This is a genomic window from Shinella sp. 20P9.1.1 (assembly GCF_057798995.1).
Window position 1 is genome coordinate 389,010 of sequence record NZ_JBYOLC010000002.1, and the last position, 97,960, is coordinate 486,969.

At 61.9% G+C, this 97,960-nt stretch carries 90 protein-coding genes, 1 tRNA gene and 1 pseudogene (1 of these 92 running past the window's edge); 64 read left to right on the forward strand and 28 right to left on the reverse strand.

Features of this window, described 5'->3' with window-relative positions:
- The 5 genes from cheD to visR all read left to right on the forward strand — a co-directional run.
- On the forward strand, nucleotides 1-279 hold the 3' portion of the coding sequence (gene cheD / locus AC27VQ_RS05485) for a chemoreceptor glutamine deamidase CheD (protein ID WP_488715512.1). 276 nt of this gene lie to the left of the window's left edge; only the last 279 of its 555 coding nucleotides appear in the window; the start codon falls outside the window, past its left edge; it ends in the stop codon at nucleotides 277-279.
- Between the two features lie 89 nt (nucleotides 280-368).
- Entirely contained in the window at nucleotides 369-758 is a 390-nt protein-coding gene (gene cheT / locus AC27VQ_RS05490) for a chemotaxis protein CheT (RefSeq protein ID WP_313523542.1), read from the forward strand.
- Nucleotides 759-1,025: 267 nt separating this feature from the next.
- Nucleotides 1,026-2,726: a flagellar basal-body MS-ring/collar protein FliF gene (gene fliF, locus AC27VQ_RS05495; protein ID WP_488715513.1), complete on the forward strand. Its 1,701-nt coding sequence runs from the start codon at nucleotides 1,026-1,028 to the stop codon at nucleotides 2,724-2,726.
- 572 nt (nucleotides 2,727-3,298) lie between these two features.
- Nucleotides 3,299-4,042, forward strand: coding sequence for a transcriptional regulator VisN (gene visN / locus AC27VQ_RS05500; RefSeq protein WP_313523545.1), 744 nt, complete (start codon nucleotides 3,299-3,301; stop codon nucleotides 4,040-4,042).
- An 11-nt stretch (nucleotides 4,043-4,053) separates the two neighbouring features.
- Nucleotides 4,054-4,797 carry a transcriptional regulator VisR gene (gene visR / locus AC27VQ_RS05505; RefSeq protein ID WP_488715514.1) on the forward strand — a complete coding sequence of 248 codons (744 nt, stop codon included), beginning with the start codon at nucleotides 4,054-4,056 and terminating at the stop codon, nucleotides 4,795-4,797.
- Between the two features lie 56 nt (nucleotides 4,798-4,853).
- Here the strand turns inward: visR and AC27VQ_RS05510 are convergent, their stop codons facing one another.
- From AC27VQ_RS05510 to motA, 6 genes are all read right to left on the reverse strand, one after another.
- Complete coding sequence (locus AC27VQ_RS05510; RefSeq protein ID WP_313523549.1) at nucleotides 4,854-5,300, reverse strand: hypothetical protein; 447 nt, start codon at nucleotides 5,298-5,300, stop codon at nucleotides 4,854-4,856.
- A 5-nt stretch (nucleotides 5,301-5,305) separates the two neighbouring features.
- Nucleotides 5,306-6,385, reverse strand: a complete 1,080-nt coding sequence (flhB, locus tag AC27VQ_RS05515; RefSeq protein WP_488715515.1) for a flagellar biosynthesis protein FlhB — start codon at nucleotides 6,383-6,385, stop codon at nucleotides 5,306-5,308.
- 112 nt (nucleotides 6,386-6,497) lie between these two features.
- Nucleotides 6,498-7,532 (reverse strand): flagellar motor switch protein FliG, encoded by a 1,035-nt coding sequence (fliG, locus tag AC27VQ_RS05520; protein ID WP_313523554.1) that lies wholly within the window; start codon nucleotides 7,530-7,532, stop codon nucleotides 6,498-6,500.
- Nucleotides 7,533-7,562: 30 nt separating this feature from the next.
- A complete protein-coding gene (gene fliN, locus AC27VQ_RS05525) occupies nucleotides 7,563-8,150 on the reverse strand; it encodes a flagellar motor switch protein FliN (protein ID WP_488715516.1) in 588 nt (195 codons plus the stop codon).
- Between the two features lie 62 nt (nucleotides 8,151-8,212).
- Nucleotides 8,213-9,157 (reverse strand): FliM/FliN family flagellar motor switch protein, encoded by a 945-nt coding sequence (locus tag AC27VQ_RS05530; RefSeq protein ID WP_488715517.1) that lies wholly within the window; start codon nucleotides 9,155-9,157, stop codon nucleotides 8,213-8,215.
- A gap of 3 nt (nucleotides 9,158-9,160) precedes the next feature.
- Nucleotides 9,161-10,039, reverse strand: coding sequence for a flagellar motor stator protein MotA (gene motA, locus AC27VQ_RS05535; RefSeq protein WP_298099640.1), 879 nt, complete (start codon nucleotides 10,037-10,039; stop codon nucleotides 9,161-9,163).
- A 173-nt stretch (nucleotides 10,040-10,212) separates the two neighbouring features.
- On the opposite strand from motA, the gene AC27VQ_RS05540 reads away from it, so the two are divergent.
- The 16 genes from AC27VQ_RS05540 to AC27VQ_RS05615 all read left to right on the forward strand — a co-directional run bounded on the left by AC27VQ_RS05540 (nucleotide 10,213) and on the right by AC27VQ_RS05615 (nucleotide 22,342).
- Nucleotides 10,213-10,992 (forward strand): DUF1217 domain-containing protein, encoded by a 780-nt coding sequence (locus AC27VQ_RS05540; RefSeq protein WP_488715518.1) that lies wholly within the window; start codon nucleotides 10,213-10,215, stop codon nucleotides 10,990-10,992.
- Between the two features lies 1 nt (nucleotide 10,993).
- On the forward strand, nucleotides 10,994-11,719 hold the full coding sequence (gene flgF, locus AC27VQ_RS05545) for a flagellar basal-body rod protein FlgF (protein ID WP_488715519.1): 726 nt from the start codon (nucleotides 10,994-10,996) through the stop codon (nucleotides 11,717-11,719).
- A gap of 54 nt (nucleotides 11,720-11,773) precedes the next feature.
- Complete coding sequence (gene fliI / locus AC27VQ_RS05550; RefSeq protein ID WP_313523680.1) at nucleotides 11,774-13,129, forward strand: flagellar protein export ATPase FliI; 1,356 nt, start codon at nucleotides 11,774-11,776, stop codon at nucleotides 13,127-13,129.
- Nucleotides 13,126-13,689 carry a flagellar protein gene (locus tag AC27VQ_RS05555; RefSeq protein WP_313523564.1) on the forward strand — a complete coding sequence of 188 codons (564 nt, stop codon included), beginning with the start codon at nucleotides 13,126-13,128 and terminating at the stop codon, nucleotides 13,687-13,689. The genes fliI and AC27VQ_RS05555 overlap by 4 nt, the downstream gene beginning before the upstream one ends.
- Before the next feature lie 196 nt (nucleotides 13,690-13,885).
- Nucleotides 13,886-14,266, forward strand: a complete 381-nt coding sequence (flgB, locus tag AC27VQ_RS05560) for a flagellar basal body rod protein FlgB (RefSeq protein ID WP_313523565.1) — start codon at nucleotides 13,886-13,888, stop codon at nucleotides 14,264-14,266.
- 3 nt (nucleotides 14,267-14,269) lie between these two features.
- Nucleotides 14,270-14,689, forward strand: coding sequence for a flagellar basal body rod protein FlgC (gene flgC, locus AC27VQ_RS05565; protein ID WP_313523566.1), 420 nt, complete (start codon nucleotides 14,270-14,272; stop codon nucleotides 14,687-14,689).
- Nucleotides 14,686-15,015 carry a flagellar hook-basal body complex protein FliE gene (gene fliE / locus AC27VQ_RS05570; protein ID WP_313523568.1) on the forward strand — a complete coding sequence of 110 codons (330 nt, stop codon included), beginning with the start codon at nucleotides 14,686-14,688 and terminating at the stop codon, nucleotides 15,013-15,015. The genes flgC and fliE overlap by 4 nt, the downstream gene beginning before the upstream one ends.
- A gap of 9 nt (nucleotides 15,016-15,024) precedes the next feature.
- Nucleotides 15,025-15,807, forward strand: coding sequence for a flagellar basal-body rod protein FlgG (gene flgG / locus AC27VQ_RS05575; protein WP_313523570.1), 783 nt, complete (start codon nucleotides 15,025-15,027; stop codon nucleotides 15,805-15,807).
- 23 nt (nucleotides 15,808-15,830) lie between these two features.
- Complete coding sequence (flgA, locus tag AC27VQ_RS05580; protein ID WP_488715520.1) at nucleotides 15,831-16,340, forward strand: flagellar basal body P-ring formation chaperone FlgA; 510 nt, start codon at nucleotides 15,831-15,833, stop codon at nucleotides 16,338-16,340.
- Nucleotides 16,340-17,452 carry a flagellar basal body P-ring protein FlgI gene (locus AC27VQ_RS05585; RefSeq protein ID WP_421594366.1) on the forward strand — a complete coding sequence of 371 codons (1,113 nt, stop codon included), beginning with the start codon at nucleotides 16,340-16,342 and terminating at the stop codon, nucleotides 17,450-17,452. Before flgA ends, AC27VQ_RS05585 begins: the two co-directional genes overlap by 1 nt.
- The gene (locus tag AC27VQ_RS05590) at nucleotides 17,449-17,979 is read left to right on the forward strand and encodes a MotE family protein (RefSeq protein WP_313523574.1); all 531 of its coding nucleotides are present in this window, start codon (nucleotides 17,449-17,451) and stop codon (nucleotides 17,977-17,979) included. Before AC27VQ_RS05585 ends, AC27VQ_RS05590 begins: the two co-directional genes overlap by 4 nt.
- Nucleotides 17,976-18,686: a flagellar basal body L-ring protein FlgH gene (gene flgH, locus AC27VQ_RS05595; protein ID WP_313523576.1), complete on the forward strand. Its 711-nt coding sequence runs from the start codon at nucleotides 17,976-17,978 to the stop codon at nucleotides 18,684-18,686. Before AC27VQ_RS05590 ends, flgH begins: the two co-directional genes overlap by 4 nt.
- A 32-nt stretch (nucleotides 18,687-18,718) precedes the next feature.
- Nucleotides 18,719-19,255, forward strand: a complete 537-nt coding sequence (locus AC27VQ_RS05600; RefSeq protein ID WP_313523578.1) for a flagellar basal body-associated FliL family protein — start codon at nucleotides 18,719-18,721, stop codon at nucleotides 19,253-19,255.
- Nucleotides 19,252-19,998, forward strand: a complete 747-nt coding sequence (gene fliP / locus AC27VQ_RS05605) for a flagellar type III secretion system pore protein FliP (RefSeq protein ID WP_488715521.1) — start codon at nucleotides 19,252-19,254, stop codon at nucleotides 19,996-19,998. Before AC27VQ_RS05600 ends, fliP begins: the two co-directional genes overlap by 4 nt.
- A gap of 237 nt (nucleotides 19,999-20,235) precedes the next feature.
- Nucleotides 20,236-21,120 (forward strand): flagellin N-terminal helical domain-containing protein, encoded by an 885-nt coding sequence (locus tag AC27VQ_RS05610; RefSeq protein ID WP_313523582.1) that lies wholly within the window; start codon nucleotides 20,236-20,238, stop codon nucleotides 21,118-21,120.
- Nucleotides 21,121-21,376: 256 nt separating this feature from the next.
- The gene (locus AC27VQ_RS05615; protein ID WP_313523584.1) at nucleotides 21,377-22,342 is read left to right on the forward strand and encodes a flagellin N-terminal helical domain-containing protein; all 966 of its coding nucleotides are present in this window, start codon (nucleotides 21,377-21,379) and stop codon (nucleotides 22,340-22,342) included.
- A gap of 82 nt (nucleotides 22,343-22,424) precedes the next feature.
- On the opposite strand, the gene glf is transcribed toward AC27VQ_RS05615, so the two are convergent.
- The 4 genes from glf to AC27VQ_RS05635 form a co-directional block, all read right to left on the reverse strand.
- Entirely contained in the window at nucleotides 22,425-23,582 is a 1,158-nt protein-coding gene (gene glf, locus AC27VQ_RS05620) for a UDP-galactopyranose mutase (RefSeq protein ID WP_488715522.1), read from the reverse strand.
- Between the two features lie 38 nt (nucleotides 23,583-23,620).
- A complete protein-coding gene (locus AC27VQ_RS05625) occupies nucleotides 23,621-24,907 on the reverse strand; it encodes a DUF6250 domain-containing protein (protein WP_488715523.1) in 1,287 nt (428 codons plus the stop codon).
- Between the two features lie 53 nt (nucleotides 24,908-24,960).
- Nucleotides 24,961-27,006: an O-linked N-acetylglucosamine transferase, SPINDLY family protein gene (locus AC27VQ_RS05630; protein WP_488715524.1), complete on the reverse strand. Its 2,046-nt coding sequence runs from the start codon at nucleotides 27,004-27,006 to the stop codon at nucleotides 24,961-24,963.
- A gap of 190 nt (nucleotides 27,007-27,196) precedes the next feature.
- Nucleotides 27,197-30,628 (reverse strand): beta strand repeat-containing protein, encoded by a 3,432-nt coding sequence (locus tag AC27VQ_RS05635; RefSeq protein ID WP_488715525.1) that lies wholly within the window; start codon nucleotides 30,626-30,628, stop codon nucleotides 27,197-27,199.
- 709 nt (nucleotides 30,629-31,337) lie between these two features.
- Between AC27VQ_RS05635 and AC27VQ_RS05640 the strand changes: the two genes are divergently transcribed.
- From AC27VQ_RS05640 to AC27VQ_RS05735, 20 genes are all read left to right on the forward strand, one after another.
- Nucleotides 31,338-32,306 (forward strand): flagellin N-terminal helical domain-containing protein, encoded by a 969-nt coding sequence (locus AC27VQ_RS05640; protein WP_313523593.1) that lies wholly within the window; start codon nucleotides 31,338-31,340, stop codon nucleotides 32,304-32,306.
- Nucleotides 32,307-32,620: 314 nt separating this feature from the next.
- Nucleotides 32,621-33,277, forward strand: a complete 657-nt coding sequence (locus AC27VQ_RS05645) for a hypothetical protein (RefSeq protein ID WP_488715526.1) — start codon at nucleotides 32,621-32,623, stop codon at nucleotides 33,275-33,277.
- Nucleotides 33,274-34,488 carry a MotB family protein gene (locus AC27VQ_RS05650; protein ID WP_488715527.1) on the forward strand — a complete coding sequence of 405 codons (1,215 nt, stop codon included), beginning with the start codon at nucleotides 33,274-33,276 and terminating at the stop codon, nucleotides 34,486-34,488. The genes AC27VQ_RS05645 and AC27VQ_RS05650 overlap by 4 nt, the downstream gene beginning before the upstream one ends.
- Before the next feature lie 9 nt (nucleotides 34,489-34,497).
- Complete coding sequence (motC, locus tag AC27VQ_RS05655) at nucleotides 34,498-35,823, forward strand: chemotaxis protein MotC (RefSeq protein WP_488715572.1); 1,326 nt, start codon at nucleotides 34,498-34,500, stop codon at nucleotides 35,821-35,823.
- Nucleotides 35,820-37,322, forward strand: coding sequence for a flagellar hook-length control protein FliK (gene fliK / locus AC27VQ_RS05660; RefSeq protein ID WP_488715528.1), 1,503 nt, complete (start codon nucleotides 35,820-35,822; stop codon nucleotides 37,320-37,322). Before motC ends, fliK begins: the two co-directional genes overlap by 4 nt.
- Complete coding sequence (locus AC27VQ_RS05665) at nucleotides 37,246-37,824, forward strand: transglycosylase SLT domain-containing protein (RefSeq protein ID WP_313523602.1); 579 nt, start codon at nucleotides 37,246-37,248, stop codon at nucleotides 37,822-37,824. The genes fliK and AC27VQ_RS05665 overlap by 77 nt, the downstream gene beginning before the upstream one ends.
- A 280-nt stretch (nucleotides 37,825-38,104) precedes the next feature.
- Entirely contained in the window at nucleotides 38,105-38,779 is a 675-nt protein-coding gene (gene rem, locus AC27VQ_RS05670; protein ID WP_117368215.1) for a transcriptional activator Rem, read from the forward strand.
- A 111-nt stretch (nucleotides 38,780-38,890) separates the two neighbouring features.
- Nucleotides 38,891-40,090 (forward strand): flagellar hook protein FlgE, encoded by a 1,200-nt coding sequence (locus AC27VQ_RS05675; protein WP_421594306.1) that lies wholly within the window; start codon nucleotides 38,891-38,893, stop codon nucleotides 40,088-40,090.
- Between the two features lie 43 nt (nucleotides 40,091-40,133).
- Nucleotides 40,134-41,579, forward strand: coding sequence for a flagellar hook-associated protein FlgK (gene flgK / locus AC27VQ_RS05680; RefSeq protein WP_313523608.1), 1,446 nt, complete (start codon nucleotides 40,134-40,136; stop codon nucleotides 41,577-41,579).
- Nucleotides 41,580-41,582: 3 nt separating this feature from the next.
- Entirely contained in the window at nucleotides 41,583-42,638 is a 1,056-nt protein-coding gene (locus tag AC27VQ_RS05685; RefSeq protein WP_313523609.1) for a flagellar hook-associated family protein, read from the forward strand.
- Nucleotides 42,639-42,676: 38 nt separating this feature from the next.
- Nucleotides 42,677-43,027, forward strand: a complete 351-nt coding sequence (gene flaF / locus AC27VQ_RS05690; protein WP_313523610.1) for a flagellar biosynthesis regulator FlaF — start codon at nucleotides 42,677-42,679, stop codon at nucleotides 43,025-43,027.
- Complete coding sequence (gene flbT / locus AC27VQ_RS05695) at nucleotides 43,024-43,470, forward strand: flagellar biosynthesis repressor FlbT (RefSeq protein WP_244760987.1); 447 nt, start codon at nucleotides 43,024-43,026, stop codon at nucleotides 43,468-43,470. Before flaF ends, flbT begins: the two co-directional genes overlap by 4 nt.
- Nucleotides 43,464-43,892: a flagellar hook assembly protein FlgD gene (flgD, locus tag AC27VQ_RS05700; protein ID WP_313523612.1), complete on the forward strand. Its 429-nt coding sequence runs from the start codon at nucleotides 43,464-43,466 to the stop codon at nucleotides 43,890-43,892. The genes flbT and flgD overlap by 7 nt, the downstream gene beginning before the upstream one ends.
- Nucleotides 43,889-44,155, forward strand: coding sequence for a flagellar biosynthesis protein FliQ (gene fliQ, locus AC27VQ_RS05705; RefSeq protein ID WP_117368229.1), 267 nt, complete (start codon nucleotides 43,889-43,891; stop codon nucleotides 44,153-44,155). The genes flgD and fliQ overlap by 4 nt, the downstream gene beginning before the upstream one ends.
- Before the next feature lie 140 nt (nucleotides 44,156-44,295).
- Nucleotides 44,296-46,383, forward strand: a complete 2,088-nt coding sequence (gene flhA / locus AC27VQ_RS05710; RefSeq protein WP_313523616.1) for a flagellar biosynthesis protein FlhA — start codon at nucleotides 44,296-44,298, stop codon at nucleotides 46,381-46,383.
- On the forward strand, nucleotides 46,380-47,132 hold the full coding sequence (fliR, locus tag AC27VQ_RS05715; RefSeq protein ID WP_313523618.1) for a flagellar biosynthetic protein FliR: 753 nt from the start codon (nucleotides 46,380-46,382) through the stop codon (nucleotides 47,130-47,132). Before flhA ends, fliR begins: the two co-directional genes overlap by 4 nt.
- Nucleotides 47,133-47,134: 2 nt before the next feature.
- The gene (locus AC27VQ_RS05720; RefSeq protein ID WP_117368233.1) at nucleotides 47,135-47,533 is read left to right on the forward strand and encodes a hypothetical protein; all 399 of its coding nucleotides are present in this window, start codon (nucleotides 47,135-47,137) and stop codon (nucleotides 47,531-47,533) included.
- A 279-nt stretch (nucleotides 47,534-47,812) separates the two neighbouring features.
- Nucleotides 47,813-48,370, forward strand: coding sequence for a rod-binding protein (locus AC27VQ_RS05725; RefSeq protein ID WP_421594310.1), 558 nt, complete (start codon nucleotides 47,813-47,815; stop codon nucleotides 48,368-48,370).
- A gap of 15 nt (nucleotides 48,371-48,385) precedes the next feature.
- The gene (locus tag AC27VQ_RS05730) at nucleotides 48,386-48,754 is read left to right on the forward strand and encodes a hypothetical protein (protein WP_421594311.1); all 369 of its coding nucleotides are present in this window, start codon (nucleotides 48,386-48,388) and stop codon (nucleotides 48,752-48,754) included.
- Nucleotides 48,751-49,281 carry a hypothetical protein gene (locus tag AC27VQ_RS05735; RefSeq protein WP_313523625.1) on the forward strand — a complete coding sequence of 177 codons (531 nt, stop codon included), beginning with the start codon at nucleotides 48,751-48,753 and terminating at the stop codon, nucleotides 49,279-49,281. The genes AC27VQ_RS05730 and AC27VQ_RS05735 overlap by 4 nt, the downstream gene beginning before the upstream one ends.
- Before the next feature lie 106 nt (nucleotides 49,282-49,387).
- Here AC27VQ_RS05735 and AC27VQ_RS05740 read toward each other — a convergent pair whose 3' ends face one another.
- The gene (locus tag AC27VQ_RS05740; RefSeq protein ID WP_421594312.1) at nucleotides 49,388-50,197 is read right to left on the reverse strand and encodes a WecB/TagA/CpsF family glycosyltransferase; all 810 of its coding nucleotides are present in this window, start codon (nucleotides 50,195-50,197) and stop codon (nucleotides 49,388-49,390) included.
- Between the two features lie 536 nt (nucleotides 50,198-50,733).
- Between AC27VQ_RS05740 and folD the strand changes: the two genes are divergently transcribed.
- Nucleotides 50,734-51,624, forward strand: a complete 891-nt coding sequence (folD, locus tag AC27VQ_RS05745) for a bifunctional methylenetetrahydrofolate dehydrogenase/methenyltetrahydrofolate cyclohydrolase FolD (protein WP_488715529.1) — start codon at nucleotides 50,734-50,736, stop codon at nucleotides 51,622-51,624.
- Between the two features lie 38 nt (nucleotides 51,625-51,662).
- Here the strand turns inward: folD and AC27VQ_RS05750 are convergent, their stop codons facing one another.
- Complete coding sequence (locus AC27VQ_RS05750) at nucleotides 51,663-52,691, reverse strand: LacI family DNA-binding transcriptional regulator (protein ID WP_488715530.1); 1,029 nt, start codon at nucleotides 52,689-52,691, stop codon at nucleotides 51,663-51,665.
- 326 nt (nucleotides 52,692-53,017) lie between these two features.
- Here AC27VQ_RS05750 and AC27VQ_RS05755 point away from each other — a divergent pair, with 326 nt between their 5' ends.
- The 6 genes from AC27VQ_RS05755 (at nucleotide 53,018) to AC27VQ_RS05780 (ending at nucleotide 60,046) form a co-directional block, all read left to right on the forward strand.
- The gene (locus AC27VQ_RS05755; RefSeq protein WP_488715573.1) at nucleotides 53,018-54,358 is read left to right on the forward strand and encodes an ABC transporter substrate-binding protein; all 1,341 of its coding nucleotides are present in this window, start codon (nucleotides 53,018-53,020) and stop codon (nucleotides 54,356-54,358) included.
- A gap of 163 nt (nucleotides 54,359-54,521) precedes the next feature.
- Nucleotides 54,522-55,529, forward strand: coding sequence for a carbohydrate ABC transporter permease (locus tag AC27VQ_RS05760; protein WP_488715531.1), 1,008 nt, complete (start codon nucleotides 54,522-54,524; stop codon nucleotides 55,527-55,529).
- A gap of 1 nt (nucleotide 55,530) precedes the next feature.
- Nucleotides 55,531-56,676 (forward strand): carbohydrate ABC transporter permease, encoded by a 1,146-nt coding sequence (locus AC27VQ_RS05765; protein ID WP_488715532.1) that lies wholly within the window; start codon nucleotides 55,531-55,533, stop codon nucleotides 56,674-56,676.
- Between the two features lie 79 nt (nucleotides 56,677-56,755).
- The gene (bglA, locus tag AC27VQ_RS05770; protein WP_488715533.1) at nucleotides 56,756-58,411 is read left to right on the forward strand and encodes a beta-galactosidase BglA; all 1,656 of its coding nucleotides are present in this window, start codon (nucleotides 56,756-56,758) and stop codon (nucleotides 58,409-58,411) included.
- A 29-nt stretch (nucleotides 58,412-58,440) separates the two neighbouring features.
- The gene (locus tag AC27VQ_RS05775) at nucleotides 58,441-59,532 is read left to right on the forward strand and encodes an ABC transporter ATP-binding protein (RefSeq protein WP_488715534.1); all 1,092 of its coding nucleotides are present in this window, start codon (nucleotides 58,441-58,443) and stop codon (nucleotides 59,530-59,532) included.
- Between the two features lie 103 nt (nucleotides 59,533-59,635).
- A complete protein-coding gene (locus AC27VQ_RS05780) occupies nucleotides 59,636-60,046 on the forward strand; it encodes a hypothetical protein (protein ID WP_488715535.1) in 411 nt (136 codons plus the stop codon).
- Between the two features lie 197 nt (nucleotides 60,047-60,243).
- Here the strand turns inward: AC27VQ_RS05780 and edd are convergent, their stop codons facing one another.
- The 5 genes from edd to AC27VQ_RS05805 all read right to left on the reverse strand — a co-directional run bounded on the left by edd (nucleotide 60,244) and on the right by AC27VQ_RS05805 (nucleotide 67,282).
- Nucleotides 60,244-62,064 (reverse strand): phosphogluconate dehydratase, encoded by a 1,821-nt coding sequence (gene edd, locus AC27VQ_RS05785; protein ID WP_488715536.1) that lies wholly within the window; start codon nucleotides 62,062-62,064, stop codon nucleotides 60,244-60,246.
- A gap of 120 nt (nucleotides 62,065-62,184) precedes the next feature.
- Nucleotides 62,185-62,883 (reverse strand): 6-phosphogluconolactonase, encoded by a 699-nt coding sequence (pgl, locus tag AC27VQ_RS05790; protein WP_488715537.1) that lies wholly within the window; start codon nucleotides 62,881-62,883, stop codon nucleotides 62,185-62,187.
- A 9-nt stretch (nucleotides 62,884-62,892) separates the two neighbouring features.
- The gene (zwf, locus tag AC27VQ_RS05795) at nucleotides 62,893-64,365 is read right to left on the reverse strand and encodes a glucose-6-phosphate dehydrogenase (RefSeq protein WP_488715538.1); all 1,473 of its coding nucleotides are present in this window, start codon (nucleotides 64,363-64,365) and stop codon (nucleotides 62,893-62,895) included.
- A gap of 95 nt (nucleotides 64,366-64,460) precedes the next feature.
- On the reverse strand, nucleotides 64,461-65,744 hold the full coding sequence (locus AC27VQ_RS05800) for an NAD(P)/FAD-dependent oxidoreductase (protein WP_488715539.1): 1,284 nt from the start codon (nucleotides 65,742-65,744) through the stop codon (nucleotides 64,461-64,463).
- Between the two features lie 98 nt (nucleotides 65,745-65,842).
- Nucleotides 65,843-67,282, reverse strand: coding sequence for a glutamine synthetase family protein (locus AC27VQ_RS05805; protein ID WP_313523651.1), 1,440 nt, complete (start codon nucleotides 67,280-67,282; stop codon nucleotides 65,843-65,845).
- 168 nt (nucleotides 67,283-67,450) lie between these two features.
- On the opposite strand from AC27VQ_RS05805, the gene AC27VQ_RS05810 reads away from it, so the two are divergent.
- From AC27VQ_RS05810 to AC27VQ_RS05820, 3 genes are all read left to right on the forward strand, one after another.
- Entirely contained in the window at nucleotides 67,451-68,632 is a 1,182-nt protein-coding gene (locus AC27VQ_RS05810) for a BaiN/RdsA family NAD(P)/FAD-dependent oxidoreductase (protein ID WP_488715540.1), read from the forward strand.
- Between the two features lie 162 nt (nucleotides 68,633-68,794).
- Entirely contained in the window at nucleotides 68,795-68,932 is a 138-nt protein-coding gene (locus tag AC27VQ_RS05815) for a hypothetical protein (RefSeq protein WP_421594324.1), read from the forward strand.
- 237 nt (nucleotides 68,933-69,169) lie between these two features.
- The gene (locus tag AC27VQ_RS05820) at nucleotides 69,170-71,695 is read left to right on the forward strand and encodes a methyl-accepting chemotaxis protein (protein ID WP_488715541.1); all 2,526 of its coding nucleotides are present in this window, start codon (nucleotides 69,170-69,172) and stop codon (nucleotides 71,693-71,695) included.
- Between the two features lie 78 nt (nucleotides 71,696-71,773).
- On the opposite strand, the gene AC27VQ_RS05825 is transcribed toward AC27VQ_RS05820, so the two are convergent.
- A complete protein-coding gene (locus AC27VQ_RS05825) occupies nucleotides 71,774-72,226 on the reverse strand; it encodes an Lrp/AsnC family transcriptional regulator (protein WP_488715542.1) in 453 nt (150 codons plus the stop codon).
- Nucleotides 72,227-72,345: 119 nt separating this feature from the next.
- Between AC27VQ_RS05825 and AC27VQ_RS05830 the strand changes: the two are divergent.
- Nucleotides 72,346-73,322, forward strand: a pseudogene (locus tag AC27VQ_RS05830) (nucleoside recognition domain-containing protein).
- Nucleotides 73,323-73,394: 72 nt separating this feature from the next.
- Here AC27VQ_RS05830 and AC27VQ_RS05835 read toward each other — a convergent pair.
- Both AC27VQ_RS05835 and aceA read right to left on the reverse strand, forming a co-directional pair.
- The gene (locus tag AC27VQ_RS05835; RefSeq protein ID WP_023516665.1) at nucleotides 73,395-73,634 is read right to left on the reverse strand and encodes an SMc00767 family acetate metabolism repressor; all 240 of its coding nucleotides are present in this window, start codon (nucleotides 73,632-73,634) and stop codon (nucleotides 73,395-73,397) included.
- Nucleotides 73,635-73,682: 48 nt separating this feature from the next.
- Nucleotides 73,683-74,972 carry an isocitrate lyase gene (gene aceA / locus AC27VQ_RS05840; RefSeq protein ID WP_488715543.1) on the reverse strand — a complete coding sequence of 430 codons (1,290 nt, stop codon included), beginning with the start codon at nucleotides 74,970-74,972 and terminating at the stop codon, nucleotides 73,683-73,685.
- A 219-nt stretch (nucleotides 74,973-75,191) separates the two neighbouring features.
- Here aceA and AC27VQ_RS05845 point away from each other — a divergent pair, with 219 nt between their 5' ends.
- The 5 genes from AC27VQ_RS05845 (at nucleotide 75,192) to AC27VQ_RS05865 (ending at nucleotide 80,849) form a co-directional block, all read left to right on the forward strand.
- Complete coding sequence (locus AC27VQ_RS05845) at nucleotides 75,192-76,607, forward strand: helix-turn-helix domain-containing protein (RefSeq protein ID WP_488715544.1); 1,416 nt, start codon at nucleotides 75,192-75,194, stop codon at nucleotides 76,605-76,607.
- A 184-nt stretch (nucleotides 76,608-76,791) separates the two neighbouring features.
- The gene (locus AC27VQ_RS05850) at nucleotides 76,792-77,886 is read left to right on the forward strand and encodes a polyamine ABC transporter substrate-binding protein (protein WP_488715545.1); all 1,095 of its coding nucleotides are present in this window, start codon (nucleotides 76,792-76,794) and stop codon (nucleotides 77,884-77,886) included.
- Between the two features lie 81 nt (nucleotides 77,887-77,967).
- Nucleotides 77,968-79,110, forward strand: coding sequence for an ABC transporter ATP-binding protein (locus AC27VQ_RS05855; protein WP_488715546.1), 1,143 nt, complete (start codon nucleotides 77,968-77,970; stop codon nucleotides 79,108-79,110).
- Nucleotides 79,111-79,114: 4 nt separating this feature from the next.
- Entirely contained in the window at nucleotides 79,115-80,026 is a 912-nt protein-coding gene (locus tag AC27VQ_RS05860) for an ABC transporter permease subunit (RefSeq protein WP_421594331.1), read from the forward strand.
- 4 nt (nucleotides 80,027-80,030) lie between these two features.
- Nucleotides 80,031-80,849: an ABC transporter permease subunit gene (locus AC27VQ_RS05865; RefSeq protein ID WP_117368285.1), complete on the forward strand. Its 819-nt coding sequence runs from the start codon at nucleotides 80,031-80,033 to the stop codon at nucleotides 80,847-80,849.
- 18 nt (nucleotides 80,850-80,867) lie between these two features.
- Here AC27VQ_RS05865 and AC27VQ_RS05870 read toward each other — a convergent pair whose 3' ends face one another.
- Complete coding sequence (locus AC27VQ_RS05870; RefSeq protein WP_488715547.1) at nucleotides 80,868-82,715, reverse strand: AsmA family protein; 1,848 nt, start codon at nucleotides 82,713-82,715, stop codon at nucleotides 80,868-80,870.
- Between the two features lie 181 nt (nucleotides 82,716-82,896).
- Between AC27VQ_RS05870 and AC27VQ_RS05875 the strand changes: the two genes are divergently transcribed.
- Complete coding sequence (locus AC27VQ_RS05875) at nucleotides 82,897-84,849, forward strand: acetoacetate--CoA ligase (protein WP_488715548.1); 1,953 nt, start codon at nucleotides 82,897-82,899, stop codon at nucleotides 84,847-84,849.
- A gap of 248 nt (nucleotides 84,850-85,097) precedes the next feature.
- On the opposite strand, the gene AC27VQ_RS05880 is transcribed toward AC27VQ_RS05875, so the two are convergent.
- Both AC27VQ_RS05880 and AC27VQ_RS05885 read right to left on the reverse strand, forming a co-directional pair.
- A complete protein-coding gene (locus tag AC27VQ_RS05880; protein ID WP_488715574.1) occupies nucleotides 85,098-86,675 on the reverse strand; it encodes an ABC transporter permease in 1,578 nt (525 codons plus the stop codon).
- A gap of 184 nt (nucleotides 86,676-86,859) precedes the next feature.
- Nucleotides 86,860-90,459, reverse strand: a complete 3,600-nt coding sequence (locus tag AC27VQ_RS05885; RefSeq protein WP_488715549.1) for an ATP-binding protein — start codon at nucleotides 90,457-90,459, stop codon at nucleotides 86,860-86,862.
- 244 nt (nucleotides 90,460-90,703) lie between these two features.
- Here AC27VQ_RS05885 and AC27VQ_RS05890 point away from each other — a divergent pair, with 244 nt between their 5' ends.
- Together AC27VQ_RS05890 and AC27VQ_RS05895 are read left to right on the forward strand one after the other, a co-directional pair.
- On the forward strand, nucleotides 90,704-91,153 hold the full coding sequence (locus AC27VQ_RS05890) for a phasin (protein ID WP_244760949.1): 450 nt from the start codon (nucleotides 90,704-90,706) through the stop codon (nucleotides 91,151-91,153).
- Nucleotides 91,154-91,299: 146 nt separating this feature from the next.
- Nucleotides 91,300-91,376, forward strand: a tRNA-His gene (locus AC27VQ_RS05895).
- Between the two features lie 101 nt (nucleotides 91,377-91,477).
- Here the strand turns inward: AC27VQ_RS05895 and AC27VQ_RS05900 are convergent.
- Nucleotides 91,478-91,837 (reverse strand): hypothetical protein, encoded by a 360-nt coding sequence (locus AC27VQ_RS05900; RefSeq protein WP_488715550.1) that lies wholly within the window; start codon nucleotides 91,835-91,837, stop codon nucleotides 91,478-91,480.
- A 294-nt stretch (nucleotides 91,838-92,131) separates the two neighbouring features.
- On the opposite strand from AC27VQ_RS05900, the gene AC27VQ_RS05905 reads away from it, so the two are divergent.
- Nucleotides 92,132-92,794 carry an MT-A70 family methyltransferase gene (locus AC27VQ_RS05905; protein ID WP_488715551.1) on the forward strand — a complete coding sequence of 221 codons (663 nt, stop codon included), beginning with the start codon at nucleotides 92,132-92,134 and terminating at the stop codon, nucleotides 92,792-92,794.
- On the opposite strand, the gene AC27VQ_RS05910 is transcribed toward AC27VQ_RS05905, so the two are convergent.
- From AC27VQ_RS05910 to AC27VQ_RS05920, 3 genes are read right to left on the reverse strand one after another with little or no spacing between them, the layout of a single operon-like run.
- Entirely contained in the window at nucleotides 92,795-93,598 is an 804-nt protein-coding gene (locus tag AC27VQ_RS05910) for a BglII/BstYI family type II restriction endonuclease (RefSeq protein ID WP_488715552.1), read from the reverse strand.
- 51 nt (nucleotides 93,599-93,649) lie between these two features.
- Nucleotides 93,650-94,084: a type II toxin-antitoxin system VapC family toxin gene (locus tag AC27VQ_RS05915; protein ID WP_488715553.1), complete on the reverse strand. Its 435-nt coding sequence runs from the start codon at nucleotides 94,082-94,084 to the stop codon at nucleotides 93,650-93,652.
- On the reverse strand, nucleotides 94,081-95,175 hold the full coding sequence (locus AC27VQ_RS05920) for a hypothetical protein (protein ID WP_488715554.1): 1,095 nt from the start codon (nucleotides 95,173-95,175) through the stop codon (nucleotides 94,081-94,083). The genes AC27VQ_RS05915 and AC27VQ_RS05920 overlap by 4 nt, the downstream gene beginning before the upstream one ends.
- A gap of 585 nt (nucleotides 95,176-95,760) precedes the next feature.
- Between AC27VQ_RS05920 and AC27VQ_RS05925 the strand changes: the two genes are divergently transcribed.
- Complete coding sequence (locus tag AC27VQ_RS05925; protein WP_488715555.1) at nucleotides 95,761-96,078, forward strand: hypothetical protein; 318 nt, start codon at nucleotides 95,761-95,763, stop codon at nucleotides 96,076-96,078.
- The gene (locus AC27VQ_RS05930; RefSeq protein ID WP_488715556.1) at nucleotides 96,075-96,458 is read left to right on the forward strand and encodes a hypothetical protein; all 384 of its coding nucleotides are present in this window, start codon (nucleotides 96,075-96,077) and stop codon (nucleotides 96,456-96,458) included. Before AC27VQ_RS05925 ends, AC27VQ_RS05930 begins: the two co-directional genes overlap by 4 nt.
- Here AC27VQ_RS05930 and AC27VQ_RS05935 read toward each other — a convergent pair.
- Nucleotides 96,452-97,009 (reverse strand): hypothetical protein, encoded by a 558-nt coding sequence (locus tag AC27VQ_RS05935; RefSeq protein WP_488715557.1) that lies wholly within the window; start codon nucleotides 97,007-97,009, stop codon nucleotides 96,452-96,454. The genes AC27VQ_RS05930 and AC27VQ_RS05935 overlap by 7 nt on opposite strands.
- 202 nt (nucleotides 97,010-97,211) lie before the next feature.
- Here AC27VQ_RS05935 and AC27VQ_RS05940 point away from each other — a divergent pair, with 202 nt between their 5' ends.
- Nucleotides 97,212-97,895 carry a hypothetical protein gene (locus tag AC27VQ_RS05940; protein ID WP_488715558.1) on the forward strand — a complete coding sequence of 228 codons (684 nt, stop codon included), beginning with the start codon at nucleotides 97,212-97,214 and terminating at the stop codon, nucleotides 97,893-97,895.
- The last annotated feature ends 65 nt before the right edge of the window (nucleotides 97,896-97,960 follow it).

Below are 97,960 nucleotides of genomic sequence, written 5' to 3' on the forward strand. Positions count from 1 at the left end.
GAGGCCAAGATCTTCGGCGGCGCACGCACCATCGCCCGCTTCTCCAATGTCGGCGAGCAGAATGCTTTGTTCGCCCGCCAGTTCCTGATGGACGAGGGCATCAAGGTCATGGGCGAAAGCACGGGCGGCGAGCACGGGCGCAAGCTGGAATATTGGCCGTCGAGCGGCCGGGCCCGTCAATATGCGCTGACGGGCGTCGAAACGCAGAAGACGGTGGCGCTGGAACAGCGGCCGGTCCCCGTCGCAAAGCCCGTCGAAAGCTCGATCGAATTCTTCTGAGCGGCGGTTTCGCCGCCGGACGGACATGTACGAACAGTATTGCGTTGCCGGTCCCATCATCCGCCGGCTCGTACAAAAAAGGGTCACCCATGCAAGCCGAGTATCTGAGTGCCGCAAATGCCATGGAGGAAGCCCTTCCGGATGTGCTGATGCGCATCGTGTCCGAACTGCACGATGTCGCCTATCTCATCGAGCGCATCGAGCCGCAGCTGGCCGCCATCCATGGCGATGTGCCCGAACATGCCTTCGAGCGCATGATGGTTCTGCAGGGCATCGACCTTGCCGTCCAGAAGACGCGCGGGCTTGCCGAGTTCATCGACACGATCACCGCCAGCATTCCCGACAGCTGCATCGTCGATATCACGACGGCGCTGAACCTGGTGAAGCTTGCCGACATGCAGAAGGCGCTGAGCAACGGCATGCGCCACGGCCATTCGCAGCCGCTCGGCAAGGCCGCGGGTGATTTCGAAGCCTTCTGATTGATCTGGAACGATATTCTTTACCAAGACGGCGCCCTTGCGGCGCCGTCTTTCGTTTGAGCGCCCGCTCCGCACGCGCGGCTACGCCATGCTCGCGCAAGTTTCGCCGTCTAGTCTCCAGGCCGGATCAGTTAGGTCCGCGTATTCCATGGGGCAGATCGGCGCGTGCGGAAATGTGCCGGCTCCGTCCCACGAAATTGAAAATGCGTCTCGCAAGCACCGGCATGTTAGCCAGGTGGCAAGACGCCAAGTCCGTGCGGGAACAGAATGAATCTGTTGGAACAGTTGACGAAAGTCTACAAGAACCTGGCTTCGCTGGGGCAGGCGAAGCTTGCGATGCTGGCCGGCGCCGCCATCCTTTCGGTCGGCCTTGTGCTCGCCGCCGGGATCATGGTGAACAAGCCCTCCTACGAGACGCTCTATGTCGGACTGGAAAAGTCCGACATGAACCAGATCAGCCTGGCGCTCGCTGAAGCCAATATCGATTTCAACACCGGAACCGCAGGCGACAGCATCGAAGTGCCCGTCGGCCAGACCGGCAAGGCACGGCTCTATCTCGCCGAACGCGGCCTGCCGAGCAGCGCGAATGCCGGCTACGAGCTCTTCGACAAGGTCGGCTCTCTCGGCCTCACCTCCTTTATGCAGGAAGTGACGCGTGTGCGTGCCCTTGAAGGTGAAATCGCCCGCACCATCCAGCAGATTTCCGGCATCGCCGCCGCCCGCGTCCATATCGTGATGCCGGAGCGCGGCAATTTCCGCAAAGCCGAACAGGTGCCGACGGCCTCCGTCATGATCCGCGCGAGCGCGCAGGCCGGCCGTGAGTCGGCCGCCGCCATCCGTCACCTCGTCGCCGCCTCCGTGCCGGGCCTGGAAGTGGACGGCGTGACCATCCTCGATTCCGCCGGCCAGCTTCTCGCCTCCGGCGACGACGACGAGAACGGCGCGGTAAACCGCTCGCTGACCGCCGTCCAGACCATCCAAAGCGAAGTCGAGCGCAATATCGAGAAGGCGCTCGCGCCCTTCCTCGGCATGGACAATTTCCGCGCCAGCGTTACCGCCTCGCTCAACACCGACTCCCAGCAGATCCAGGAAACCGTCTACGATCCGGAATCGCGCGTCGAGCGCTCGGTCCGCGTGACGCGGGAAACGCAGAAGTCGCAGCAGCAGGCCGACAACAAGGCCGCGACCGTCGAGCAGAACATTCCGCAGGGCGGCCCGCAGGGCAAGGCCGATGGCCAGAAGTCCAGCGACGAGGCCGACAAGAAGGAAGAGCAGACCAATTACGAGATCAACAGCAAGACCGTCGCCACCACGCGCAACGGCTTTGCGGTCGAAAAGCTCTCCGTTGCCGTCGTCGTCAATCGCGCCCGCATCGCAGCTATGGTCGGCGAACCGGCCGACCAGGCGAAGGTCGACGCCTACATCGCCGACATGCAGAAGATCGTCTCCTCGGCGGCCGGCCTCAACACCGAGCGCGGTGACGTCGTTACGATCAATGCGATGGAATTCCTCGATCACCAACTGCTCAACGAGGCTGTGCCGGGCCCGGGCGTCATGGAAACCCTGACGCGCAACCTCGGTGGCATCATCAATGCGCTCGCCTTCCTCGGCGTGGCCGTGGTCGTGGTCTGGTTCGGTCTTCGCCCGGCGGTCCGGTCGGTCACCGGCGGTGGCGCTGCGGCGGGCAATGCGCTGGAAAGCGATGCAGCCGGTCTCGAACTGCCCGACTTCTCCCCGGCAACGGGCGGCATGGGCGGCCCCGGTGCGACGCTCATGGACGGCTTCGGCGCGGACTTCGGCTTCGACAGCACGGACGACCTGCTCAATGCCGGCGACGAAGGCGACGGTGCCTTCAACCGTCGCGTCAAGGAAGGCCCGGAGCGCCGCCTCAGCCGCATGGTCGAGATCAGCGAAGAACGCGCTGCCAAGATCCTGCGCAAGTGGTCCATCGAGAAGGAAGCCGCCTGAGGGCTTTCCAGAAAAGACGAATGAAGACGCGGCCGGAGACGGTCGCGTCTTTTGTTTGAGGATTTGGTGCTTCGCAGTTTTTGAAACCGATGTCGCTTTTCGGCAACGCTGATCCTGCCCATTGAAGCAATTTTTTCGCCCTTGGACTCCTGTTGCGGTTGAAGGGGAATCGATAAGACTGGCCGCGAAAAATATTTTTCGGCCCGGCCGGTTGTGAAAGCCTGCATCGTACTGCAATCCAGAATCGAATGAACGCCGGCTTTTTCCGGCGAGCATGATGAAGTCTTTCAAATATTGCATAGTTAACAATATCTTAAACGATCCGCCGCCGACGGATCCGCTCTCTGCCGGCAAGGCAAATCACCTGAAGCTTGGCGACTCATAGAAGCCTTCAAAAGTAAATCCCGAGAAGAGGGCGGTGGTTTTTAGCGGTGGTCGATGTACACTTTAGTCACTGATTCGCTTGGTGATTCTTGCTGATGCGGCCTGATCGGGGGGAGTTCGGACGGTTCCGGATTTCAGACGGGAAGGAGGCAGGAATTTTCCGTTCGGAATCGGAACAGGGGGCTATCATGGAAACAATCCGGTCGGATGTCGCGGCCTGGGAATCCTATGGATTCTCCGCCGAGTCTGGTGAGCGTAAGAGTGCGCGTGAGCTTCTGGTTCAACATCTCGGGCGCTGCGCCAATCGCGCCGGCCTGTCCCAAGGATTGCGGGCGCTGACCGATTACGTCAGTGCCTCCCACTATCTTCTCGTTCGTCACGACGTGTCACCCGAAGCCGGGCTGGAGGCCGTCGTCGCTTCGGACTGGCCCTTCGACATGGTGCGCACCATTGCCGGTGCCATCGTTGCCGGCCAGTCGCGCATGAGCGAACTGGACAAGTGCCTGAACCTTCTCAAACCCTGCTTTGCCCATCTGAGCGACGAGATCGCGGTGCCCTCGGGCGTCAGCCGCGAATATTGCGCCATCGCCTTCCATGTCGGGCGGGTGCGCATGTCGCTCGTGCTGCTCTTCCCTGAGCATTTCATCCTCTCGCAGAGCAAGCTGCGCGATGTCGGCGTCGTGACCGGCTATTTCGCCAGCGTCTGCTGCCAGGGCGCGATCCTCAAGCAGGATCGCGAGATGGACCTGACGGACCGCGAGATCGAGTGCCTCTACTGGATCGCCGAAGGCAAGACGAGCGACGAGATCGCCGTCATCCTCGGCATATCCCGCAACACGATCAACAATTACATCACCAGCGTGATGCGCAAGACCGCGACGAAGACGCGGTCCGAAGCGATCGCCTGGGCCGTTCGCAACAGCCTGGTCTGAGGAGAACCGCCATGGGTATCCAGCTTTCCGCCCCCGCTGCCCTGGAGACGGAAATCCGGCTCGCGCGACCGCCGAAAGCGGCGCGTGCATCCGATTTCGTTTCCCGCTTGCAGGTCATGCAGACCATTCTCGGCGCCGAACATTTCGCGGTGCTGCGGGTCGCAGGCCACGGCCTGCCTTCGGCCCGTAGGCTGGCGCTGTCGCTGCACAACTGGGCGAACGATGTCGATGGCAATGCGCGCGCGCTGATCGAGGCCTATGGCCCGACGATGCTCGCCCATCTCGAAGCCTCCATGCTGCCGCTGATCTGGGAGGGTGCGGGCGACAACCAGTTCGTCGAGCCCGGCGCGGAACCCTTCACGGTGCGTCTTCCGGCGCGGCTCCTGTCCTGGTCTGGCATTGCCTTCCCGGTGCGTCTGGGCGCCCATGGCAACGGCTATGTCGTCTTCACCGGCGCCTTCATCGCGCCCTCGAGCGACCTCGTCGTCGATATGCATATGAAGAGCTGCCAGATCCTGATCGACATGCTGGCGGTCGACGAGAAGAAGCTGCTGCCGTCCGAGGCGCTGAGCGAACGCGAGATCGCCTGCCTCCAGATGGCCGGCGACGGCTGCATCTCCGAAGCCATCGCGGAAAAGATGGGCCTTTCCGTGCATACGGTGAATGCCTATCTCGGCACGGCAACGACCAAGCTCGACGCGGTCAACCGCATCCAGGCCATCGCCAAGGCCATCCGCCTCGGCTATATCACCTGACAAATGAAAACGGCCATGGACACCATGGCCGTTTCTTTTTGTGCCCGGTCGCAGGCTCAATGGGCGTGCTGCGATGCCGCGGGGCCGGATTTCACGTAACGCGATTCGGCCAGGCTCTTGCGCAGGAAAGCGGTGTTGTCGTCCGGATCGGGCGACGGGTCGTTGAAGGCGACATGGGTGACTTCCACGCCGGCCGTGTCCTTCTGCAGCAACAGCTTGGCATAGACCGTCACGCCCTGCGGGCGGATTTCCATGTCCAGCGTCACCTCCGGCTCCGTATCCCAGTCGAGGCGATAGTCGCCGCCGGCGCCGAAATTGATCGTACCGGGCAGGAAATACAGCTCCGCAGCCGAAGAGACGAGGTCGGCCAGGTTCCCGTAGCACTCGAAACGCAACAGCGAGACGAGATCGGCGGCATCGAGCAGTCTGAGCTCAGTGGCGACCGGGCAGATTGCCTCTGCGACAATCTTCTCGCGCTCGGCGGAGTAGGTGCATTTTCTCATCGGATCTAGTTTACCCGTCTGGTCTGGGGCGAAGCTGCATAAACCCGGTGAATCAGCTCTGCCACGGCTTTGTAGAACACCGGTGGAATGACACTATCCACCGAGACTTGCGCAAACATTGAGCGTGCGAGCGGCGGATCTTCGAAAACGGGAATTCCGTTCTCTTCGGCGATCTCGCGGATCTTCAGGGCGACGAGGTCCTGGCCCTTGGCGACGACGACGGGCGCATCGCCTTCCTCACGCACATAACGCAGCGCAACGGCGAAGTGAGTCGGGTTGGCGATGACGAGCGTGGCGCGCGGCACGGCGGTGATCATGCGGCGGCGCGCGCGGTCGCGCTGGATCGAGCGCATGCGGGCTTTCACGATCGGGTCGCCCTGCGACTGCTTCATTTCCTCCTTTACTTCCTGCTTCGTCATCATCAGTTCGGAGAACCAGTGATAGCGCGTCCAGGCAAAGTCGATGCCGGCGATGATTGCGGTCGCAAAGAGGATGATGATCAGGACTTTGTTGATGTCTGATGTCATCAGATAGATGAGCGTCGCCGGCTCGGAGAACATGGTGTCGAGCGATGCGAAATAGTTGCCGCGCATGGCGATCCCGACGACCAGCGAGACGATGAGGATCTTGATCAGCGACTTGCCGAATTCGACCATACCCTGCTTGCCGAACATGCGGCCGAGGCCCGCGACCGGGCTGAGACGCGACATCTGCGGGCGTATGCGTTCGAGAACCGGGCTCGGCATGTTCTGGAAGACGGAGGAGGCGATGCCGAAGATCATCATCATGGCGAGGATCGGCAGAAGCAGCGCGCCGGCCTCCCAGCCGAGATGGCGGAAGATCGCGATGACATCCGTGCCAGACTTGAGGTTCCAGGCCTCCGGCTGCTCGAAGAAATCGCGCAGCGTCTCGTTCATGCGCGCCACGCCATCAGGCAGGAAGAAGACGAGGAAGAGATAGATCGCCAGCGTCGAGGCGAAGATGGTGATCTCGCGCGAGAAGGGCGTATTGCCCTTCTCCATCGCGTCGCGGATTTTTTTCTCTGACGGGAGTTCTGTTTTGCTGTCTTTGTCTTCGTCCGACATGGCGCACCCCGGTGCCGCATAAAGCAGCAAAAAGCAAACGGCCCGACACCCCTTGCTGGAGAGTCGGGCCGCTGGATACGCTCCGCTTGCGGCGATGTCGTGTCAAGGTGGATCAGGCCGCCTGGGCTTCCTGTTCCTTCTCCTTCAACTGGATTTGTCCGGCGGCAGCCAGGCGAATGGCTTCCTGGGTGATCGAGCGGCGGGCGATCGCCACTTCGCGCGGGTTGCCGTCGCCGACGGCGAGATCCGATTCGATCATGCGGCGCTGGCGTGCACCGATCGACGACAGGATCGATTCGCGCAGTTCCATCGTGGCGCCGCGCAGGGCGGCCGTGATGATGTCGCCCGAGACGTCGTTGAACAGCGACACGCGGCTCTTCTGCGGCATGTAGAGCACATCTTCGAAGAGGAAGATCTTCGGACGGACCTTCTTGACCGATTCGGTCGAGACCGTTTCGAGCGAGGCCAGCATTTCGTCGACCTGCGACTTTTCGAGCTCGTTCATGAGGTCGGCGACCTTGTTCGAACCGACCGAATTGCGCTCGGAGTCCAGCGCATTGATCATCTCGATGATCCGCGCCTCGACGATCGCGGTCGCCTTGGGGCTCGCGTCCTTGAGGTTGACGGTTCGGTTGATGATGTCGGCGCGCTGTGCCTCGGGAATTTCTACCAGCACCTTGGCGCCGAAGGCCGAGGGCATCATGGAGAGGATATAGGCTATGGTCTGCGGGTGTTCGTTGAGGAGGAACTTCGACACGAAGACCGGGTCGGCGTCCTGCAGACGGTCCCAGATCGTCGATTCGAAGGCCTGGAAGGCGGCGCGGCGGCCGAGCAGGCCATCCACTTCGTCCGGCGTCAGGCCTTCCTCGAGGATGCCTTCCATCATCTTGGCATTGTCCATCAGGCCCGCGCCCTCGGTGAAGAGGTCCTCGAACTCGTTGACGAGGTCGATCAGTTCATGCGGCGGGATGGCGCGCAGGTTCTGCGCGGCGGCGATGATCGCCTGAAGCTCGCTTTGCGTAAAATATTTCAGCAGCTTGCCGGCCACGCCCTTGCCCATGGCAAGAAGAACGGCTGCTGCCTTCTCGACCGGCGATAGCGGCGAACCAAGCGCCGTGGACGTTCCGAAATTTTCGAAATCCATCATGGATTATCCCCCTGAACCCTTAACCGGGTGTCAGACCTTGCGTGTACTCTTCACTTCAATGAGCTTCACCCCGAAACGGGTGTCGTCGTTTTCAAGAACCGTAATTTCGCCGCGGCCGATGATGCGGCCGTTGACCATGACCTCGACGGGCTCGCCGATGCGGCGATCGAGCGCGATCGTCGCACCCTCGCTGAGGTTCATCAGGCTGGAAACCTGCATCTGGGACGAACCGAGCACGATCTGCAGATCGATCGGGATGTCCATGATGAGGTCCATGTTGGACTCCATCGCGCTGCCCGGACGCGGTGCCTCACCGAGATCGGCGGAGAAATCATTGCCACCGCCGAAGTCGTTGCCGCCGCCGAAATCCGAACCGCTGAAGCTTGCGCCACCGCCGAAATCGGAGGTCGCCGCAGCACCGCCGAAATCGGAGCTGCCGAAATCACCGCCGAAGGCCGCGAGCGGATCGTCGGTCGCCGTCAGGTCCGTACCAAGCGAGCCGGTGGCATCCTTCTGAAGAACGCCGCGCAGGTCGTCGATCGCCTGCTCCAGTTCCTGGTCGCCTGCATTGATGGAAGACATGATGTCGTCAGCGATGGGTGTTTTCTTCGGTGCCATATGACCACTATTCCATTCGAAACTTGCCTGAGGCTCGCCGCCCCGTACGCGTCATGCGTAAACTATCCGATGATGTGCTGGAGGAGGTCATCCTCCGATCCGTAGGTATCCTTGACCCTGACCGTGTAGCGCGCGCCCGAGCGCCCGAATTCGCAGACATAGAGATTGCGGCCGTTGGCGTTGACCTCGACGCGCACATCACCTGATTCGTTGAACGGGATGATGTCGCCGGCCTGCAGGCGGCTGATCGTATTGAGTGTCTGTGCCTCAAGCCGGATGCGGGCTTCGAGCGTCACCTTCGAGCGGCGGACCTGCTCGCCGAGGCGCTCGCTCCATTCGACGCGGGTCTTCGGCGCATTGGCCGGCTTCGGTGCCGAGATCGTCGACTTCAGGAGAACGCTCTGCGGAATGACGACGTGGAAGGTCGAGAGGACGGGGCCGATGCCGACAGCCATGTTGACCATCGCGACATGCTCGTTTTCCGAACCGTCCTCGGTCGGCTTGCGCGTTTCGGCATTGTGCGCATGGCTGAGGAAGGGCTCATAGCCGTTGGCGCCGCAAACGGCGGTCTTCAGCACGCTGGAGATGCGGTCGAACATCATCGCGGCGAGATCGAGCTCGATCTTGGAGAGCGGGCGCGCCTCGGGATCCTCGATGCTGTCGCTGACGGCGCCGAGCATGTTCTCGACGAGCGTGATGATCATCGGGCTGTCGCAGATCAGCGTGAAGCGATCGCACCAGTCGCGCAGCGACGCGTCGCACATCGCCATGGCGCCGCCGAGGCCTTCGACGAGCGGGCCGTATTTGCCCGTCTCGAATCCGGCATAGGAGACCGCGACCTCGAAGCCGAGTTCGCTTTCCAGCATGTCCGGCAGGAATTCGGCAAAAACGTCGCCCAGGGTGGCGCAGAGTTTTGAAATGGTCGCCGTGTCGCCGAGCTTGCCGGTGAGGCGCGCAAGCACGATCGGATCGAGGGACGGGGCTGCGGTCACGGTCGCTTCACTCATTGCTTAGGCCGCCTTCGTGTCGCCGCCGCCGCCGGGATTCATCATTTCCTGCTCGACCGCGTCGATCGACGGGCGCTCGTAGGAAGAGATGGTCTTGCGGCCGTATTCCAGCGCCACCTGCGGCACGGAACCGTTCATGTAGGCGAGCAGCGTCTGCTTGACGATGATGTAGAGGCGGTTCTGCTTCTCGCGCACGACCTTGATGTTGGTCGCGATCGGCGTGACGATCGAATAGGACAGGAAGATGCCGAGCATGGTGCCGACGAGAGCCGAACCGATGAGGCCGCCGAGAACCTCAGGCGATTCGTTGATCTTGCCCATTGCCTTGATAACCCCGAGAACGGCGGCGATGATGCCGATGGCCGGGAAGGCGTCGCCCATGGTGGAGAGAGACTGGTAGGGCTTCATCTTGTCGCGCGTGATCGTCTGGATTTCCTCGTCCATCAGCGCCTCGATCTCGTGGGAGCGGGCGTTGCCGATGATGATGAGGCGGACGTAGTCGCAGATGAAGGCCGTCAGTTCCTTGTTGGCAAGGACCGTCGGGGCCGACTGGAAGATCGGCGACTCGTCCGGATTGTCGATATGGGCTTCGATCTCGTTGCGCGACTTGGTGCGCAGGTCGCGCATCAGGCTGTAGAGTACGCCGAGCGTATCGAGATAGTGGCGCTCCTTGGGAACCTTGTGCTTGAAGGCTTCTCCCAGCGCCTTGCCGGTCTCCTTGATGACTTTCATCGTGTTGGCCACGATGAAGCCGCCGACGCCCGCGCCGCCGATGATCATGAGCTCGAACGGCTGGTTGAGCACCGCGAGATGCCCGCCCATGGCCATGAAGCCGCCCAAGACGCAGCCGACCGTAACGATTAGACCAATGATGATATTCATGAGCGCAGGGGTCCCGACACAATTCTGACCCTTCTGGAAATACGGTTCCAGCCTTGCGTGAAGCTGTACCTAACGGCTGGTTTACCGATCAGGTTCGCACAAGCAAAAGCCCGCAGGATCATGGCTCATAACGGGCGATCCGCGCCCTCTTGCACCTTGATCGGCGGGCTATCGTGACGACCACCTATACGAGCTACCAGTTGATTTCCACCGACCTCCAGACGTCGCTGAAGCGCGTTTCGGAGCAGCCGGACGTCAAGCGCGAGACGGAATATTACCTCGAAAAGATCGGCGACGTGAAATCGGTCGACGACTTCTTCGCCGACAGCCGCCTCTACAACTACGTGATGAAGGCGCACGGCCTGGAGGACATGGCCTATGCCAAAGCCTTTATGCGCAAGGTGCTGACCGAGGGCGTCGACAACAAGGATGCTTTCGCCAACCAGCTCACCGACACGCGCTATAAGGCATTGGCGGAATCGCTGAACTTCGCCCGCAACGGTGCAGTCGCCACGCTGATGGAAAGTGCCCAGAAGGGCATGGTCGACAAGTATACTCGCCAGACGCTGGAGATCAGCGCCGGTGAGGACAATACGGGTGTTCGCCTCGCGCTCTATTTCGAGCGCATGGCCCCCTCGATCACTTCGGGTTATTCGATCATCGCCGACGACGCGATCGCGCAGGTGGTGCGAACCGCGCTCCAGCTTCCCGCCGAATTCGCCGCCACCGATATCGACCGTCAGGCCGCCTATTACGAAGACGTGCTGAAACTGGACGAGTTCAAGGATCCGTCGAAGGTCGGCAAGTTCCTCGAGCGGTTCACCTCGATGTGGGAACTCGAAAACTCGACAGACAGCGCCGATTCGCTCGCCGCCTTCCAGCCGTCGGGCCTCATCGGCATTTCGACGGATCTTCTGCTTTCCATCAACAATCTGAAACTCGGAGGTCGCTGAGATGCAGACCGGGCTTTATGTATCGCTTTCGTCCCAGCTTGCGCTCGACCGCCGCCTGACGACCCTTGCCGACAACGTCGCGAACTCGACGACCGTCGGCTTCCGCGCCACGGAAGTGAAGTTCAACCAGGTCATAAGCGACCAGAAGGTCGCCGACGTCGCCTTCGTTTCGCAGGGCGATGAGTTCATCTCCCAGCGCAATGGCGGCATTACCGAGACCGGCGGTGCGCTGGACTTCGCCATCAAGGGTGACGCGTGGTTCCAGGTCGAGACGCCCTCCGGCCCGACGCTCACCCGCGACGGCCGCTTCACGCTGACCGATGCCGGCGAACTTGTGACGCTGAACGGTTATCCGGTGCTCGATGCCGGCGGCGGCCCCATCCAGATCGATGCGACGAATGGCACAATCCAGCTCAGTGCTGACGGCCAGCTCAACCAGAACGGCCGTCCGGTCGCCTCGCTCGGTCTCTTCGATGCCGATCTCTCTGGTGGCTTCACCCGCGCCGGCAACAGCGGCATAATTTCGAAAATCCCGCCGGAGCCGGTGGTCGACCGAGTGGATGCCGGCGTGGTGCAGGGCTATGTCGAAGAGTCCAACGTCAACGCCATTGGCGAGATGACGCAGCTCATCCAGGTCACGCGCGCCTTCGAAAGCATTGCCTCGCTGATGCGCGACAGCGAGGAATCGATGAACGAAGCGGTGCGCACGCTCGGCGGAAGCAAGTAAACCATGGCTGCGGAAACCAGGCCCGACGAGAGACGCATTCCCGACGGCGGGCGCATGCTGAGCGCATTGGCCGGGGCCGTTAAGCGCTATTCCTCGCCGGAATTCTCGGTCGTCCACGGCGGCCATGTGCAGACCATCTCGGCCGGCAACTACACGGTCAGCGGCTTGTCGCGCCATGTGCGGCTCGGCGAGTTCGTGGCGCACAGAAGCCCGGCCGGCATCCATCTCGGCGAGGTGGTGCGCGTCGAGCCGGATTCCGTCGTCGTCTGCCCGATCGAGCCGGGCGAGCCGATCAGCATCCACGATACGGTCATCCGCAAGGGTGCCTTCCGCGTCGCGCCGGCCGCCTCCTGGTGCGGCCGCACGATCAACGCGCTCGGCGAGCCGATCGACGGGCTCGGCCCACTCACGCAGGGTGACGACCGTCGTTCCATCTACAATTCCGCCCCGCCATCGATGACGCGCAAGCGTGTCGAAAAAGGCTTCTCGACCGGCGTGCGCGCCATCGATATTTTTGCGCCGCTCTGCCTTGGCCAGCGTCTCGGCATCTTCGCCGGTTCGGGTGTCGGTAAATCGACGCTGCTGTCGATGCTCGCCCGCGCCGACGCCTTCGACAAGGTCGTCATCGCGCTGGTCGGTGAACGCGGCCGTGAAGTGCGCGAATTCATCGAGGACACGCTCGGCGACAATCTGGCGAAATCGGTTGCCGTCGTGGCGACCAGCGACGAGAGCCCGATGCTGCGCAAGATGGCGCCGCTGACCGCCGTGACGATCGCCGAGCACTATCGCGACCAGGGCGACAACGTCCTGCTCATCATCGACAGCGTGACGCGCTTTGCCCATGCCATCCGCGAAGTGGCGACCGCCGCCGGCGAGCCGCCGATCGCACGTGGTTATCCGGCCTCGGTCTTCACCGAGCTGCCGCGCCTGCTCGAGCGTGCCGGCCCAGGTGCCGAGGGCACCGGCAGTATCACGGCGATCATCTCGATCCTCGTCGACGGCGACAACCACAACGATCCGATCGCCGACTCGACGCGCGGTATTCTCGACGGCCATATCGTGATGGAGCGCAGCCTCGCCGAAGAGGGGCGTTATCCGCCGATCAACCCGCTCGCCTCCATTTCGCGTCTCGCCCGCAAGGCCTGGACACCGGATCAGGAGAAGCTCGTGTCGCGCCTCAAGGCGCTGATCCACCGCTTCGAGGAGACGCGGGATCTGCGCCTCATCGGCGGCTACCGCCCCGGGGGCGATGCCGATCTCGACATGGCGATCAAGCAGGTGCCGATCATCTACGAGGTTCTCAAACAGACGCCGGGTGAAAAGCCCGCCGCCGATTCGTTCTCCGATCTTGCCATGGCGCTGAAGAACGCGGCCGGGCAGGGCGGTGCGCCAGGCATGCGAAGGGGATGACAGTGACGGATTTCGATGCGGACGAAGCAGTTCAGCCGCTCAAGCGGCGGGAACGGCGCGGCTACAGCACCGCCGACAAGCTGCTGGCCGGAACGGGCGTGATGCTCGCGGCGATGGCCGCCTTTTTCCCCTGGTATGTCTTCCTCAACCCGGAGAAATTCTCCGTGCCTGCCCTTTGGGAAGGCACGACGCGTGACCTGCCGGAAACCGGCCCGAAGCAGGTGGTCAGCGTCTCGCCGGCCGCCATGGTCGATGATGACAAGGAGTCGGGACAATCGAACGTCGATCCGGTCGCGACCGCGAGCGCCACCGACGAGGGCAACGAAACGAAGCTCGGCGCGCCCATCGATAGCGGTCTCGACCAGCCTCTGCCGGCCAGCACCGGCTTCCGGTTGATGCATGTGGCCAACGGCCGGGCGCTGATCGAGGATGCGCGCGGCATGTATATCGTGCGCGTCGGCTCGATCCTCCCCGACAACAGCCGTCTTGCGACGCTGGAGCAGCGCGACGGCGCCTGGGTCATCGTGACCTCCAACGGCGACGTCATCAAGCGCAATTAGAGGGTGCGGGGCGTTCCGCCCCGCAGCTGATTCGGCGTTTCCGGCTTGCCCGGACCGGCCGCCCGCTCGCCGCGATGACTGCGGCTCGAGCATATATAATCCCGGAAATACAGGCACTTGCCGCTCAATCGCAGCGGTGCAAGTCTGACGCAAGATTGGCTCCGTAGGTTCGCCTCGAACAAGGATGGAGCTTGTCATGCAACCGATACAACTGTTTGAACTGGCCACGAAACAAGCCGATTGGCTTTCGGTCCGCCAGAGTGTGGTTGCAGGCAATCTCGCCAACGCCAACACCCCCGGGTTCAAGGCGAAGGACGTAACTCCCTTTCAGGCGGTGCTCGAGACGACGGGCATCCGCATGGCGGCGACGCAGCCGGGTCATTTCACCGAAACCGAAATGGCAGGCCGCGTCATCGAGACCAAACCCACCGAAGAGATCGGCGTGCAGGAATCCGGCAACACGGTCGGTATTGCCGAAGAACTCATGAAAGAGGGTCAGGTCAAGCGTGACTTTGAGTTGAATGCCGGCCTCGTCAAGGCCTTTCATCGCATGATGCTGATGACAGTCAGAAGGTAAAAAATGGATCCGCTCGTAGCTTCACTGAAAGTCGCGGCCTCGGGACTTGAGGCGCAATCCACCCGTATTCGCATCGTTTCGGAAAACCTGGCCAACGCCCGCTCGACGGGTGATACTCCTGGTGCCGATCCCTTCCGCCGCAAGACCGTGACCTTCGCTTCCGAACTCGACCGGGCAACCGGCGCTTCGCTGGTCCAGGTCGAACGTCTCGGCGAGGATGAAGGCGATTTCTCGACCGAATACGACCCGGGCAACCCCGCTGCCGACGAAAAGGGCATCGTCAAGATGCCGAACGTCAACATGCTGGTCGAAATGGCCGACATGCGGGAAGCCAACCGCTCCTACGAAGCCAACCTGCAGAGCATCAAGCAGTCGCGTGACCTGATCTCCGCGACCATCGACCTCCTGAGGGCCTCGCAATGATCGATAGCGTAACGGGCGTCAAATCGCTCTTCTCCACCAACGGCCTTTCGGGTGTCAACGAGACCTCCAGCAGCGTTTCGGCTGCCGCCGCGCAGGGAACCGGTACGGGCATGAGCTTCGCCCAGGTGATGGGCGACATGGCAACCGAAATGACCAACACGCTGAAGCTTGGTGAAACCAAGTCCTTCGAAGCCATCCAGGGCAAGGCGACGACCCGCGAAGTGGTCGACGCCGTCATGAACGCCGAGCAGACGCTGCAGACCGCCATCGCCATCCGCGACAAGGTCGTCACCGCCTATCTCGAAGTCGCAAGAATGCAGATCTGAGGACCGGACATGAAAGCCCTTGCTATTGCCGCCACCGGCATGAACGCGCAGCAGACCAACCTTGAAGTCATCGCGAACAACATCGCGAACATCAACACGACCGGCTTCAAGCGAGCCCGCGCCGAATTCTCGGACCTTCTCTACCAGACCGAGCGCGCCGCCGGCGTGCCCAACCGCGCCAACCAGGCCGTGGTGCCGGAAGGCGCGATCATCGGTCTCGGCGTCAAGACCGCGGCCGTGCGCAACCTGCATCTGCAGGGCGGCCTCGTCTCGACCGGCAACTCCTTCGACATGGCGCTGATCGGCCGCGGCTGGTTCCAGATCGAGGCGGCCGACGGCTCCACGCTCTACACCCGCGCCGGCGCATTCAACACCAATGCCGACGGCCAGCTCGTGACGCTCGACGGCTACACCGTCGTGCCGGGCATCACTGTGCCGCAGGATGCCACCGAAGTCACCGTCAGCAAATCCGGCCAGGTCTATGCGACCGTTGCCGGCCAGCAGCAGGAACTCGGCCAGATCACGCTGGCGAATTTCGTCAACGAGGCCGGCCTCGAGCCGCTCGGTGAAAACCTCTACCGCGAGACCGCAGCCTCCGGTCCCGCCAATGTCGGCGCGCCTGACGAAGCGGGCTTCGCTTATATCCAGCAGAACTATCTCGAAGCCTCCAACGTCGATCCGGTCAAGGAAATCACCGACCTGATCTCGGCCCAGCGCGCCTACGAGATGAACTCCAAGATCATCCAGGCCGCCGACGAAATGGCAGCCGTGGTCAGCAAGAACCTGAGATAACAACCGACACACACGCGGGGAACATGATGTTTCGCCTGATAGCAGCCCTTCGCAGAGCAAAGACCCTTTCGGCCACGCGCCACACGGCTCTTGCCGTGTGCGCCGTGCTCGCCGGTCTTTTCGCAGCCGACGCGGCCCTTGCCGATACCCGCATGGCCGTCGTGCCCAAGCGGACGATCTATCCCGGCGAGGAAGTCCAGGCGGGGCAGCTCGAAGAGGTCGAGGTGACCAACCCGAATATCGTCAAGGGCTATGCCGAAAGCATCGGCCAGGTCGATGGCCTGATCACCAGGCGCACACTGCTGGCGGGCCGCGTCATCCTCGTCTCGGCGCTGCGCGAGCCCTTCGCCGTTTCCCGCGGCACCACCGTCCAGCTCGTCTTCGACAACGGATCCCTGATGCTGCGCGCCGCCGGCACGCCGCTTCAGGATGCCGCCGTCGGCGAGCTGATCAAGGTTCGCAACAAGGATTCCGGCGTGATCGTCTCCGGCACGGTCATGGAAGACGGAACCGTACATGTGGTGGCACGATGATGCAGCTTTTCTTCCGTCGCGTCGTTGCCGCCCTTGCGTGCATCATGCTTGCCGCAGGCCCCGCACTTCCGGCCGCCCGCATCAAGGATGTCGCCTCGCTCCAGGCCGGCCGTGACAACCAGCTGATCGGCTATGGCCTCGTCGTCGGCCTCCAGGGCACCGGCGACAGCATGCGTTCGTCGCCGTTTACCGAACAGTCCATGCGCGCGATGCTGCAGAACCTCGGCATCTCCATGGTCGGCACGCAGACGCGCGCCAAGAACATCGCGGCCGTGCTCGTCACCGCCAACCTGCCGCCTTTCGCCAGCCCCGGCAGCCGCATCGACGTGACGGTCGGCTCGCTCGGCGACGCGGCGTCGCTGCGCGGCGGCACGCTCGTCATGACTTCGCTGTCGGGCGCCGACGGACAGATTTACGCCGTTGCCCAGGGTTCGATCGTCGTCACGGGCGTCAGCGCCAGCGGCGATGCCGCAACGGTCCAGCAGGGTGTCACGACCGCCGGCCGCGTGCCGAACGGTGCGATCATCGAGCGTGAGCTCCCGTCGCGCTTCAAGGATTCGTCCGATCTCGTGCTGCAATTGCGCAATCCGGACTTCTCGACCTCGGTCGGCATGGCCGATGCCATCAACCGCTATGCTTCCGCCCAATACGGTAATCCGATCGCCGAATCGCGTGATTCGCAGTCGGTCTATATCGCCAAGCCCAAGATGGCCGATCTGGCCCGCCTGATGGCCGATATCGAAAACCTCGTCATCGAGACCGACGTGCCGGCGCGCGTCGTGATCAACGAACGGACGGGCACGATCGTCATCGGCCAGGACGTGCGCATCTCGCCGGTCGCGGTCAGTTACGGAACTTTGACCGTGCAGATCACCGAGATGCCGAAGGTCGTGCAGCCTGAACCCTTCTCCAAGGGGGTGACGGCGGTCGAGCCGAACACGGATATCCTCGTCCAGCAGGACGGTGGCAATGTCGCCATGCTCGACGGTTCCAGTCTGCGTTCGCTCGTGTCGGGATTGAACAGCATCGGCGTCAAGCCTGACGGCATCATCTCGATCCTGCAAAGCATCAAGACCGCGGGCGCCCTCCAGGCAGAACTGGTGCTGCAATGACGACCATGAGCCTCTCCACCCTTGCCCGCAGGCTGGCCTTGCCGCTGGCCGGCTTCGTGATGATGGCCATTCCCGGCGCTTTCGCCGAGGAGCGCCCGGTCATCACGACCACCAATGCGAGCGCCGACGAGATCCGCGAGTTCTGCACCAATATCGCGGACGCGGCGCGCGACCAGCGCTACCTGCTGCAAAAGCAGGAACTGGAAAACCTTCAGAAGGACGTCGACGAGCGCATCAAGACGCTCGAAGCCCGCCGTGCAGAATACGAGGACTGGCTGACGCGCCGCAACGCCTTCCTGAAGCAGGCCGAGGGCGGGCTGGTCGAGATCTACCGGAAGATGAAGCCGGATGCGGCCGCCGCCCAGCTTGCGGAGCTCAATCCGCAGATCGCGTCCGCGATCGTCATGAAGCTTCCGCCGCGCCAGTCGAGCACCATTCTCGGCGAAATGCCGGCCGACAAGGCCGCGTTGCTCACCCGCATCATCGCCGTCGCGGGCGACGCCAACACCTCAAAGGACCCGTCATGAAGAAGACCGCCTCTGCACTCGCCGTCGCGCTGGCATTGTCGAGCTGCTCCAGCCAGGCCCTTAACGAGATCGGCAAGGCACCGGCGATGAGCCCCATCGGCAGCGGGCTCAACTATGCCGAGACGCCGCAGATGGCGGCGTACCCGAAACAGCCGCGCACGGCGGTTGCCGGCTATTCGATCTGGAGCGACCAGCAGTCGGCGCTGTTCAAGGATTCGCGCGCCTTCAAGGTCGGCGATATCATGACGGTCAATATCCGCGTCAACGACCGGGCGAGCTTCGACAACAAGACGGACCGGTCGCGCACCAACAAGAGCGGCATGAACCTCGGCATCGGCATGAGCGGCGACCTGCCCGACGTCGAAGGCAAGGGTGACCTCACCTACGGCTCCTCGACCAGCAGCAAGGGTGACGGCTCCACGGAGCGCGCCGAGCGGCTGAACCTGCTCGTCGCCGCGGTCGTGACCGGCGTTATCGAGAACGGCAACCTCCTGATCAGCGGCTCGCAGGAAGTGCGCGTCAATCACGAGCTTCGCATCCTCAACGTCGCCGGCATCGTGCGGCCGCAGGATGTCGATTCCAACAACCAGATCTCCTACGAGAAGATCGCGGAAGCCCGCATCTCCTATGGCGGCCGTGGCCGCCTGACCGAAGTGCAGCAGCCGCCGTGGGGTCAGCAGGCCGTCGACCTGTTCTCGCCGCTCTGACGCGACAGGCCCAGTCAACCGGGAAGAAAGACATGGCGGAAGAAGAACAGGTCGTCGAGCAGAAGAAGCCGTCGATCGTCATCACCATCGCGATCATCGCCGTGCTGACGCTGCTTGCCGGCGGCGGCGGCTGGGTCGTGGGCAACATGCTCGCGCCGCCGCCGGCCGAAAAGCCCGCCGAGGAAGTGGCCAAGGCCGAGCCAGCAGCCGGCGGGCACGGTGAAGGCGGCCATGGTGAGGCGAAGGGTGCCGCCGGCGAGGACATTCCGCACATCTCGACGCCGGCAAACGGTGTCGTGCTGCTCGATCCGATCACCAGCAACCTCGCCTATCCCTCGGAGAACCGCATCCGGCTCGAGGTTGCGCTGATGTTCAAGGGGGCGGCTGACGTCAAGATCGCCGAAGAAATCCACCAGGACATCATGGCCTATATGCGCACGGTCACGCTCCAGCAGGTGCAGGGGCCGCGCGGTTTCCAATATCTCCGGGACGACCTGCAGGAGCGGGTTGACCTCAGGTCGGAAGGACGCGTAACCAACGTCATGTTCCGGACCTTTGTGATCGAATGATTCGAGCCTTTCTGACCTTCGTCGCCATGATGGCGATGACCGGCATGGCCTATGCCCAGCAGCAGTTGCAGCTGCCGGGCAATATCCTCAATGCGCCTGTCGACGGCTCGGTCGCCTCCTGGATCATCCGCACCTTCGGGCTGCTCACCATTCTTTCGGTTGCTCCCGGCATCCTGATCATGGTGACGAGTTTCCCGCGCTTCGTCATCGCCTTCTCGATCCTGCGGTCCGGCATGGGCCTTTCGACCACGCCGTCCAACATGATCCTCGTGTCGCTGGCGCTGTTCATGACCTTCTACGTCATGGCGCCGACCTTCGACCGGGCCTGGCAGAACGGCGTCGAACCGCTCATCGCCAACCAGATCGACGAAACCGAGGCGGCCAAGCGCATCGCCGAGCCGTTCCGCGAGTTCATGGTCGCCAATACCCGCGACAAGGACATCGAGCTCTTCATCTCGCTAGCCGAGGAGCGCGGACAGACGGTCGTCGAAAACAATATCGCCGACCTGCGCGTCGTCATTCCGGCCTTCATGATTTCAGAAATCCGGCGCGGCTTCGAGATCGGCTTCCTGGTCGTTTTGCCCTTCCTGGTCATCGACATGATCGTCGCCACCATCACCATGGCCATGGGCATGATGATGCTGCCGCCGACTTCGATTTCGCTGCCCTTCAAGATCCTGTTCTTCGTGCTGATCGATGGCTGGAACCTGCTTGTCGGCAGCCTTGTCCGGTCCTTCAATTAGACCTTCTTAACCATACATTCTTACCGAGTATTAACCCTGTTTTTCAATGGGTTGAATGCCCCATGCCGATTTAAGGAGTTGGCAAGGATTGGCTGCGAGTTTTGGCATCACACGACGGGTTTGGTATCCCTCTGGATGTCTGGAGAAACCGAGTTGGCATGATGCCGAACCGCCGTAACCGGTAAGTTTTCAGTCCGGTATGTCCCCACCAGTATTTCGTTCAAAGGGACAATCAGAATGTCGAGCATTCTCACCAACACTTCTGCAATGGCAGCCCTCCAGACGCTGCGCACGATCAACAACGACATGGAAACGACGCAGGGCCGCATTTCGTCCGGCGAGCGCGTTGGCGCGGCTAAGGACAACGCTGCCTACTGGTCGATCGCGACCACCATGCGCGCTGACAACGCAGCCATCTCTGCTGTTCAGGACGCTCTCGGCCTCGGCGCCGCAAAGGTCGACGTCGCTTACAGCGGTGTCGAAGCTGCCATCGACGTCGTCAAGACGATCAAGCAGAAGCTGGTCACCGCAACCGAACAGGGCGTTGACAAGACCAAGGTCCAGGAAGAAATCACCCAGCTCCAGGATCAGCTGAAGAGCATCGGCGCTTCCGCCACGTTCAACGGCGAAAACTGGCTGGCTGGTGGCAACGCTGACGGCACGGTCGTTACCGGCTTCGTGCGCGGTGACGACGGCACGGTCAAGGTTACGACGGCAAGCTACGACTCGGCGACCAACGCCCTGTTCGGCGCCTATGACCCGTCCACCGGCGAAGTCGACGACAGCTCGGGTTACCTGGCCGACACGCTCGCCATCGAGCTGACGGACGCCACGACCGACGACGAAGTCGCCGATCACCTCGACACGATCGAAACCGCCCTGACCAACCTCACCACGGTCGGTTCGAACCTTGGTTCGCTCTCCATGCGTATCGGCCTGCAGGAAGACTTCGCTTCCAAGCTCTCGGATGCTCTCGACAAGGGCGTAGGCCGTCTCGTCGACGCCGACATGAACGAGGAATCGACCCGCCTGAAGGCCCTGCAGACCCAGCAGCAGCTGGCCATCCAGTCGCTGTCGATCGCGAACTCCAACTCGCAGAACATCCTCTCGCTGTTCCGTTAATAAACGGACAGGAGACGGCGGGAAGGCTGACCCCGCCAGACCCCACAAAAAGGTCGCGTCCGGAAACGGGCGCGGCCTTTTTTCGTTTTTCTTTCGCGTTAAAGAATTCCTTAACCTTATTGCGGTTTTCTAAGCCCATCGAAACGGTGGGTTAACCAAGAAACTTAACCGGTTAGCAGGCATGAAGCTGACCACCGTTTACCGGTAACATCCGGAATGCCCTTCCTCAGTCAGCCACTCAAGGGGCACGCATCACATGACCAGCATTCTGACCAACGTCGCGGCAATGTCCGCTCTCAACACCCTTCGCTCGATCGGCAGCGACATGGAAACGACGCAGGGTCGCGTCTCCTCCGGCATGCGCGTCGGTGAAGCCGCAGACAACGCTGCTTACTGGTCGATCGCGACCACCATGCGCTCCGACAACATGGCCCTCTCGGCCGTTCAGGACGCTCTCGGCCTCGGCGCCGCCAAGGTGGATACCGCCTATGCCGGTATGGAAGCGGCCATCGACGTCGTCAAGGAAATGAAGAAGAAGGTTACGGCGGCGACCGAACAGGGCGTCGACAAGGCCAAGGTTCAGGAAGAAATCAAGCAGCTCCAGGAGCAGCTGGTTTCGATCGCTTCGGGCGCCGCCTTCAACGGCCAGAACTGGCTCGTTTTCGACAGCACCGCTACCGACGCCGTAGCCGACAAGACGATCGTTTCGGGCTTCGTCCGCGACGCCTCGGGCACCGTCAAGGTCAACACCACGACCTATACGCTCGACGAACTGACCGCCGACTCGCAGAACGTTCTGTTCGGCACGGTCGACACGGACGATTACACGCAGAGCGCCGGTGGTATCCTCGGTTCGGCCGGTGACGACATCGACACGACGGCCAACACCTACACGATCACCGACACGGTCGTCACGCTCGACATCTCGGCCTTCACCGATGACGAAATGGGTGAAGCCCTCAACCTGACGGAAGCTGCCATCCAGCTGATGACGAAGGCTGCCTCGCAGCTCGGTTCGATCTCCATGCGCATCGACCTGCAGGAAGATTTCGCTTCCAAGCTGAGCGACGCCATCGACAGCGGTATCGGCCGTCTCGTCGACGCCGACATGAACGAAGAATCGACCCGCCTCAAGGCTCTCCAGACGCAGCAGCAGCTGGGCATCCAGGCACTCTCGATCGCCAACTCCTCGGCCGAAGGCATCCTCACGCTCTTCCGTTAATCGGCAGACGCGGTTCCAATCCTTCGAAGATTTCGCAAGGCCCCGGTTTATCCGGGGCCTTCGTGCATTCAGGATACGCCGCTTAAAGCGGCGCATGCAGGAAGGCCGACATGGCAGTACCCTCGTGCCTGCGGGCGAGATAGAGCCTTGCGGTGTCGAGCGCTTCGCGGATCGTCACGTCCATGTCGAGGTAGCGGTAGGTACCGAGGCGCCCGACGAAGGTGACGTCCTTCTCCTGTTCGGCGCGGCCGACATAGTCGGCAAGCTGTGCCTTTTCCTCAACGAGGCGGATCGGATAATACGGGATATCGTCCGGACCGCAGGCGCGCGAAAATTCGCGGTAACAGACCGAACCCTTGTGCTCTTCCCACGGCGAAAAGTGTTTGTGCTCGGTGATGCGCGTATAGGGCACCGCGACGTCGCCGTAGTTCATCACCGCGCAGCCCTGATAGTCGCCGTCATAGGTGAAGCGCTCGAAATCCAGTGTGCGATAACCGAGCCGGCCGAGCTCGTAGTCGAAATAGCCGTCGAGCGGACCGGAATAGAAGACATGGGCGTAGCCCGCCACCTGGTCGCGCCGGAAGTTCGTCTCGAGCGAAACATGAATGTTGGGATGGTCGAGAATGCCTTCGATCATCTCGGTATAGCCGTTTGCCGGCATGCCCTGGAATTTGTGGAAGAAATAGTTGTCGTCGTAGTTGAAGCGCACGGGCAGGCGCTTCAGGATCGAGGCCGGCAGCTCGGTCGGCGAGCAGCCCCATTGCTTCTGCGTATAGCCCTTGAAGAAGGCCTCGTAGAGATCGTTTCCGACGAAGCGCAGCGCCTGCTCCTCGAAGGTCTGTGGATCCGATATGGTCTTGTCGGCCTGCTCCTCGAGGAAGACACGGGCCTCGTCGGGCCGGAACGTTTTGCCGAAGAACTGGTTGATTGTGTGCAGGTTGACGGGCAGCGAGAACACCTGGCCGCCGCTCGTCGTCTTCACCCGGTTCTTGTAGGGAATGAAGGTCGTGAAACCGTTCACATAGTCCCAGACCTCGGCATCGTCGGTATGGAAGATGTGCGGGCCGTAGACATGCACCATCACGCCGGTCGCCTCGTCGCGCACCGTGTGGCAATTGCCGCCGATATGGTTGCGCGCGTCGAGGATATCGACCTTGTAGCCTTCCTGCGCCAGCTCCCGGCCAATAACGGCGCCGGAAAGCCCTGCGCCGACGATGAGGATCTTTTCTTTCACGCTCATTCTATTCCACCCTGCGAAATGTTCTGTCCGGGTGCTGGTCAGCCGGCCGCGCGCAGCACCGGCTTTTCGGTTTCCGGGAAGAGACGCGAACGCATCAGGGCTTCATAGGCCTTGATGAGCGGCGCCGGATCCCAGCCGCGCTCCTGCGGGCCGAAGCTCAGATGGCTGACGGTGAAATCGGAATAGATCGCCGAGGGGCGGCCGAGGAAGGTCGGCACGCCGATGGTGAGCGCATGTTCGTCGTCGCCCTGCGGAAGCGCCATGTGCAGTAGGTCGCGGCCGAGCCAGGCGATGAAGTTGATCGACTGCCGCTCGGTCCAGTCGACGGCCGGTTGGGGGAGGGGCAACGTGCGGCCGTCTTCCCCCAGGAAATAGCCATGCAGCTTGGCCGCGCGTTCGGCGCTTTCCCAGAGCGTGCCGCCGAAACCGCCCGGCGGGTGCTCGAACTCGCCGACATGGGGCGGGATCGAGCCCGCGGCCTGCTGGAGATAGGCGCACACGCCGTTGTTCACGACATTGGCCGAGACGATGAAATAATGCGGGTTGGCGCGGCGGAACTGGATGTAGCCATCGAGCTTGTCGATATCGACATAGACGATATCGTCGTCGCACTTCAGGAACACGGCGTCCTTGAACTCCTCGAAGCGCGTCGCGTAGTAGTCATAGGCTTGGTAGTAGGGCAGCTGCTCGTTCGGATTGCCGATATAGCGGCGCGTGCGCGCATCGACATCGCAGAGTTCGAGATCTGCACCCCAGCCGCCGCGGATCTGCACGGTCGCGCCGGCCGACAGGTTGATCTGCGGCCATGTGCCGATCGTCACATCGTTGATGCGCAGGATCGGCGCGCCGGCCGCATTGACCGAAAGCGTGACGTCGTTGGGACGGCCAGGCGAGAGAATGCCGGGCGTCGGCTGGCTCCAGAGCGTCTGCTCGTTGCTGCGGTCGAAATGCGCAAGCTGGTCGCGGCCGATCTTGCGCAGCACCGAATGGGTGTTCTTCCAGCCGCCGACGGCGATCTCGTAGCAGTCGTGCGGTCGGTCGTTCGGGATGACGGCGATGTGCAGGTCATGACGGATGCGGGCGCTGGTGCGGAACGAGGCGCTCGGCGAGACGGTGCCGGCGTTCTGGTAGGCCACCTTGGAGCCCATGTAGCGGGCCGGGCCGAATTCGCGCGTCACCCAGGCATGATCGTCGGCCGAGCGGGTGAAGTCCCAGATGTGCCACTCGTCGATGATCCCGAGGTCCAGCGCGCGGCGAATATATTGCGTGAGGATTTCCATCCTCGTCTGCCGTCCGGCAAAGGTCACCAGGATAACTGGGGTCATGCGATCCTCGTCGTTCAGAACGGTTCGTGTTTTCAATAGGGTAATGCCGGCGATCAGCCGGCATTACCCTTCCAAAGGCGGGCGTCTGATGTCAGCGGCGCGTGTTCATCCATCAGTTTCAGCTGGTCGAGATAGCGCTGCCGGTAGGCCTGTTCGCTTTCGAATTCGATATCGGCGGCGGCAAGCTCGGCGCCGACTTCATAATAGACGTTGAGGTTGCGCAGGTCGGGCACCGGCGTTTCGCCACGTTCGGCCGCGCCCTGCATCTGCCAGAACAGCTCTTCCAGACGACGCACGAGGCGATCCATGTCGCGCAGCGCGCAGGTCTCGCGCTGGTCCTGCAAGGACTGGCGGATCGCGGCGAGGCTTTCGGGATTCTTGGCGAAGGCGATGGCCTTGCTCACATAGTCCTCCGGCCCGCTGCAGATCAGCTCCGGAACGCCGGCGGCCGAGACGATGCTGGCGCAGAAGCGCGAGGCAAAGCTCTTGCCCGGCACGGTCAGCACCGGAAGGCCCTGGGTGATCGCGTCGGCGGCGGTCGAATGCGCGCCATAGGGGAAGGTGTCGAGGAACAGGTCGGCAAGCCCGATGCGGGCCAGATGATCCGGGTTCTGCACCTTGCCGGCAAAGATCAGTCGATCCGGCGAAACGCCGGCCTGCTGGGCCATCTGCTTGACGCGCTCATTGACGCTGTCGTCACCGACGAGCAGCCAGAGAACGCTGCCGGGCGTCGCGAGCAGGATCGCCATCCAGCGCGAGAAACACGAGGCCGAGATCTTCTGCATGCCGTTGAAGCTTGCGAAGACGAAGGCATTTTCCGGCAGGCCGACCGAGGCGCGTGTCGGGCGCGCATTGACGGCGCGCTTGCGGTCCACCGGCTGGTTGCAGGGGATACGCAGGACCTTTTCCGTATAGTAGAGCTCATTTTCCGGCGGCACGATATAGTCGTCGGCGATCATGTACTGGTGGTACGGGCTCGCCATCGAGCCGGGATAACCGCAGAAGTTCACGATGACAGGTGCCGGCCGGTAGGCGAAGATCTTCGTGCGCGCATGCTTGGTGTAGCCGTTGACGTCGACGAGCACGTCGATCTCGTCGGCGACGATCTGGCGGGCTGCATCGACATCACTCACCTTGGTGATGTCGCGCCAATGATCGACGGCCTGCTTGATGCGGGCCTGCGTATGGTCGATCGGGGCCGGGTCGCCGCAATAGTAAGCGAAGATCTCCACCTGAGACTTGTCATGCAGCTCCAGCACTTCACTGAGCGCAAAGCCGACGGCGTGCTGGCGCAGGTCCGAAGAGACGTAGCCGATGCGCAGGCGCTGGCCGGTGCCGGATTTCTGGCGGACCGGCTTGCGCACGAAGCCGCGCGTATCCGGCCTGCCGACGGTGGCGGTGCAGTAGCGATGCGCCTTGGCGAGCTGGAAGAGCGGGTCGTCGGCGTAGCAGGCGATCGTCATGGAGGACATGGCGTCCATGAACTGCCGGCTCGAAATGTGGATGTTGGGCGTAATGACCGGCCACTTGACCTGGCGCATGCGCAGCGAAATCCAGTGCTGCGCGGCCTCGGTGCGGTGTGGTTGCAGTTCCATCGCCTGCCAGAGGGCGGCTTCCGCTTCCTCTAGCTTGCCGGCGCCTTCGAGAACGCGGCCGATATGCTGGAGTACGAGATGGCGGTGGTTGATGCGGTCGGGCGTGACGTCGCTGGTCGTGTCGACATAGGAGCGCCATTGCAGCACGGCCTGGCCGGTCAGCCCGCAATCCTCGAGCGTTCGCCCCAGATTGACATGGGCCTGGCCGAAATCCGGATTGATCTTCAGCGCGGCGCGCAGTGCGTTCAGCGTGCCGGAAATGTCGCCGGACTTCGACAGCGAGACGGCATAGTTGAAATAGGCCAGATGCAGCAGCGGGTTGCCGTCGTTGAACGCGATCCAGGTCTTGTAGAGCTCGATGGCATGCGCTGCCTGTCCGGCGGCCGAAAGGCCCTCGGCCATCTGGAAGAGTTCGGCAAGCGAAAGCTGCTGGGTGCGGGCGCGTCCCAGAACGCTGGCAAGCGCTGCGTTCGGATCGGGAACGATGGGGGTGCTGACAGTCATGGCCATCCTGCGGCAAGGCGGCCTTTCGGCCGGGCGGTTGAACGACTCGCAATGAGCTCGTCTGCCTTGCTACCGGAGTTGACTTGCGTCGGGCTGATCGTTTTGCGGGAAAACCGGGTGGTTCGGCCCCAAACGAAAAGGCGGCGCGGTTGGAGCCGCGCCGCCTCGTTTCGATGTTCCGGCGTCTTTATCAGACGTCGTTGTAGGCTGCGATGACCGCTTCGACCTGCGAGCTGCTCAGAGCCGCGATCTGTGCGCTCGTGAAGGCCTGAGCCTGTGTGGAGTCCAGGGCGGCGATGTCGTCCGTGGAGAGACCCGGAAGGGCCTTCACGTTGATCGCAGCGATCTCGTCGGTCGAGAAGGTCGCGATCTCGTCCGAGTCCATCGCGTCGAGGGCGGCGGAGGAGAGAGCGGCGATCTGCGTCGAGGTCAGCGCCTGGATCTGGTCGGACGTCAGCGTTGCCACCTGATCGGTGCTGAGGGCAGCGATCTGGGTCGAGGTCAGGGCGATGATCTGGTCGCTGTCGAAGGATGCCAGAGCATCGGTCGAGAGAGACTTGATCTGGTTGGCCGTCAGGGCGGCGACCTGACCGCTCGTCAGACCGTCGACCTGGGTCGAGGAGAGAACCGCAACCTGCGTCGTCGTCAGCGCGGCGACCTGACCGGTGCTCAGCGCACCGACCTGATCGGTCGAGAGGAAGGACACGATGTCGGTCGACAGGCCGGCCAGAACCTTGGTGCTGATGGCTGCGACTTCATCCGTGGAGAACGTTGCGATCTCGTCGGATGCCATGGTGTCCAGCGCTGCGGCGCTGAGGGCTGCGATCTGCGTGCTGGTGAGCGCCGCGACCTGATCCGAATTCAGGGTCTTGACCTGATCGGTGGTGAGCGAGGAGACCTGCTTGGACGTCAGGACCTCGATCTGGGTGCTTTCCAGCGATGCGACGGCGTCGGTGGAGAGCGCTGCGACCTGGGTTGCCGTCAGAGCCACGACCTGGTCGGTCTTCAGGCCATCGAGCTGGTCGGAGATCAGGCTTGCGACCTGAGCCGTGGTCAGAGCGGCGACCTGAGCGGTGCTGAGTGCAGCGATCTGGTCACTTCCGAAGTTGCCGAGAGCAGCCGTGGAGAGGGCAGCCAGCACCTTGGTGGAGATGGCGGCGATTTCATCCGTGGTGAACTTGGCGATCTCGTCGGATTCCATCACACCCAGCGCTGCGGCGCTGAGGGCTGCGATCTGCGCACTGCCGAGGGCTTCGACCTGATCCGACGTCAGGGTTTCGACCTGGTCGGTGGTCAGGGCTGCGACCTGCTTGGACGTCAGGGCGGCGATCTGGTCGCTGTCGAGCGATGCGATGGCATCGGTCGTGAGCTTTACGATCTGCGTGGCCGTCAGGGCAACGATGTTGGCGGAAGTCAGGCCGTCGACCTGGTCCGAGGTCAGCGTTGCGATCTGTGCGGTGGTCAGAGCGGCGATCTGCTTGCTGCTGAGGGCGGCAATCTTGTCGCTGTCCAGGTTGGCGATCGTGTCGGTCGAAAGGGCAGCCAGAACCTTGGTGGAGATGGCGGCGATTTCGTCCGTCGTGAAGGTCGCGATCTCGTCCGAAGCCATCGTGTCCATGGCGGCAGCGGTGAGGGCGGCGATCTGGGTCGACGTCAGAGCAGCAACCTGATCCGAGTTCAGGGTCTTGACCTGATCGGTGGTCATGGCCGCGATCTGCTTGGCCGTGAGGGCTGCGACCTGGTCGCTGTCGAGCGAGACGATGGCGTCGGTCGAAATCGCGGCGATCTGCTTGGCGGAAAGCGCGACGATGTTGGCCGTCGTCAAGCCATCGACCTGATCGGACGTCAGTGTTGCGAGCTGCGCCGTCGTCAGGGCTGCGACCTGCTTGCTGCTGAGCGCGGCAATCTTGTCGCTGTCGAGCTTGGCGATCGTGTCGGTCGAAAGGGCAGCCAGGACCTTGGTGGAGATGGCGGCGACTTCATCCGTCGAGAAGGTTGCGATCTCGTCCGAAGTCATCGTGTCGAGAGCAACGGCGCCGAAGGCGGCGATCTGCGTCGACGTCAGGGCTCCGGCCTGGTCCGAGGTCAGGGCTTCGGCCTGATCGGTGGTGAGAGCTGCGATCTGCTTGGCAGAAAGAGCAGCCACCTGGTCGGTCGAGAGCTTTGCGACGGCATCAGTCGTGAGCACGGCGACCTGCTTGGCCGTCAGTGCAGAGATGTTGGTGCTGGACAGACCTGCAAGCTGGTCGGAGGTCAGCTTCGACACCTGGTCGGTGGTGAGAGCTGCGAGCTGCTTGGAGGAGAGGGCACCAATCTTGTCGCTGTCGAGGTTGGCGATCGTGTCGGTCGAAAGGGCTGCCAGGACCTTGGTGGTGATGGCGGCGACTTCGTCCGTCGAGAAGGTTGCGATCTCGTCCGAGTCCATCAGGTTGAGGGAAGCGGCGCTGAGGGCGGCGATCTGGGTGGACGTCAGGGCAGAGACCTGATCCGAATTCAGGATTTCGACCTGGTCGGTGGTGAGGGCTGCAACCTGCTTGGCCGAGAGCGCGCCGATCTGGTCGCTGTCGAGCGAGACGACGGCATCCGTCGACATCGCGGCGACCTGCTTGGTCGTCAGGGCGGCAACGCCAGCTGTCGTCAGGCCGTCGATCTGTGCGGACGTCAGAACGGCAACCTGTGCGGTGGTGAGCGAAGCAACCTGCTTGGAGGAGAGGGCGCCGATCTGCGCGCTGTCGAAGTTGGCGATCGCGTCGGTGGAGAGGGCAGCCAGAACCTTGGTGGTGATGGCGGCAACTTCATCCGTCGTGAAGGTCGCGATTTCGTCCGAAGCCATCGTGCCGAGTGCAGCGGCGCTGAGGGCAGCGATCTGCGTGCTCGAAAGGGCCGAAACCTGATCGGAGTCCAGGATGGCAACCTGATCGGTCGACAGGGCGGCGACCTGCTTGGCGGTCAGGGCTGCGATCTGGTCGCTGTCGAGTGCCTTGACGGCGTCGGTGGAGAGAGCAGCAACCTGCTTTACCGTGAGGGCCGAAACCTGGCCGCTCGTCAGGCCTGCGACCTGGTCGGAGGTGAGAACGCCAACCTGGGCAGAGGTCAGCGAGGCGATCTGCTTGGAGGAGAGGGCGCCGAGCTGTTCGCTGTTGAAATTGGCGATCGCGTCGGTAGAGATCTGCGCCAGAACCTTGGTGGAGATGGCGGCGACTTCATCCGAGGTGAAGGTCGCGATTTCGTCCGAAGCCATCACGCCCATGGCGGCGGCGCTGAGGGCGCCGATCTGCGTGGACGTCAGGGCGTCGACCTGGTCGCTGTCGAGCTGTGCGACCTGCGCCGTGCTGAGCGCGTTGATCTGGGTCGAGCTGAGGCCGACGATGTTGGTCGCGCTGAGCGCGTCCATCTGCGAAAGGGTGAGGCCGGTGATCGCGGCGGCGGTGACGGCGCTGAGCTGCGTGGAAGACAGCGTGGCGATGTCGTCGGATTCGAGCGCGGCGATCTGCGTCGAGCTCAGAGCCTTGATCTGCGTCGAGCTCAGAGCCGCGATGTCGGTTGTGGTGAGGTTCTGGATCGCGGTCGACGAAAGCGCCTTGATCTGGTTGATCGAGAGAGATGTAACGATTGAAGTCATGAACGCGCCCTTGATGGTTGGCTGTCCACAAACGTCATGTCCCTGCGAGTCGACGTCGCGAAAGGCCCGGCACGGTCCCGTCACGGAAGACTCAGCATGTCCTGCGCTTGCTGCAGCGTTGACGTCCGTTTGGACCCGCTATTGGCGATGCAATTCGGGTGTCCTGACGGACGATTCAATGTTTACTTGGAACATGACTCGAACGAGCCAGCGCATCGGAAGGGCATCATGCTTCCGGAGCCGTATCTCGGCTCCGATCCCTACGCCAGGGTCGTAAGAACCCGGATGGGTATTACTCTTACAACTAGTGAAAGTTCTAAGCAGCAAGTTCTAAAAATACGTTAACGCGATGCAACACATCCTTGCAATCTTCGATACGTTTTGGATGGGAATGATACGCAAGTTTGCCGGTTTGGTACGGCTTTGTGCCACTTCCGGGCATCGCCAGCAGGCGGCGAGATCGCCTAAAGGTTGAAATTGGGGCTTCTGTAGCCAGAACTTGCCGCCGAATGGTAATCCTTTTTTCATGTTCCTTGCTAAAGCGTTAACGGCATTAACCATTTGTTAACCATTCGCCGTTAACCCTTCATTAAGAACGATGGACTGGCGCCCAGGGCAAACGAGCGGCGCCGGATGCATGAGCACTCTCCTCGTTACCGGTCCCCGCTTACTCCGGCATGTCCCCCGACACACATTCAGGGTAAGTCCAATGACCAGCATTCTGACCAACTCCGCCGCCATGGCGGCGCTGCAGACCCTCCGTTCCATCGACAACGGCCTCGAAACGACACAGGCACGCGTCTCCTCCGGCCTGCGCGTCGAAACCGCCGCCGACAACGCCGCCTACTGGTCGATCGCGACCACAATGCGGTCGGACAACCGCGCGATCTCGACCGTCGCCGACGCCTTGGGCCTCGGTGCCGCGAAGGTCGACACCGCCTATACCTCGCTGGAAAACGTCATCGATGTGATGAGCGAGATCAAGGCCAAGCTGGTCGCCGCGCGCGAACCGGGCGTCGACAAGACGAAGATCAACGATGAAATCACCGAACTGAAGAACCAGCTCATCTCCGCCGCCCAGTCGGCATCCTTCTCCGGCGAGAACTGGCTTTATAATACGGGCACGGACGCGCTCGGTATCAAATCCGTGGTCGCGTCCTTCGTGCGCAGTGCCGACGGCAACGTCAAGGTCGCCACGCTCGACTTCGATACCGCAAATTCCGTGCTGATCGATATCGAAACGCCGGAGCAGGGCTACCTCACCAAGCCGATCGACCTTTCCGACGTCATGACGGATCCGCCAAGCTATGGCCCGTACTCCATCATCAATATGGACGCTCTCGGCGATCCTACCGATGATACCGTTGTCAGTCTCAGGGCGGATACGACCTATGAGGAAATCGACGGCATGATCAGCGTCACGGACTTCGTTTTGAAGAACCTGACCAACGCCGCCTCCACGCTTGGCGCCATCACCACGCGCATCGAGATGCAGGAAAGCTTCGTCGCGACCCTCGGGGACGTGATCGACAAGGGCATCGGCCGTCTGGTCGACGCCGACATGAACGAGGAATCGACCCGCCTGAAGGCGCTGCAGACCCAGCAGCAGCTCGGCATTCAGTCGCTCTCGATCGCCAATTCGAGCGCCGAGAACATCCTCCAGCTCTTCCGCCAGTAAGCGCGGCAAGACCTCGAAATCCACCCGGCCGTTGGTCATCGGCCGGGGCGGGCGGTTGGGCCGCGCGATTTGCCCTGGCGCGGCCCAACACCCTTCATCTTCATCCTCGCACAAGTTTGAACGCCTAGGTTCGGTGGCACGATCAGGAAGATTGTGTGCCTTTCGCCTCCCGGAAGGCGCTGTGTCCGTGGAGATAGGTCAGCGGTGTTGTCAGGTTCCAGTGTTTTCGAGAGCAGGCGTTCGAGCGGCCCGCGGTTCATCCGCCGGGTTTCGTTTGCGTTTGCCGGGCACGCACCAAAGCAGGGAGAGGGCGCATGAGCGCACAACTCGCCCGCTACCTGAAGGATTTCGGCGCACCGCCGCGCGCCAAGGCGCCGACCTTCCAGCCGCCGAGCTTCGGCACTGAGGACGAAGGTGCCGCGACCGCCGAACCCTTCGCCATGCCGCTCGCCTTGCCGCCGGTCGATATCGAGGCCGAACGGGCCACCGCCTTCGCGGAGGGACGCTCGGAGGCCGAGGCCGAGCTTCATGCCAGGTTCGACGCCGAGATGGATGCCTTGAAAGAGGCGCACAAGGCCGAACTGGAAACGCTGCGCCTGCGCTACGAGCAGGACTATGCCAGGGCGCTCGCCGAACGCTTCTCGATGCTGACGGGCGAGGTTGCCGATGTCGTCGCCGCCCAGACCGCGCAGGTGCTGGCACCCGTCATGAACCAGATCCTGACCAAGGGTGCCGTCGCCGATCTCGCGCGCATGATCACCGAAGGGCTGCAGGATGGCGAGGGTGTGACCATCACGGTGAAGGGGCCGGCAAACCTCTTCGAACAGTTGAAAGCGCGTTTCGACGACCCCGCGCCGGTCTTCCGGCATGTCGAGACGCAGGATGTCGATTTGACGGTGGAGTATGGCGAAACCGTCCTGGTAACACGGATGGCAGCCTGGGCTGATACCGTACGCAAGGTGCTTGCATGAGCGAAGGCGAAAATCACCACCACGGCAAGAACGAGATCATCATCGTCAAGCGCCATGGCGACCATGACGGCGACCACCATTCGGCCGCCTGGAAGATCGCCTATGCCGACTTCATGACGGCCATGATGGCGTTCTTCCTCGTGATGTGGCTCGTCAATGCCGCCAACGAGAAGACGCAGGCCTCCGTCGCCGCCTATTTCAACCCGATCAAGCTGACCGACGACAAGCCGGCCGACAAATCGGTGAAGAAACCTGCCAACAGCGCGGAAGGCGAGGCGACGCAGGACAAGTCCAAGGAGGCCGGCCAGAAGAAGGCCGCCGGCAACGGCGCCGAAAGCGGCAAGGACGAAAGCACCACGGCGGGCGAAGAGACGAAGAACTCCGAGGCGAACTTCTTCGAGAACCCCTATTCGGTCTTGTCGGAGATCGCGCAGGAAGTCGGCCAGCAGGCCAATGTCAGCGCCAAGGGCGAAGGCGGTGCGGCCAATTCCGGCCCGGCAACCGGCGCCGATGGCGGCGAAGCCTATCGCGACCCGTTCGATCCCGACTTCTGGACGCAGCAGGTGGACATTTCCCAGGCGACCAGCAACGGCAGCGAAGGCAAGGCAAGCCAGCAGGTCGCCGTCGCCAGCGACAAGACCGTGCAGGAAGCGCTTGCCAAGGATGATGCAAAGAAGGCGGAGGCTGCAAAAGCCGAAACCGACAAGGCCGAAGCCGAAAAGTTGGCCGACGAGAAGAAGACCAAGGAAGACGACGACGCTGGCAAGCTGAAGGCCGAGATCACCCAGCAGATCGGCACGCTCGGCAAACTGGCGGAAGGCCTGACCGTGACGCCCGCCGAGGGTGGCCTGCTCGTCAGCCTGACCGACCAGATGGACACGCCGATGTTCAACATCGGCTCGGCGCTGCCCAAGCGCGAGATGGTGCTGGCCATGGAGAAGATCGGCAAGATCCTCGAAAGCCGCCCCGGCGCCATCGCCATCCGCGGTCATACCGACGCACGGCCCTTCGCTGGCGGCAAGAACGACAACTGGCGCCTGTCCATGGATCGCGCGCAAAGCGCCTATTACATGCTGGTGCGCGGCGGGCTTGCGGAAAAGCGCGTGAGCCAGGTCACGGGCTTCGCCGACCGGCGCCTGAAGGTGCCGTCCGATCCCATGGCCGATGCGAACCGTCGTATCGAAATCCTCATCCAGGCCGAGGGCGGCTGATCGATGGGCCTGTTCCGCCGCCTTCTCCTGACGGGTACGGTCTTCTGCGCAGCGTTCGGTGCCGGTGCATCCGCGCGTGCGGAAAACCCCGATGATATCGCGCCCTACAAGATGATCCGGTCGCTGCAATATGTGCAGGACACGGTGGTGCTCGGCGATCACTCGGCCATGGAGATGCAGCGTTTCCTGCTGACCACCATCGACGACCGGCTGCGCACGGCCGAGCCCTCCGTCTTCGACGATCCGCGCAATGTGGATGCGGCCCTCGTCTATGCGATGAGCGGCGGCAATCCCGAGACGCTGGAGCTCTTGATCAAGAAGGATGTCGACGGGCATTTTGATTCCCGCCTGACGGATGCGCTGCGCGCCTATCTCTCGGGCCGCGGCACGCAGAGCGTCAAATCGCTCGCGGAAATCTTTCCGGAATACAAGCGGTCGCGCGTCGGGCCTTACCTCGCGCTTGTGTCGGCCAATTCGGTCATCCGCAAGGACCCGGCGCTGGCGCTGACCTATTTCGATTGGGCGAGGCTCGTCGCGCCGGGCACGATCGTCGAGGAGGCGGCGTTGCGCCGCTCGATCTTCATCACCAGCGAAGCCGGCTGGATCGACAAGAGCATGATCTATGCGAATCGCTATGCGCGCCGCTACCTTGGCTCGCCCTATGCCAGCCAGTTTGCCGATCTGTTCGTGAAGCTGGCCGTCGATCATTTCGATGAACTCAAGGAAGAGGACATCCTGGAGGTTCTCTCCTTCATGGACGTGCCGCGCCAGCGCGAGGTCTATCTGCGCATGGCGCGCCTTGCAGCCATCACCGGCAAGAACAAGCTCGCGACGCTCGCCGCCACACGGGCGCAAATGCTGTCCGACGACGGCGAAAGCGTACCCAAGGTTCTGGCGGATCTCTATTCGGGGCTCGCTTCCGTGCCGTCGGGTGACGTCGCCTCGGCTATGGAGGCGATTGCCGCCATTCCCGACGACAAGCTTTCGCCGAAGGACCGGGCATTGAAGGCGGCGGCGAAGGCGGTGGCCGAGGAAGTGTTGCGGGCGCCGGAGACGGCCGCAGTGGAAGAGAGCGTGCCGCAAACGCAGACAGCCCTTCCGGTGGAAGGTGAAGACCCTTCCTATGACGGATTGAGTGAGGCCGAAACGGCAGACCGGAATATGGATCCGCGCGCAGGCGCGGAGGAGACCCCGGTCGCAGCCGCCGAGCCTGAGACGGAGAAGAAAGAGCGGCAGGAGAAGGCGGGCATCGATCCGGCTTTCGACACTTTCGTGTCGAGCGGCCGGTCCAAGCTCGACGCGATCGACGCGCTCTTGAAAGGAGAAGGCAGTTGAGCACCATCGGCAACGGTATTAACGGCGTCGTGCCGGGACAGACGTCCTCCAAGAGCAAGGCGGCCCACGGTAAGACGGCGGACACCGCGGAAAAGAGCTCGTTCGCCAACGCGGTGGCCAGCCTGCAAGGTAAAGCCGGCGATGGCGAGAGCGGTCGCAAGGGCGGGCGCATCTCTATTGCCGAGACCGGCCGCAGCCAGATCCAGATCGAGCAGACCGCCGAGACGCGCACTAGCATCCCGCGGGACCTAACCGCACTCGCAGAGGCCTTGCAGGAAGCGAGCGCCGCCTCGTCATCTGCCAAGACGGGAAAGACGTCTCTTGAAGAGCAGTTTGGTCCGCATAAGGATGAGAAGGGGGCACCGCTCCACAAGACGCGGGCTGACGACCACGAGGCTGGCGGGGCCGCTACGAAAAAGGGCGACGAGCCCAAGGCCAAGCATGAGGAGGAAGATAAGCTTCGGGTGGCGCGTGGCGATTCCAAGGACGTTACGGACGCCAAGACCGTTGACGAAGCTCCCGCCGAAAGCGATGCCGGCAATCTGCTCGAAATGCTGACCACGCCTGCTGCCATTCCGCAATCCGTCATCAATGGCGCTGCCGCCCAGGTGGCGGCATCCGGTATGATGCCGGATGTGAAGGGGCAGGCGGGCGAGAAGAACTTGGCGAAGGCCGAGGTCGCCCTCACCACGAAGGCTGATGGTAAGGCAACTGCCAATGCGGACGCCGCGCTGCTCGCCGATACGGCTGAAGCTGGCGAAGTGCCCGAGTCGGATACGGACCAGCTCTTCCGGCTGATCCGCGCCGACGGCAAGGGCCGGGATCTCGATATGAGCATTTCGGGCACCGGCGAGCGCACAAACGTACGTGATGCCAGCCAGACGGCAGCCGCGAAGGCCGAGACGGTGACCGTGCTCGATTCCCGCCGCTACATCGGCCTGGCGCAGACCGGCAATGCCGGCGCGGTGACGACAGCCATCGCGCAGGATCCGAACTGGGCGGCATCGCTCAGCTCCACCGGCGGCCTCAGCCATTCGGAGGAGGCGGTGACCGGCAAGGTCGTAAATACGCTGAAGATCCAGATGAAGCCGATCGACCTCGGCATGGTGACGGCCACACTGCGCCTGCATGGCGATGCGCTGGTCGTTTCGCTGCAGGTGGAGACGGGCGAAGCCTATCGTCAGCTCAGCGACGATCAGGACGCCATCGTCAAGGCGCTGCGCGGCCAGGGCTTCGCTGTCGATCAGGTCAGCGTCCAGCTGACGCCGGCCGACCGCAGCAGCGGTACGCAGCAGGGCGACGGACAGTCCTCACAGCAACAGCAGCAGTTCTCCAGTCAGCCACAGGCCCGTGAGGGCGGTAACGGCCGCCAGGGCGGCAATGGCGACGGCACACGCACTTTCGCAGGCGAAGGAACCTCCCATGACGGCAACACGTCGGAAAACGCTTCTGGTCTCGCTGGCGGCCAGCCTGTGCGCTCTGGCGGCGTCTACCTCTGAGGCGGCGACATCGGCGGGCAGCTGCGAGCGCGAGATCCTCGCCGCTGCCGCGAAATACGATATCCCGGCCGGCATCCTCTATTCCGTCGGTCTCACCGAGACCGGCCGGAAGGGATCGTTGCAGCCCTATGCCATGAATATCGAGGGCAAGGCCTATTTTGGCCGGAACCAGGAGGAGGCGTTACAAGCCTTCCAGGCGGCGCGGGCGCACGGCGCCAAGCTGATCGACCTCGGCTGCATGCAGATCAACCACCATTTCCACGGCGACCAGTTCGCGTCGCCGGCGGAAATGTTCGACCCGCGCAAGAATGTCGAATATGCGGCGTCCTTCCTTGCGCGTCTCCACGCCAGGCATGAGACCTGGACCATGGCTGTCGCCCGCTACCATGCGGGCCCGAACAACGACCCCGCGCAGAAGCGTTATGTTTGCCGGGTGATCGCCAATCTGGTTGCGACGGGCTATGGAAGCTGGACGACGAACGCGAAAACGTTCTGCCAGTAATTCTATTAAAAGTTGATATTTTGAGCCTATTCGGCCTGTGCCGTAATGTGGCAGGAATGCGCCCTGTTTTGGCATGGCAAGGCGCAGCGTTAACCTTTGTTAACTTTTCCACCGTAAAATTGTGGCGTAGTCCCGGATAAGCTACTATATGTAGACCAAATCGGCACGAAATTCTTAATCAACTGTTAAATTCACCCAGTCACTTTCTCTAGTTGCCGGTGATTCGCCCGATTCGTACCACTGCCTGAACGAAGCACCACACTGATTCGGAGGCGGACGAATGATCGTAGTGGTTGATGAGCGCGAGCTCGTGAAAGACGGCTATACTTCTCTTTTTGGTCGCGAGGGCGTACCCTCGACGGGGTTCGACCCTCGTGAGTTCGGCGAGTGGGTCAACACCGCTGCCGATTCCGACATCGATGCGGTCGAGGCATTCCTGATCGGTCAGGGCCAGCACGGCATGGAACTGCCGCGGGCGATCCGGGATCGTTCGCAGGCTCCGGTCATCGCGGTCAGCGATACACCGTCGCTCGAAAACACCCTTGCGCTGTTCGACAGCGGCGTCGACGACGTCGTGCGCAAGCCGGTTCATCCCCGTGAGATCCTGGCCCGTGCGGCGGCCATCCGGCGTCGCCTGAAGGCGCTCACCAATTTCACCGAGATCGGCCCTATCAGGGTGTTCTCCGATGGTCGCGATCCCGAGATCAATGACGAGATCTTTCCGCTGCCGCGCCGCGAGCGCCGCATCCTGGAATATCTGGTCGCCAACCGCGGCCGCCGGCTTTCCAAGACCCAGATCTTCAACGCGATCTACGGCATTTTCGACGAGGACGTCGAAGAGAACGTGGTCGAAAGCCACATCAGCAAGCTGCGCAAGAAGCTGCGCAAGAAGCTCGGTTTCGACCCGATCGATTCCAAGCGCTTCCTTGGCTACTGCATCGATTGGCAGGGCTGAAAAAGTTTGTGCTCCGGCGGGGAAGGCGGACCCCGCCGGAGCACATTGCAGCCAGCTTCACGCAAGGCCCGTCCCATAGGGTCTAGGTGACGAGACGAACGGGGATTTGATATGAGCCTTTACGGTACGATGAGAACGGGTGTTTCCGGCATGAACGCCCAGGCGAACCGCCTGAGCACGGTTGCCGACAACATCGCGAATGCGAACACGACGGGCTACAAGAAGGCCTCGACCCAGTTCTCCTCGCTGATTCTGCCCGCGACGGGCGGCGCCTACAATTCCGGCGGCGTGACCACCGACGTGCGCTACTCCATCGCCTCGCAGGGCACCTTCACCTACACGACGTCGTCGACGGACCTCGCCATCAACGGCAAGGGCTTCTTCATCGTCAAGGGCAGCGACGGCCAGGAATACATGACCCGCGCCGGCGCCTTCACCCCGATGGACGACGGCTCGCTGCAGAACTCCGCCGGCTTCACGCTGATGGGCTACGAATATTCCTCGACCGAGGATCCGACGATCGTCGTCAACGGCTTCGACGGTCTGGAAGAGATCAACCTTTCCTCCGGCGAACTCAGCGCCACGGGTTCGACCGAGGGCGCGCTCGACGTCAACCTGCCGTCGAATGCGGCTGACGGTTTCGAGAAGAAGACCTCGCTCAAGGCCTATGACAGCCAGGGCAATTCGCGTCTGATCGAATTCAATTACACCAAGGTGTCGGACAACAACTGGACGGTCGAGGCGACCTACGACGGCACGTCTATCGCCGGCCCGATTGCCATGGTCTTCGGCACCGACGGCAAGCTCCTGTCGCCGTCGCCGGCAACGATCACGACCAGCGCGCTGGCCACCGGCGGTGCGAACCTCGCCTCGCTGGAAATCAGCATCGGCGGCTCCACCCAGCTCGCCTCCGATTTCGGCGTCTCCAACGGCAAGATCGACGGCAACGCGGCCGCCAAGGTCACCGGTTACGAGATCAGCGACGACGGCGTTCTCTCGCTGAAATATTCGAATGGCGAACTGACCCCGAAATACCGTATCGCCATGGCCTCGGTGCAGAGCCCCGACAACCTCAAGCCCCTGCCGGGCAACGTCTACTCGCAGAGCAACGATTCGGGCGTCGTCGTCATGGGTTATGCCGGCAGCAACGGCTACGGCAGCATCATTTCCGGTGCGCTCGAAGATTCCAACGTCGATATCGCCGAGGAACTGACGAGCATGATCGAATCGCAGCGTAACTACACGGCGAATTCGAAGGTCTTCCAGACCGGCTCGGAACTCATGGAAACGCTCGTCAACCTGAAGAGATAATGCGGCCTGAACCCCGCGCGCAGTCGAGAGTTAGGTAAATCCGATGTCGCTTTCAACAGCAATGAAGACTGCTCAGTCGAGCTTTTCGAACGTAGGCCTGCAATCGGCCGTCGCGTCGAAGAACATTGCCAATGCAAGCGACGCGGCCTATGCGCGCCGGTCGGCGGTTCTCGCCACGGCCGCAACGGGTGCCTCCGTCGTCGAAACGCAGCGGGCCCAGAACGAGGCTTTGCTGAAGCAGAACCTCCTCAGCATCTCCAAGTCGTCCGCGCAGGATACGCTCCTGACGGGGCTGACCAACATGAAGATGATGCTCGGCGGCGAGGACTACGAACTCGCCCCGTCCACCTATCTTTCCAAGCTGCGCGACAATCTCCAGGCCTTCGCCGACAAGCCGAACGAAGTTTCGCTTGCCGAGACGGTGGTGGCCGATGCCACCGACGTCGCTAATTCGCTGAACAGCACGTCGCTTGCCGTGCAGAAGATGCGCGCCGAGGCGGATGCCGATATCGGCACTGCCGTGACGGAACTCAACCGTCTGCTCGCCGAGTTCAAGACCTATAACGATCAGGTCAAGCAGGGCACGGCCGCCGGCACCGACGTCAATGACGCGCTCGACCAGCGCGACAAGCTTCTGACGCAGATCTCCCAGATCGTCGGCGTCAGCACGCTGAAGCGTACGAACAACGACCTTGCACTTTATACCAGCGACGGCACGGTGCTTTTCGAGACCGAGCCGCGCACGGTCACCTTCACGTCGACCCCGACCTATACGGCGGCGGTCACCGGCAACCAGATCTATATCGATGGCGTCGCCGTCCAGGCGGGTGCCGGCGGCAACACCAGCGCCCAGGGATCGATCGCAGCCCTGCTGCAGCTGCGCGACGAAGCAGCCCCGGTTTTCCAGAACCAGCTCGACGAAATCTCGCGCGGCCTGATCTCGATGTTCTCGGAGAGCATCGAGACGCCAGCAGGCTCGGGCACCTTCGTCGACACGGACGGCCTCTTCACCTGGAGCGGCATTCCGACGGTCAATTCGCCCGGTCTCGGTGCGGTGATCAAGGTCAATCCCGCCGTCATCACAAGCCAGGGCGGCAACGCCATGCTGTTGCGTGACGGCATCAACGATACGTTCAATACCGGCAACAATGCCAGCTTCTCTGATCTGCTGAAGAGCTATGCGGCGGCGTTCGAAACGCCCATGACCTTCGATGCGGATGCGGCGATCGACACGACGGCAACGATCCTCGCCTTCTCGACAGGCTCGGTCGGCTGGCTGGAACAGTTGCGAAGCGCGGCGACCACGGCCGGCGACGACAAGGCGGCGCTGCTTGGCCGTACGCAGGAAGCGCTCCAGAACGTGACCTCCGTCAGTCTCGACGAAGAGCTGGCGCTGCTTCTCGATCTCGAACAGTCCTACAAGGCCTCGGCAAAACTCGTATCGGCGGTCGATGAGATGATCACCGCGCTTCTCCAGGCGGCAGGCTAAGCTATGAAGGCTTCTTTCGTTTCCAACATGTCCCTCCAGAACGCGATGCGCATCACGGTTGCGAGCGCGCAGAAGGAGATGCTGAAGGTCCAGGAAGAGTCCGTGACGGGCCGTCATGCGGATGTCGGCGCGGAGCTGGGTGCGAAGACCGCCCGCACGCTGAACCTTCACCGCGACCTGCAGCGCATGGAATCGCTGAAGAGCACCAACGCCCTGACGACGCAGCGCCTTGCCGCCTCCCAGGCCGCGCTCGGCCAGATGTCGACGGCGGCAAACGACGCCATGGGCGTGCTCATCGCGCTTTCCGGCATCACCTCCTCCGACCAGCTCCAGCTTGCCCAGAAGAATATCGGCGAGGCGCTGTCGACCTTCACGGCGGCGGCCAACACCTCCTTCAGCGGCGAATACCTGTTCGCGGGCATCAATTCCGACGTGATGCCGTTCAACGACTATGCCCAGACATCGCCCGTGTCGGATGCGAAGACCGCTTTCGACGCCGCTTTCCTGGCGCATTTCGGCTTCGACCAGACCGATGCGGCTGTTTCGACCATCGACCCCACGGACATGCAGTCATTTGTCGACTCGCTCGAGACGAGCTTCATGGGCGTGGACTGGGAGAACAACTGGTCGAACGCGTCTGACGAGAACATGAACAGCCGCATCAGCGCCTCCGAAACGGTGCAGAGCTCGACCAACACCAATGTGGACGGCATGCGCCACATGGCGCTCGGTCTGGTGATCGGCAAGGAACTCCTGGCACTCAATATTTCCGAGGCGTCCCGCAAGGTCGTGAGTGATGCAGCGATCGACTATATGGGCCGCGCCGTCTCCGGCATCGACGGGGAACGCTCGAAGCTCGGCATTTCCGAATCCCGCGTGACCCAGGCCAACACCTCTCTCGACGCCCAGGTCACCATCTTGAGCACCAGCATCAAGGATATGGAAGGCATCGATACCTACGAGGCGGCGACACGCGTGACCACGCTCGAATCGCAGCTTTCGCTCGCCTACACGCTCACCTCGCGGATCCAGAACCTGAGCCTGCTGAACTACCTCTGATGAAGCAGAGGATACGGACACACATGAAGGATGTCTGAATGTACCAGTTTTCATATGCCGAGATCATGGAGGAGGGCGTCGCCGTCTCGAAAGATCGAGAACGGCAGGTCCTCGAACGGTCTGTTGCGCTTTTGGAAGCTGCAATCGCGGCCGGCGGAACCTACGGCAAGGAAGCGGTCGAGGCCGTCTATTACACGCGTCGCGTTTGGATCCGGTTCATCGAGGATCTCGGAAATCCGGAAAACCAGCTCGACGACGAACTCAGGGCCAATCTGATCTCGATCGCAATCTGGATTCTCAAGGAAATCGAAAAGATCCGCAAACGCGAATCCAAGAATTTCCAGGGCATTATCGACATTACAACCATCATCAAGGATGGAATCAAATGAAAAGTACGCTGCGTATATCGCTGAAGTCTGGGGAACGCATTTTTGTCAACGGCGCCGTTCTGCGGGTTGATCGCAAGGTGGCGATCGAATTCCTCAACGACGTGACCTTCCTTCTGGAAAATCACGTTCTGCAGCCGGAACAGGCGACGACCCCGCTTCGCCAGCTCTATTTCATCGCGCAGATGGCGCTGATCAATCCGGAAGGCGCCGAGCAGTCGATCGCCATGTTCCGCAAGTCGGTCATCATGCTGCTCTCGTGCTTCAAGAACGAAGAGGTGCTTGCCGAGCTGAAGCGCGTCGATGCACTCGTCACGCAGGGCCGCGCCTTCGAGGCGCTGAAGGCGATCCGCGGTCTCTACCCGATCGAGGACCGCATTCTCAACAACCAGGAAATGGCGCCCGCCACGATCGAGCAGATCCGCAGGGAGATCGCACCATGGTAACCCCGGTCGGCGCCGCAAGCAGCGCCACGTCCACTCCGGTCGCGACGGGCAGCGAAGCGACGACCGCCGAAAAGTCGGCGACGCTGAACTATGAGAGCTTCCTGAAGCTGCTCGTAGCGCAGATGAAGAACCAGGATCCGACCGAGCCGATGGATTCGGCCCAGCAGATGGCGCAGCTCGCGACCTTCTCGCAGGTCGAGCAGACCATCAAGACGAACAAGAACCTCGAAAGCCTGCTGCAGCGCACGTCGCTGCAGGAAGCCAACTCCGTGATCGGTCGCACCGTCACCAGCGAGGACGGCAAGATTACTGGTGTCGTCAAGGAAGTGACGCTATACAACGACGGTATCGTAGCCAAGCTTGATTCGGGCGAGAAACTCGTCATCGGACCGGGCGTGAAGATAAGCGAAACCAAGACTTGAATGAGGCAGATGCCCTCGACATAGCGCAGGCAGCCATCTGGACGGTCGTCGTGGCCTCCGGACCGGCTGTGCTTGCCGCCATGATCGTCGGCGTCACCATCGCCTTCGTGCAGGCGTTGACGCAGGTGCAGGAAATGACCCTCACCTTCGTGCCGAAAATCCTGGCGATCTTCGTTGCGATCGCCATTTCGGCGCCCTTCATCGGCGCCCAGATCTCCATCTTCACGGATCTCGTCTTCTCCCGCATCCAGAGCGGGTTCTAGCGCGCCTCCAGTCGCGCTTCACGCCTTACCGGCGTGGCTTTCCCCATCCTCGCGCAAGCTTCGCCCTGTAGGTCATCGGGTGAAATGGGCGACGCATGTTCCGCGCCGCCGCCTCTCATGATGAGACGGGAAGCATAAAGATGGCGCAAGTTCCGGCAATCAACCTTCCGAAGGTCAGCCCCAGCGGTCGCGATGTCGCGTTCGCCGTGGGCATCCTGACGATCCTGTCGATCCTTTTCCTGCCGATCCCGGCCTTCATGATCGACATAGGCCTGGCCTTTTCCATCGCCTTCTCGGTCCTGATCCTGATGGTCTCGCTGTGGATCCAGCGGCCGCTCGATTTCTCGGCCTTTCCGACAGTCCTCCTCATCGCCACCATGGTGCGCCTGTCGCTCAACATCGCGACGACGCGCGTCATTCTCTCGCATGGCAACGAGGGCCACGATGCGGCGGGCGGCGTGATTGCCGGTTTCGCCAGCCTCGTCATGTCCGGCGACTTCGTCATCGGTCTCATCGTCTTCATGATCCTGATCGTGGTGAACTTCATCGTCATCACCAAGGGTGCGACGCGTATCGCGGAAGTCGGCGCGCGCTTCACCCTCGATGCGATCCCCGGCAAGCAGATGTCGATCGACGCCGACCTTTCGGCCGGCCTCATCGACGAGAAGCAGGCGCAGCTGCGCCGCCGCGAGCTGGAAGAGGAAAGCTCCTTCTTCGGTTCGATGGACGGTGCCTCGAAATTCGTGCGCGGCGATGCCATTGCCGGCCTGCTCATCACCGCCATCAACGTGTTCGGCGGCATCATCATCGGCTATTTCCGCCACGGCATGGAACTCGGCGAAGCCGCCGACGTCTTCGTCAAGCTCTCGGTCGGCGACGGTCTCGTCTCGCAAATCCCGGCCCTCATCGTCTCGCTTGCCGCAGGCCTCATCGTCTCGCGCGGCGGCACGTCGGGCTCCACCGACCAGGCGGTCATCAACCAGCTCTCCGGCTATCCGCGCGCGCTTCTCGTTGCCGCAGGACTGATGATCATGCTCGCCCTCATGCCGGGCCTGCCCTTCCTGCCCTTCATGGTGCTCGGCGGCCTGATGGCTTTCGGCGGCTGGATCATCCCGCGCCGCATCGAGGCCGAGAACCAGGTCAAGCGTGCTGCCGAAGCCCAGCAGGTTCAGGCGACGCGCGACCAGGAGAAGGATTCGGTCAAGTCGGTGCTCAAGACCGCCGAGATCGAACTGCTGCTTGGCAAGCAGGTCTCCACCCGTCTTCTCGGCGCGCACCAGGAACTGGCCTTCCGCGTCGGCAAGATGCGCAAGAAATTCGCCGGGCAATACGGCTTCGTCGTGCCGGAAATCAAGGTTTCCGACGACATCGCCATTCCCGACAAGTCCTATCAGATCCGCATCCACGGCACGACGATCGCCTCAAACATCGTGCGCGTCGGCGAAGTGCTGGTCGTCACCGGGGGCGGGCGCAAGCCGAGCGTGCCGGGTGACGAGATCCGCGAACCCGCCTTCGGCATGCCGGCCGTCTCGATCCTGGAAACCTTCGCCGAAGACCTGCGCCGCGAGGGCTTCCATCCGATCGACAACGTTTCGGTGGTGCTGACGCATCTGTCGGAAGTCATCCGCAACAACCTGCCGCAGCTCCTCTCCTACAAGGACGTCAAGGTGCTGATCGAGCGCCTCGACCCGGAATACCGCAAGCTTGCCGACGAGATCTGCTCGTCGCACATGTCCTATTCCGGTCTTCAGGCCGTGCTGAAGCTGCTGCTCGCCGAGCGCGTCTCCATCCGCAACCTGCATCTCATCCTCGAAGCAGTCGCCGAACTCGCACCGCATGTGCGCAAGACCGAGCAGATCGTCGAGCATGTCCGCATCCGCATGGCCCAGCAGATCTGCGGCGATCTGACCGACAACGGCGTGCTGCCGGTGCTGCGTCTCGGCAACAAATGGGACATGGTGTTCCACCAGGCGCTGAAGCGCGACAGCAAGGGCGAAATCGTCGAGTTCGACATCGACCCGCGCCAGCTCGAAGAGTTTTCCGAACAGGCGACCCGGGTTATCCGCGAGTTTCTGGACCGCGGCACGCCCTTTGTACTGGTCACGTCGCCCGAATCCCGCTCTTATGTGCGCATGATCATCGAACGCCTGTTTGCAACATTGCCGGTTCTCTCGCATGTCGAGCTCGCCAAGGGCATCGAGATCAAGATCCTCGGCTCGATTTCATGATAACCGACCCGCAGGGCACGGTGCTGGCGCTGTTCGCCGCCTTCTGCCGTGTCGGCGGGTGTTTCATGCTGCTGCCGGGCTTTTCTTCGGCCCGTATTTCGATCCAGATTCGCCTCTTCCTGGCGATCGCCATCTCGATGGGCGTGCTGCCCATCATGTGGGATGTCATCTATCCGCGCGCCACTGGCGATCTCGACGGCTATCTCTCGATGATCGCCTTCGAAACGCTGACGGGGGCGGCCATCGGCCTGATCGCCCGCTACTACGTGCTCGGCCTGCAATTTGCCGGCACGGTGCTGACCATGATGATGGGCTTCAACGCGCCGCCGACACCGGATGTGCTGGAAGACACCCAGGAAAACCAGCTGACGAACCTCTTGTCCTTTGCCGGCCTGCTCGTGCTGTTCATGCTGGATTTCCACCATGTCGTCATGCGGGCGCTGATCGAATCCTACAATGTCATGCCGATCGGCGCCGGCTTCAATCCGCAGAGCGCGCTGATCACGCTCACCGACACGCTCAGCCAGACCTTCATGATCATGCTGCGGCTGGCGAGCCCGTTCATTCTCTACGGCCTCGTGTTCAACGTCTCTGTCGGCCTGATCAACAAGCTTGCGCCGCAGATTCCGATCTACTTCGTCTCGCTGCCCTTCATCATCATGGGCGGCTTGTTCCTGCTCTATTTCGGCATCTCCTCGCTGCTTGAGATTTTCGCGAGCGGCTTCATTCCGGTCTTCAGGGGAGAATAGCGATGGCGCAGAGCCGGTCGGAAAAGCTCAAACGTCTCGTGACGGTGCAGCGGCATCTCGAAAAGATGGCGGAGATCGATCTTGCCAATACCACGCGCCAGCGCCAGGAAGCTGCCGAGACAATGGATGCGGTCGCCGATGCGATCAATTCTCTGAACCCCGTGCATCGCAGCTTCTCGCGCCACTATTCCGGCCAGTACAGCCGGTTGCAGCAGCAGGACCAGATGCTGGCCAACGTCCAGCAGATGCATGAGATGCGTGTGGTGCGCGAGCGCACCAAGGGCGACCGCATGGAAGACCATATGAAGGAAGCCCGCAGCGCCGAAGAGCGCGAGGCGGCGGACGACGCCATCTACGATCTGATCGACCAGCACATCGCCTACAAGGGTGGCGACGACTGACGCCTTCTCCAAGCCGTTGGAAGAAAAAGGCGTTTTGCACGCATCCGATCAAGCTTGCCTCAAATTGGATTCCGGATACGCCGCCGTCACGGCATCGTCATCCGCCACCAGCCTCCCGTAAGGTTGAGCAGCGATAGTCTTCTCACGGACGATGAAGAGATTTGCCGCAGCGGCTGCGATGTGCAGTTCGGGCAGACCGATGTCCCGATGGTCATGAGGCCGGCGGACCGCCATGAGGACGGGTCCGGCTCGCAGGATTTACCTGAAAGGCTTTGAGACGTGGCAATTACTCCCCCCAGCGATCTGGTGCTCGATGTCGTGCGCGCTGCCGATCCCACCCAGGTTCAGGAAGCGCAAGCCAAGCTGAAATCGAACCGCGCTTCCTTCGAAGCGACCAGTCTTGCCGAAGCAGGCGCCGGATTCCAGGCCGCCGTCGGCACCATTCTCAATCGTGATTCTGCTGGCGCGACTGCGGCGTCGAACGGTGTTTCCGCCGTCGGCGGCAAGGCGGCTGTACCGGAACATCTGCGCAAGTTCGAAACGATGGTTTTGCAGAACTTCGTGAAATCGATGATGCCGAGCGAGAGCGAGCAGATCTACGGCGAAGGCACGGCCGGCGAAATGTGGCGTGGCATGATGGCCGATCAGCTGGGCGAAGCGCTCGGCAAGGGCGGCGGCATCGGCATTGCCGAGGCGCTCGCCAAGAAGAGCGGCATCTCGGGCGGCGCCAAGGACAACGATCCCGACCGTGTCGCCTCCGGCATGGTGCAGGCCTTGCAGCGCGAGGCATTCGCCGACCTGACGCCCGGCATCAAAGACCACAAGAAAACGGCATAAGCGGAGAACAACAAAATGGAACAGGCAAGCAACGAAATCCGAATCCGCTCTGTGCTCGGTCGGCTTGAAACCATCATCGACAACGAAAACGTCAATATCGGCCGCGATCCCGAATTCGATCTGCCGACGTCGAATGCCCACAAGAGCCGCTGCCTCTATGAGCTGGCCATGCTAACGCGCGACGTGCGCCCGGAAGAGGTTCCGCAAAGTTTCTCGCCGCAGCTCGGCCGGGTGCGCGAAAAGCTCGCCACCAATGCCCAGCGCGTCTCGGCCCATCTCGATGCCGTGCGTGAGGTCGTCTCCATCTTGAAGAATGCGGTGCAGGACCTCGAGGCTGACGGCACCTATTCTCAGGAACAGTTCCGCCTGGGTTACGGTACATGATCAAGCTCATCGGCACCGGCGTCTGGGTCCTCGCCGTCACGCTCGCCGCCGTATATTTTTCGCTGAAGATGGCCTCGGCTCCCAAGATCGACGAGGAAGCCGCGGCGCGCGAAGCCGCGATGGAATTCGTCACCGGCTACACGACGACCGTGCCAGTCATTGGGGAAGGAGGCGTCAACGGCTATCTGCTCACCAAACTCGCCTACAAGGCGAACAAGGAGCTGGCGGCCAAGCAGGTCGTTCCGTTGCCGCAGGCGATCACGGACGAGCTCTATACGCTGCTGGTCGGTAAGAAGATGATCGATGTGACAGCGACCGGAAATTTCGATCTCGATGCCTTCAGGGGCGTCGTGAAGGAAGGGCTCAATCGCCGCTTCGGCGCTGATGTCATTGCGGAGGTCTATGTCGAGCAGATCGATTACATCACCACCGCCTCCATCGAGGATCCGGCGCCCAAGAAGGGCGTTACGCTTCTGAAGGGCGAGGTGCCCGAGGTGAAGCCGGCAGAAAAAAGCGGCGGACACTAAGGTCCGCCGCTGAGTTGAGGCAGTTTTTGAGGGAGCCGGCCGCGAGAGTTTGTCAGGGAAAAGTGGGAACCGGTTTTCCCGAAAAGACAAATGAAAACAAAAGACTCTACCGCGTGCCGGCTTCCATCGTTTCGTCGGCAGGTCGCTTCACCACCATGCCTGACAGCTTGTAGCGCATGACATGGTAGAGGAAGAGCGGATTGCCGATCACATAGCGTCGCCAAAGGCGGCCAGGCTCCTGCATCAGCCGGTAGAGCCATTCGAGGCGCAGCTTGCGGATGCCGAGCGGCGCGCGGCGCACGTCGCCGGCCACGAAATCGAATAGCGCGCCGACGCTCAGCACCAGCCGGGCATGGCCGGGGCCGACATGGCGGTCGATCCACTTCTCCTGCGCCGGGCTGCCCATGGCGACCAGGAGTATATCGACATTGGCCTCGCGCACCTGCTCCATGATTTCGTCGGATTTCGCCCGGTCGAAGAAACCGTCGGAAATCGGGATGAATTCATGCCATGGTGCGTGGCGGCGGAAGTTTTCCGTCGCACGCGTCAATATCGACTGGCGGGTGCCGATCAGGGCGACGCGCATCGGCTTGGCGATATAGGTCAAGAGCGCTGGAACGAAATCCGTGCCGTTGAGGTTTGCCGGAAACTTGCGGCCGTGGAACACCATCGAGGCGATGTCGACGCCGTGGCCGTCGGGGAAGACGACCTGGCGCTCGAGCACGGCGCGGTATTCCGGATCGCGCATCATCAGGTTCGCATTGTTGGCGTTGATGAAGGCGATGACGGTCTGGCCGAAGGGCATGGTCGCCACCTCTTCGGCAAAGGTGAAGGCGTCGGCCCAGCTGAGTTCGCAGACGGGAAGACCGAGAATGTCGCGTTGTGCAGTGACGATGTTGCCTGACACGAGGTTCATGACAGGGCCCCTCTCGCGGTAACACCGCACGTCTGGCGACCGGACCGGCCGGCCGTCATGGCCCGCCGGATGGCGCTGTCATCGGGGAATGTGGGAAAGGGCTTCATGCTGCTCCCGCAATACTTGTGCTGCTGGAAGCCGGTGTAACAAGCCCGCCTGAAAGGGCTTTTAAGGAATTCGTTAGAAGGCGGCGGGGTGCTTTTATCCTTTGCTAACCATGCACGTTCCGCCTATGTTATCTCACTGAAAAATATTGTTTTTCCTGCGTTGTCATCATCGCTTTCGGGCCTTTCCGGGTAAAAATATTTGCGACGGGTGCTTCAAAAAAAGACTTATGCGGGCATCTGATTGGTTCTCTCATGCCGCCCAAACGCCCTCTCAAGGCTGACAGGAAAACGGGTGTTAACGAATTGGGCGGGGCGTTTGCAAAACGGGACGCTTGAATTTATGCGTTTTGGACAGCATAGGGCGTTAAGAGGCCATCCCGCCGTGCAGCCGCGCTCCTAAAGTGAGCGCAATTCATCAGGGAGAGAAATGTGACCACCATTATCGATGGGAAGCAGGTTGCCGCTTCCGTGATTGACGCCGTGAAGGCCGCGACCGTGACCTTGGAAAACGAGGCCGGCGTCAAGCCCGGTCTCGCCGTCGTCATCGTCGGCGATGATCCGGCAAGCCACGCTTATGTCGGTGCCAAGAGCCGCATGTCGAAGGAATGCGGTTTCAACTCCATCCAGCATACGCTGCCGGAGCAGACGACGCAGGAAGAGCTCGCCGCTCTCGTCGAGACGCTGAATGCCGACGAGACCATCCACGGCATCCTCGTCCAGCTGCCGCTGCCCAAGCACCTGAATTCGGATCCGATCATCCAGTCGATCAAGCCGGAGAAGGACGTCGACGGCCTGCATGTCGTCAATGCAGGCAAGGTGGCGACGGGCGATCTCGACGGCGGTCTCGTCTCCTGCACGCCGGCCGGCGCCATGGTTTTCGTGCGCCGCACCCATGGCGAGGATCTTTCCGGTCTCAACGCAGTGGTGATCGGCCGCTCGAACCTGTTCGGCAAGCCGATGTCGGCTTTGTTGCTCGCCGCCAATGCGACGGTGACGACGGCCCATTCGCGGACAAAAGATCTTGCCGGCGTTTGCCGCAATGCCGATATCCTGGTGGCCGCCGTCGGCCGTCCGGAAATGGTGAAGGCCGACTGGGTGAAGCCGGGTGCCACCGTTATCGATGTCGGCATCAACCGGATCACGACGGCGGAGGGGAAGACCCGCCTTGTCGGCGACGTCGCCTTCGAGGAAGCCGCCAAGGTTGCCGGTGTCATCACGCCGGTCCCGGGCGGGGTCGGCCCTATGACCATCGCCATGCTGATGGCGAACACCGTCATCGCCGCCTATCGCAAGGCAGGCAGGACGCCGCCGAAGTTTTAATCGCGCGAACATAAAAAGGCGCCCCGCGGGGCGCCTTTTTATTTGCCCGTGGGGGCAGGGCCGGTCGAGGCACGCACGATCAGATCGGTCTTCCAGAGCTCCTGCTGCGGCAAGGTCTCCAATTGAAGAATATCGGCGATCAGCCTTCGCGCGATACGCTGGCCGGCGGCGCGCAGCGATGAGCGCGTCGTCGTCAGCGGGACCATGAAATTCTCCGGCTTCAGCATCGGCAGCACGTCGTCATGGGCGATCAGGGAGATGTCCGAGCCGAGCTTCAGCTCCGCCTGGTTGATCGCCCGCACCGCGCCGAGCGCCAGAACCGTACTGGAACACAGCACCGCCGTCGGCGGAGTATCGAGCTTCAGGAAGCGTTCCATCGCGCGAAACCCGTGCTCGTCGGTCATCTGCGAATTGGAATTGCATTCGTCGCGCAGCACGAGGCCGTGTTCGGCCAGCGCCCGCACCGTGCCCTTCGTCCGACGCTTGGAGAAGGTGAGATAGTCGGGGCCGTTGATGAGGGCGATGTGCCGGTGGCCGAGCTGCGCGAGTAGCCGCGCGGCGTCGTAGAAAGCGCCCGTATTGTCGATATCGAGATAGGGGTAGTCCGTCGCGATGCCCATCGAGCGGCCATGCACGACGAAGGGCGTCTTCAGCGACTTCATCATGGCGATGCGCGGATCCTTCTCGCGCATATAGGCAAGGAACAGCGCATCGACATTGCCGCTGGCCACCAGCCGGCGGCAGGTGGCGACCTCGTCTTCCGGGTGGCTTGGATTGATGACGAAGTGGAAGTCGTGCTTGACCGCCTCGTCGCCGAGGCCGGCGAGGAACTCGCCGAAATGCACGTCGGACTCGATGCCGTCGGCGGTCGGCATGACGAGGCCGATCGAGCCGGCGCGGCCCGTTGCAAGCCGCTGCGCGGCCCGGTTGGGGCGGTAGCCTGTCTCCCGGACGGCATCGAGAACCCGCTGGCGCGTCTCGGCATTGACTTCCGGATAGCCGTTCAGCGCCCTGCTGACGGTTGTCTGCGACAGACCCAGCAATTGCGATAACTGCTTGAGATTCACATGCTTAGCTTTCTTGAAACATTAAAAGCGCTTTGGAGATTGTGCGTTGATATTCCCCATATTGTTCCCAAAGCGTTTTGACATCTAACATCAGCAATTCCTTCAGGAAAAGCGGATTTGGTCATTTTGCGGCGCAAAACTACGCTGCACTGCGTCAGACACGGCGTTTTTGTTTGAAATGATTTGGGGGTACTTGACGAGGGTGAGGGGGAAATGGGATGAAAGGAAATCCAAAGCGCTTTGAATTTTGGGGTATTTTAGAGAATGCCTGCCCCGGGAGGGCGGGTTTGCTATGGGAGGCAAATCACGTGAAAAAGACATTGCTGATGACGGCTGCGCTGGCACTTCTGATGGCGGGCGGCGCTGCTGCTGCCGATTTGAAGTTCAAGCCCGGCGAGGATTCGAAATTCAACTGGCAGAGCTTTGAAGATTTCAAGAAGGGCCATGACCTCAAGGGCCAGACGCTGACGATCTTCGGCCCCTGGCGCGGCGAGGACGAGGCGCTCTTCAAGAACGTCTATGCCTATTTCGTCGAAGCGACGGGCGTTGACCTGAAATACTCCTCCTCGGAAAACTACGAACAGCAGATCGTCATCGACACCCAGGCCGGCAGCCCGCCTGATGTCGCCATCCTCCCGCAGCCGGGCCTGATCGCCGACCTCGCGTCCAAGGGTTACCTGACGCCGCTCGGCGAGGAGACCCAGAAGTGGCTTCTCGACAATTACGCCGCCGGCCAGTCCTGGGTCGATCTCTCGACCTACAAGGGCAAGGACGGCACTGCCGCGCTCTATGCCTTCCCCTACAAGATCGACGTGAAGTCGCTCGTCTGGTACGTGCCGGAAAACTTCGAAGATGCCGGCTACGAAGTGCCGAAGACCATGGAAGACCTTAAGGCGCTGACGGAAAAAATCGTCGCCGACGGTGGCACCCCGTGGTGCATCGGCCTCGGTTCGGGTGGCGCCACCGGCTGGCCGGCAACCGACTGGGTCGAAGACCTGATGCTGCGCACGGCATCGCCCGAGACCTACGACAAGTGGGTGAAGAACGAGATCCCGTTCAACGATCCGGCTGTGATCAGCGCGCTGGATGAATTCGGCTGGTTCGCCAAGAACGACAAGTTCGTCGATGGCGGCGCGGCTGCCGTTGCCTCCACCGACTTCCGTGACAGCCCGAAGGGCCTCTTCGCCTCGCCGCCGAAGTGCTACCTGCACCACCAGGCATCGTTCATCCCGTCCTTCTTCCCTGAGGGCACGGTCGTGGGCGAGGATGCGGACTTCTTCTACATGCCGCCCTATGCCAGCAAGCCGGAACTCGGCAACCCGGTTCTCGGTGCCGGCACGCTTGCCATGATCACCAAGGACACCCCGGCTTCGCGCGCCTTCATCGAATTCCTGAAGACGCCGATCGCCCATGAAGTCTGGATGGCGCAGACGAGCTTCCTGACGCCCTACAAGAGCGCCAACAAGGAAGCCTATGCCAACGGTCCGATGAAGAAGCAGGGTGAAATCCTGCTGAACTCGACGACCTTCCGTTTCGACGGTTCCGACCTGATGCCGGGCAAGATCGGCGCGGGCGCGTTCTGGACGGGCATGGTCGACTTCGTCGGCGGCAAGTCCGCGGCCGATGTCGCCGGCGGTGTCCAGAAGGCCTGGGACGCCATCAAGTAACATCCTGGCAAACCGGCGGGCGTCCGTCCGCCGGTTTTCCCAAGCATGCCCACATGCAGCCGGACCATGCGGTGCAAACCGCGTGAGCGCCCCTTGTGCCTCTCAAGGTCCGGATTGCGCGTGGAAAAGAGCGTCGGGGAAGCATTCCTGGGGAGGAACTGCCATGCAGCAATTGTTATTTGCCATTCTCACGATGGTGGGGGGCGTACTCGCCTGTGCCGCCTATTTCTTCGGAACGAACTGGCTGCTCGACAAGATTTTCCCCTCCAAGGGGCTGACGGGCGCGCAGGCATCGCAGAACCTGCGCATCACCAATGCCGTCAGGCCCTGGCTGTTCATGGCGCCGGCGCTGTTCGCGCTCGCCATCTACCTCGTCTATCCGGTCTTCGAATCCGTCCGGCTCGCCTTCCATGATCGCTCCGGCCAGCAGTTCGTCGGCTTCAGCAATTTCATCTGGATGTTCAACGACGGCGAGTTCCGCCAGTCGATCTTCAACAATTTCCTCTGGCTCCTCGTGGTGCCCGCACTTTCCACCTTCTTCGGGCTCGTCATCGCGGCGCTGACCGACCGCATCTGGTGGGGCAATATCGCGAAAACCCTGATCTTCATGCCGATGGCGATCTCCTTCGTCGGCGCCGCCGTCATCTGGAAATTCGTTTACGACTATCGCTCGGAAGGCTCCGAACAGATCGGCATCCTCAACGCCGTCGTGGTCGCCATGGGCGGCCAGCCCGAGGCGTGGATGACCATTCCCTTCTGGAACAATTTCTTCCTGATGGTCATCCTGATCTGGATCCAGACCGGTTTCGCCATGGTCATCCTCTCGGCGGCGCTGCGCGGCATTCCCGAGGAAACCATCGAGGCGGCCGTCATCGATGGCGCGAACGGCATGCAGATCTTCTTCAAGATCATGGTGCCGCAGATCTGGGGCACGATCGCCGTGGTCTGGACGACAATCACCATCCTCGTCCTCAAGGTCTTCGACATCGTGCTCGCCATGACCAACGGGCAATGGCAGACGCAGGTTCTGGCGAACCTGATGTTCGACTGGATGTTCCGCGGCGGCGGCGATTTCGGGCGCGGCGCGTCCATTGCCGTCGTCATCATGATCCTGGTCATTCCGATCATGATCTGGAACATCCGCAACGCCACCAAGGAAATGGAGCGCTGAGATGATTGCTTCCGCCCGTTCGCCGCTCATCATCGTCGTCCATATTTCCGTCCTGCTGCTCGTCGCGCTCTGGACGCTGCCGACCGCCGGCCTTCTGATCTCGTCGCTGCGCGATAAGGATCAACTCGCCGTCTCCGGCTGGTGGACGGCACTGTCCACCTCCTCGCAGAACCTCACCGGCCGCGCCGCTTCGCCTGAAGTGCAGGTCGAGAAGGACGGCAAATTCGTCATTGAGGGCAAGCTCCTCGAAGGCAACACTGCCAAGGTCTCGGCCTTCGGCGTGCGTCCGTTGCAGCCGTCCGCCTTCGAAGCCGGCAAGCCCGCCGATCTGGGTGACGGCCAGACGCTGACCGTCAATGAGGACGGCAGCTACCAGATCGTCTCGCCGACCAAGATGGAAGGCACGCGCGGCCAGCGCATCTTTTACACGGCCTCCGTACCGCCGCGCTTCACGCTCGACAACTATCGCGAAGTGCTGAACGCCGCCGGCATCGGCTCCTCCTTCATCAACTCGCTGACGGTGGCGATCCCCTCGACGATCATCCCGATCCTCGTTGCCGCCTTCTGCGCCTATGCGCTGGCCTGGATGCCGTTCCCCGGCCGGGCGATCCTGATTGCCGTCATCGTCGGCCTGCTCGTCGTGCCGTTGCAGATGTCGCTGATCCCGCTCCTGAAGCTCTATAACGGCGTCGGCGCCTTCTTCGGGGTGCCCGCGAAAACCTATGTCGGCATATGGCTTGCCCATATGGGCTTCGGTCTGCCGCTTGCGGTCTATCTCTTGCGCAACTATATGGCCGGCCTGCCGCGCGAAATCCTGGAATCCGCCCGTGTCGATGGCGCGTCCGATTTCGATATCTTCGTGAAGATCATCCTGCCGCTCTCCTTTCCCGCACTCGCCTCGTTCTCCATCTTCCAGTTCCTGTGGACCTGGAACGACCTGCTCGTCGCCATGGTCTTCCTCGGCACGGGCAATGACGAACTGGTGCTGACCGGGCGTCTGGTGAACCTGCTCGGTTCGCGCGGCGGCAACTGGGAAATCCTCACGGCCTCCGCCTTCATCACCATCATCGTACCCCTCATTGTGTTCTTCAGCCTGCAACGCTATCTCGTGCGCGGCTTGCTGTCGGGTTCGGTCAAGGGCGGTTAATGAAAGCAATTCCAGCCAAAGTGTGAAGCGGTTTTGCGTCCGGAATTGCATAAAACAAAGTAAAACAGGAAATACCAGAATGACGACGACGTCGGATTCCACCCTTCTCATTCCGGACAAGGACTGGTGGCGCGGCGCGGTGATCTACCAGATCTATCCGCGCTCGTTCCAGGATACCAATGGTGACGGCATCGGCGACCTCAAGGGCATCACCGAGCGGCTTGCCCATGTCGCCTCGCTGGGTGCGGATGCGATCTGGATTTCGCCGTTCTTCACCTCGCCGATGAAGGATTTCGGCTACGACGTCTCGGACTACCAGGATGTCGACCCGATCTTCGGCGAACTGGCCGATTTCGATGCGCTGATCGCCGAGGCGCACCGCCTCAACATTCGCGTCATGATCGATCTCGTCCTGTCGCACACCTCCGACAAGCATCCGTGGTTCGTCGAAAGCCGCTCGCGCCGCACCAATCCCAAGGCGGACTGGTATGTCTGGTCCGACTCGAAGCCCGACGGTACGCCGCCGAACAACTGGCTGTCGATCTTCGGGGGTTCCGCCTGGCAGTGGGATCCGACGCGCCTGCAATATTATATGCACAACTTTTTGACCTCGCAGCCGGACCTGAACCTGCACAATCCGGAAGTCCAGGACGCGCTGCTCTCGGTCGCGCGCTTCTGGCTGGAGCGCGGCGTCGACGGCTTCCGCCTCGACACGATCAATTTCTATTTCCACGACAAGGAACTGCGCGACAACCCGTCGCTCGCCCCCGAGCGGCGCAATGCGCAGACGGCGCCGGCCGTGAACCCCTATAACTATCAGGAACATCTCTATGACAAGAACCAGCCGGAGAATCTGGAATTCCTGAAGCGCTTCCGCGCCGTCATGGAAGAGTTCCCGGCGATTGCCGCCGTGGGCGAGGTGGGCGACAGCCAGCGCGGTCTGGAGATCGCCGGCGAATACACGTCCGGCGGCGACAAGATGCACATGTGCTATGCCTTCGAATTCCTGGCGCCCGATCCGCTGACGCCGGCCTTCGTGGCCGATACCCAGCGCGCGCTGGAAAAGGCGGCTCCCGAGGGCTGGGTCTGCTGGGCTTTCTCGAACCATGACGTGATGCGCCATGTCACTCGCTGGGGCAACGCCGTCACCGATCACGAGGCCCATGCCAAGCTGCTCGCCAGCCTCCTGATGTCGCTCCGCGGCTCCGTCTGCATCTATCAGGGCGAGGAATTGGCGCTGCCGGAGGCCGAGCTCGCCTATGAGGACCTTCAGGATCCCTACGGCATTCAGTTCTGGCCGGATTTCAAGGGCCGTGACGGTTGCCGCACGCCCATGGTCTGGGAGAGCGACAAACAATCCGGCGGCTTCAGCCTTGGTAAGCCGTGGCTTCCCGTTCCCGACGTCCATCTGGAGCGCGCCGTCAATGTGCAGGAGGGCGACGCGGCCTCGGTGCTCGCGCACTACCGCCGGTTCCTGGCCTTCCGCAAGGAGCATGTGGCGCTGGTCAAGGGCGAGATCGAATTCCAGTCGGCCGAAGGCGCCATCCTCTCCTTCGTGCGTACGCACGGCAATGAGAAGGTTTTCTGCGCTTTCAACATGAGCCCGATCGCCCGCCTCGCCGATCTTCCGGCGGGCCAGCTGGAGGTGCTAGAAGGCCATGGCTTCGGCAGCATCATGCATGAGGAAACTATCGAACTTCCGGCCTGGAGCGGCTTCTTCGCCCGCTTTTCTTGATCGGTCAAAACTATTGGGGAGGTAAGAGCATGACAGGGCTGGTTCTCAAGGATATCCGCAAGTCCTACGGCGCGGTGGATGTGATCCACGGCATCGATCTCGATATCAAGCAGGGCGAGTTCATCGTCTTCGTCGGCCCGTCCGGCTGCGGGAAATCGACGCTGCTGCGCATGATCGCCGGTCTGGAGGAGATCACCGGCGGCGACATGACGATCGACGGCGAACGCGTCAACGACGTGCCGCCCTCCAAGCGCGGCATCGCCATGGTGTTCCAGTCCTACGCGCTCTACCCGCACATGACGGTTTACGACAACATGGCCTTCGGCATGCGGATCGCCGGCGAGAGCAAGGAGGAGATCGACCGTCGCGTGCGCTCGGCCGGCGAAATCCTCCAGCTCACGAAGTATCTCGACCGCCTGCCCAAGGCGCTCTCGGGCGGCCAGCGCCAGCGCGTCGCCATCGGCCGCGCCATCTGCCGCAACCCGAAGGTCTTCCTGTTCGACGAGCCCTTGTCGAACCTCGATGCGGCGTTGCGTGTCGCCACCCGCATCGAGATCGCCAAGCTCAACGAGCAGATGGCCGACACGACGATGATCTATGTGACGCACGACCAGGTCGAGGCGATGACGCTCGCCGACCGCATCGTCGTGCTCTCGGCCGGCCATATCGAGCAGGTCGGCCCGCCATTGGAACTCTACGAGCGTCCTGCCAATCTCTTCGTCGCCCGCTTCATCGGCTCGCCGGCCATGAACATCATCCCGGCGAAGATCACCGCGGCGGGTGCATCGACCGCGCTGGAACTGACGGGCGGCCGGATTTCCAACGTCGATATCCCGACGGCGGCCTCGGAAGTCGGCAAGACCGCAAGTTTCGGCGTGCGGCCTGAGGACCTCCAGATCTCTACCGGCGACGACTTCCTCTTCGAGGGCACGGTGTCGATCGTCGAGGCGCTCGGCGAGGTAACGCTGCTCTATATTGACGGCCTCGTGCAGAACGAGCCGATCATCGCCAAGATCCCCGGCATCCTCGACGTCAAGCGTGGCGAGAAGGTGCGCTTCACGGCTGACAGGGCCAAGCTGCACCTGTTCAATGCGGCCGGGCAGAGCTACCGCGCCGTTTGATTTCGCACCCGGGCGGCAGGATTTTAGGCCTGCCGCTCAACCCGATGTTAAGTCTTGCTCCTTACCCTTTTTCCGAAATTTGAGAGTGCCGGGGGCAGGCAAAATGGGCATGGGTCAAGTACCGCGTAACAACTATCTGAATAAGGAAGAGTCCTTCATGTACGATCGGGAAAAGAGTTTCCCGATGGAGGACACTTGTAACGAGGCGCGCATCGAGTTCACCGAGAACGGTGGCCTGATGAATCTCGTGTCCCGCCGGGGCCTGATCGTCAAGCTGTCGCGCAGCGGCGCCGTCATCACGATGACGACGAAGTTCCAGCTGCCGCGCAATTTCTATCTGGATATCGTGAGTGCCCGCCTGCCGATGATCGGCTGCCTGACGCAGCGCGTCTATCCCAACGACGTGGTCGAGGCCCGCTTCCTGCGTCTGCTCTCCGACAAGGACCTGCAGCGAATCTTCGTCTATTCGGCGCACCGCAACCATCAGGGCCGGACGCTGGATATCTACAGCTGATACAAAAAGAGGGGCGAAACGCCCCTCTTCTTATGTCTGCCGGTTGCCGAACTTGGCGCGACCTCTCCTCCGTCATGCTCGGGCTTGACCCGAGCATCCATCCAAGCGCACGCCACCACCTGTGGCCGTGGATCCTCGGCTCAAGGCCGAGGATGACGTTGAGTTTGTGGTTCAGGCCTGCCCGAAGGAGACGCTGCTCAAGCGAAAAGCACGCTCGCGCCGTGATCCGCCGGTCCGGCAATGGCGCGGAAGGCGGCGAAGAGCTCGCGGCCCATGCCGAATTCGTTGCCCGAGAGATCGGCGGTCGCCTGCGGGCGGGCGGAAAATTCGGCGGCGTCCACGAGAACCTCGATCGTGCCATGGGCGGCATCCAGCCGGATCGTGTCGCCGTTGCGGATGCGGCCGATCGGGCCGTTATCGACTGCTTCGGGCGTGACATGGATGGCGGCTGGCACCTTGCCGGAGGCGCCGGACATGCGCCCGTCGGTGAGCAGCGCCACACGCTGGCCGCGATCCTGCAAAATGCCGAGCACGGTGGTGAGCTTGTGCAACTCCGGCATGCCGTTCGATTTCGGTCCCTGGAAGCGCACGACGGCGATGAAATCGCCGGTCAGTTCGCCGGCCTTGAAGGCGGTGTTGAGCTCGAGCTGGTCGTGAAAGACCTTTGCCGGGGCTTCGATGACATGGCGCTCCGGCTTGACGGCGGAGATCTTGATGACCGCCTTGCCGATATTGCCTGTCAGCATCTTGAGGCCGCCGGTCGGCTGGAAGGGCGTCTCGATGCTGGCGAGCACCTTCGGATCGTGGCTGACCTTCGGCGATTGTTCGCGCACGACCGCGCCGTTCTCGCCGAGCCTGGCATCGACCGTATAGGCCTTGAGGCCCTGGCCGTAGACCGTGCGCACGTCGTCATGCAGCATGCCGGTCTTCAGGAGTTCCTGGATCAGGAAGCCCATGCCGCCTGCGGCGTGGAAATGGTTCACGTCGGCAAGGCCGTTCGGATAGACGCGGGCGAGCAGCGGCACGACGTCGGACAGCTCGGAAATATCCTGCCATGTCAGCACGATGCCGGCGGCGCGCGCCATGGCGATGAGGTGCAGCGTGTGGTTGGTCGAACCACCCGTGGCATGCAGGCCGACGACGCCGTTGACGACGGAGCGTTCATCGATCATCTCGCCGGCCGGCGTGAATTCGTTGCCCTGCGCGGTGATGGCGAGCGCCCGCCTGGCGGCTTCCTTGGTCAGCGCGTCGCGCAGCGGCGTGCCGGGATTGATGAAGGAGGCGCCGGGCATGTGGAAGCCCATGATCTCCATCAGCATCTGGTTGGAGTTCGCCGTGCCGTAGAAGGTGCAGGTGCCGGGGCCGTGATAGGATTTTGACTCGGCTTCCAACAGTTCGGCCCGCCCGACCTTGCCTTCGGCGAAAAGCTGGCGCACGCGCGCCTTCTCGTCGTTCGGCAGGCCCGATGTCATCGGGCCGGCGGGAATGAACACGGCGGGCAGGTGGCCGAAGGTCAGGGCTGCAATCGTAAGCCCGGGCACGATCTTGTCGCAGACGCCGAGATAGACGACCGAATCGAACATGTTGTGCGACAGGCCCACGCCGGCCGCCATGGCGATCAGGTCGCGTGAGAACAGCGAGAGTTCCATGCCTGGCTGGCCCTGAGTGACGCCGTCGCACATGGCCGGCACGCCGCCCGCCACCTGCGCCACGCCGCCCGCTTCCCGCGCGGCGTCACGGATGAGCGCCGGGTAGGTCTCGAAGGGCTGATGGGCCGAGAGCATGTCGTTGTAGGAGGTGATGATGCCGAGGTTCGGGACGCGGTCGCCGGCGAGCGCGTCCTTCTCGGCGGGGGAACAGACGGCAAAGCCGTGCGCGAGGTTGCCGCAGGAGAGGGTCGAGCGGTGCACACCCTTGGAGATGGCGGCGCGGACGCGGCCGAGATAGGGCTCGCGGTGCGGCTTGGAGCGTTCGACGATACGGGCGGTGATGGCTTCGATGCGTTTGTCGGCGGACATGGGAGCTATCCTGACTTCCTCGATTGCATTTTTGCACGGTAAAGCGGGCGGGAGTGCTGCGCCATCCGCGGTTGAACGGCGCCACGCGCCGGCATGTTCGGCTTCAGCCGGCTGGACGCTCTAGGGCGCCCAGTAGATATCGACCGGCGTTGCCGCGCGCCGGAGAATGGCGCGGATCGGCATGTCGGTTTCAGGGCCGTCCGCTTCCGCGGCGGCCAGAACGTCCTTCTTGCCCTGGCCTTCGATATGCAGCACCAGAAGGCGGGCATCCTGAAGGCTGGCGAAGGTGAAGGTAAGGCGGGTTTCACCGGCACCTTCTGCCTCCATGGTGATCACGCCGCGCGGCGTCTCGGCCGAGATGGCCTCTTCGAGATTGTTGCCGCCCGGGAAGAACGAAGCCGTGTGGCCGTCCGTTCCCATGCCGAGGATCGCGACGTCGAAGGGTGCGCCGAGGTATTCGGCATCCGCCGAGACGATCTTTGCTGCCTCTTCCGCGCTGTCGGCGTGCCGGTAGAGGGGCAGGAAGCCTGCGGCCTTCGCCTCGTCCTGAAGCAGATTGTCGGCAACCAGCAGATGGTTGGAGCGCGGATTGTCGGCCGGCACGAAGCGCTCGTCGACCAGCGTGACCGTCACCTTCGCCCAATCGATGTCGCGGCTGGACAGTGCCTTGAAGAAGGCCTTCGGGGTCGAACCGCCGGAGACCGCGATGGTCGCCTTGCCGCGGGCCGCGATGGCCTCGGCAAGCGCGGCGGACACCGTGTCCGCCAGGCCTTCGGCCAGATCGGCGCCGTCCTTGAATTCATGCAGTCTCGCGCTCATGGCAATTCCTTACGCTTCATGCCAGGTGCGGCCGTCGCGCTCGATCAGCGCGATCGACTGGCTCGGACCCCAGGTACCGGCGGTGTAGCCCTGTGCCTGCTGGCCGGTCGCTTCCCAGGCCTTCAGGATCGGGTCGACCCAGCGCCATGCGGCTTCCACTTCGTCGCGGCGCATGAAGAGTGTCTGGTTATTCCTGACGACGTCGAGCAGCAGGCGCTCGTAGGCGTCGGCGTTGCGGGCGTCGAAGGCTTCCGCGAAGCTCATGTCGAGCGAGACGTTGCGCAGCCGCATGCCGCCGGGACCGGGGTCCTTGATCATCAGCGACTGCTTGACGCCTTCGTCCGGCTGGAGGCGGATGATCAGCTGGTTGGCCTCGATGCGGCCCGCGGTGGGATCGAAGATCGAATGCGGGATCGGCTTGAAGGTGATGACGATCTCCGACATGCGCGCAGCAAGCCGCTTGCCCGTGCGGATGTAGAAGGGCACGCCCGCCCAGCGCCAGTTGCCGATCTCGGCCTTGATGCCGACGAAGGTTTCCGTGTTGGAGACGCCGCCCTCCAGCTCTTCGAGGTAGCCCTTGACGGGGCCGCCAGCCGAAGCACCGGCACGATACTGGCCGCGCACCGTCAGGCGCTCGACATTGTACTGGTCGATCGGCTTCAGCGCGCGCAGCACCTTCAGCTTTTCGTCGCGCACGGCTTCGGCGTCCATGGAGGAGGGCACTTCCATCGCGACAAGGCAGAGCAGCTGGAGAATGTGGTTCTGCACCATGTCGCGCAGCGCCCCGGCCTTGTCGTAATAGCCGGCGCGGCTTTCGAGACCGACGGATTCGGCTACCGTGATCTGCACGTGGTCGATATGGGCGGAGTTCCACAGCGGCTCGTAGAGCGCATTGGCAAAGCGCAGCGCCATCAGGTTCTGCACCGTCTCCTTGCCGAGATAGTGGTCGATGCGGAAGATCTGTTCTTCGCGGAACACCTTGCCGATCGTGTTGTTCAGCGCATCGGCGGAGGCGAGGTCGCGGCCGATCGGCTTTTCGACGACGATGCGGGTCTGCTTGGTGATCAGCTTATGGTCGCGGATCTTCTCCGAGATGTCGCCGAAGATCGCCGGTGCGACGGCGAGATAGAAGGCGCGCACGCGGTCCTTGCCCTCATCGAGCAGCTCTTTCAGCTTATCCCAGCCGGCGTCGGATTTGGCATCGACGGCGACATAGAACAGCCGGTCGCAGAAGGTCTTGACCTGTTCGTCCTCGAATTCGCCGGGCTTCAGGTGCTCCTTCAGCGCGTCGACGGCGAACTTGCGGTATTCCGCATCCGTGAAGGCCGTACGCGACGCGCCGATGATGCGCGTCGGGTCGGAGAGCTGGCCGTCGAGCTGGCGGTGGTAGAGGGCCGGAAGAAGCTTGCGTTCCGCAAGGTCGCCGGTTCCGCCGAAGACGACATAGTCGAAGGGTTCAACAGGAATGATCTGGCTGCTCATCGGATATCTCGATCTCGTTCTGTTGCCGGGCGTTATAATCTAATCGATTTAAAAACACCAGCGTGCAACGCAACAAAATCGATGTTCCGTGTCGATCAAAGCCTGTCGCGCAGCGCGTACCATGTCATGGCGAGGAACAGAAGGGGCGAACGGAACCGCGAACCGCCCGGGAAGGCCGGGATTTTCAGAGCCTTCAGCTGGTCGAGTTCCGGGCTGCCGCCGGTCACGTCCTCGGCATAGAGCTTGCCACAATAGTTTGACAGCATGACGCCATGGCCGGAATAGCCGCCGATCGTCGTAATGCCGGGCATCACCTCGCGGACATAGGGCTTGCGCGGCATGGTGATGCCGACGGAGCCGCCCCAGGCATGGGTGAGTTCGATGCCCTTCAGCTCCGGATAGACCTCCTCGATCTGCCGGCGAATGGGCGGTGTCATGTCGTCGAGATTTTCCGAATAGGCCTCGCGACCGCCGAACAGCAGGCGACCGTCGCGGGTCTTGCGGAAATAGCGCACGACGAAACGCGTATCGGCAATCGCTTCGCCACCGGGAATGATCGAGGGAAACTTGTCGAGCGGCACAGTCGCGCCGATGAAGGAGCGGATCGGCATGACATGCGCCGCCGTCTTCGGCTCGAGGTCGCCGATATAGGCATTGCAGCAGATCAAGGCCTTGTCGGCGCGGATCGTGCCCTTAGCAGTGGTTATCACGGCCTTGCCGCCCGTCCGGTCGATCTTCAGGGCAGGGGTCTTTTCATGCAGGCTGGCGCCGGCCGCCTGTGCCGCGCGGGCAACGCCGACCAGGAGCTTCATCGGGTGGATATGGCCGGTGCCGGTGTCGCGCATGCCGAAGAAGAAGCGCTTCGAGCCGACGCGCTGTTCGGTCTCTGTGCGGTCCATATAGCTCAGATGCTTGTAGCCGAAGCGCGTCGCGGCGATCTCGATATGGTCGCGGAAGTCCTTTTCGTAGCTCGCCTTGTGGCTGACATTGAGCTGGCCGGGCACGTAGTCGATCTCGAGCTTCTGCGCGGCGGCGAAGTCGTGGATATGCTGCTTGGCATTTTCCGCGAGATCGAACAGCGCCTTGGCGCGTTCATAGCCGAGTTCGGCCTCAAGCGTCTCCGCATCGGAGCGCTGGCCGGTGCCGAGCTGGCCACCGTTTCGGCCGGACGCGCCGTCGCCGAAGCGATGCGCCTCGATGAGCGTGACGCGCACGCCCTTCTTCGCGAGATTGTAGGCGGCCTGCAGGCCGGTGAAACCACCGCCGACAATGGCGACATCGGTCTCGACGGAGCCGTCGAGCGGGGCATATTCGGGACGGTCGCCGACACTGGCCTCATACCAGGAGACGCCGGGGGAAATCGGGCTTTGCCAGGGCATAGCACACACTCATTCGGTCAGGAGGGTGCGGCGGCGCGCCGGGGCGCCGGCCGCTTCTCAGGGACTGATCGTTTCAGCGGCCCGGACCGCGTGATTGCTCAGACGTTGAGCAGCAGGAACTCGCGCTCCCAGGGACTGATCACCTGCATGAAGGTCTCGAACTCGCCGCGCTTGACGCCGGCATAGAGCCCGATGAACTCCGCGCTCAGAACCTCCGCAAGGGCCGGATCCGATTCCAGCAGCGAGACGGCTTCGAGAAGGCCGCGTGGCAGGTCGATCGACCCTTCGTTGGCGGTGTCTTCCGTCGGCGGGCTCGGCTCGATCTGGTTCATGATGCCGAGCAGGCCGCAGCCGAGCGAGGCCGCGAGCGCGAGATACGGATTGGCATCCGATCCCGGCAGACGGTTCTCGACGCGCCGCGCTGCGGCATCCGAAACCGGGATGCGGAAAGCGGTGGTGCGGTTGTCGTAACCCCAGGCATTGTTGACCGGCGCCGACATTTCGGGCGTCAGGCGGCGATAGGAGTTCACATAGGGCGCCATCATGACAAGCGTCTTCGGCACATAGGCCTGCATGCCGCCGATGAAGTGGAAGAACTCCTTCGAAGCCGATCCGTCCGGATTGGAGAAGACGTTCTTGCCCGTCTCGATCTCCACCACCGACTGGTGGATGTGCATCGCCGATCCCGCCTGGCCCTGCATGGGCTTGGCCATGAAGGTGGCATAGATGCCGTGTTTGAGCGCCGCCTCGCGGATCGTGCGCTTGAACAGGAACACCTGGTCGGCCAGTTCCACCGGATCGCCGTGGCGCAGGTTGATTTCGAGCTGTGCCGGACCCTCTTCGTGGATCAGGGTGTCGATCTCGAGACCCTGCTTTTCCGAGAAGTGGTAGATGTCGTCGATCAGTTCGTCGAACTCGTTGATCCCTGCGATGGAATAGCCCTGGCCGCCCTGGATGGCGCGGCCGGACCGGCCCTTCGGCGGATGCAGCGGATAGTCCGGGTCCTCGTTCATCGCGACGAGATAGAACTCGATCTCAGGGGCCACGACCGGTTTCCAGCCGCGGTCGCTATACATCTTCACGACGTTCTTCAGAACGTTGCGCGGCGTATAGGGCACGCTTTCGCCCGTCGAGCCGACGATGTCGCAGATGACCTGCGCGGTCGGATCGGTTTCCCACGGCACGACGGACAGCGTGGAAAGATCCGGCAGGAGCTTCAGGTCGCTGTCGCGCGGCTCGTAGCGGAAATTGCCGGTTTCTTCCGGGTAGTCGCCCGAAATCGTGTGGCGGTAGAGGGCGGAAGGCAGCGCCAGCGAGGTGTTCGAGGTGAATTTCGACGACGGCATCATCTTCCCGCGCGGGACGCCTGCAAGATCAGGCGTGATGCATTCGATATCCTCGATACCGCGGGCCCGAAGCCAGTCTGCGGCGTCCTTCCAGGTCTTTACCCCTCGTGGCACGCTGATGGAGGGAGGTACTTTTCCAGAGCGTACGGCTTTCTCGATTGTAGGGGTAACGACTTTCTTTTTGGACGGCATGACACACCGGGTTTGTTGACGATGGCGCCATCATAGACAGAGTTAAACCCTTTACTAGCTCCCCCCGGGGGGTAGAAAACGCGATTTTTGCGGTATTTTTTGTTTTTCCTGTCCCGATTGACTTTCTGGCGCGAGAGCAGAAAGGAAAGGCGAACGGGGATTTTGGACGTGGCAGAACGACGGGACGTCGTCATTATCGGGGCAGGCGCGGCAGGCATGATGTGCGCAATCGAAGCAGGCAGGCGGGGTCGCCGCGTGCTTGTGCTCGACCATGCGAAGGCGCCCGGTGAGAAAATCCGCATCTCCGGCGGCGGGCGCTGCAACTTCACCAACATCCATGCCGGCCCGAAGAATTTCTTGTCGGCCAACCCGCATTTCGCCAAATCGGCGCTCGCCCGCTACACGCCGCGCGATTTCCTCGATCTCGTCGAGCGCCACCGCATAGCCTGGCACGAAAAGACCCTTGGCCAGCTGTTCTGCGACAACTCGGCGAAGGACATCATCGCCATGCTGCTTGCCGAGATGAAGGCGGCAGGCGCGGAGCTTCGCCTTTCGACCGCCATCACCGACATCGCCCATGACGGCCATTCCTTCCGCATCGCCACGGAGCACGGCCTCATCGAGGCGGCCTCGCTGGTGATTGCCACCGGCGGCAAGTCGATCCCGAAAATGGGCGCGACGGGTTTCGCCTACCGTGTCGCCGAACAGTTCGGCCTCCCGGTGACGGAAACCCGCGCAGGCCTGGTGCCGCTGATGCTCGATCCGGCGACGCTTGCCGCGCATGAAGGCCTGCCCGGCGTTGCCGTGGATGTCATCGCCCGCCACGGCAAGACGGAATTTGCGGAAGCGGCCCTCTTCACCCATCGCGGCCTCAGCGGCCCCGCCATCCTGCAAATTTCCTCCTATTGGCGCGAAGGCGAGGAGATCTCGCTGCACATCCGCCCCGATCTCGACTTCGCCGCCGTCATTGCCGCCGCTCGCAAGCAGAACGGCCGGCAGGCGGTGCAAACGGTGCTCGCCGACCATATCCCGAAGAAGCTGGCGCAGCTTCTCGTCAGCGATCTCGGCATCGATGGGACGCTTGCCGAGCAGCCGGGAAAACGCATCGAGGCGCTCGTGCAGAAGCTGCGCGACTGGCGTTTCCGTCCGCCGGGCTCGGAAGGTTATCGCACGGCGGAAGTCACGCTCGGCGGCGTCGATACGGCAGCGCTCGATTCCCGCAGCATGGCGGCGAAGACGGTGCCGGGGCTCTACTTCGTGGGCGAGGCTGTGGATGTGACCGGCTGGCTCGGCGGCTACAATTTCCAGTGGGCCTGGGCGTCCGGCCATGCGGCGGGCCTGGATGCCTGAGCCTGCGACGCAGGAATAGCGATACGGTCTTTACCGCCCGTTAAGACCTCGCGGTCGATGCTGCCGGAATGTCGGCGTTTCCCGCCTTCGGGAGACAACATGATGTGGGCCGGCTGGCCGGATCATCCGGGTATCTGTTCTCGCGTAACGGAGTATCGCCGCATGTCTGAAAGACGCCGTCCTGCCCGCGCCATCGCCATTGCCGCCGCCGAAGAAAGCCGCCGCCGCCTCGTTGCGATCGGCATCAACTGCGCGCTTGCCGCCGTTCTCGTCGCTGTCCTTGCCGTCGCTGCCCTCTGAATTCCGACCGTCATAAATCGGTTGAAATTGGTGATGGAATTTTAAAGATTGCCGCCGATGATCCCCGCATAGGGTTCCGGAAGCCGCGTCCCATTATGGATGCCTGCGGCATGCAATGACTGCTCCCCCGGATACGCGGCATTGCGGCCGCATGAAGTCGGTAATCCGGCGTCCGAATCCTGGGGAGGCCCTAAAAAGGGGCAGGGGTGGAGCACGCCGACAACGGATGTTCCGCCAATGTTTATTGATCGCATTCTCGCACGCTTCAAAATCCAGACGAAGGTTCTGGTCTTCATTCTGCCCTTCGTGCTCTCGATCTGCGCCGTGGGCTTTACGGGGCTTTATGCCTCCGGCCTGCTTCAGGGCCGCATGGAAATTTCCAACAGCGTTCTCCAGTCGCTGAGCGGCTTCAAGGACGTCTATGCCGGCATGAACCGGTTCCTTCAAAACACCAGCGAAGAGACCCGCGATGCGGTCAACGAGCGGCTGAAGGCGCAGGTATCCCTTCTTCGCCAGACGATGGACGGCCTGACGCCCGACGTCGATGCCTCCAAGCTCCTGGATGCCCAGAAGCAGACCAAGGACATCGAGGCGCGCATGGACGGCCTTTGGCTGCTCTATGTCAACGAGAACAAGCTGCACGACAAGATGAGCAAGAATCTCAGCACGCTGTCCAGCGAGCAGGTCAAGATCCTCGACGAGGCGACGAAGCTGCAGCGCACCGTGCGGCAGAACGAGAACGCCGCAAAGAGCATGCTGCGTGAAGCCGAGCGCCTGACGACGGCCAGCAAGTTCTTCGGCGACCTGCTCTCGGAATTCAGCCGCGGCGCCACGCCTGATGACCAGCTGAAGGTCATCAAGGAGCGTTTCCCCTTCATTTCGAAGACCGAGCGCTCCATCGCGACCATCCTGCCAAAGAACCAGAAGGTCGTCTCCATCACCATCCGCAACACGATCGATGAACTGAGCGGCTTCCTGTCCTCGTCGGAGCCCGCTTCCGTCACGGTGCCGGAAATCGCGCGCCGCGTGAACCGCTTCCGCCAGGTCACCATTCAGATGCAGGGGGCCGCCGCCGAAAAGATGCGCGAAGCGACCCGCATCTTCGGCGAGCTCGACGAGCCGATCATCAAGTCCGAGGCGGTTCTCGCCTCCACGCGCAAGCTGGTCTCGTCGATCGACGATATCGAAGTTGCCGCCGTGCGTTTCCTCGGCCAGACCTCGGACGACAACCGCGTCAAGCTGCTCGGCAACCTCTCTATGCTGCAGATCGACATCAAGGGCCTGCGCGGCACGGCGAGCGGCCTGCCGTTCTTCGACACGGTCGACGAGACGCTGACCCCGGTGCTGGAGCGCATCCAGGCCGACAGCGATGCGCTGGTGAAGATCAGCGCCCAGCGTAATGCCGACTTCGACGCCGCCGGCATGTCCATCGATTCCATCTGGAACCTGCTCAGCCAGTTTGCCGAGGAACAGAAGACCAGCGCCGGCACGGAACGGGAAAAGGCCAACCAGGTCTCGGTTCTTGCGACCGTCATCGGCGCGGCGATCGCCGTGCTGGCCGGTATCGCGCTGGTGCTGACGCTGAAAGGCCCGATCGGCCAGATCACCGGTGCGATGCGCCGCCTGGCCGATGGTTTCCTCGACACCGGCATATCAGGCGAAGGCCGCGCCGACGAAATCGGCGACATGGCCCGCGCGCTCGGCGTGTTCAAGGAAAACGCCCTGTCGAAAATCCGTGTCGAAACCGAAAGCGAGCAGCAGCGCGCCGAGGCGGAAGCCGAACGCAGCCGCAACGATGCGGAAAAGCAAGCGCTCGACCGGCAGATCGACTTCGCGGTGAACGCACTTGCCGCCGGCCTCGGCCGTCTCGCCCAGGGCGACCTGTCGCGCCAGATCGATACGCCGTTTACCGGCCGTCTCGAACAGCTGCGCCAGGACTTCAACGTCTCGCTCGAACGCCTTCAGGACACGCTCGGCCAGATTCGCTCCAATGCGCTGTCGATCCAGCGCAGCGGCAACGATATGCTGCAATCGGCCGATGCGCTCTCCAAGCGCACCGAAGCGCAGGCCTCCTCGCTGGAGGAGACCGCCGCCGCCGTCGAGCAGATCACCGTGACCGTGCGCTCCTCCGCCGAGCGGGCGCATGAAGCCAATGTCGTCGTCGGCGCCACCAAGCGCAGCGCCGACAGTTCCGCCTCCGTCGTCAACAACGCGATTGCCGCCATGGGCCGCATCGAGGGCGCCTCGCGCCAAATCGAGCAGATAATCGAGGTCATCGACGACATCGCCTTCCAGACCAATCTGCTTGCCCTCAACGCCGGTATTGAAGCGGCACGGGCAGGCGAGGCCGGCAAGGGCTTTGCCGTCGTGGCGCAGGAAGTGCGCGAGCTTGCCCAGCGTTCGGCCAGTGCCGCCCGCGAGATCAAGGGCCTGATCGAGAAGTCGACGAGCGAGGTCAGCGCCGGTTCGCACCTCGTGCAGGAGACGGGTTCGGTGCTCGCTTCGATCAGCCAGCAGATCGTCACCGTAAGCCAGCATGTGGATATGATGGCGACGGCGAGCCGCGACCAGGCGGCCGCCCTTCAGGAGGTCAATGGTTCCGTCAACCAGATGGACCAGATGACCCAGCAGAACGCCTCGATGGTGGATCTCACGACCACCGCCAGCCGCAAGCTTGCCGGCGATGCCGACACGCTGATGATGCTGGTCGAGCAGTTCCGCCTGGAGGCCGACGAACACGCGGCGGTTTATCGCGCGGCCTGAGTGCCGTTATTCGGATCGAATGCAGAGCCCCGGCGCGTAGAAAGCGCGCCGGGGTTTTCTTTTGTTCGCAGGATCCCGTCAAAGCCGGATGGCGGTTTCCTCTTTCGCCGTGCGGATGACCACCATGGTGAAAAACCTGGCAACGTTGTTATCGTCGCTGAACAGCCGGTCGCACAGTGGCGCATATTCTTCCATGTCGCGCAGGCGCAGCATGAGCACGACGTCGGTCTCGCCGGTGACGGCATAGGCCTGCGAAACGGCCTCCTCTGCAATGGCGATATCCAGGAAGCGGCGCATATGCTGCTCGCCGTGCAGCTTCAGTTCCACCGTGACCAGCGCCTTGATCGTGCGGCCCGCCTTGGTCGGATTGAGGATCGCGACGATACGCTCGATCACACCGGATTTTCGGAGCCGCTGCGTGCGGCGCAGGCAGCTCGAGGGCGACAGTCCCACTGCATAGGCGAGATCGACATTGGTGCGCGACGCATCGCGTTGCAGGAGGTTCAGAAGCTTCTTGTCGATGCGGTCCATGGACCGAGAATATCCGGCTGACCGATCTTTGCAATAAAATTGCATTACGCTGCAATCTTTGACCAAATGTGCGAAGCGGTTCGGGTTAGGGAATGGAGGCAACACAAGAGGAGCCTGCCATGCCGTTCGTGACGTCCGCCCTGCAAAAAACCAGGGAAACCCTCGCCATCTACTGGGTGCTCGTCCGGATTACCGTTCCCATCGCTCTCCTGACAGAACTTCTGGCGAGAATAGGCGTGATCGAGGCGATGACACCGGCCTTCGCACCGGTCATGAACCTTGTCGGGCTTCCGCCCGAACTGGGGCTGGCGTGGCTGACCGGCATGCTCGTCGGGATATGGGGTGTTGTGCCGCTCCTCTTCACGCTCGTTCCGGCATCCTCGCTCAGCGTCGCTGACGTCACGGTCTTCTCGGCGCTCATCCTGTTCGCGCACGGGCTGCCCATCGAGCAGAAGATCATCCAGCAGGCCGGTCCGGGCATGATCGCCACGACGGTGCTGCGCCTTGCCGGCGGCCTGCTCTATGCCTTCCTGCTGCATCATGTGCTCAAGGCCACGGGCTGGCTGTCGGCTCCGGTCGATCCCGCCTGGATCCCACTCGGCGCGACGCCCGATTGGGCCCACTATCTGCGCGGTCTTGCGGAGACGATGGTCTGGATGCTGGTCATTCTCGTCGTCCTCTCCTGGAGCCTTGAGCTTCTCAAGGTCACCGGCGCGCTGGGCCTCTGTTGATGAAGGCGCTTTCGCCGGTGCTGCGTCTGGCGGGCATCCGCGGCGAGGCGGAGCATCTTACCGCCGTCGGTCTGTTCCTCGGCATTTCCTATGGCGCCGGCCTTCTGATCCGCGAGGCGCAATCGGGCGCGATACCGCCGCGCCAGATCTTCCTGTCCTGTGTCTTCATGGGTTTTGCCCACAGCGTGATCGAAGACACGCTCATCGTGATCTCGCTGGGCGCGGATGTTTACGGCGTGCTCGTCGGGCGGGTGGTTTTCGCCATCGCGGCGACCGCTATCCTCGCCGCCCTGCTGCGCCAGCTTTCGGACAAGGCCTTCTTTGCCCGGATGTTTCGGCCGGATGCCGTGAAGGCCGGAGAGTGATGCGGCAGGTCTGAAACGAAAAATCCCCGGCGCAGGGAACGCCGGGGATTTTCTTTGACTGGATGATGCCTGTCAGCCGCGACCCTGCGTCACGATGACCGGGATCAGCAGGTCGCCCCAGTTGCCCTCGCCACCATGGTGGCGGGCGGAGCGGACGAGCTCGACCGAAACGCCGGCCTCGACCGCCTTCATGACGGACTGGTTGAGGCGGTGCAGGTCGTTGGCGACCATGCGGATCATCGCCTGCTGGTCGGGGGTCATGGCGGAAGCCTGTTCTTCAGCGCGTTCCTTGACTCGGGTCTGGACTGTCATGGCATTTCTCCTCTTATAACGGGGTTCTTGAAGGGCTGACGGGACGGGTTATTCGGCGGCCGGGCGGAACTGTTCGTGCTCGGTCGATTCGTGCATGGCGGTCGTCGAGGACTGGCCGCCGGTGATGGCCATGGAGACGGCATCGAAATAGCCGGTGCCGACTTCGCGCTGGTGCTTGGTCGCGGTGTAGCCGTTGATCTCGGCGGCGAATTCCGCTTCCTGAAGCTCCGAATAGGCCGCCATCTGGCGCTCCTTGTAGCCGCGGGCCAGTTCGAACATGCCGAAGTTCAGCTGGTGGAAGCCGGCGAGCGTGATGAACTGGAACTTGTAGCCCATCGCGCCCAGCTCGCGCTGGAACTTGGCGATCGTCGCATCGTCCAGGTTCTTCTTCCAGTTGAACGAGGGCGAGCAATTGTAGGCGAGCAGCTTGCCGGGATGGGCCTTGTGCACGGCTTCGGCGAACTTGCGGGCTTGTTCGAGGTCCGGCTTGCCGGTCTCCATCCAGATCAGGTCGCAATGCGGCGCATAGGAAATGGCACGCGCAATGCAGGGCTCAATGCCGTTCTTGACCTGGTAGAAACCTTCGACCGTGCGGCCCTTGTCCTTGTCGACGAAGGGCTGGTCGCGCTCGTCGATATCGGAGGTGAGGAGCCTTGCGGCCTCGGCGTCGGTGCGGGCGACGATCAGTGTCGGGACACCCATGACGTCGGCGGCAAGGCGCGCGGCGTCGAGGTTGCGGATATGCGCGGCGGTCGGGATCAGAACCTTGCCGCCGAGATGGCCGCACTTCTTTTCCGAGGCCAGCTGATCTTCGAAGTGAACGCCGGCGGCACCCGCCTCGATGAAGGCCTTCATGATCTCGAAGGCGTTGAGCGGGCCGCCGAAGCCGGCTTCCGCATCGGCGACGATCGGGGCGAACCAGGTGTCGACCGAAAGGCCGTTGCCCTCGGCAGTCTCGATCTGGTCGGCGCGCTGGAGCGTGCGGTTGATGCGCTTGGCCAGTTCCGGCGCGGCGTTTGCCGGATAGAGCGACTGGTCGGGATACATGGCGGATGCCGTGTTGGCATCGGCGGCGACCTGCCAGCCGGAGAGATAGATCGCCTTCAGGCCGGCGCGGACCATCTGCATGGCCTGGTTGCCCGAGAGCGCGCCGAGCGCGTTGACGAAATCTTCCTCGTGGATGAGCTTCCACAGACGGTTGGCACCGTTTTCAGCCAGCGTGTGGCGGATCTGGACCGAGCCGCGCAGCTTCTCGACCGTCTCGGCCGTATAGGGGCGTTCGATACCGTCGAAACGGCCCTTCGGTGCGCTCGGAACAAGATTGTAAAAATCGGTCATAGTATCCTCCAATGCGATGTCTCGGGATCGGGCTGGTGTCATTTCGTTGCCCGATTTGATGTGACAGTATTTACATCGCAGCGCACAATAGGGCGAGAGAAAACCGGAAAATCAGCGAGATAATCGGGTAACGATGTCTTGTCTTTGACAGTTTCGCTCTGTAAAAAAGTAAAGATTGTAAATTTTACGATCGTGTAATCCCTGTAAAGGATGTGACATATGGCGGAGAACAAGATCTTTGCCGGCCCGAAAGTCCGGCGCATCCGCAACACGCTCGGCCTGACCCAGACAGCGATGGCCGAGGGGCTTTCGATCTCGCCGTCCTATCTGAACCTGATCGAGCGCAACCAGCGCCCCCTGACGGTGCAGCTGCTGCTGCGGCTCTCTTCCGTCTACAAGGTCGATCTCGACGATCTCCAGGGCGAGAGCGCCGGCAATGCGCGCCAGCTGCGCGAGGTCTTTGCCGATCCGCTGCTGTCGGGCGAACTGCCTGGTGATCATGAGCTGGTGGAAATCGCCGACGCCGCGCCGAATGTCGCAAGCGGCATCGTCAAGCTCTACCGCGCCTATCGTGAACAGGCTGCCCGCCTCACCGACCTTGCCGACCTGCTCGCCCGCGAGGGACATGCCACCACGCTCGCCGGCACGCTGCTGCCGATGGACGAGGTGCGCGACAAGCTGGAGGCGCGCCCCAACTATTTCGGCGCCATCGAGGAGGCGGCCGAGCGGTTTCATGCGGCGCTGGCGCCGGGTGACGACCTGACCAATGCCCTCAAGGGCTGGCTGCGCAAGGAGCACGGCGTCGTCGTGCGCGCGCTGCCGGTCCACGCCATGCCGAACCTGCGCCGCCGTTTCGACCGGCACTCCATGCGCCTCTTTCTCTCCGAGCGCCTGTCACCGTTCGATCAGCTGCGCGAGATCGCCATGGAGACGGTGCAGCTGGCGCTTCAGGATGAAATCTTCGCCGAGCTCGACCTGCTTGCGTTCTCGACGGCGGAGGCAAAGCGCATCGCCCGCTTCGAACTGGCGCGCTATGCCGCCCATGCGCTGATGATGCCCTATGAGGCCTTCCATGCGACGGCGCAGCGCGTGCGCCATGATGTCGATGTGCTGCGCTCACGCTTCGGCGTCTCCTTCGAGCAGGCCGCGAACCGGCTGACCATGCTGCAACGGCCGGGAAAGACGGGCGTGCCCTTCTTCCTGCTGGAGATCGACAATGCCGGCCACCGTTTCCGCCGGGCGGGCGCGCAAGGGTTTCCGCAGGCGCGCTTCGGCGGCGGCTGTCCGAAGCTCGGCGTGCACGCGGCCTTCTCACAGCCGGGGCAGATTCTCGTCGACCGCGTCGAGATGCCGGATGGTGGTGCGTTCCTGACGGTGTCGCGCACCCTGGAAGGGCCGCAGGGCACCTTTGGCGAACGGGTGCGCCGCACCGCGCTGCTGCTCGGCTGCGATGCCGCCCATGCGGAGGAGACGGTCTATGGCGAGGCGGTGCGCCGCGACGGTGCCGTCGCGGTCGGCACGGCCTGTCGATTGTGCGAGCGGCAGGGCTGTCTGGCCCGCGCTGAGCCCCCCGTGACGCGCCCGCTCGGGCTCGATGAAATGGTCGCGGGCCTCAGCCTTTTCGACTTCCAGTAAATTTCCGCTTGATTTCCGTCGCCGATAGGTTTTGAAATCTGATAGGAATGGGAGCAATGTGATATCAAAATTCGCTCTCTGTTTGCGTAGAATGCAGCTTGTCGCCTCCCGAAAAACAACCATAATCGGCGACTGTTCTTCCTACGAACTCATAGACCCGCGAAAGAAACTGGGAGATAAATCAATGATAAGACGTATTCTTTTGGCGACGGCTGCCCTTGGCGCAATCCTTGGTGCCGGCAGCGCGCTTGCGCAGGAAAAGGTGGTCAACGTCTACAACTGGTCGGATTATATCGACAGCTCCATTATCGACGACTTCACCAAGGAAACCGGCATCAAGGTCGTCTACGACGTCTACGATAGCAACGAAATTCTCGAAACGAAGCTTCTCGCCGGAGGTACCGGCTATGACGTGGTCGTGCCGACCAACACGTTCCTGCAGCGCCAGATTTCCGCCGGCGTCTACCAGAAGCTCGATAAGTCCAAGCTGCCGAACCTGAAGAACATGTGGGACATGGTGTCCGAACGCATGCAGCCGTTCGACCCGGGCAATGAATATTCGATCAATTACATGTGGGGCACGATCGGCATCGGCTACAACAAGGCCAAGATCAAGGAAGCGCTCGGCACCGACCAGATCGACAGCTGGAACGTGATCTTCGATCCGGCCAATGCCGAAAAGCTCAAGGATTGCGGCATCAACCTGCTGGATTCACCTACCGACATCATTCCGGTGACGCTCGCCTATCTCGGTCTCAACCCCGACAGCCATGATCCGGCCGATATCGCCAAGGCTGAGGAAGCCCTGCAGAAGATCCGGCCCTTCGTGCGCAAGTTCCATTCGTCGGAATTCATCAACGGCCTCGCGAACGGCGACATCTGCATCGCCGTCGGCTGGTCGGGTGATATCTTCCAGGGTCGCGATCGCGCGGACGAAGCCAAGAACGGCGTCGAGATCGGCTATGCCATTCCGAAGGAAGGCACGCAGATGTGGTTCGACCAGATGGCGATCCCCGCCGACGCGCCGCATGTCGAAGAGGCGCACGCCTTCCTCGATTACATTATGCGCCCGGAAGTCATCGCCAAGGCATCGACCTACATCCACTACGCCAACGGCAACAAGGCAGCGCAGGCCGTGATGCCGGAAGAGATCGTCAAGGACACGACGATCTATCCGGATGACGCGACGCTGAAGAAGCTCTTCACCAACACGACCCTGGACCCGAAGACGCAGCGCCTGTTCACGCGCACCTGGACCAAGATCGTGACCGGCCAATAACCGGTCCGAAGCGAATTGCCCGGAAGTCTCTTCCGGGCATTTTCTTATGAATTGCCCGAAAATAAGAGATGGGGACAGGCAATGAAATCTCTCGGCAATATTCGTCGCGCCTTTGCACCGTGGACGGACCCGGACGCAAAACCATACATCACGTTCCGCAATGTCACGAAGAGGTTCGGCGATTTCACGGCCGTCGATGATCTCACACTCAACATCTATCACCGCGAGTTCTTCGCGCTGCTCGGCGCATCGGGCTGCGGCAAGTCCACGCTGCTGCGCATGCTGGCCGGCTTCGAGCGACCGACCTCGGGCGAGATCATCCTCGACGGCCAGGACATTGCCGGCATCCCGCCCTACAAGCGGCCCGTGAACATGATGTTCCAGTCCTACGCACTCTTCCCGCACATGTCGGTCGAGAGCAATATCGGTTTCGGCCTGCGCCAGGACGGCATGCCGAAGAACGAGATCGCCGAGCGCGTCACCCAAATGCTCAAGCTGGTGAAGCTGGAGAAATTCGCCAAGCGCAAGCCGCACCAGCTTTCCGGTGGCCAGCGCCAGCGCGTGGCGCTCGCCCGTTCGCTCGCCAAGCGCCCGAAAGTGCTGCTGCTCGACGAGCCGCTCGGCGCGCTCGACAAGAAGCTGCGCGAGGAAACCCAGTTCGAACTGATGGATTTGCAGCAGGAACTCGGCCTGACCTTCGTCGTCGTGACCCACGACCAGGAAGAGGCAATGACCATGGCCGACCGCATCGCGGTGATGAGCCACGGCAAAGTCATCCAGGTCGCGACGCCGGCGGAAATCTACGAGGCGCCGAACTCCCGCTTCGTGGCCGACTTCATCGGCGACGTGAACATTCTCGACGGCAAGGTCTCGGCCAGCGGCAATGGCAAGATCGAACTCGCCGTCGCCGAAGGTTTTACGGTGCGCACCGCCACCGGCAATACGCCGGCCGCCGGTTCGTCCGCCGGTTTCGCCATCCGTCCGGAAAAGCTGAAGGTCACGCGGGCCGCCCCCGCCGACGCATCCGTCAACGCCGCGCAGGGCGAGATCTGGGATATCGGCTATCTCGGCGATATGACGGTCTTCTACGTCAAGCTCGCCAGCGGCAAGGTGGTGAAGGCCTCCATGCTGAATGCGCAGCGCGAGGTCGAGGACCCGATCGCCTATGACGAAAAGGTCTGGGTCTCCTTCGGCGAAACGGCCGGCGTCGTGCTGAAGGATTGACCCGATGAAGAAGCTCGGCTCCGCCATCTTCAGCCGCCTTGTCATCATCATTCCCTATGCCTGGCTGCTGTTCTTCTTCCTCATCCCCTTCTTCATCGTCTTCCGCATTTCGCTGTCGACAACGGCCATCGCCCAGCCGCCTTACGAGCCGGCTTTCGCATGGTCGGACGGCTTGTCCGGTATTCTGACGAAGATGGGGCAGTTCAGCTTCGATAATTTCATCTGGCTGACCGAGGATTCGCTCTATTTCAACGCCTATATGTCGAGCATCTGGATCGCCGGCGTTTCCACGCTGGTGACGCTCCTGATCGGCTATCCCATCGCCTATGGCATGGCGCAGGCGCCGCGCACGTTGCGGCCCACGCTCCTGATGCTGGTGATCCTGCCGTTCTGGACCAGCTTCCTCATCCGCGTCTATGCCTGGATTGCCATCCTGAAACCCGAAGGGCTGCTCAACCAGTTCCTGCTGAACCTCGGCGTCATCGACCAGCCGCTGATCATCATGAACACCAATTGGGCGATCTATATCGGTATTGTCTATTCCTATCTGCCCTTCATGATCCTGCCGCTCTATTCCGCGCTGGAGAAGATGGACAACACCCTGATCGAGGCCGCACAGGATCTCGGCTGCCCGCAGATGACCGCGTTCTGGAAGGTGACCTTCCCGCTCTCCATTCCCGGCATCGTCGCGGGCTGCATGCTCGTCTTCATTCCGGCCGTGGGCGAGTTCGTCATTCCCGACCTGCTCGGCGGATCGCAGACGCTGATGATCGGCAAGACGTTGTGGAACGAATTCAACGCAAACCGCGACTGGCCGGTCTCGGCTGCCGTCGCAACCATCCTGCTCCTCATCCTGGTCGTGCCCATCGTGTTCTTCCAGAATGCGCAGGCCAAGGCCGAAGAGCAGGGGAGGTAAGCCCATGAACACCTGGTCCCGTTTCAACATCGCATCGGTCGTTCTCGGCTTTTCCTTCCTCTATCTGCCGATCGTGCTGCTGGTCGTCTTCTCCTTCAACGAGTCCAAGCTCGTGACGGTCTGGGCCGGCTTCTCGACCAAATGGTACGTCTCGCTGTTCCACAATCAGGGCCTGATGGACGCCGCCTGGGTGACGATCCGCGTAGCGCTGATCTCGGCCACGGCGGCAACCGCGCTCGGCACCATGGCGGCGCTGGCATTGACGCGCTATACGCGCTTCCGCGGCCGGCTGCTGTTTTCCGGCATGGTCTATGCGCCGCTCGTCATGCCGGAGGTCATCACCGGCCTGTCGCTGCTCCTGCTCTTCGTCGCTATCGGCTTCGACCGCGGCTTCGTCACGGTCATGCTGGCGCATATCACCTTCTCGATGTGCTTCGTGACGGTGGTGGTGCAGTCGCGTCTGCTCTCTTTCGACCGTTCGGTCGAAGAGGCGGCACTGGACCTCGGCGCAACGCCGGTCAGGACCTTCCTGGAGGTAACGTTGCCGATCATCGCGCCAGCCGTTCTGTCCGGCTGGATGCTGGCGCTGACGCTGTCGCTCGACGACCTCGTCATTTCTTCGTTCACGTCCGGCCCCGGTGCCACCACGCTGCCGATGAAGATCTACAGCCAGGTGCGTTTGGGTGTGACGCCGGAAATCAACGCGGCCTGCACCCTGCTCATCGGCTTCGTCGCCATCGGCGTCATCATCGCCTCGGTCATGACGAAGCGCCGCGAAGTGCAGCGTCAGCGCGACGAGCAGGCGGCCTTCGCCGGTCGCTGAGCATTCAGCAAAATGCGATTACTGGCGGGGCTGCTGCCCCGTCAGGATCGAGATCGGCGAGATCACCGGCTCCGGCCAGGACCCGCCGACGAAGAAGCTGAGGGCCGGATTGACCACGGCCGCATCTGTCTGCGGCCGGTCGGCGAGCGTCCCGGCCAGCGCCAGGCTTCCCGAACGATAGGGGATCATGCCGGAGAGCGTCAGAAGCTTCTCGCTGCCTTCGATTTCCGCCTTGGTGAGTTCGGCAATGCCGCGGTCGAGCCGGGCTTCCAGATCGGCGCGCACGAAATCGAAGGAGCCATCCGCAGTACTGGAGATGCTGAAGAAGGCGTTCTTCGCCGCCTGTTCCTCGAAGGCCTGACGGTTGAAGTGGGTCAGTGTTCCCGGTCCCATGCGCAGGCGGAACTGGCCGGACATATCCGATAGCGTCGTTGCCCAAAGCGGTCGGTCCGTCGAAAGCTCGAAATCGGCCGAGCCATGGCCTGACGGCAGCGGTCCGGGCAGCGCGAGCGTGCTGACGACCGTGCCGATATCGACATTATCAAGCGACATCTGCACCTGCGCACCGCCGCGGAACCCCTGTTCGTTCAGCGCGATGCGGCCGGTCATGCGGCCGTCGAGGAGCGTGCTGTCGCCGACGTCGAAGGAGGCGCGGCCGTTTTCGATGCGCATGCCCGCGGCCAGACCCTGCAGCGAAAAAGGCGCGAACTCCGCCGTCTTGGCGGAGAGACGCAGATCCATGCCGAACTGGTGCACGAAAGCCGTATCGAGCGGCGTCGCGGTCTCCTTGGAGCCCGGCAGCGGCGCAAAGGCCGAAAGCAGGGCCTTGAGGTCGATATGATCGAAGGCCAGCGTGCCGCCGATCTGGGGCAGGCCGCGCGGCGGCAGATTGACGTCGAGCACGCCGGTCGCCTCGACATTGTCGAGAGCGAGCTTCACGTCCTCGAGCTTGGCCGTGTAGCCGGCCGTCGCGACCTTCGCCTCGACATTCACCGACCCGACATTGCCGATGGCGGAAATGTCCTTGCCCTGCCAGGCGAGCAGATGGGCAAGCGACGGCGTCGAAAGCTGCATGGTGCCGGCAGCGAAGGCGGCATGTGAAAGGTTGGCCATGCCCTCGAAATTCAGCGTCGCCGGATCGGCGGACAGGCTGGTGCGGGCATTGGCGTTGCGCCCTGCCAACAGTGCCAGCGGCTGGTCGCAGCCAAAGGTCCAGCGGGTCATCTCGCCGTTGACGATGCCGGAAAGCGAGAGGTCCATGGGCTGGCGGAGCGCCGGCCAGGTGATGATGCCGTTGATATCGGACACGCGATAGGCCGGCGTCTCGCCTGCACGGGCGACCTCAAGGATGCCGTCGGTGATGGTGATCGTGCCGAGACGCTCGCTCGGCATGGCGGGGAACGCCTGTCCCTCGGGCGTCGCGGCGGTCGCATCGATCGCCTGCGCCAGCCAGCCGCTGTGTTTCCAGTTGAAGGCGCCCGCCGCATTCCAGCCGACGCGCACCGTTGGACGCACCAGTTCGAGATCGCTGAAGACGGGATCGCCGCGCACCGCGCCAATGAGATCGAACGTCGCCGAAATCGTCTCGACGGACGCCAGTTCCTCGCTCTTGCCGTCGACCGGGCGCGTGGCGATGCGCACATTGCCGATCGTCACGCGCGGATAGGGCCAGAAGGCAAATTCCGGATCCTTGCCGATGCGAACCTCAGCCCCCGTCCAGGCCTCCAGCGTTTCCTTGATCGCCTTGCCGACGGTGTCGGTCTGGAGAAGGAAGGGAACGCCGATACGCACCGCAAACAGCAAGGCGAGCGCGACAAGGAGACCCCGCACCAGGAGCTTTGAACGGATGAAACGGGACAGGGTCATTCGGGCACGGATCCTCTGCCGTCAGCTCTTTTATTGGGTTGCGCGAAGGGGATAGGCGCTCGGGGCGAAGAAATCAAATGTTGCCATGGCGGAATTGCGTTCGTCGGTGCCGCGAACCGGCAGCCGGTGCTTTTTATTGCGACGCAACATGGTATACGAATGCGATGGAGTGGAGGAAAGCATGACGTCAGAACTGCCCCTGTGGGAACCTTCAGCCGACATAACGGCAAAGAGCCCGATGGCCCTGTTCATGAAGGCCGCCGGCCGCATCGCCGGGCGCGATATCGCGACCTATGACGCGCTTCATGCGTGGTCCGTCGAAGACCGCGCCGCCTTCTGGACGGCGATCTGGGACGAATGCGGGGCCGTCGGCGAAAAGGGCGGCATCGCGCTGGAGAACGGCGTGCGCATGCTGGACGCCCGGTTCTTCCCCGAGGGCCGTCTGAATTTTGCGGAAAACCTGCTCCGGAAGACCGGCGCTGAGGATGCCATCATCTTCCGTGGCGAGGACAAGGTGTCCTATCGCTGGTCGTGGGACGAGCTTCGCGCCCGTGTTTCGAAACTGCAGCAGGCCTTTGCCGCCATGGGGATCGGGGAGGGGGACCGCGTCGCCGCCATGATGCCCAACATGCCGGAAACCATCGCCTGCATGCTCGCCGCCGCCTCGCTCGGTGCCATCTGGTCGTCCTGCTCGCCCGATTTCGGCGAACAGGGTGTGCTCGACCGCTTCGGCCAGATCACGCCGAAACTGTTCATCACCTGCGATGCTTACTGGTACGCCGGCAAATTGCAGGATGTCTCCACCAAGGTGCAGGCCGTGGCCGGCAAGCTCGGTGCGCCCGTACTCGTGGTGCACTATGCCGGCGATGCGGATGCGCTGGCAGGCGCTCTGCCGGATGGCCGCACACTCGAGGCGCTGACCGCGCCCTATGAGGCAAAGCCGCTCACCTTCGCGCAGCTTCCCTTCCGCCATCCGCTCTATATCCTCTTCTCCTCGGGCACGACGGGCGTGCCGAAATGCATCGTGCATTCGGCCGGCGGCACGCTCTTGCAGCACCTGAAGGAACACAGCCTGCATTGCGGCCTCGTCGAGGGCGATCGGCTGTTCTACTTCACCACCTGCGGCTGGATGATGTGGAACTGGCTGGTCTCCGGCCTCGCCGTCGGCGCCACGCTCTGCCTGTTCGACGGTTCGCCTTTCCATCCGGATGGGAACGTCCTGTTCGACTATGCGCAGGCGGAAAAATTCGCCGTCTTCGGCACCTCGGCCAAATATATCGACGCGGTGCGCAAGGGCGGCTTCACGCCGCGCACGACGCATGACCTCTCCAGCCTGCGGCTCCTCACCTCCACCGGCTCGCCGCTCTCGCCGGAAGGCTTCTCCTTCGTCTACGAGGGCATCAAGCCGGACGTGCAGCTCGCCTCCATCTCCGGCGGTACGGATATCGTCTCCTGCTTCGTGCTCGGCATCCCCTTGAAGCCTGTCTGGCGCGGAGAGATCCAGGGTGCGGGGCTCGGCCTTGCCATGGATGTCTGGGACGAGGACGGCCATCCCGTGCGCGGCGAGAAGGGTGAACTGGTCTGCACCAAGGCCTTCCCCTCCATGCCGGTGATGTTCTGGAACGATGCCGACGGTGCGAAGTATCATGCCGCCTATTTCGAGCGTTTCGACAATGTCTGGTGCCACGGCGACTTCGCCGAATGGACCAGCCACGACGGCATCATCATCCATGGCCGTTCGGACGCGACGCTGAACCCCGGCGGCGTGCGCATCGGCACGGCGGAGATCTACAACCAGGTCGAACAGCTGGAAGAGGTCGTCGAGGCGCTGTGTATCGGCCAGGACTGGGATGACGACGTGCGCGTCGTGCTTTTCGTGCGCCTTGCACCCGGCAAGGTGCTGGACGAGGCACTGGAAAAGACCATCCGGACGAAGATCCGCACCGGCGCCTCGCCGCGCCACGTGCCGGCGAAGATAATCCAGGTGACCGACATTCCGCGCACCAAATCCGGCAAGATCGTCGAGCTTGCGGTGCGCGAGGTCGTGCATGGCCGCCCAGTCAAGAACAAGGAGGCGCTGGCCAATCCGGAAGCGCTGGACCTTTTCGCCAATCTTGCGGCGCTTCAGTCTTGAGCGCCGCCGGCATTAACGGTTTTTGCCGGTCGAATTAACCAAACGCACGAAGTTGTGAACAAAAGGTTTGTGCCGGAACGGGCCGGGTAAGGTTTTGTTAAGCCGGGATGGGGCAAGGTCGTCCCAACTTGAGCACGCCCGATGTGAGGGCGTTCCGGTCGCACCCGACCCCGATGGCATGAAGCCGTTCACCTTCGCTTTTGTTGGACAGCATTCAAACTATCGGGGCGGCTTTTGCCGCCCTTTTTTTATGCGCCCGTTTTGTCCAGGGACCGGGACACCAGAAACACCGGAATGAGCCCGACCGCGACGATGATGATCGCGGGCACCCCGGCATCCTCCACCTTCGCCCGTGACGCATCCTCATAGACCAGCGTCGCCAGCGTGTTGAAGTTGAACGGGCGCAGCATGATCGTCGCCGAGAGCTCCTTCATCGTCTCGATGAAGACGAGGAGGGCGGCCGTCAGCGTGGCCGGGCGCATCATCGGCAGGAGCACGGTCCAGAGCGTCTGGCTGCTGGTGCGGCCGAGCGTGCGGGCGGCCATGTCGAGATGCGGCGAGAGCTTGTGGAAGCCGGCATCGATCGTTCCCTCGGCCATCATGAGAAACCGCACCGTGCAGGCATAGATGATGGCAAACCCGGTGCCGGAAAGAACGAGGCCGGTCGAAATGCCGAGATTGGCACGCAAAAAGGCATCCACCGCATTGTCGAAATTGGCAAGCGGAATGAGCACGCCCATGGCCAGCACCGTGCCGGGTACGCCATAGCCGAAGGAGGCGAAACGCCCGGCGGCAGCGTTGAGGCGCGAGCGGGTCGTGCGGGCGGCATAGGCGAGCAGGAAGGCGAGCAGCACGGCGACGGCGGCCGTCGAGCCGGAGACGAGCACGCTGTTCCACAGGGCCGAGAGCAGCCGCGTCGAGGCGAATTCCTCGAGCCGGCGCGCGGCGTAGCCGCCGAGTACATAAACCGGAATGGCGAAACCGATGACGGGGGGCGTGAGGCAGGCGAGGCTCGCCGCCCATGTCTTCCAGCCGTTCAGCTTGAGGCGTACGGAATCATGCACCGCGGCCGTCGTCTTCTGGCTGGCGAAGCGCTGCCGGCGGCGCGCGGCGCGTTCCACCATCATCAGGCAGACGACGAAGACCAGCATGACGCAGGCAATCTGCGCCGCCCCGGCAAGGCTGCCCCGATTGAGCCAGGTGTCGAAGATCGAGAAGGTCAGCGTCTGCACGCCGAGATATTCGACCGCGCCGATATCGTTCAGCGTTTCCATGGCGACGAGCGTCAGCCCCACCATGATCGCCGGCCGTGCCATGGGGATCTGGATCCTTGCGAAAACCTTGAGCGGCCCGGCACCGAGCGTGCGCGCCACATCCGCTGCCGCGCGGCCCTGCATGATGAACATCGAGCGGGCGGCGAGATAGATATAGGGATAGAGCACGCTCGACAGAACCAGCATGGCGCCGCCGGTGGTGCGGACTTCCGGAAACCAGTAGTCGCGGCTCGTCTGGAAGCCGAAGAGCGCGCGATATGCGGTTTGCACCGGGCCGGTGAAGGAGAAGAACTCCGCAAACGCATAGGCACCGAGATAGGCGGGAATGGCGAGCGGCAGGACGAGCAGGCCGGACAGGACCCGGCGGCCGGGAAAATCGCAGCTCGCCACCAGCCAGGCCGTGATGACGCCGGTGACGGTGGTCAAGGTGGCGACGCCGGCCAGCAGGATGAGCGTGCGCAGCGTCGCGCGCGGAATGACGTTGCTCAGGAGATGCGGCCAGTTGTCGACGCCACCCGTCGCCGCGATGACGACGATGGCGATGGCCGGCATGAGGATGATGGCCGCGGCAAGCACCGCGGAGGCGGAGAGAAGCGGATGGCGGGCCGCACCCGAGCGGCGATGCACGCGTGGCGCGCTTTCGGACTGGACCTGCAAGGCGTTTCCTCGATGATGCGGTAATCCCGTTCATGGCGGGATCGCCGAAAGGCGTTTTGTCGGTCCTAGAGCATCCAGCTCAATCTGCCAACACGCGCGGCGAGGGAAAGCTCACCTCGACCAGTGTGCCTTCGTTCGGCGTGGAGCTGATCGAGAAATTCGCCCTGTTGGCATCGACCATCGCCTTGGTCAGCGGCAGGCCGAGCCCGGTGCCGTCGCCGCGCTTGCGCGAGCCCGTCGTCACCTGCCGGAAGGGCTTCATCGCCTGTTCCAGCTCGCTGCGGGTCATGCCCACACCCGTATCGCGGATGCGCAGCACGACGCTGCCGTTTGCCTCATAGGCAGTGGAGACGACGATCTGCCCGCCCGAAGGCGTGAAGCGGATGGCGTTCGACAGGATGTTGAGCGCGATCTGCTTGATGGAGCGCAGGTCGGCCACGATCTGCGGCACATTGTTGGAAAGCGAGGTGCGGATGATGACGCGCTGGCCGTTCGCCTGCGGTTGCACCAGCGAGACGGCTTCCGAAATCGTCTCGTTGAGCCCGACGGCGGTGAATTCGAGATCCATCTCGCCCGCCTCGATCTTGGAAATGTCGAGCAGGTCATTGACGATATCGAGCACATGGCGGCCGGAGCGGCCGATGTCGTTGGCATATTCGATGTAGCGCGGATGGCCGATCGGACCGAAGCGCTCCGTCGCCATCATGTCGGAAAAGCCGATGATGGCATTGAGCGGCGTGCGGATCTCGTGGCTGACGCGGGCGAGGAAATCGCTCTTGTGAGCGTTTGCCGTTTCGGCGGCGCGCTTGGCGCTGCGCAGCTCCTCTTCCGTGCGCTTCCACTGGGTGATGTCGCGGATGACGGCGCAGAAGCCGGAGGACGAGGAGAGGCGGCCCATCGTCATGAAAAGCGGAATGAAGCCGCCGGCCGCCTCGCGGCCGATGACCTCTCGCCCGTCGTTCAGCACGCTCGCGACGCCATGGCCCGAAAGGCCGGCGAGATAATCCAGCACCGCCTTCTGGCTTTCATGGGCAAACAGCATGGCGAAGGGCCGGCCGCGCGTTTCGTCCTCGTCATAGTTGAAGAGGGCGCTGGCCGAGCGGTTCATCGAGCGGATATCGCCATCCTGCCCGACGACCACGACGCCGTCGGTCGCGGTTTCCAGGATCGAGCGCAGCTCGCTGATTTCGATGCGCAGAGCGGAAACGGCGGCCTGGTCGGCCGTGCGGTCCTCGGTCTCTGCGACCGCTGTCGGCGCGGTTTCGACGAGCGTCAGCGCCGGCTTTTCATGGGCAGGCGTCAGCGCCAGCATCAGGGCCGTGCCGTCTTCCCAGCGGATCGACTGGAGGCGGGCGCGTACCGCACTCGTGCTTTCGCCATCGGCATGGCGCAGCGCCATGGTGCCGTCGCCGTCTTCGGTGTCCTCGTCCGGGGCGGCGAGCAGGATATCGAGCCCGCCGGAGGCTTCCAGGTCCTCCAGGCTGCGATAGCCGCTGAAGCGGAAGAATTCCGGATTGGCATGGATCAGCCGGTCACCGACATGGACGAGCAGCGCGACGGGCAGGGCATCCACCACAGTTGCGGTGAGGCCGTAATCCATTTGCGTGCGCGGCGGGGCGATCGCGGTCCGCTCGCCCGTGTGGTCCTCGTTCAGAAGGTCATCCGCATGCGGGCCGACTTCGAGGCCGGGCATTTCCGTTTCGGGTTCATCGGTGTCGATGAAGATCGTCTTGGCAGCGTTATCGTCGTCGCCGGCCTGCTCAGTGGTGTTGGCAAGGCTGGCTGCGGGTGTTTCGTCCGCAGCACTGTCAGCCGGCCGGTCCTCCGGCTTGCGCTTGCCGAAGGTCTCGCCGAGCTGGCGGGCGATTTCGCGGAAGGCGGCCTGTTCGCCGGTCGACAGGCCATCGAACAGGCCACCGCGATTGCGCCGGGTTTCGAGCTGCACGACCTTGTCGGAATGGCGGCGGTTCGGCGTTTCCACCAGACGCAGCGCCGGGCGTTCGCCGCGGAAGGCATCCTGCTCGTCGTCAGCGGTGCCGGGTGTTTCATCCGCCTCGACGGGCGATGCCGCTTCGTCCGAGGTCTCTGTGGGTTCCAGTCCCTGTTCGTCTACGACGGGTTCATCTGCCTCGGCGACCACCTCGTCCTGTACGAGAAACGTCTCCCCCGCCGCAGCCTCGATAGGCTCTTCGACCGCAGCAATCTCTTCTTCCGCTTCGGCGGTCTCGCCCAGCGTCAAGCCACGAGCATGGGCATCCTCCACGGCATCGGCGATGCGCACGATGCCGAAGCCGCGGAAACCGTCGAATTCACGGTTGCGGGAATAGGTGGGCAGGGCCGCGAGATCGACGGGAACGGTCAGCGCGGTGCCCTCGACCGGCCAGAAGATCGTCTTGCCCGACCATGTGTCGCGGCGGCTGAGCAGATCGCCGATCTTGCCCTCGGGATCGAGATCGAAGCGTGCGGCGACATCGACGAAACGCGCGCCCGATATCGCTGACGCCTGCGGGCCGACGGCCGCGGCGAACTCGTCCGAAATTTCGCTGAACCGTCCTTCGGCATCGATCTTCCAGACGAAACGGATCGGCCGGCCCTGGCGGTTGAAGACGAAGCCCGAAGCCGGCTGCTCGGTCTCTTTGGTCGCGGCGACGGCGGTTTCATCGGCGGCTTCGGCCACGACGTCTTCTTGCGCATCGGCATCGGCATCCTCGGAGACGATCACCTCCGCTGCCTCTTCAGGCTCCTCCACCGGCTGCAGAAGCGTCTCTGTAAGCTGCGGCTCTTCGACAATCTCGGCCGGTTCCACGATCTCGGCAGCGCTTTCGAGCGCAGGCTCTTCGACGATCGGGGCCGCTTCAAGCGCGGGTTCGGTTGAAACGTCCGTCGTCTCGTCGACCGGATCAACCTCTACCGCGGGCACATCCACACTGTCGGCGACGATTTCGGCTTCCGGAGTAACGGTCTCCTGTGCCGCGACGGGCTCTGCCTCGTCCTCATCCGGGTCGAGATGGCCAAGGATCGTTTCGACGGCAAACAGCAGGTGCAGCGCGGGATCGCTGGAAATGCGGCCGATGGCGGCGGGAAGATGGCCAAGGCCCGTGGCGACGGGGCGCTTGACGAGGCGTTCGGCGCTACGCCCCACGGCCTCGACCAGAGCGCGGCGTGTTTCCGGGCTGATGGCAAGTCTGTCGAACCCGTCGGAACCGGCGACGACGGCGCCGTCGCCATCGAGCACGGCCATATGGGTGTCGGGATCGTCGAAGCCGGTCAGCATGGCCGCGGCGGCCTCTTCCTGGCTCTGGCGGCCGGCGGCGACGGGCGCGCTGAACAGGATGGCCTCGTCACCGGGGCGGATGGTCACGGCCTCGACGGTGGCGGTGACGGGCACGCTGCGAAAGCCGCTGCCGATGCGCATGACGAAGCTGCGCCGGTCGCCGGGCGCCTGCACCTGTTGGGCGGCCGCCGCGAGCTGGCGGAAGGCGACATCGCCGCGATCCGGGCCGACATCGAGGAAATCGTAAATATTCTCCTCGCCGAACAGCGCAGCACCCCGACCGTTCGACCAGAGAACCCGGCTCATGTCCTTGGAAAACAGCACGACGGCCTCGCCGCGCGCGAAGGGCAGGCGCACCCGCTCGTGGACGGCAACGTCGATAAAGGGATACTGCTTTGCGGACATGTTCAGGCCTGTATCTGGCTTCCGGCGTCCCGGTTTTCAATTAACGCTTTATTAATAGCCGCGCTCCCCCTGAGGGTCCAGCGCCGGGGCCTGAAAGCCCGCGGCTTTCGGGCGGAAGGGTTAACGCCGCAAGGATTTATTGTGCAGCGCACAAAATTGTTGCAATGCGAAATGAGATCGGCTATATAAGGGGCATCCAAGAACACGGCGCCTCTAGAGAGGGCCAAACCAAGGAGCGCATACCATGGCTACCAAGAAGACCGACGACGTATTCTCGATCGCTTCCATCGACCCGTCCAAGATTTCCGAAAGCTTCCGCGACTTCGCCGAAAAGGGCGCAGCGCAGACCAAGGAAGCCTATGCCAAGATGAAGGAAGCCGCCGAAGACGCGACCAAGACCGTTGAAGCGACGCTGGAAAGCGCGCAGGCCGGCTCCGTCGAACTCGGCCTCAAGGCAATCGACGCGCTCCGCACCAATGCCGAAAATTCGCTTTCGCACATGGAAGCCCTGCTCGGCGTGAAGTCCGTTGCCGAACTCTTCGAACTGCAGACCGCCTTCCTGCGCAAGCAGGCCGAAGTCGCCGTCGAACAGGCCAAGTCGCTTCAGGAAACCTCCAAGAAGGTTGCCGAGAAGGTTTCGGCTCCGGGTAAGTCGGCTGCTGAAAAGGCCATGAAGTCCTTCAAGGCCGTCTAAGCCTGAGATAGCGCGGGTTTCGACCCTGTGATAGAATGGCCGGGCGATCGTCCGGCCATTTTCGTTTGTGCAAGCCGATAAAAAACGCTTGAAAAATGGTGCGGCTGCCCGTATGTGACGCACCAAGCGCGGACGACGCGCCCTGTGCGGTTGTAGCTCAGTTGGTTAGAGCGCAGGTTTGTGGCACCTGAGGTCGGAGGTTCGAGACCCCCCAACCGTACCATTCTTTTCAAGGACTTAAGCCACATAAAGTCCTCGGTATAAATCCCGATATTGAAACTATACCGATCCTATACCGATCTTGCAGAATTCTGGCGGTTCGGCTTAACGGATTGTGGGCGATAATCGGGGCTCAAAGGCGTCCGAATCGTACAGGTGCTCATCCCTACGCTGCTCCGTCGCACGGTCTGATTTGTAGTGCAGCTCGCCTTCCACGCCGATATCTCGAAGGATCGCCAGCGTCGCAGCAACTGTGTCCTCATCTGATGATTTGCAGTAAACGCAGACTATCGAATGATCTCGGGATTTCTTGATCGCCAGCAGTCGTCCTTCGACCGCCGCGTCCTCAATCTCTTCCCACAGCGTGCCTGGCTGTTCAACAATCCACTTGCCGGACGAAGCCTGATCGCTCTCTTGGATGCGAGAGCAGAAGCCTGTTCTTGAAATTACCGGAAACCACATCATGCCTGGGATCATGGAACTGGGCGTGGAAATTTCCAAGCGGACAAATGCGAAAGTTTGAAAAATTATCTACAGCTAATATGACTTCAGAAGCATATCCTGTCCCTAATATGTCTTATAGGTCATAATATGTTGACGGGGCGAGGCACAGCCACACCTCCCATGGTCAAGGTTGCTCAAACGCGACAATATGTGAATTTTTGTCCAGCCTGGTTCAATCCACGCGTTTTAACCTCGCATTATTGATCTGCCTGACATACGTTCCAAATAACGAACAAAAAGGGAATCGGACGCGATATGCCGCACCGCACCACCGACGCTCCGTCGCCTTCAGATGACTTTACGGCCTTTATTGAAGGTCGCAAATTCTCGACCATCATGGCCGACCCGCCTTGGCAGTTCATGAACAGGACTGGCAAAGTCGCCCCTGAACACAAACGCCTCAACCGGTATGGCACGATGGAGCTGGAAGCGATCAAAGCGCTGCCCGTGGCGACCGCCTGCGCACCGACCGCCCACCTGTATCTTTGGGTCCCAAATGCGCTCCTGCCGGAAGGCCTGGAAGTCATGAAAGCCTGGGGCTTCACCTACAAGGCTAACATTGTCTGGCACAAGCTGCGCAAAGATGGCGGTTCTGACGGACGTGGAGTTGGGTTCTACTTCCGCAATGTGTCAGAACTGATTCTGTTCGGCACCCGAGGCAAGAACGCTCGGACACTGCCGCCGGGTCGTTCTCAGGTAAATTACATCGGTACCCGTAAGCGCGAGCATTCTCGCAAGCCTGATGAACAGTACCCGTTGATTGAGAGCTGCTCCCCTGGTCCGTACCTGGAGATGTTTGGTCGCGGCGTTCGCAAAGGCTGGACGACCTGGGGCAATCAAGCTGACGAGACCTACGAGCCAACCTGGAAGACCTACGGGCACAATTCCGCCACCGACCGACTGGAAGCTGCCGAGTGATTATTCTGAGGAGACGATCCCCCTTTCGATCATCGTCTCCTCTGTCTCCGCAATCTCTTCCAGACCGATATTTTCATCGAACGTGACAATGGCGGCTGGCAAGCCGATCAATACCAGCGGGCACGGGTTGCCTACACCGCGATGAACCCGATCCTCCAGTTTTGCCCAATGGGTTGTTGCTGCACCGTATTTGTCCGATACGAAGTGCGTAGCCCATGCTTCCTCGTACGATAGACCGGCCTTCACCCGGCGCTCGACTTCCTTTTTCTGCCGAGCCGTGCGCGCCATGCCGAAATCTTCGACCGCTTCGTGAGAATTTAGTCCCTTCTCAACCGCAAATCTGCGAACCATGTCGCGCATCTGGTCTTGCATGGTGGTGCCACGCGTGATGATAACCCCAACCGAGATCGCGCCGTCGGCATGCAGTCGCTTGAAGTTTTCGAGATCGCGGTCGTAAAACGGGTCTTTATTATTCCATTCGATCTCGCACGCTATTACGCCCGCGTTGAATTCCTTTACGTGATCGATCTCGTGTGAAATTGCCTCGCGGGCGACGCCGTTAATGCGCTTCTCCACAACGAAGTTCAGCTTCTTCCAGCCGACATCCGCTAGACCATTGCGTAGTCGCTGCGTTCCTTGGGTTTCGCCCCCTCCGGAGCCGATGATCTCCTCTATGGGAATAGATAAACCGCTTACGACTGCTTCCAACTCTTTGACCGCATCGGGAAAATCCACGCTCAGGATGGCCTCCGCGTGCGAGTGAATTTCAACCTGAAAGCCGATGTCGAGAAGTTTTTGAAACATGGTGATTCCGGAGAGCGATTCGTCTCTCCACAATAGCATGCCGCGCTTGAGCTAACCTTGTCCTGCACCCGCAGCTGCGGGTTTCGGAGGGCAGATCAAATCGATTTCGAAATAGCCAGCAAAATCCTTTGAATTGACCGTCATAAGAGGAGCGCCCTCGGTCTCGGCGACCGAACCAATTATAAAATCAGGTAGAACACCGGGTTTGGGACCGTTGTTCACATCACGATATTTTTTGAAAGCGACACCTGCGCGAACCAGAGCTTCGTCGCGGCAACGCACGCGTTCCAGGCCGAGTCTAGTGATCGCTTCGTCAACCTCCGCTTTATCTTTCATGCCGACGGAGACTTCGCAGTAGACGATGTCCGAAACGATAGCGGGACCGTCCATCTTCCGTTTGGCCAGTTCCTCAACTGACCAGGGATGGTGAGGATGATCGTCATCTAGCAGGGCGATCACGATGTTCGTGTCCAGGAACGTGGTCATCTATCCCTCGTCAATTTCATGATCTCTTCAGCGGTCATCGTCGGCTTGATGTTGCGCTCTTTAAGCGTGGCGATTGCCTCGTACGTCCTCCGCCGAATGAAATCTTCAAGGTTGAAATCTTCCATTTCATCGGGGGATAGGTCTTCAAAACCAGCGTATTTGGCCAACATTGCGCAGGCCGCTGGAATGCTTTTTAATATCCTTGGATTTGTCAGGTGTACCGCCCCCCGAGGTCGAGGGTCATTAACCGCGAAGTAGACTAGTTGTGGAAGAAGGACCTCTATTCGCTGTCGGGTAGCGTCTTCAGAGAACCTGTTTAATCCTCCGCATGCACTGTAAAGCAGGGCAAGATGTTGAACTGCTAGTTCCTTCTCAAGCGACGATATGCCCGTGAGTTCAACGAAGCCGTAGCGGTTCAGGAGCGAAGCATATTGTTGGGGCTGAGTTTGTTTCCCGTCGAGTAGTCGATCTTCGATGATGCGATCCAGTGCCAAGAAAAGGCAGTCGACCCACCAACGTTCGACCTTCTTGGAAGGGAAATCAGCAAGTCGGCCAGATACGAACATGTAGGCTAGATTGGTCCCCAGCTTTCCACTCGTCTTTGCTTCGTAGCGGGGGTCCTTTCCGACGAATGTCTCGATATCCTTTGCCGTCGCCCGACGTGCATCCCATCCGAACTCCTTCGCAACACGCTCTCGAACGTATGCATTTGCCCAGAGTGCTGGGCGTCGCTGCTCTTTCCGGGCACCAGTCCATCGACCGGCAAGACTAAAGATAAACGCGAAAAGTGCGAGCTTATCGAAGCGCTGGGAATGAGGCCAATTGAGCGCCTGAAAAACGAGTTCGTCGGCGCAAAGATGGTCAACACCGTCCACGGACTTATTGAAGAGAAAGAAGTTCATCGGAATGTAGACCGGGCGACCCGCGTCCTCGATGCGTTCTCGAAACAAAGCGCGAGGAACATCTTCCATCACGCCGCCGAAACCGAGCCGAATTATCTCATAAAGCTCAACAAGCCCGGAGGAAGTAGTTCCCCAGCTAAAATTTTTCGTGAAGCTTCCAGGCTTCCAAATATCTCTATCGTCGACCATGGACCAACAGAATCAGGGGTTTGACATCGACAATACAATTTCACGCTGAAGATTCAACTAACGCGCTCTCTGGTTCGATTGACACACCCGTCGATCAGAACATAACAAGAACTCATGCGCCATAGAAAAGGCATCGACCTTACACGCATCCCGGAGCCTCCGCATGTGGAGAGGCCCCAGGAAGTTGCCGACCTGTACGATATCGCAAATCGGTTCCAGGACCTGTCAAGTTGGGCGTTGATCGGCGGGCGGTGCGCGAGATGTGAGCGCGAGGGATGGATTGATCGAGACTGGCTGGAGGCTCGGTATCCCAATGTTGTGATCGTAGACTTGGCCCCTAAGCTTCGTTGCCGCAAATGCGGAAGCAAGGGTGGCAATCGTTGGATTTTAGGCAAGCCGCATAGGTAGGAGCTGAAACGTAACAAATCGGGGGCAATTTTCGTTTTTTGCCCCCGATTTGTTACAACCATTTGAAAAGGTACCGCTTTTTCTTGCAGGTCGATAAAGTTTTAATGTTGACACGGGAGTCTTGTTAAGAGTTGGTACCGGAAGTTGTTCTCACCAGTTCTAAACAGGAGACGTCCCATGGCCCACCGCTCTGTACCTTGCCCCGCTGCAGCTGTCGCAGGACAGACTGGCGCGATCATTTCGGTTCTGGCCGCCGGTGCAGTCTCCGCGCACATGCAGGGCATGGCAGCTGTAGCCGCTCGCCGCGAGGAGTATGCATCCCAAGTTCTCTCTCACCAGCTCTCAGACGCAGTTGCCGCTGCACACGACTGGGCGGACTATGCCAAGCGTCTCATCGTTGAAAATGAGCGACTGAAAGCTGAAAACGCGCGTCTCAAGGAAGTCGCCGCTCAGCGTCGCGGTGTCATCGAGCGCATGCGTCAGGTGGCGGCATGATCAAGCAGCAGCTGATGAGCCCGGCGGTCGCGCTGATGCACTGGCGCGAGAACAAGATGACCATGGACAAGGTACTGAGCCAGACAGGCTATGCACGCTGGTCCGATCTCGCCGCAGATCATTCGGAGGCTCTGGCAAACGAAGAGGCCGCTAAGCAAGACTTGTTCATGTCGCCCGATGAACGTCAGCGCGAGGAAGATGTCGAAGCCGTTTGGCAGCAGTTCGGCGACTACATTCGCGAGATGGTGCCGCCTGCCGAGTATGATGATGAGATCGAGCGTCTCTTGCCTGTGATTATCTCGACCCGGCAACTGCAAAATGCTGCCAGGTCGAAGCCTTTTCGTGATGCGGTCCGTCGTCGACAGTCCGCGCTTCAGTGAACGTAGGCCGGTGGCCTCTCGATTCCGCTCATTCGAAAATCCGAAATCCGGTTCGTTAAGTCAGGACCGGATTTTCTTTTCCTCACTGGTACACTGGGCACTCCAGGAATGGCATCCTCTTGACCAGCAAGGGCTGCGGCGACTTTAAATTCTGATTTCTCAGAAGCCAAAATTTTGATCTGGGCATCGGTGAGGCGGACTTCGAGCCAGTCGATCTGTTCGTCTGTCAGCTTTGTGAGCGGGATAGTGTCGCGCTCATCCTTGGTCGCACGGGCCCAGGCCAGTGCGACGCGCTCTGGAGACGACAACATATAGTCTGCTGCCTTTTGCTGGTTTGCTGCTGCCTCTTTAGCGTCGTGGGCTTCGTCAACATCCGGTAAGTCGAGTGTCTTAGGTGGCATTGCCGTTCCGCCCCCACCTCCACCCGGAAGCCAGGACCACGCCATGCGCCAGCATCCGTCGACAAACTTCCAGGAAGCCGACCAAGCGCCCTTACCGATATCCATCGCGAAGGTGGCCATCGCCATCAAAATTGCCTGTAGTAACCTCATGATCAATCTCCTCTGTGATCTACGGAGATGATCAGCAAGCGCGATGCAAGCGACAAGGCGAAAATATTATTTCGTTGACGATAGTAGATATTTCCAGCGTTCTGCGATTCTGGCCGTATATCGACAATATACGAGGTATTGATCCAATCTAAGCCGACGGAAATCCTTTTCATGGGCACTATGCTCGATGAGGAGATTAAGGATGAATACTGTTTATAAACACCAATGGGGTGTGCACAGGATCAAGGAAAAGACATGCGAAGTCTACGATGATTTGATGAGCGCTATGCCCTACCGCCGGGGGCTCCGCGCGGGGAAAATCGCGACGCTTATCGGCAAGCGGTCGCAGACAATTGCGCAATACAAAAGCGACGTCGAGTCGACCGCTCACAGGACCATTTCGGCTGACGATCTGCTGAAACTGATTTTGGCGCGAGACAATAATATTTCTCATCGCTTTTTCGGCGCTGAATGGCTTCGAGATGTGATCTTGGCAGGTCCTACGGAATCACTTTCTGAGGAAAATCACCGCCGGGCTTCCGCCACCCATCGCATTTTCGAAGTGCGAGACCAGGAGGGGGAACTCGTCACCTCCCTCATGCACACTGGCCACGCTCAACAGATTGCTGACCTGCACTTCGGGACCGTTACAGAGATGCTTCATCCGGAACGCGAACTTCCTTTGTCAAAGGAGGCTCGCCTCCGCAGCCGTTACCGCAAACTAATGCTGTCCGGCCGGGTCTCAGTCGAAGAGGCGTCTGAAGCGTTCGGCCGCTGTCCGTATTCTTTGCTCGCCTACTGGACTGAGCATTTGGACAAGGAGGTGCCGGACGAACGTACACTGTCCTGGCTCGAAGCAGGTGCTTTCGAAAGCGAGGCAGCGTGAAGAAAAGGTACATCACATTCTTCGACCAGGAACGGGAGATCATTTCTGATCTACCCTGGGGAGAG

Bases quoted from the DNA above. Each gene is read 5' to 3' on its own strand.
- cheT (WP_313523542.1), top strand. From the start codon at position 369: ATGCAAGCCGAGTATCTGAGTGCCGCAAATGCCATGGAGGAAGCCCTT.
- fliF (WP_488715513.1), top strand. From the start codon at position 1,026: ATGAATCTGTTGGAACAGTTGACGAAAGTCTACAAGAACCTGGCTTCG.
- visN (WP_313523545.1), top strand. From the start codon at position 3,299: ATGGAAACAATCCGGTCGGATGTCGCGGCCTGGGAATCCTATGGATTC.
- visR (WP_488715514.1), top strand. From the start codon at position 4,054: ATGGGTATCCAGCTTTCCGCCCCCGCTGCCCTGGAGACGGAAATCCGG.
- AC27VQ_RS05510 (WP_313523549.1), bottom strand. From the start codon at position 5,300: ATGAGAAAATGCACCTACTCCGCCGAGCGCGAGAAGATTGTCGCAGAG.
- flhB (WP_488715515.1), bottom strand. From the start codon at position 6,385: ATGTCGGACGAAGACAAAGACAGCAAAACAGAACTCCCGTCAGAGAAA.
- fliG (WP_313523554.1), bottom strand. From the start codon at position 7,532: ATGATGGATTTCGAAAATTTCGGAACGTCCACGGCGCTTGGTTCGCCG.
- fliN (WP_488715516.1), bottom strand. From the start codon at position 8,150: ATGGCACCGAAGAAAACACCCATCGCTGACGACATCATGTCTTCCATC.
- AC27VQ_RS05530 (WP_488715517.1), bottom strand. From the start codon at position 9,157: ATGAGTGAAGCGACCGTGACCGCAGCCCCGTCCCTCGATCCGATCGTG.
- motA (WP_298099640.1), bottom strand. From the start codon at position 10,039: ATGAATATCATCATTGGTCTAATCGTTACGGTCGGCTGCGTCTTGGGC.
- flgF (WP_488715519.1), top strand. From the start codon at position 10,994: ATGCAGACCGGGCTTTATGTATCGCTTTCGTCCCAGCTTGCGCTCGAC.
- fliI (WP_313523680.1), top strand. From the start codon at position 11,774: ATGCTGAGCGCATTGGCCGGGGCCGTTAAGCGCTATTCCTCGCCGGAA.
- AC27VQ_RS05555 (WP_313523564.1), top strand. From the start codon at position 13,126: ATGACAGTGACGGATTTCGATGCGGACGAAGCAGTTCAGCCGCTCAAG.
- flgB (WP_313523565.1), top strand. From the start codon at position 13,886: ATGCAACCGATACAACTGTTTGAACTGGCCACGAAACAAGCCGATTGG.
- flgC (WP_313523566.1), top strand. From the start codon at position 14,270: ATGGATCCGCTCGTAGCTTCACTGAAAGTCGCGGCCTCGGGACTTGAG.
- fliE (WP_313523568.1), top strand. From the start codon at position 14,686: ATGATCGATAGCGTAACGGGCGTCAAATCGCTCTTCTCCACCAACGGC.
- flgG (WP_313523570.1), top strand. From the start codon at position 15,025: ATGAAAGCCCTTGCTATTGCCGCCACCGGCATGAACGCGCAGCAGACC.
- flgA (WP_488715520.1), top strand. From the start codon at position 15,831: ATGATGTTTCGCCTGATAGCAGCCCTTCGCAGAGCAAAGACCCTTTCG.
- AC27VQ_RS05585 (WP_421594366.1), top strand. From the start codon at position 16,340: ATGCAGCTTTTCTTCCGTCGCGTCGTTGCCGCCCTTGCGTGCATCATG.
- AC27VQ_RS05590 (WP_313523574.1), top strand. From the start codon at position 17,449: ATGACGACCATGAGCCTCTCCACCCTTGCCCGCAGGCTGGCCTTGCCG.
- flgH (WP_313523576.1), top strand. From the start codon at position 17,976: ATGAAGAAGACCGCCTCTGCACTCGCCGTCGCGCTGGCATTGTCGAGC.
- AC27VQ_RS05600 (WP_313523578.1), top strand. From the start codon at position 18,719: ATGGCGGAAGAAGAACAGGTCGTCGAGCAGAAGAAGCCGTCGATCGTC.
- fliP (WP_488715521.1), top strand. From the start codon at position 19,252: ATGATTCGAGCCTTTCTGACCTTCGTCGCCATGATGGCGATGACCGGC.
- AC27VQ_RS05610 (WP_313523582.1), top strand. From the start codon at position 20,236: ATGTCGAGCATTCTCACCAACACTTCTGCAATGGCAGCCCTCCAGACG.
- AC27VQ_RS05615 (WP_313523584.1), top strand. From the start codon at position 21,377: ATGACCAGCATTCTGACCAACGTCGCGGCAATGTCCGCTCTCAACACC.
- glf (WP_488715522.1), bottom strand. From the start codon at position 23,582: ATGAGCGTGAAAGAAAAGATCCTCATCGTCGGCGCAGGGCTTTCCGGC.
- AC27VQ_RS05625 (WP_488715523.1), bottom strand. From the start codon at position 24,907: ATGACCCCAGTTATCCTGGTGACCTTTGCCGGACGGCAGACGAGGATG.
- AC27VQ_RS05630 (WP_488715524.1), bottom strand. From the start codon at position 27,006: ATGACTGTCAGCACCCCCATCGTTCCCGATCCGAACGCAGCGCTTGCC.
- AC27VQ_RS05635 (WP_488715525.1), bottom strand. From the start codon at position 30,628: ATGACTTCAATCGTTACATCTCTCTCGATCAACCAGATCAAGGCGCTT.
- AC27VQ_RS05640 (WP_313523593.1), top strand. From the start codon at position 31,338: ATGACCAGCATTCTGACCAACTCCGCCGCCATGGCGGCGCTGCAGACC.
- AC27VQ_RS05645 (WP_488715526.1), top strand. From the start codon at position 32,621: ATGAGCGCACAACTCGCCCGCTACCTGAAGGATTTCGGCGCACCGCCG.
- AC27VQ_RS05650 (WP_488715527.1), top strand. From the start codon at position 33,274: ATGAGCGAAGGCGAAAATCACCACCACGGCAAGAACGAGATCATCATC.
- AC27VQ_RS05665 (WP_313523602.1), top strand. From the start codon at position 37,246: ATGACGGCAACACGTCGGAAAACGCTTCTGGTCTCGCTGGCGGCCAGC.
- rem (WP_117368215.1), top strand. From the start codon at position 38,105: ATGATCGTAGTGGTTGATGAGCGCGAGCTCGTGAAAGACGGCTATACT.
- AC27VQ_RS05675 (WP_421594306.1), top strand. From the start codon at position 38,891: ATGAGCCTTTACGGTACGATGAGAACGGGTGTTTCCGGCATGAACGCC.
- flgK (WP_313523608.1), top strand. From the start codon at position 40,134: ATGTCGCTTTCAACAGCAATGAAGACTGCTCAGTCGAGCTTTTCGAAC.
- AC27VQ_RS05685 (WP_313523609.1), top strand. From the start codon at position 41,583: ATGAAGGCTTCTTTCGTTTCCAACATGTCCCTCCAGAACGCGATGCGC.
- flaF (WP_313523610.1), top strand. From the start codon at position 42,677: ATGTACCAGTTTTCATATGCCGAGATCATGGAGGAGGGCGTCGCCGTC.
- flbT (WP_244760987.1), top strand. From the start codon at position 43,024: ATGAAAAGTACGCTGCGTATATCGCTGAAGTCTGGGGAACGCATTTTT.
- flgD (WP_313523612.1), top strand. From the start codon at position 43,464: ATGGTAACCCCGGTCGGCGCCGCAAGCAGCGCCACGTCCACTCCGGTC.
- flhA (WP_313523616.1), top strand. From the start codon at position 44,296: ATGGCGCAAGTTCCGGCAATCAACCTTCCGAAGGTCAGCCCCAGCGGT.
- fliR (WP_313523618.1), top strand. From the start codon at position 46,380: ATGATAACCGACCCGCAGGGCACGGTGCTGGCGCTGTTCGCCGCCTTC.
- AC27VQ_RS05720 (WP_117368233.1), top strand. From the start codon at position 47,135: ATGGCGCAGAGCCGGTCGGAAAAGCTCAAACGTCTCGTGACGGTGCAG.
- AC27VQ_RS05730 (WP_421594311.1), top strand. From the start codon at position 48,386: ATGGAACAGGCAAGCAACGAAATCCGAATCCGCTCTGTGCTCGGTCGG.
- AC27VQ_RS05735 (WP_313523625.1), top strand. From the start codon at position 48,751: ATGATCAAGCTCATCGGCACCGGCGTCTGGGTCCTCGCCGTCACGCTC.
- AC27VQ_RS05740 (WP_421594312.1), bottom strand. From the start codon at position 50,197: ATGAACCTCGTGTCAGGCAACATCGTCACTGCACAACGCGACATTCTC.
- AC27VQ_RS05755 (WP_488715573.1), top strand. From the start codon at position 53,018: ATGACGGCTGCGCTGGCACTTCTGATGGCGGGCGGCGCTGCTGCTGCC.
- AC27VQ_RS05760 (WP_488715531.1), top strand. From the start codon at position 54,522: ATGCAGCAATTGTTATTTGCCATTCTCACGATGGTGGGGGGCGTACTC.
- AC27VQ_RS05765 (WP_488715532.1), top strand. From the start codon at position 55,531: ATGATTGCTTCCGCCCGTTCGCCGCTCATCATCGTCGTCCATATTTCC.
- bglA (WP_488715533.1), top strand. From the start codon at position 56,756: ATGACGACGACGTCGGATTCCACCCTTCTCATTCCGGACAAGGACTGG.
- AC27VQ_RS05775 (WP_488715534.1), top strand. From the start codon at position 58,441: ATGACAGGGCTGGTTCTCAAGGATATCCGCAAGTCCTACGGCGCGGTG.
- AC27VQ_RS05780 (WP_488715535.1), top strand. From the start codon at position 59,636: ATGGGCATGGGTCAAGTACCGCGTAACAACTATCTGAATAAGGAAGAG.
- edd (WP_488715536.1), bottom strand. From the start codon at position 62,064: ATGTCCGCCGACAAACGCATCGAAGCCATCACCGCCCGTATCGTCGAA.
- pgl (WP_488715537.1), bottom strand. From the start codon at position 62,883: ATGAGCGCGAGACTGCATGAATTCAAGGACGGCGCCGATCTGGCCGAA.
- zwf (WP_488715538.1), bottom strand. From the start codon at position 64,365: ATGAGCAGCCAGATCATTCCTGTTGAACCCTTCGACTATGTCGTCTTC.
- AC27VQ_RS05800 (WP_488715539.1), bottom strand. From the start codon at position 65,744: ATGCCCTGGCAAAGCCCGATTTCCCCCGGCGTCTCCTGGTATGAGGCC.
- AC27VQ_RS05805 (WP_313523651.1), bottom strand. From the start codon at position 67,282: ATGCCGTCCAAAAAGAAAGTCGTTACCCCTACAATCGAGAAAGCCGTA.
- AC27VQ_RS05815 (WP_421594324.1), top strand. From the start codon at position 68,795: ATGTCTGAAAGACGCCGTCCTGCCCGCGCCATCGCCATTGCCGCCGCC.
- AC27VQ_RS05820 (WP_488715541.1), top strand. From the start codon at position 69,170: ATGTTTATTGATCGCATTCTCGCACGCTTCAAAATCCAGACGAAGGTT.
- AC27VQ_RS05825 (WP_488715542.1), bottom strand. From the start codon at position 72,226: ATGGACCGCATCGACAAGAAGCTTCTGAACCTCCTGCAACGCGATGCG.
- AC27VQ_RS05835 (WP_023516665.1), bottom strand. From the start codon at position 73,634: ATGACAGTCCAGACCCGAGTCAAGGAACGCGCTGAAGAACAGGCTTCC.
- aceA (WP_488715543.1), bottom strand. From the start codon at position 74,972: ATGACCGATTTTTACAATCTTGTTCCGAGCGCACCGAAGGGCCGTTTC.
- AC27VQ_RS05845 (WP_488715544.1), top strand. From the start codon at position 75,192: ATGGCGGAGAACAAGATCTTTGCCGGCCCGAAAGTCCGGCGCATCCGC.
- AC27VQ_RS05850 (WP_488715545.1), top strand. From the start codon at position 76,792: ATGATAAGACGTATTCTTTTGGCGACGGCTGCCCTTGGCGCAATCCTT.
- AC27VQ_RS05855 (WP_488715546.1), top strand. From the start codon at position 77,968: ATGAAATCTCTCGGCAATATTCGTCGCGCCTTTGCACCGTGGACGGAC.
- AC27VQ_RS05860 (WP_421594331.1), top strand. From the start codon at position 79,115: ATGAAGAAGCTCGGCTCCGCCATCTTCAGCCGCCTTGTCATCATCATT.
- AC27VQ_RS05865 (WP_117368285.1), top strand. From the start codon at position 80,031: ATGAACACCTGGTCCCGTTTCAACATCGCATCGGTCGTTCTCGGCTTT.
- AC27VQ_RS05870 (WP_488715547.1), bottom strand. From the start codon at position 82,715: ATGACCCTGTCCCGTTTCATCCGTTCAAAGCTCCTGGTGCGGGGTCTC.
- AC27VQ_RS05875 (WP_488715548.1), top strand. From the start codon at position 82,897: ATGACGTCAGAACTGCCCCTGTGGGAACCTTCAGCCGACATAACGGCA.
- AC27VQ_RS05880 (WP_488715574.1), bottom strand. From the start codon at position 86,675: ATGCCGGCCATCGCCATCGTCGTCATCGCGGCGACGGGTGGCGTCGAC.
- AC27VQ_RS05885 (WP_488715549.1), bottom strand. From the start codon at position 90,459: ATGTCCGCAAAGCAGTATCCCTTTATCGACGTTGCCGTCCACGAGCGG.
- AC27VQ_RS05890 (WP_244760949.1), top strand. From the start codon at position 90,704: ATGGCTACCAAGAAGACCGACGACGTATTCTCGATCGCTTCCATCGAC.
- AC27VQ_RS05900 (WP_488715550.1), bottom strand. From the start codon at position 91,837: ATGATGTGGTTTCCGGTAATTTCAAGAACAGGCTTCTGCTCTCGCATC.
- AC27VQ_RS05905 (WP_488715551.1), top strand. From the start codon at position 92,132: ATGCCGCACCGCACCACCGACGCTCCGTCGCCTTCAGATGACTTTACG.
- AC27VQ_RS05910 (WP_488715552.1), bottom strand. From the start codon at position 93,598: ATGTTTCAAAAACTTCTCGACATCGGCTTTCAGGTTGAAATTCACTCG.
- AC27VQ_RS05915 (WP_488715553.1), bottom strand. From the start codon at position 94,084: ATGACCACGTTCCTGGACACGAACATCGTGATCGCCCTGCTAGATGAC.
- AC27VQ_RS05920 (WP_488715554.1), bottom strand. From the start codon at position 95,175: ATGGTCGACGATAGAGATATTTGGAAGCCTGGAAGCTTCACGAAAAAT.
- AC27VQ_RS05925 (WP_488715555.1), top strand. From the start codon at position 95,761: ATGGCCCACCGCTCTGTACCTTGCCCCGCTGCAGCTGTCGCAGGACAG.
- AC27VQ_RS05930 (WP_488715556.1), top strand. From the start codon at position 96,075: ATGATCAAGCAGCAGCTGATGAGCCCGGCGGTCGCGCTGATGCACTGG.
- AC27VQ_RS05935 (WP_488715557.1), bottom strand. From the start codon at position 97,009: ATGAGGTTACTACAGGCAATTTTGATGGCGATGGCCACCTTCGCGATG.
- AC27VQ_RS05940 (WP_488715558.1), top strand. From the start codon at position 97,212: ATGAATACTGTTTATAAACACCAATGGGGTGTGCACAGGATCAAGGAA.